This window comes from Streptomyces sp. NPDC053076, from assembly GCF_044546845.1.
Taxonomy (GTDB): domain Bacteria; phylum Actinomycetota; class Actinomycetes; order Streptomycetales; family Streptomycetaceae; genus Streptomyces.
In genome coordinates this window covers 32756-146181 of sequence record NZ_JBITZL010000014.1, presented here as the reverse complement: position 1 = coordinate 146181, position 113426 = coordinate 32756, and the positions used below count along the sequence as shown (strand labels likewise).

Here is a 113426-nt window from a genome sequence, read left to right as displayed (position 1 = left end):
AAGCGAGGCCGCGCTGCCGGGCGAAGCCGACGAACCCGCCGGGGGTCGCCATCACGGTGGCGCCGCCGGCCAAGGCCATGGAGCACTCGCCTCGCCGCAGTGCCTGGGCGGCCAGGTGGATGGCAACCATGGAGGAGGAACACATGGTGTCGACGGTGACGGCAGGGCCTTCGAGGCCGAGTGTGTAGGCGACCCGTCCCGAGGCGATGCCGCCCGCGGTGCCCAGGGCGCGCTCCAGGCTGAGGAAGCCTTCGAGGCCGCTGAGGTCGGGCGCGTAGTCCTGGTGGACCATGCCGGCGAACACGCCGATGTCAGTGCCGCGTACGGAGTGCGGGTCGACGCCGGCTCGTTCGAGTGCCTCCCAGGAGACCTCGAGGAGCTGCCGCTGCTGAGGGTCCATCGCGAGCGCCTCGCGCGGGGATATCCCGAAGAACGCGGCGTCGAATTGGCCGGCGTCGTGCAGGAACGCGCCCTCGCGGACGTACGTCGTGCCGGGGTTGTCCGGGTCGGGGTCGTAGAGGCCCTCCAGATCCCAGCCGCGGTCCTCGGGGAAGGTGGTGTAGACGTCAGTGCCGTCGGTCACCACCCGCCACAGGTCCTCGGGGGTGCGTATGCCGCCCGCGTACCGACAGGCCATCGAAACGATCGCGATGGGTTCGGCCGAGGACTCGGAGAGACGCTGGTTCTCCTGCTGGAGCCGCGCGTTCTCCTTGAGCGAGGCACGCAGTGCGTTGACGATCTGCTCGTCCGGTGCCGTCATCTCGGTAGGTCCTCCGTCTTTGTCGCTGTCGGTAAACCAAATGTCGGTAAGTCGGGTGATCAGTCGGTGTCGTTTCCCAGGGCGCGCTTTACGAGGTCGGCGACGTCCATCACGTCGATCAGGTCGGCGTCGTCCTCAGCGGCGGGCATCACCGGGTCTGGCTCGGGAGTCGTCACCCCGGGGGGCGGAGCCGTCCTCGGGACCAATGAGGCTGAACAGCATGTCGAGAAGGCCGGCCTCCCGGAACCGGGCGAGCGGGACCTGATCAGAACGCAGGAAACCGACGAGGGCGTCCAGGGTCGGATAGTCGAAGATGAGGGTCGCGGGCGGCTGCAAAGTACGAGGTCGGTTGACGCGGCGCGGAACCCTCATCGCGGTTTGTTGCTGGGCAATTCTGTGACTGCGGAGGGTCCGCGAATATCGAGGGCTGCCTCCACGAGATTAGACAGGGCCGCCTTCGTGGGGCATCCCCTGGTCTGGTAGCTCCCGGCTGCGTCCAAGGAAGTGGTGTAGGGCTCCCACCCAATCCACGCCTTTGTTCCGGTGTCGGAGTGAGTGTCCGGATATAAGAATGGCCACCGGCTGATCTTCGAGATGTCAAAGTTCCGAAGGAGATCAGCAACGGACCACTGGCACCTCTGGCACCTCTGGCACCTCTGGCACCTGCTCGGCGAGGCGGCGCACACAGGGAAGCCCTGGCGCACGGCGCGGACCAACGTCCGCCTCACCACGTAGGACACGGTTCAAGTCAGGTGATCAGTTGGTGTCGTTTCCCAGGGCGCGCTTTACGAGGTCGGCGACGTCCATCACGTCGATGAGGTCGGCGTCGTCCTCAGCGGCGGGCATCACCGGGTCTGGCTCGGGAGTCGTCACTTCGGGGGCGGAGCGGTCCTCGGGACCGACGAGGCTGAGCAGCATGTCGAGAAGGCCGGCCTCCCGGAACCGGGCGAGCGGGACCTGCGCGAGTACGCGCCGCAGATCGTCCTCCCGCGTGTCCAGGTCGTCGTCGCCCGTTTCCGTCAGCAGTTCAGACCGCAGGAAACCGACGAGGGCGTCCGGGGTCGGATAGTCGAAGATGAGGGTCGCGGGCAGTCGTAGACCGGTGGCCACGTGCAGGCTGTTGCGGAGGTTGACCGCGGCGAGCGAGTCGAAACCGACCTCCTGGAAGGACTGGAGCGGGCCGATGCTGTCCGTGCTGCTGTGTCCGAGGACGGTCGAGGCCTGTCCGCACACCAGCCGGAGCAAGAGACGGTTCTGTTCCGCCTCGGGGACGTTGCGGAGGGAGTCCACCAGGGATGAGGTGATGCTGATGTTCTCGGCATCGGGCTGGGAGGCGCGCAGGGCGGCGGCGGCCTCGGGCAGGTCAGCGAAGAGCGGGCTGACCCGTACAGAGGTGAACGCCGGGATAAACGCCTCCCAGTCCATGTCGACGACCGTCACGGCTTTCTCTCGCGCTTCCACGGCCTGTTCGAACGCGGTCATCGCGATCTGTTGGGTCATCGGCAGGACACCGCGGCGGCGCAGCTGCGCGAGGGTCGCCTCGTCCATGGCAGGGCCGATTTCGTCGAGGGCTCCCCAGGCGATCGAGGTGGCCGCGAGTCCTCGGCCGCGGCGCCGTTCGACCAGGGCATCCAGGACTGCGTTGGCCGCGCCAGAGACGCCCTGGCCACCACCACCCCAGATTCCGGCGATCGAGGAGAAGACCACGAAGGCATCGAGCGGGGCCCCGCCGGCGTCAGTGTCGGTGAACAGTTCGTCGAGCCATAGAGCGGTGTCGACCTTGGCCGCGAAGACCTCGGTGAGGTCGGCGAGGCCGGTGTCGGCGATGTTGCTGGTCCAGGCGGTGTCGGCGGCGTGCACGACGGCGGTGAGCGGCTGCTTCTCCGGGGTCTCGGCGATGAGTCGGGCGAGCGTTGCACGGTCGGCGTCGGCGCAGGAGACGACTGTCGTCTCCACCCCGGTGGCCGCGAGCTTGTCCAGCAACTTGGTGACGGCGTCGGCGGGCGCCTGAGCCGTGGTCGTGATGATGAGACGGCGCGCGCCGGACCGGGCGAGCCAGAGCGAGGCATGTGCGCCGAGGGCCTCGGCGCCGCCCGTCACAAGGACTGTGCCATGAGGCTGCCAGCCGCCGTCGGCGGGCGCCTCGGGTGCGGGCTTGCGGGTGAGTCGCCTGCTGTAGACGCCGGAGCGGCGTACGGCGAGCTGGTCGTCCCCCGCTGCGCCGTTCAGAGCGCCCACGAGATACTGCGCGGTGCGGGCGTCGGCGGTTGCCGGTAGGTCGACCAGGCCGCCCCACCGGTCGGGGTGTTCAAGGGCCACGGCGCGGCCCAGGCCCCAGAGCGCGGCCTCGCCAGGATCGGTAACGGTGTCCTGGATACCGGTGTTCACCACGCCCCGGGTCAGACACCACATTGGCCCGTTGACGCCCGCGTCTCCGAGGGCCTGAATCAGCGCGAGGGTCCTGGCGGTGGTGACAGTGGTGTCCTGCGTGCCGTCGAGGGCGAGCAGGGAGAGAACTCCTGCCGGCTCGTACTCGGCTCGGATGCCGCTCAACTGCTCGGTGAGCCCCGTGCGGGTGAAGGCAGAGGGAGCGATCTCCAAGGGCACGATGTCGAGTCCCTGGGCACCGAGCGCCGCGAGGAGCTCGGCCACCGGGGAGCCGGCCGTGGAGTCAGCCGGGAAACCGATCGCGCCTTCGATCGGGCATCCCGGCGGCAGTACGGCGAGCCAGCGGCCCGCGGGTACTCCCGACACCTCCCGGTCCAGGGGCCGCCAGGTGATGGCGTAGCGGAGGCGCTCAGCGCTGGACCGCTGCTGGCGCCTGCCGCGCCAGTCCGCCAGCACCGGCACGACAGTGCGCAGGGCGTCTCGCAGACTGTCGGAGTCCGACGCGAGCAGTCCGGCGAGCGAGTCCGCGTCGGTCTGCTCGACGGCGCTCCAGAAGTCCGCGTCGGTGTCCTCGCCCGAGGCTCCGCTGCCGTCGGTGTCATCGGCCTCCTGCAACCAGTAGTGACGTCGATCGAAGGCGTACGTCGGGAGCTCGACCTGCGATGCACCGGCACCGGACGGCAGCATTGCCGCCCAGTCCACAGGAACGCCCCGGACAAAAAGCTCGGCTATCGAGGTGAACAGCCGGTGCAGACCGCCCTCGTCACGGCGCAGTGTGCCACCGACGACAGCACGCAGCCGGACCGTGTCATCCGCCTGGTCCACGATCTCATTGACCGGCTGCACCAGAACCGGATGGGCACTGACCTCCACGAACACCGTATGACCGCCGGCTAGAAGGTCGGCGATGGCGGGACCGAAACGGACCTGACTACGCAGGTTCCGATACCAGTACCCGCCGCCCAGCACACCCGCCTCCCGCACCCACTCACCCGTCACAGTCGAGTAGAAAGGAATCAGCGGGGCTTGGGCACGGATGTCGGAGAACGCCTCGCCCAGGATCTCCTCGATCGCCTCGACATGCCGGGTGTGGGAGGCGTAATCCACCGCCACCCGGCGCACCCGCACACCCTCCGCCGCAAGAACCTCCAGCGCCTCGTCGAGAGCCTCGGCATCACCGGCGATCACCACCGAGGACGGACCGTTGACCGCCGCCACCTCGACCCGGCCCGACCACCGCTCGATACGCTCGGCCACTTCTGCCTCGGACAGCGCCACCGACGCCATACCACCCCGCCCCGCCAGACTGCCCGCAATCACCTGACTGCGGACCGCCACCACCCGGGCAGCATCCTCCAGCGACAACACACCCGCCACACACGCGGCCGCGATCTCGCCCTGCGAATGACCCACCACCGCATCCGGCACCACACCCACCGACGCCCACACCGCAGCCAGACCCACCATCACCGCAAAACTCGCCGGCTGCACCACATCCACCCGCTCCAGGAGATCGGCCGGAGCATCCCCCCGCAACACATCAACGAGCGACCAGTCCGCCCACCGCTCCAACGCCGCCGCACACTCAGCGATCCGCTCCGCGAACACCGACGACGAGTCCAGGAGCTCACGCCCCATCCCCACCCACTGCGAACCCTGCCCCGGGAACACCAGAACCGTCCGCCCCGCACCCACCGCGCTGCCAGTGACCAGACGGGGATGGGACTCACCCCGCGCCAGCGCACCAAGCCCCGCCAACGCCTCCTCCCCGGAGTCGGCCACGATCACCGCACGCTCGGACAGCATCGCCCGCTGAGCGACCAACGCGCCCGCCACGTGCGGCAGTGTGCCCGCGTTCTCCCCGACGAACGACACCAGCCGCTCCGCCTGCCCCACCAGCGAACCAGGACTCCGCGCCGACACCACCAGCGGCACCACAACGGGCGCAGCGGGCAGCTCCACACCGCTCTCTGCCGCCGGCGCCACGGCGGGCTCTTCGGGTGACTCCTCCAGGATCACGTGGGCGTTGGTGCCGCTCGCGCCGAAGGAGGAAACGGCGGCTCGGCGCGGCCGGCCCGTGTGCGGCCATTCTCGCGCCTCTCTGAGCAGTTCGACCGCGCCGGCCGTCCAGTCCACCTGCGGTGTCGGCTCCTCCACATGGAGCGTCGGCGGCATGACTCCGTGTCGCAGCGCCTCGACCATCTTGATGACGCCGGAGACACCCGCCGCTGCCTGGGTGTGGCCGATGTTGGACTTCAGCGAGCCGAGCCACAGCGGACGGTCGGCGGGCCGGTCCTGTCCGTAGGTGGCAAGCAGTGCCTGGACCTCGATCGGGTCGCCCAGGGAGGTGCCGGTGCCGTGGCCCTCGACAATGTCGACGTCCTTCGGCGATAGGCCCGCGTCGGACAGAGCGCGCCGAATGACGCGCTGCTGGGAGGGTCCGTTGGGGGCGGTCAGGCCGTTCGAGGCGCCGTCCTGATTGACAGCGCTGCCGCGCAGCACGGCCAGGATTTGGTGGCCGTTGCGGCGGGCCTCCGACAGACGCTCCAGGACGATTACGCCCACGCCCTCGGCCCAGCCGGTGCCGTCGGCGGTCGAGGAGTACGCCTTGCACCGGCCGTCGGCGGAGAGACCGCGCTGGCGGGCGAACTCCACGAAGGCGTCCGGGCTGGACATGACGGTCGCACCACCTGCGAGGGCGAGCGAGCACTCTCCGCGCCGTAGCGCCTGGGTCGCCAGGTGCATCGCCACGAGGGAGGACGAACAAGCCGTGTCGATGGTCACCGCCGGCCCTTCGAAGCCGAACACGTACGACACGCGTCCCGACGCCACGCTCGACGAAGTGCCGGTCATCACGTAGCCCCGGACGTCCTCGGGGATCTGCCGCAGCCGGGTGACGTAGTCGTGGTGGACGATGCCGGTGAAAACACCGATGTCACGGCCCCGGGCGGAGAGGGGGTCGATTCCGGCCCGCTCCAGGGCCTCCCATGAGGTCTCCAGGAGCAGCCGCTGCTGCGGATCCATCGCGAGGGCCTCGCGCGGCGAGATCCCGAAGAGTCCGGCGTCGAATTGGGTGGCGTCGTGCAGGAATCCGCCGACGCGGGTGTAGGTGGTGCCAGGGTGGGCGGGGTCGGGGTGGTAGAGCTTGTCGATGTCCCAGTTCCGGTCCTGCGGGAAGCCGGAGAGCGCGTCGCGCTCCTCGGCAACCAGTCGCCACAGTTCCTCGGGGGTGTTGACGCCGCCGGGCAGGCGGGTGCTCATGGCGATGATGGCGATCGGCTCGTTGGGGTCCGCGAGCACGGCAGGTCCGGATGGGACGACTCCAGCCGACAAGTTCGCGGCTTCCTCACCGAGCAGTTCGGTGCGCAGGTGCCAGGCGAGGGCGGAAGGGGTCGGGTAGTCGAAGGCAAGGCTGCTGGGAAGGCTCATGCCGGTGAAGTCGTGCAACCGGTTGCGGAGTTTGACGGCGCTGAGGGAGTCGAAGCCGAGGTCCTTGAAAGGCTGCTCTTCGTCGAGGGCTTCAGCGCTGGTGTGGCCGAGAACGACGGCCGCGCTCTCCTTCACAAGGTCCAGCAGGACGCGCTGCTGTTCGGTGGCTCCAAGCGCGGCGAGCCGGTGGGCCAGCGATCCACTCTCGGCGGCCGGCCGTCCCACGACCCGTCGGACGAACGGCCCGTCCTCCGTCGCCCGTGCCTCGCGAAGAGCGGGGGTGCCGACCGCGGCGGCGATGACGGTGCTGTCCATGCGGCCCAGGGTCAGTGGTCCGAGTGCGGCGACTGGTTCGCCCGTGTGGTCGGCGAGCTCCACGAGGTGGCGTCCGCCCTCCACAGGCGTAGCCCGCAGCCGCAGGGCGGTGGCGCCCTCGGCGTACACGGCCAGGTCGGCGCAGATGGTGAGATCGCGCGCTCTCTCACCGGTGCGGCCGGCCAGGAGGCGAAGGACGGTGTCGAGGAGTGCGGGATGGAGGGTGAACCCCGCGGCCTCATCGACGAGTTCCGGAGGCAGGGAGACGTCGGCGAAGAGCTGGCCGTCTTGTTCCGCCAGGCCGTGTATTCGCACCCCGCGGATGTCGAGGAGGTCCGCCGGGGCGTCGGCTCCGGTGGCCGGCCAGGTACGCAGGTCGAAGGATGGCGTGGGCAGGCCGGGCCGGAGCAGTGCGCGGGCGTGGCGCGTCCAGGTGCTGTCCTCGTCGCCGGCCCGCCTGCTGTGGACGACGACCGGGCGCAGCCCGTCCCGGCCGGGGACATCGACGTGGACACGGAGCTGGAGGTGGCCGTGCTCGGGCACGGTCAGCGGGGTGTCGACGATGATCTGCTCGACGGCGCCGCTTCCCGCCTCGGTTCCGGCGTGGACCAGCAGGTCGAGGAGTACGGCGGCCGCAACGGTATCGGTGCCGGGATCGAGGAGCCGACCGAGGGCACGCCGGTCGAGCCGCCCGGTGAGCACCACACGGGTGCCGCCGTCGCTGACCGGGCTGACGTGGTCGTCGTCGGGGATCTCGACTGCCGTGCCGAGAAGCGGGTGCCCGGTGGGGCGGGCGCCGAGCGCCTCGGCGTCGGTGGCGGTGGTCTCGGGTTCGACCCAGTACCGCTGGTGCTGGAAGGCGTACGTGGGCAGCTCGGTACCGATCGCCGTGGCCGGGGTGCCGAGGAGAGCGGACCAGTCGATGTCCGTACCGCGGACATGCAGTTCGGCGAGTGCGGTGAGGACGGCGGTCTCCTCGGAGCCGTCCTCGCTCAGGGTGGCGAAGCAGCCCCGGTGGTCCGTGCCGAGAGTGGCGAGGGCGAGGGCGGTCAGGCCGCCGCCGGGTCCGACCTCCAGGAGGGTTTTGGCGCCCTGGTCGCACAGCGCGGTGACTGCGTCGGCGAACCGCACGGCATGGCGCACTTGGTCGGCCCAGTACTCCGGGGTGGCGAACTGGCCGTCCTTCGCAGGTGCACCGGTGAGCGTGGAGATGACGGGGATGGCGGCTGGGCGGGGACGCAGCCGGGCAATGACAGCTCGGAACTCGTCGAGCATGGGGGCCATCAGTGGCGAGTGGAAGGCATGACTGACCTTCAGGCGTTTGGTCTTCCGGCCCTGTTCGGCCAGTCGCGCGGCCACGTCGAGGACGGTGTCCTCGGCACCGGAGAGCACGATGGCGCCGGGTCCGTTAACTGCGGCGATAGCGATCTCGCCCGTGGCCCCCTCCAGCAGTGGTGCCACCTCGGCCTCGGTCGCCTGCACGGCGACCATTGCGCCGCCCTCGGGCAGGGCCTGCATCAACCGGCCGCGGGCGGCGACCAGTTCGCCTGCCTCCGCCAGGTCAAGGACTCCGGCGGCATAGGCGGCGGAGATCTCGCCGACTGAGTGTCCGGCGACCAGGTCCGGACGTACACCCCAGGAGGCGAAGAGCTGGAACAGAGCGGTCTCCAGGGCGAAGAGACCTGCCTGCGTGTACAGGGTACGGTCGAGCAGTGCGGCCTCCGCCGTGCCGGGCTCGGCGAACACCACCTCGCGCAGCGGACGCTCCAGATGACCATCCAAGTGTCGTTCAACAGCCTCGCACGCGGCGGTGAAGGCGTTCCGGAAAAGCGGGTGTCGCTCAGCGAGTTCGCGGCCCATGCCGGCCCACTGGCTGCCCTGCCCAGTGAAGAGGAAGGCCAGCTTGCCCTCAGAGGGGCTGCCGGTGACGGTGCCGGCAGTAGGCGTGCCGTTGCCGAGCGCGCGCAGCGCATCGGCAAGCTGCTGCCGGTCGGTGGCCAGCAGGACCGCCCGGTGGTCGAGCTGGGCACGAGTGGTGGCCAGCGCGTGCGCGGTGTCGGTAAGGGCCGGCTCAGGGCGTGCCTCGACGAAGCGAGCAAGGCGCCCGGCCTGGGCGCACAGAGCCGCCGCTGTCCGGGCCGACACAGGCACGGGCAGAAGAGCGGAACCTGACCCTACGAGATCTGTGGCGGGTGCCGCATCGGCAGCATGCGCCTGGTCGGAGGCGGTTGCCGATCCGATGCCAGGTGCCAGTTCGTTCGTCGCCGCCCAGTCGGAGGCCTCAGCGTCCTCCACCGGCGCCTGCTGGATCACGATGTGCGCGTTGGTGCCGCCGATACCGAAGGACGAGATGCCAGCGCGCCGCGGGTGCCCGGTCTCGGGCCACTGGCGAGTCTCTGCGAGCAGTTCCACCGCGCCTGTGGACCAGTCCACGTGCGTTGAGGGGCGGTCCACGTGCAGCGTGCGGGGCAAGACGCCGTGCCGCATCGCCATCACCATTTTGATGACGCCTGCCATACCTGCCGCGGCTTGCGTGTGCCCGATGTTGGACTTGACCGAGCCGAGCCACAGCGGGCGGTCGGCGGGTCGGCCCTGCCCGTAGGTAGCGAGCAATGCCTGCGCCTCGATCGGGTCACCGAGGACCGTTCCCGTGCCGTGGCCCTCGACCGCGTCCACATCCGATGTCGACAGACCGGCGTCGGCGAGCGCCTTGCGGATCACCCGCTGTTGTGAGAGTCCGTTCGGCGCCGTAAGTCCGTTGGACGCACCGTCCTGGTTGACCGCGGTGCCTCGGACCACCGCGAGGACCTGGTGACCGCGGCGGCGTGCGTCGGAGAGCCGTTCTACGAGGAGCACGCCGACGCCCTCGGACCAGCCGGTTCCGTCCGCCGCGTCGGCGAAGGCCTTGCAGCGGCCGTCCTGGGAGAGGCCGCGCTGCCGGGAGAACTCGACGAAGGTCTCCAGGTTGCCCATGACCATCACGCCGCCGGCGAGGGCCATGGAGCACTCACCCTGCTGAAGTGCGCGGACCGCCATGTGGAGGGCGACGAGCGAGGACGAGCAGGCCGTGTCGATCGTGATGGCCGGGCCCTCGAAGCCGAACTGGTAGGCGATCCGGCCTGAGATGACGCTGCCGGAATTGCCGGTCAGGCGGAAGCCCTCGATGCCGGACGCGTGGTGCGTCCGTACCGTGTAGTCGTGGCTGTTGACGCCGGCGAAGACGCCGATGTCCTGCCCGGCGAGCCCGCTCGGGTCGATCGCGGCGCGTTCGAACGCCTCCCAGGAGGTTTCCAGGAGCAGCCGCTGCTGGGGGTCCATCGCGAGCGCCTCGTTCGGTGAGATCCCGAAGAAGGCAGCGTCGAAGCCGGTCGCATCGTCGAGGAACGCGCCGTGCCGTACGTAGGTCTTGCCGACGCTGTCAGGGTCGGCGTCGTAGTGCCGGTCGATGTCCCAGCCGCGGTCGTCGGGGAACTCTCCGATGGCGTCGACGCCTTCGGCAACCAGCCTCCACAGGTCTTCAGGGCTCTCCACACCGCCGGGGAAGCGGCAGGCCATCGCGACGATGGCGATTGGATCGTCGGAGAGGGCAACCACCGTGGCGGTGGTGTGCTCCTCAGCGCTCCGCTCCTGGCCGTCACCCCACTGTTCGTCGTCACCGAAGAGCCGTGCACGCAGGTGGTCGGCGAGCAGCGTCGGCTTCGGGTAGTCGAAGACAATGGTGGAAGAGAGGCTGAGAGCGGTCGCGGTCGCGAGCCGGTTGCGCAGCTCGACGGCGGTCAGCGAGTCGAAGCCGGCGTCCTTGAAGGCACGGTCGGCGCGGATGGCGTCAGCGCCGGAGTGGCCAAGCACCTGGGCGGCGTTCCGGCGGACGACGTCCACCAGTGCCTCTGTGCACTCCCGCTTGCCCAGGCGGTCGAGCCGCTGACGCAGGGAGTCGGTTACGGCCGTGTGCGAGGACGCGGCCGCTGGCCGAGGAGCAGGCGCGAGGCCGCGCAGCAGCGGTGCTACGGGAGTTCCGGCGCGGGCGGATGCCCTCAGTGCGGGCAGGTCGAACCGGGTGGCCACGAGCGCGGCAGGGGTCTCGTCGCCCGCCCGCAGGGCCGTGTCGAGGAGCGCCATGCCCTCGGCGGCGGAGAGCCCGACCATGCCGAGGCGCCGGGTGCGGTGCAGGTCTGTGGCGCCGAGGTGTCGGGTCATGCCGCTGGCGTCGTTCCAGTAGCCCCATGCGAGGGAGATGCCGGGCAGGCCGGAGCGGTGGCGGTGGAGGGCGAGGGCGTCCAGGGAGGCATTGGCGGCGGCGTAGTTGCCCTGGCCGGGGTTGCCGAGGACTCCAGCGGCGGAGGAGAAGAGGACGAACGCCGCAAGATCGATGTCCCGGGTCAGTTCGTGCAGGTGCAGTGCGGCGTCAAGTTTCGGCCGCAGCACGGTGTCGAAACGCTCCGGGGTCAGAGCCGTGAGCACGCCGTCGTCGAGGACTCCGGCGGTGTGAACGACGGCGGTGAGCGGGTGCGCATCCGGTACGGCGGCCAGGAGCGCCGCGACAGCGTCCCGGTCGGCGGTGTCGCACGCGGCGATGGTGACGGTCGTGCCGAGGGCGGTCAGTTCCTCGTGCAGCGCCGCCGCCCCTTCGGCATCCGGTCCGCTCCGGCTGGCCAGCAGCAAGTGCCGTACGCCGTGTTCGGTCGCCAAGTGCCGGGCGACGAGACTGCCGAGCGTCCCCGTGCCGCCCGTGACAACAACGGTGCCGTCGGGGTTGAGCTCGCGCCGGGGACCTTCGGCAAGCGGGGCGCGCTTCAGCCGAGGGACGAAGGCCACGCCACCGCGCACACGGACTCGGGGCTCGCCTGTGGCCACCGCGAGCTGCACGGCGTTCACGGCCGTCGTGTGCTTGGACGTCGCCGCACTGCCGCAGTGCTCGGCATGGTCGCTCTCGACAAGGACGATGCGGTCCGGGTGCTCCGACTGTGCCGAACGCAGCAGGCCCGACACGGCGGCTACGGTGACATCGTCCTCGGCGTCCGGGACGATCACGACGAGGCGGGTGTGCGCCAGGCCCGGTGCCGCCAGCCATGCCTGGACAACGGCCAACGCGGCGGCGACAACCTCGCGCGGGTCGGCGGGCGCGTGCCCGGCCTCATACACCAGCAGGCCCGGTACCGCTGGACCGTCCGCCGCGAGGCCAGCAACATCTTCGGCATCGACGACGACCGCCGTGGTGCCGGCGTCCTCAGTCATCTCACCCGGGGAAAGGGGAAGCTCAACCCAGTCGACCTGGAACAGGGCCCCAGGGGCCTCCTCGGACTCTGCCTGTTCGGGTGAAAACGGCTCGGCGACAACGGCATCAGCGGTCAGCACGGGCGCGCCGGTGGCGTCCGTCAGCTCAAAGCGGGTCACCCCTGTGGTGTCACGGGCTGCGCGTACCCGCACCGCCGCGGCGCCGGAGGCCAGCAAGGCCACCCCGCTCCACCGGGTCGCGATCACGTCCTCATCAGGAAACGCCGTTCGCACCGCTGCGTCGAGCAGCGCCGGATGCAGGCCGTAGCGGTCGGCATCGCCGACCGCCTTGTCGAGGGCCACATCGGCTGCGGGGCTGCCGGTAGGCCACGGGGCGCCGGAAGTGGACGGGGTCACCGGGCCGGGCACCAACGTGCCGTGCGCGTGGCGTGTCCACACCGCGTCCAGGCCGGCGTTGTCCGGGCGGGAGTACACCTCGACCGGCCGCCGCCCCTGCTCATCGGCCTCCCCGACGGTCATCTGCACGGCTCTGCCACCGCGCAGCGGCAACAACACGGGCCGGTCCACGGTCAACCCCTCGACCACCGGACTGCCCACCTCGTCACCGAACCGGATGGCCAGCTCGACCAACGCCGCGCTCGGCACGACGACGACGTCACCGACGGCGTGATCACCCAGCCAGGGGTGCGCATCCACCGACCACCGCGAGGTCGTCATGAAACCACCGGAGTCCGGCCGGCCGACGATCGCCCCGATCAGCGGATGATCAGCACCCGCCTGACCGAGCGCGACGGCATCGACAGCAGGAGTGGAACGCAGCCAGTAATGCTCGTGATCGAAGGCATACGTCGGCAGATCGACCTGGGCGGCGGCGGCACTGGCCGGGAGGACACCCGCCCAGTCGACGGGGACGCCTCGGACGAACAGTTCGGCCATCGAGGTCAGCAGTCGGCGCGGGCCGCCATCGTCACGGCGTAGCGAACCGGCCACCACGGCCTCTGTGTCGGTCTGGTCGACGATCTCGCTGACCGGCTGGACCAGGACGGGGTGAGCGCTGGACTCCACGAAGACCGAGTAACCCTCACCCAGGAGGTCGGCGACTGCGGGACCGAAACGGACCTGGCCACGCAAATTCCGATACCAGTACCCGCCGCCCAGCACACCCGCCTCCCGCACCCACTCACCCGTCACAGTCGAGTAGAAAGGAACCAGCGGGGCCTGAGCACGGATGTCGGCGAAGGCGGTTATCAGTACGTCTTCGACCGCTTCGACATGCCGTGTGTGGGAAGCGTAATCCACCGCGACCCGGCGCACGCGGACGCCATCCGCCGCAAGGACGTCGAGGGCTTCGGCGAGGGCTTCGGCGTCCCCGGCGATCACCACCGAGGACGGACCGTTGACCGCCGCCACCTCGACTCGATCGGCCCACCGCGCAAGTCGCTCGAGCACCTCAGCCTCAGGCAGCGCCACCGACGCCATACCACCCCGGCCCGCCAAATCGCCCGCGATGACCTGACTGCGTACCGCCACCACCCGGGCCGCGTCCTGCAGCGACAACGCACCCGCCACACACGCAGCCGCGATCTCACCCTGCGAATGGCCCACCACCGCATCCGGCACCACACCGACCGACGACCAGACGGCGGCAAGGCCGATCATCACCGCGAAACTCGCAGGCTGCAGCACATCCACGCGCTCCAGGAGATCGGCCGGAGCATCCCCCCGCAGCACATCCACCAGCGACCAGTCCACCCAAGGCTCCAACGCCGCCGCGCACTCAGCGATCCGCTCCGCGAACACCGGTGAGCAGTCCAGGAGTTCGCCACCCATGCCGACCCACTGCGAACCCTGACCGGGGAACACCAGAACCGTCCGCCCCGCGACCGCGGCCGACGCCAATCCGCCCGTGACCACACCACGACGAGACTCACCCCGCGCCAGCGCCTCCAGACCCGCCACAGCCTCACCCCGCGAGCCGGCCACCACCACCGCACGCTCGGACAACACCGCACGCTGACCAACCAACGCCGCCGCCACGTCCGTCAGGGGCACCTTCTCGCCGGACTCCACAAAGGACGCCAACCGCTCCGCCTGCCCCACCAGGGACGCCGCCGAGGCAGCGGACACGACCAACGGCACCACACCATCAACGACGTCTGCCGTCAGCCCAGACTCGACGGGCTCCGCATTGACGGGCTCCGTCTCCGGCGCCTGCTCCAGGATCAGGTGCGCATTCGTCCCACTGAGACCGAAGGACGACACACCAGCGCGGCGGGGCCGACCGGTTTCTGGCCACGCGCGAACCTCGGTCAGCACCTGGACGGCACCCGCCGACCAGTCCACCTGCGACGATGGAGCATTGAAATGCAGCGTCGACGGCATCACGCCGTGCCGCAGCGCCTCCACCATCTTGATCACACCAGCCACCCCCGCCGCCGCCTGCGTGTGACCGATGTTCGACTTCAGGGAACCCAGCCACAACGGGCGCCCGGGTTGCCGGTCACGGCCGTACGTCGCCAGCAGGGCCTGCGCCTCGATGGGATCGCCGAGTACCGTGCCGGTGCCGTGCCCTTCCACTACGTCAACCTCAGCCGCCGAGAGACCAGCCGACGCCAACGCCTTACGGATCACCCGCTGCTGCGAAAGACCATTCGGCGCCGTCAGACCATTCGACGCGCCGTCCTGATTGATCGCGCTGCCGCGGATCACCGCAAGGATCCGGTGCCCGTTGCGCCGCGCCTCCGACAGCCGCTCCAGGACCACCACCCCGGCGCCCTCGGCCCAGCCAGTACCGTCCGCGGCATCCGCGTACGACTTGCACCGGCCGTCCGAGGACAGTGCACGTTGCCGCGAGAACTCCACGAACGTGGAGGGGTCCGCCATCACCGTCGCGCCGCCTGCCAGCGCCATGGAGCACTCGCCCTGGCGCAGCGACTGGACCGCCAGATGCATGGCCACGAGGGAGGATGAGCAGGCCGTGTCCACGGTGATCGCAGGGCCCTCGAAACCGAACACGTACGACACGCGCCCGGATGCCACGCTCGACGCCGTGCCCGTCTCGCCGAAGCCCTCGAGTTCCGCTGGAGCCGCACCCGACAGCCCGTACCCTTGTCCCATCAGGCCTGAAAAGATCCCGACGTCACGACCTTTCAGCGTCCGTGGGTCGATCCCGGACCGCTCCAGCGCCTCCCACGAGGTCTCCAGCAGCAGCCGTTGCTGCGGATCCATGGCAAGTGCCTCACGCGGTGAGATCCCGAAGAACCCGGCGTCGAACAGGCCCGCCTCGTGCAGGAAGCCGCCCTGATCGACATACGACGTGCCGGTCTTCTCCGGGTCAGCATCGAACAGGCCGTCCAGATCCCAGCCTCGGTCCTCCGGGAAGCCGGACACACCGTCCCGGCCCTCTCTGACCAGCCGCCACAGGTCCTGGGGGCTCGCCACACCGCCTGGAAGGCGGCACGCCATACCCACGATTGCAATCGGCTCCGCGGGGTTGGCGGCCCCGGTCCGATCCTTGTCAGCCGTCGCCTCCCCGGCCGTGTCGTGCAGACCCAGGATCCTGGCCCGAAGGTGTGCGGCAAGGGCCTCGGGAGTCGGGTGGTCGAAGGTCACGGTTGTGGGCAGACGCAGCCCGGTCCGTTCGGTCAGCCGGTTGCGCAGCTCGACGACGGCGAGGGAGCCGAGGCCGAGGTCGCGGAAGGACCGGCCCACCGGGGTTGGTTCGGTGCTCGTGTGGGTGTGGACGGCGGCAGTCTCGTTGCGGATCATCTCGCCGAGCAGGGCAAGCTGGGCCCGCTCGTCCAGATCGGCCAGGCGTGCGCGTAGGGCGGCGGTGATCGTCTCGTCGGCCTGGGCGGTGGCGTGGGGCTCCTGTTCCGTCAGAGTGTCGAGTAGCGTCTGCACTCGGTCGCCGGGGTTGATGGTGCTCGGCCAAAGCGCCAGCAGGGCCGGGGATCCGGTCTCGATCAGCGCGTCGAAGGCGGCGGGGCCCTCGTCCGACCGGCCGAGGGCCAGCAGCGAGCCGGGCAATCCGTGCAGTCGGCGGTTGCGGACCACGGCCTCGGTGAGGGCGGCGGTGACCACCGTCGAGGGGAGGCCGTCGGACTGCGCGCCCACCAGTGCGGCAGCGTCGGTCACCACGACGAACGCGGTGAGATCGTCGTCGGCGGTGAAGTCATGCAGTGTTCGGGCGAGTTCGGGATCATCAGCGGTGTGGACGACCGCGGTCACTGGACCGGTCCTGGACAGCGCCTCGTACAACTCCAGCGAATCCGAGCCGTCGGCCACGACGCGGACGATATCCACCCCCTCCGGCAGTGGCTCGTCCTGGCTCCACTCGTCGTAGGTGTTCGTTGCCTGGACGAGCACGAGGTGTCGTGTTCCGTGCTCGGTGACCAGGTGGCGGGCGAGGACCGAGCCAGTCTTGGTGTCGGCACCTGTAACGACCACGACGCCGTCAATCCCCGGCGTGGCAAGATCCGGCCTGTCGGCGACGGGGAGGCGCACGAGCCTGGGCCGCATCAGTTCCCCGTCCCGTACGGCGAGCTGGGGCAGGCCCGAGGAGACGGCGGCGATCAGCGCCGCAGCGTACTCGGACTCCGGGGTGCGGGCTTCGACGTCGACGATTGTCAGCGGCGCGGCGTCACCCCCATCGGCCTGTGCAGCCCGTGCGGCTGCCCACAGGGCAACTTCGGCGCCATCTGGCGCCTCGTCCAGGTCGGTGACGCCCATCGCGCCCCGGGTGAGGACGACGAGCCGGGACCCGGTCTCCTTGCTCCCTCCAGCGCAGGTCGGCGTCAATGTGTCCGCGTCTGCCTCTGCGAGGACCGTCACGTCGGTGGCCGTGTCAGGGGTGGTGCGTGACGTTGAAAGGTCAGCGTATTGCCGTACGTCGGCGACGCCGGCCTTCCGAAGAGCGGCGACCAGGCCGTCGGTGACGGCGGTCCGACCAACTACTGCCCAGCGCAGCTCTTCCGGCGCGTCAGGGGAGACTGCCACCCTGCTCCAGTCCCTCAGCATCAGTCTCTCGTGGTGACCGTCGGCGGCGTATCGCAGCCGGGCCGGCAAGTCAGCGAGAAGGCGCCGGACGACCTTCCCCGAGGCGGTCCTCGGGATGGTCCGGGCCTCGTATATGCGCTCGGGGAGCTTGTACTGGGAGAGTTGGGTGCGGCAGTGGTCGAGCAGCCGGGCGAGGTCGACGCCGGCCGGACCAGGGACCACCCAGGCGACGGGGACCTCGCCGAGGGTGTCGTGAGGCATGCCGGCGACTGCGACGTCGGCCACGCCCTCGGCCACGCGCAAGGTGGCCTCGATCTCGTCGGGGTGGATGTTCTCACCGCCGCGGATGATGACATCCCTGAGACGGCCGCAGATGGTCAAGTAGCCGGCTTCGTCGCGCCGGGCCAGGTCGCCGGTGTGGAACCAGCCGTTCTGTAGGGCCTCGGCGGTGGCCTGTGGGTTGTTGTGGTAGCCCACCATGACGTTCGGCCCGCTGACCCAGACCTCGCCCTCGTGCCCGGCGGGCACGTCCTGCCCGGTGCGGGGGTCGACGATCCGGACTCCGACACCGGGCACGGGAAGGCCACAGGAGCCCTCGACCAAGTGGCCGTCGGGCGGGTTGATGGTGATGGCCCCGCAGGTTTCGGTGCTGCCGTAGGCGTCGACGAGGGGGATGCCGAAGGTCTCCTCGAAGGAGCGGCGCAGTCCAGGGCCGGTGACGGCACCGCCGACGAGGCCGACCCTGAGATCGGGCAGCGAGAGGCCGGTGCGGCGGGCGCTGCCGACCAGGTGGTGGTAGGTGGTGGGAACGCCGGCCAGGAAGGTGGACCGGTCCTCGCGTAGGGCAGTCAGAATGTCGTCGGCCGAACTGCCGTCCATGATCCGGGCGGTGGCGCCAGAGACAGTGACGGACAGGACACAGGCAATGTGGGACAGGCTGTGGAAGAGCGGCAGTGGCCACAGCACGCGGTCATGCCCGGAGAGTCCGGGCACGGGAATGTAGCAGGAGGCAACGGAGTAGAGGCAGTTGCGCTGCGTGGAAAGGACGCCCTTGGGGCGGCCGGTGGTACCCGAGGTGTAGAACATCCAGGCCACCTCGTCAAGGCCGAGGTTGTCCGGGGCATCGTTGACGGGCTCGGTGGCGGCGAGTTCCTCGAACGGTACGGTGCCCGGGGGCAGCATGTGCCCGGCACGGGCGCCGGTGGCGCCAGCCACGACGACGGACACCCCGCGGGTCGCACGGGGAATTGACTGAAGGAAAGTTTCTGCGTGTGCAGTGCCGGTGAGGGCGAACGCCGCTGCGCTGTCGGCCAGGAGGTATTTGATTTCCGCCGGGGCGGCCTGTGGGTTGATCGGTACGCCGATGCCGCCAGCCCGTACCACGGCGAGGTAGCTCTCCACCATCGCCACCGAGTTGCCGAGACACAGAGCCACCCGGTCGCCGCGCCGGACACCGAGGCCGACCAGGTGACCGCCCAGTCTCCTCGTCCGTGCGTCGAGTTCCCTGTAGGTGACCGCGTACCGGTCGTCCTCGAAAGCGATCTTGTCCGGGAACCGGCCCGCGTTCTCACTCAGGATGACCGGAAGCGGGGTGATCAGGTCGGGAAGCACCTTGACTCGAACTCCTAACCGGCTATCGGGGATGGCCAACTGCTGTTCGGCAAGCATGTATGTCTGTAGGGGTGAGTCAGCTCGACCGTGTGATGGTCGGCCTCCGAGCTTGCGATGTCTCGGACCGGCCGGCGCAGCCTGAGCAGGGCAGAAGGACTCCGGATGGTCCGCGAAGGCCGAGGACTGACCTGCATGACACTAGACAGGACGGCCTTCGCGGGGCATCCCCTGCTCTGGTAGGTCCCGGTCGAAGGTATGAGAGCGTGGTGGTGACCCGTGCTGTAGCTCACCTGGGTGGTCTCGTCCTTCCAGAACCGGTAGTCCTCGGCGCTGCGGTCGATGACCGCTTCGGCTCCCATGGAGCGGCGGACGGCCGCCCTCTGCGGCGAGGAGTCCACACAGATCGGGTTCGCTCCCCCGGCGAGCGCCAACTGGGGGCGCACGAGCCGAGTCCGCCGCTCGCGCCCCAGATCAGTACATTGTCGCCCTGCTTCAGCTGCGCGCCGTTGCGGGAGACCAGCTGCCGGTAGGCGGTCGAGTTCACCAGCCCCGGCGAGGCGGCCTCCTCCCAGGTCAGATGCTCCGGCTTGGGCATCAACTGGTTGGACTTCACCAGCACCAGCTCAGCGAGGCCGCCGAAGTTGGTCGGAGGCATCCGTAGCGCTCGAGGAAGCCGAAGGTCGGCACGGGTCCTCGGCCGGCTGGCGATGCGCTTCCGCCCGCCCGCGGTCTCCAGCGGGTTGCGGCAAGCGGGTGCGGACTCCTAAGAGATCTGCGTGCATGCAGGCATCAGGCGGCGAGCTTCTTGAGCGTCTCCTGGGCAGTTGCCAGGGACTTCTCCCCCAGCGGCTTGAGCTCCGCCATGGCCGGCACGATCGCGGCCTGGGTCAACTCGGCGTGCACGAAAGTGAGGTTGTCCGCGAGACCGATCGCCTTCAGGATGTGCCGCAGGTACGGCTCCTGGTAGTCCTGGCCCTCGCGCGGGGTCCCCGGAGCGTAGGAGCCGCCGCGCGCGGTCACCACGATGACCGTCTTGCCGCTGAGCGGACCGGAATCGGCCCCCGGGAGGATCGCGTGGGCCGGGCTGACCAGCAGGTCGATCCAGGCTTTGACGCTTGACGGGATCGTGTAGTTGTACATCGGCACGCCGAGCACGATCGTGTCGGCGTCATGCACTTCAGACACCACCGTGTCGACGAGCGCCTTCTCCTCGTCCGTCTGACGGTGATCGCGGCTGGGGTCCAGAACGTACTCGCGCACGGGATGGGTGAGATGAGGGATGGGCTGGGCGGCCAGGTCGCGGTAGACGTAGCCAGCGTCAGGGTGGTTCTGCCGCCACTGGGTCGCGAAATACGAGGTCAGCTGACGCGACGTGGAACCCTCATGGCGGATGCTCGCATCGATGTGAAGAAGAGAAGACACAAAGACCCCTGGAATTTGCTGGGCAGTTCGTCAAGACCGCAGTTGGTCCGCGAAACCGAGAGCTGACCTACACCACACTAGACAGTGCGGTCTTCGCGAGGCATCCCCTGGTCTGGTAGCTCCTGGCCGAAGGCATGAGACCCATGAGGATGGCATGTAGGTCTGGCATCATGCGTAGCTCGACAGGCATTTCCCAGCACCGAGCTTGGTCTGGGCCCGCCGCTGTACTGATGGGCCCCTGGACTACGGCTGGATCGGGCAGCGCATTCCGCGGGAAGTGATCTGCGATGCGCCAGTTTTGAGTAGTTCTTCCGGTTGTCCTTCCCGGTGCGGCGGCGGGTGCGGATCAGGGTGCCGTCGAGCAGGACTACCACTCCGCCGGACCGTGCGATCTTCTTCAGCGCGCGGTCCAGGCGCGGGGCCCGTGTGGCGAGCATGGCGAGTACTCGGCTGCTGGTCGCCGGTGACGTCGCCGAAACGGTCGCCGACATCCGCTGGACCCTTGAACTACTGGCCGGCCGCTTCCGCAAGGTGAGCACACCCTGGAGGCCAAGCAGGAGTTCGTACGGCGCTACAGCGTGGCCTTGGCCGGTGCGGAACCGCTCTTCCGGTTCATGCAACCGCACGCTCGGACGGCCGTAGTGTGCAGTGTCGGTCACCCTCACGGGTGACGTTGAGCACGTCACCCACTCCACCAATGCGTGCGGCAGATCGAGTGCGGCAGGATACGGAACCAATAGGGCTCCTGAGCTGGAGAGTTGAGAGCTAGACACCTCTCTCGACGGCACGGGAGCCCTGCCCGTTGCCTACGCGGTCCCGCCGTCACCCGTCCGGAGGCCACCCTGAAAACCCCCAATATTGGTCCAGTCCCTTGCCAATTCCACACGTGAGGAGATCTGTAGCTTGCAGAATATTTTCTTTAGATGGTAGGCCACAGTATGAGGAGATATGAAAAGGTGTTTAGCCGTCTGGGTGTTGGTCATTCCTTGTGCTACCAATCCAGCCACCTTAGCTTCTGTTTCGGTGAGATTTGCGATCGCTGACGGTGGGGTTGCGTGCCAACGGGATTGGTGGTGCCGAACACCGAGACCCCACAGTCTCTTCTTGATTCGCAAGGCATCGAGTGGGGCTCCCGCCTTGATATAGGCGTCAGCGCTCTGCTCAAATATTCTTATGGCCTGGTCCTGTTGCGACCACTCACGGGCCAAGAACTTTCCGATGTCTTCTATAGTCGAAGCTCGCGCCCAGGGGTGGACCTGCGTCTTCGCAGCGAGCCGGAGATCGACCAAGTTTCGCTCGAATAGACTTTGCGCGTGGAGGGCTGAAGCGGCTAGCGCATGGTGCTGCGGGTTCATTTCAGCCAGTTTCTGAGCTAGCTTCACTGCTTTGTGCGCCGTTGACTTCTGGTCGAATTTCAGCGCCAGCCGCACGATCCAGGGGGCGGCAGCCGACTGCGACAGGAGTACGCTCCTGCTGACCGGGCTGAAGTCAACGAGTTCCTCGATGACTGGTGCGACGCCCTCGGCTCCCCTTTGGGCTTCGCGTATCCGCACGTTTACCCATGCGCACTGTCCCGCCAGCAGGGTGAGACGCCCCATGAATGCGTCGTCGGTTATCATCTGCATGTGTGACGAAGCCGCATTCACTTCTGCACGCCGCAAAGCGATCAATGCCAGGATGAGGTGACTCGCGATACGGATTTCAGAGTCACCCTCGGGTTGCGCAAGCACCTGGTCACTCAGGGCCGCTGCTGCGTCCAGGTCTCCGGCCATGAAAGCCAGGTGTGACCGGGCTAGCGAGAGTCCGGCCGGGGAGATCACCGGGCCGAAGAGACTGCTATTCGGATTCTCTGGATGGTAGAGAAGTTTCGTTACGCGTTTGAATTCTCCTCTCCTTGTCAGCACGAAAGCCAACCACATTCTAGTACGCAGCTCACAGTCGCATGAAGAGTCAGGGGCTGTCTTGGCAGCAGATTCTTCAGCAAGATACAGACTGCGGTCGGACCAGCCATTCAGCCAGAGAGCTATCGACTGTCGGATGAGTTGACATTTTGCGCATGTTCCAGCATTGGGAAATATGTGCGCAGAATCTGCCAGAAATGACCTTGCCGGCATTTAAAATCCTTCCCCCGTTCCTCAGCGATCAGGCTTTCAGGTTCGATTTAAACTTTCAAGCGCCCTTCCCGGCCATCATGGCTTGATGTGATCGCTCTCGACAATGACCTTAAATATTGACTGAGCCGTTTCAAACCTGCCACTCCAGGGTAGGGACGGGGGCGCGGCAATTGACGGCATTCGATTCGAATTGCACCGGGACCTGCGGAAGATCCGCCACGCCTTCAGTCGTGTGACGCCGCCGTCGACCGGCGCCCGTGCCGTGGCCAGGGCTCGGTTGACGGTTTGCTGAATTGGCCTGGCCCTCCTGCACGGCCGTTCCGCCGAGGCGGCCGCCCGCATCGCGCGGCAGGCCGACGACCTGGGGCTGACGACCGAGCGGCGCGGGGGCGTCGAGGAGTGCGTGCGCTACCTCGCGAACAAGGAGCCCTACCTGGGCTACGCGCAGACCCCGGAGCAGGGCTGGCCGATCGCGACCGGGGTGGTGGAGGGCGCATGCCGCCACTTGATCGCGGACCGCTTCGACATCACCGGATCCCGGTGGAGCGTCGAGGGTGCCGAAGCCCTCCTCCTGCTCCGCGCCGTGATCATCAACGGAGACTTCGAGGAATACTGGCTTCACCACATCGAACAAGAACATCTCCGCACTCGGCGGGCCCGCCACGAGGACGGATACGCCCTCACCGCTTGACCGAGCAGGTCACTACGAAAGAGCCGCACCCACCTGAGTTGGCCGGTCGGCCGCAGCCTGCTTCCATCCGACGTCTTGGCCTCCACCGTCGACGACCACAGCGCACACATTGTGGTTGCGGTGTCGACACATCCCGGCCAGCCCAGAACGTCTACTCTCCGATCGATTCGGTGTGGATCAGGTACCCCCAGTCCTTCCACTCGACTACTACGTGGAGTACTTCACCAAGCTCCGGGAGCAGCTCCCCGATGCCAGTTACCGCGGCGAGCACTGCCGTTCACAGACCAGCTGCGCTTGATGTCACAAAGTTGCAGGTCAATGACACCCGAGTAGGGAACCCGAAGATCCACCGCCTCTAGATGTGCACGGCTCAACTAGTGCCAACTGTCCCTCTTTAATGCCAACTAAAATTCTTCGTCACAGAAGGCTAGCGCCGCACCCGCGGCATCCCCAGACCGATCCAGGAGATGATCTCGCGCTGGATCTCGTTGTTGCCGCCGCCGAAGGTGAAGATGACCGCCGAGCGGTAGCCGCGCTCCAGTTCGCCGTGCAGGACGGCACCGGCCGAGCCCTCCTTCAGCGAGCCGGCCGCGGCGACGATCTCCATGAGCCAGGCGTAGGCGTCCCGGCGGGCCTCGGAGCCGTAGACCTTGACCGCCGAGGCGTCCTGCGGGGTGAGCGTGCCCTCCTCGACGGCGGTCACCATCTGCCAGTTGAGGAGCTTCAGCGCGTCGAGCCGGACGTGCGTGCGGGCGAGCAGCCGGCGCACCCAGGGCAGGTCGGCCACCCGGCGGCCGTCGGCGAGCTTCGTCTCCCGTGCCCAGCGCTGTACGTCGTGCAGCGCGCGGATGGCCATGGTGCCGTGGGCGGCGAGGGTGACGCGTTCGTGGTTGAGCTGGTTGGTGATCAGCCGCCAGCCCTGGTTCTCCTCGCCGACACGGCGGGATGCGGGGACGCGCACGTTCTCGTAGTAGCTCGCGGTGGTGTCGTGGGACGCGAGGGTGCGGATGACCGTGCAGGAGTAGCCGGGGTCGGAGGTCGGCACCAGCAGCATGGTGATGCCCTTGTGCGGCGGGGCCTCGGGGTCGGTGCGCACGGCCAGCCACACCCAGTCCGCGGTGTCGCCGTTGGTCGTCCAGATCTTCTGCCCGTTGACGACGTACTCGTCCGCGTCGCGGACCGCCCGGGTCCGCAGCGCGGCGAGGTCGGTGCCGGCGTCGGGCTCGCTGTAGCCGATCGCGAAGTCGATCTCGCCGGAGAGGATGCGGGGCAGGAAGTACGCCTTCTGCTCGTCGGTGCCGTACCGCATGATCGTCGGCCCGACCGTGTTCAGCGCCATCAGCGGCAGCGGTACGCCCGCCTGCGCGGCCTCGTCGAAGAAGATGAACTGTTCCATGGCGGTCATCCCGCGCCCGCCGTACTCCTCGGGCCAGCCGACGCCGAGCCATCCGTCCGTGCCGAGCCTGCGGATGGTGGCGCGGTAGAACCGCTTCTGCGTGGCCGGGTCGGTGTACCGGGCGTAGGCGTTGTCCGGGACCAGATCGGCGAAGTAGGCACGCAGTTCGGTGCGCAGCCGCTGCTGCTCGGGCGTGTGGTCGAGGTGCACGGCGCCTCCAGGCTCCCCAAGGGCGGTCCTGACGGCGCACACCGTAGAACGTGTTGCAGAAATTGGGAATGCCGGGGCGCGGGCGGATTCGGCTCACGCGCTGCCGGGGCGCCGGCGAATTCGGCTCACGCGCCCGGACCGGGGGGTACGAGGCTCACTCGAGCATCTTCAGGAAGTCGGCGCAGGCGTCGGCGCAGGCCCGGCAGGTGGCCGCGGCCGACTCGGCGCCAGGATGCGCGTCGAAGGCGCGGGCGCACTCCAGGCACACCGAGCGGCACCACTCCACGCGGACCCGCATCCCCTCCTCGTCCTGTCGGTTCTCCTCGCCCAGCGCACGGCAGGTGGCGTCGCACACCTCGGCGCACATGATGCCCAGTCGGCGCACCCGCTCCTGGTGCTCGGTGCCGTCCGGGTCGACGAGGCTGGCCCGCACGGCGCAGGCCCGGGCGCACTCCGTGCACGCCTGGGCACAGGTGAAACGGTCCTCCAGGAACCGGTAGAGCTGCTGCTGCGAAGTCGGCGGTGTCACACCCTGCGGGTAGCCGGGGTCGGCGGCCACAAACCACTGCCCTGGGGCCGCCCCAAGCCCGTACCGCGCACCGGGGTGAGCGGTCACCGTGCAGCACCCCTGATGACCCATAGTGTCCGGGTTCGTACCGTTCTGTGCGGGGTATCCCTGTCCTATGAACACCGCATCGATGCAGCTGGCCGAGGCGAGTGGCCTGATGAGCCTCTTCATGTTCGTCGTGGCCGTGGGCGTGCTCGCGCTGCTCGCCGGCGGCTTCTGGATGACCTCCCGCGTCAGGTACCGCGAGTCGGCGCGCCCCCGCCCCGAGGAACAGCCCAAGATGCCGCCGGGCGGACCGGTGCACGAGGTCCGGGAGAGCAACAGGGAAGCCACGGAGGTACCACGGACCGCCAAGGGCGAGCGCCCGCTCACCCCGTACGAGCTGAGCAACATGGACACCCGGCCGGGCACGTCGGAGTCGAAGGACCGCCCGCGCTGGAGCAACGGCTCCAGCGGCTCGTTCGGCGGCGGCGGACTCGGCGCCCACTGAGCCCCTCCCCCGCCCCGCCCACGCCAACCCGGCCCGCGCCGGACCGCCGTACGCCCCTAGGAAACGTTCCGGGCGGCGTCCAGGCGGCCGACGCGGGCCATGTTCTGCCGGTCCTCCGGGTCCTGGCTGGGCTCGGCCGTGAACCAGGCGTCGAGGATCTCCTTCAGCACCGGTTCGGAGACCAGCCGGAGGCTCAGCGCGAGGACGTTGGCGTCGTTCCAGCGGCGCGCGCCGTCCGCCGTGGCCGCGTCCGTGCACAGCGCCGCGCGTACGCCCGGCACCTTGTTCGCCGCGATGGACGCGCCCGTGCCGGTCCAGCAGCACACCACCGCCTGGTCGGCCGCGCCCTCCGCCACCTCACGGGCGGCGGCCGCCGAACAGACCGCCCACTGCGCGTCGGCCCCGGGCCGCAGCGCGCCGTGCTCGCGGACGTCGTGGCCACGGCGCCGCAGCTCCGCCACCAGGAGGCGGGCGACGGGTTCGTCCATGTCGGAGGAGACGGAGATCCGCATGTCCGGAGCGTAACGCCCGTCCGGCGGCGCCGGGACACCCCGCACATGGCGAACGGTGCCGGAGGGCCGTTCTGAGGGGATGCGCCAGGTCAGGCGGACCGGCGGATCAGGGGTGGTCGGGCTGCTGCGCCAGCGGAACCCCGCCGCCCTCTCCGCCGCCCTTGGCGCCCTTGTCCGAGCCGTGCGGACGGTCGCGCCCCGCGCGGTCGGTCGTCTCGCGGGCTCTCAGCTCGCCGCTGTCCTGTGGGGCGGCGCCTCCTTTGTCACTGCGCCGCTGTCCGGGCTGCTCCGGATTCGACATGCGCCGGACTCCCTCCGGGGGTCCCAGGGCGGCACGGGTGACGCACGAATCGCGGCGGGCCGACTCAGGGCACGGCGACGCACGGATGCCTCCGTGGCCCACCCCGTCAACCGCATCGAGCCCAGCGGGCTGTGGGCGGTCGGCTTCTCCTGCTCACCGCGCGGGGCGGGTCAGCGCCCGGTGGAGGTGCTCCAGGGCGTCCAGGAGCACCGAACGGTGGTACCAGCTCAGCCAGACCGCGGTGTCCGAGGCCAGCAGTGCGAGCGCCTCGGCCTGCGCGGCGGTCGGCCGGTGGCCGGCGTCGGTCCAGTGCAGGCTGATCACGCCGGTGCACGAGCCGGCGGAGGAGAGCACCGGGATGCTCTGCAGGGCGCGGGCACCGGTGGTCAGCAGGGCGCACCGGCACTCGTCGGAGAGCAGCGGGTCCGTGGCGACGTCCGGCACGCTCACCTGGCAGCCCCGGGTGCGGGCCGCCGCGTCGGCGGTGCCGTCGCCACGGCCGCGCACGAGATGGTCGAGGAACGCCTCCGCACAGCCGTAGTGCGTCTCCAGCGTCAGGGCGTTCACGGCCGGGTCCACGAGCTGCACGTACCCGGCGGGCGACCGGCCGACGGCCAGCGCCTCGTGCAGGACGGCGTCGATCATCTGCCGCCGGTAGCGGGGGTCCCGGCCACCGCGGGCCAGGATCCGCAGCCGCGGCACGGGCAGGCACCGGCGGCCCGGGAACCACACCTCGCCGCTCGGTGGCCGGGCCACCACCACGGCCGAGACCAGGACGCGCAGCGGCACGTTGAACCGTTGCGACGCCTCGCGCAGCGCCCGGAAGGCACTGCCGGAGTCCGGCAGGCCGTAGCGGACCATGAGCACGCCCTGCGCCATGCCGATCACCGGCGCGGTACGCACCCGGGCACGCAGCGCGCGGACCTCCTTGTGCAGGTCCTCGTACGAGGGCCGCAGCGGATCCGCGATCTGCGACCGCCAGGCGGGCAGCTCCTCCACCCGGGAGGCGGCGCGGGCCAGCTCGCGCAGCGCCTCGTCGAGGGTGGCGTACAGCTGGACGCCGGTCAGGCGGGCCAGGTGCACCGCCTCGCGCACCCCGGGCCGGGCGCGGACGATGATCAGGTCAGGACGTCCGGTGCGGGTACGGGTCGTCTCGCTGAGCGTGCGGAGCACGGCGGCGCCGCCGAGCTGTACGTGGGCCATGTCGAGCACGGGGCGCAGTCCGGCGCGGTCCGCCTGTTCCAGGTGGCCGCGCAGTTCGTCCGACCAGGCCCGGGCGCCGTGGGCGTCGAGGCTGCCGGACATGCGCAGCAGCAGCGCGCCTTCGGCGGGCAGTCCCTCGACGACGGAGGAATCGATGACGAGGGGAGCCGGTGCGGCCGGCCGGCCGGAAGAGGGTCTCATCGCATCACCCAGACAGGACGTCCCGAAGAAGCGGCTCGGCCTCTTCCTGACCTTGGCACCACCATGCACGGTAGGTCCCCTGCCATCAAACGCTCATCCACCGCGCCGGGCGGGGCGACACGTCCGGCAACCGGTCCGACGCCACGCCGGGCGACCGGCCCGACGGCACGTCCGGCAACCGGTCCGACGGCACGCCGGGCGACCGGTCCGGCGACCGGCCCAGTGACACATCCACCACGCCGGGCGGGGCGACACGTCCGGCGACCGCTCCGGTGACACGTCCGACGGCCGCCGGGGCTGTCTCCCGGTTCTCGCCGATCTCGCGGGGCCCGGAGACGGCCTGACGCTGAAGAGAGCGGCCGGCCGGGCTACAAAGCTCCGCATACGCCGGCTCCCTGCCGGGCCGGCCGGGGCCGCCGGTGCGCCGGCCGGGCTAGCCCGCGCCGCCTGGCTGGACCGGGCCGCCGGGCTCCGCGCACGCCGGGCCCCCGGCCGCGAGGGCGAGCAGGGCGGAGTCCAGGCAGGCGTGCACCCGGACTCCCGGCAGACCGGCCGCGGTCAGGTCCTCCCGCACGTGCGGTCTGGGCTGTACGACGGACAGCGCGCGGCCGGAGCGGGCGAGGTCCCCGGTCCCCCGGTCCAGGAGGTCGGCGGCGGGGCAGGCGAGATACACCTCGGTCAGGTCCAGCAGCGGGTGGTCGCCGGCCCCGCCGGTCTCCACGAGGTGCTCGGCGAGGGCCTCGGCGAACCGCCCGGCGTTGCAGGCGTCGACCGTGCCCCGGGCCTTCAGGACGCTGATCCCGCCGAGCCCGGCGCGGTGCTCGCGCACGGTCCGCAGCGACAGGGGGGCCGGGCCGCCGGGACGGACGCGGGCCGGAGCGGACGGCTGACCGATTTCCATGAGGAACGGCCTTCCTGCGCGGGGAGGAAGGATCGGCGGCCGCCTTCTTGACCGGGAGTTCACTGTGCCCTCACCTGGATGCCGGACGCAACGACGCCTTCGGGGCGTGTCGTACCGCCGGGGCAGTCAGCCGACGTACCGCCGCCGTGCGGGTGAGTTCCTGCGGCCCGCTCCAGCGCGGCGAGCCGGCGCTCCAGGTCCCCCCGGGACGGGGTCGCGCCGGCGCAGCACCCACGGCAGCCCCGCGGTGGCGCAGTTCGTCGCGGCGGTTGTGGGTGATCAGGACGACGGTCGTACGGTCGTCGGGGCCGGTCCGGGGCGTCATCGTGCGTCTCCTCCCGGGCGTCCGGCCGCGTCCCGGTCGAGCAGGCGGGCGGCGTGTTCGACGCGCGGGGGCAGCGTCCGGCGGCCGGCGACGGCGGCCGGGAACCGGGCGACGGTCTCCTTGAGGGCGCGCCGCGCGCCGGGGCGGCCGGCCGCGGCGGCCAGCGCGAGACCGGTGCCGGCGCGCAGGGCGACCGGCCAGGGGCGGCGCAGGCAGGTGGTGAGCACGTGGTTGCGCCGGACGAGGAAGGAGCGGCCGCTGCGGCCGTGGCCCTCGGGGTGGTGGCGGGCACGCAGGGTGGGCTCGTAGGCGACGCCCCAGCCGGCGGCGGACAGGTCGTAGGCGAGCAGGGTCTCCTCGCCGCCGAAGAACAGCAGCGGGTGGTAGCCGCCGACATCGAGGAACGCCTCCCGGCGGACCACGCAGGCGCAGCCCAGGAAGCCGAGCACCGGGTGCCCGGGCAGGTCCGGCTCGGTCGGCAGGGGCGAGGCGGCGAGCACGGCGTTGAGGGGGTCCTCCACGGCCTCGTCGCCGACCAGGGTGCGGGCGGCGAGCAGGCCGAGCCGGGGGTGGCCGTCCAGGAGGTCGGCGGCGCGGGTGAGGCTGCCCGGGTCCCACCAGGAGTCGTCGTCGCTGAAGGCGACGTAGGGGGTGCGGGCGTGCCGCACGGCAAGGTTGCGGCCGAGGGCCCCGGTGTTGGCGCCGGGCCGCAGCAGGCGGCTGATCGCCGGGTGCCCGGCCACGGTCCGGCGGGTGGTCTCGTGGCGGGAGTTGTCGACCACGATGACCGGTGGCTGTTCGGGCAGCGCGGCCAGCGCGTCCAGGGTGCGCAGCAGGCTGACGCTGCGGTCGCGGGTGATGACGGCGACGGTGATCCGGGTGTCGCCCGGGGCGGTGGGCCGGCGGACGCGGCCGGCGGCGGGCTCAGTGGACATGGGCCGCCTCCGGTCCGGTCGGCCGTCGGTGGCCGCGGGCGCCCCGCAGGAGCGTCAGACAGGCCGCGGCGACCTCGCCGGTGCGGAGGCGCAACAGCCGGGCGTCGGGGGTGCGGCCGTGCGGGTCGCCGGGTGGGCCCGGTCTCCACAGGGCCAGGTGGTCTGGGCCCGACGGAGGCCCCCACAGGCGCGGGGAGACGGGCCCGAACAGGGTGACGGAGCGGGTGCCGTAGGCCACCGCGAGATGGGCGAGCCCGGTGTCGCCGCTGAGCACCAGGGATGCCTCGGCGACCAGCGCGGACAGTTGCCCGAGCGGCAGGCCGCCGGTCAGCGCGTCGTGGCCGGGCTGTCCGCTGCGTTCGGCGACCGAGCGGACCAGAGCGTCCTCGCCGGGGCCGCCGGTGAGGACGACGTGGTGGCCGGCGGCGCGCAGGCACCGGACGACGGCGGCGAACCGTTCCGCCGGCCAGCGGCGGGAGCCCGAGGCCGCGCCGGGATGCACCACGACCGCGCCCGGGGCCGAGGACGGCGTGGCGGGCCGGGGCAGCCGTAGGTCCCGGGGGTCGGCCGGGATGCCGTAGCCGTGCAGGAAGGCGCACCAGCGGTCCCGTTCGTTGGCGCGGCCGAGCCACGGCGGGCCGTCCGGGCAGGCGTGGGCGAGGAGCCGGCGCGGATGCAGGGCGGCCAGGGCGTCGCGGCTCTCGGGGCCGTTGCCGTGCAGGTCGACAGCCACGTCGGGCGGGGGGCCGGGCCAGTGGCCGAGGTCCGGCACCGCGCGGCCCGGCGCCTCGGCCGCGAGGACGGCGTCGACCGCCCCGGTGGCCAGGGCGAGTTCGGTGAGGCCCGGTGGCTGGGCGAGGACGACCTGGTGGCCGGGGAAGGCCCGGCGGACGCCACGCAGCGCGGGCACGCCGGCCAGCAGATCGCCGAGGCCCAGCGCGCGCAGGACCAGAACACGCGGTGTGCTCGCGGGATGCTCGGTGATCACCGACAGGGTCCTCCGGTGGGTGGGGGGCATAGGGCGTGACCGTGGCGAGCGACGGGTGCCGGCCGGATCCGGAGCGGCACCCGCTCGCCCAGGTCGCTGCGGGTCACTCGCGTCCCGCCCGCGCACCGGAACCGAGGAGCGTGACCGTGGCGAACGGCGGATGCCGGCCGGATCAGGGGCCGCACCCGCCCACCCCGAACCCTGCGAGGCCGATGCACCCTTCGGTGGGGTGCTCGGGTCCCGCCCGCACGCCGGAACCGAGGAGCGTGACCGTGGCGAACGACGGATGCCGGCCGGAACAGGGGCCGCACCCGCCCACCCCGAACCCTGCGAGGCCGGAACACCCTTCGGGTCACTCGCGCCCCGCCCGCGCACCGGAACCGAGGAGCGTGACCGTGGCGAACGGCGGATGCCGGCCGGAACAGGGGCCGCACCCGCCCACCCCGAACCCTGCGAGGCCGGAACACCCTTCGGGTCACTCGCGCCCCGCCCGCACGCCGGAACCGAGGAGCGTGACCGTGGCGAACGGCGGATGCCGGCCGGATCAGGGGCCGCACCCGCCCGCCCCGAACGCGGCGAGGCCGATGCACCCTTCGGGTCACTCGCGCCCCGCCCGCACGCCGGAACCGTGGAGTGTGACCGTGGCGAGCGACGGGTGCCGGCCGGATCAGGGGCCGCACCCGCCCACCCCGAACCCTGCGAGGCCGATGCACCCTTCGGTGGGGCGCTCGGGTCCCGGCCGCGTGCCGGATGCAGGTGGACGGCGCTCGGATCAGGGGCGGCGCCCGGTCGGCCAAGGGGCTGTGGGGTCGGTGCGTCCTGCGGTCGGGTGCTCGCTCTCGGGACGCGTGGGACGGGTGCGGCGGTCATGTCGGCCGTCCCGCGGCCGGTGCGGGGGCCGACGCCGCGCGGCGGGCGAGGCCGGTGGTGGAGCGGCCGTCGAGGTAGGGCAGCAGCAGGACCTGTCCGCCCCAGCTCTCCACCAGGGGCTGTTCGGGCAGCCGGGTCCGGGCGTAGTCGCCGCCCTTGGCCCAGATGTGCGGCCGGAGTTCGCCGAGGATGCGTTCGGGGGTGTCCTCGTCGAAGACGGCGACGGCGTCCACGCACTCCAGGGCGCGCAGCACTCGTACGCGGTCGGCGGCCGGGACGAGAGGGCGGCCGTCTCCCTTGCGGCGGCGCACGGAGTCGTCGGAGTTGACGCAGACGACGAGGCAGTCGCCGGCCCGGCGGGCCGCCTGGAGCAGGGCGACGTGCCCGGCGTGCAGCAGGTCGAAGCAGCCGCCCGCGGCGACGACGGTGCCGCCCGCGGCCCGGACCCGGGCGGCGGTGCGCACGGCGTCCGCGGTCGTGTCGCCGTCGGTGGCGGGCTCGGTGACCGTCTCCGGGTCGTCCGGGACGGCGACCGCGCGGGCGCCGCCCTCGGCGACGTAGCGGGTGGCGGCGTGGACGGCGCCTTGTACGGCGGCCTCGGTGAGGGTCCCGTCGGCGAGCAGACCGGCGGCGGCTGCCGCGAACCGGTCACCGGCGCCGCACGGGTCGCCCGTGGCGGCGGCGGGGGTCGGCACGAGCAGCGGGGTGTCGCCGTGCGAGAGCAGGGCCCCGCGGTCGCCGAGGGTTACCGCGACGGCCCGGGCCTGCCAGGCGCGGACGAGGACCCGGGCGTCCCGGGCGGCGGTACGCAGTCCGGCCGGGTCGCCGCTGTCCTCGTCGTCCAGTTGCCGGGCGAAGGCGCGGGCCTCCTGAGCCGAGGGCGTGGCCAGGCGGACGCCGGGGACCGGGGGCCTGCCGCGTACATGGGGGTCCCAGACGACGGGGGCCGCCGTGCGGGCCAGCGCGTCGCGGAGGACGTCGGCGGTGCCGCGACCGTAGTCGGCGACGAGGACTCCGGAGGCTGACGCGATCGCGGCGACCGCCTCCGGGGTGGCCTCGCGGGCGCGGCCCTCGCCGTCGTCGAGGCGCAGCAGTGGCCGGTCCCCGGCCATGACGCGGGTCTTGCTGCTCAGGGTGCCCTCCAGCGGCACCTCGACCAGGCCGACCCGGTCGGCCAGCAGCTCCCGGAGGGTGTCGCTGGCGGCGTCGGCGCCGAGGGCGGTGACCAGGGTGACGGGGCGTCCGTCGGCGGCCGCGAGGCAGGCGGCGAGGGCCGCGCCGCCGGGGCGGGAGCTGCGCCGGGTGCCGTGGACGACGGGCACGGGCGCGTCGGGTGCCAGCCGCTCGGCCCGGCCGCACAGGTCGTGGTCGAGCAGGGCGTCGCCCACGACGACCAGGGGCGTCCGGGAGGCGGTCATGCGTGTCCCTTCCTGGGCGCGGCGGGCGTGCCGGGCGCGGTCCGGCCGACGGTGCGGGCGCGGCCGACGAGGCGGCCCACGACACCCGTTCTGCCGTCGGCGGCCGGTCTGCCGTCGGCCCGGTGGCCGGCCTCGCCGCGCTCCACGGCCTGGTCGAACGCCTCGCACAGCATGTGCACGGCCACGAGGTGCAGTTCCTGGACGGTGGCGGCGACGGGGGCGTCGACGCACAGCGTCTCGTCCGCGCCGAGCTGGAGCGGGTTGGGGGACCGCCCGGTCAGCGCCCACACGGTCATGCCGCTCCGGTGCGCGCGGTCGGCGGCGGCCAGCAGGTTGGCGCTGGCGCCGCTGGTGGACAGCAGCAGGAGCACGTCTCCGGGGCGGCCGTGGGCGGCGGTCTGGCGGGCGAACACCTCCTGGACGCCGTAGTCGTTGGCGATCGCGGTGGTGGAGGAGGTGTCGGCGTGCAGGGCGACCGCGGAGAACGGCGGGCGGTCGTCGCGGTAGCGGCCGACGAGTTCGGCGGTGAGGTGCTGGGCCTGGGCGGCGCTGCCGCCGTTGCCGGCGACGAGCAGCCGGGCGCCCGAGCCCAGGCGCCGGGCGAGTTCGGTGCCCCAGCGTTCGATGAGCGGTCCGCAGTCGCGGAAGGTCTCCAGGGCCTTCATCAGGCCGTCGCAGTGGGTGGTGTCCGGGACGGTGTTCCCGTGGTTGCCCTGGTCCCTTTGGTTGCCCTGGTCCCCTTGGTTTCCCCGGTCCCCTTGGTTTCCCCGGTTCCTCTGGTCCCCCTGGTTGCCCTGGCTCCCTTGTTTTCTCCGGCTTCCCTGGTTCCCGTGGTTTCCCTGGTTCCCGTGGTTTCCCTGGTTCCCGTGGTTCCCCTGCGTGGTTCCGGTGACGGTCTTCATCGGACGACTCCCGAGAGCGAGCGGATCGAGGACACGGCGCCGTACACCCCGACCACGCCGTCGCCCACCCGGTCCCAGGTGTAGTGGGTGAGGACCCGGGTGCGGCCGGCGGCTCCGTACCGGGCGAGCCGGTCGGGGTCGGCGAGGAGGGCGCGGACGGCCGCGCTGAGGTCGTGGTCGTCGTCGGCCGGGACCAGGAGGCCCGTGGTGCCGTCCACGACCGTGTCGAGCTGGCCGCCGACCGCGGTGGCGACGACCGGCGTGCCGCAGGCCATGGCCTCCAGCGGGACGATGCCGAAGGGCTCGTACAGCGGCAGCGACAGCACCAGGTCGGCGCTGGACATCAGCCGGGGCATCCGGGCCCGGCCGACCCCGCCGAGCAGGGTGACCCGGTCGCAGACCCCGTACTCGCCGGCGATGCCGTACAGGCGCGCGGCCTCGGGTTCGGTGCCGAGCAGATCGGTCTCCGGGCCGCCGGCGATGAGGAGTTCGGCGTCGGGGATGCCGGCCAGGGCGCGGATGGCGCGGTCGAAGCCCTTCCGGGGCACGAGCCGGCCGACGGCCAGCAGCCGTCTGCGGGCACCGGGCGGGCGGGTGCCGGCGACCGGGGCGAACTGGTCGGGGTCGACGCCGCAGGGGACGACGTCGATCCGGTCCTCCGGCAGCCCCATGGCCTTGAGTTCGGCCACCTCGTCGCTACAGGTGGCGATGATCCGGGCGCACTCGTGGCCGATGGCCTCCTCGATCGCGAGGCGCTGCGGCGGGCTGGTGTCGGCGGCGCCCTGGTAGCGCTTCTTCACCGTGCCGAGCGCGTGGTAGGTCTGCACCACGGGGATGCCGAGGTCGCGGGCGCCGGCGAGGGCGGCCAGGCCCGACATCCAGAAGTGGGCGTGCACCACGTCCGGCGGGCTCTTGGCCCACTGCCGGGCCAGGAAGTTCCCGAACTCGGTCATGTGCGGCAGGAGGTCGTCCTTGGGGACGGGCGCGGGTGGTCCGGCGGGTACGTGCACCACCTGCACGCCGTCGATGAGGGTCACCCGGTCCGGCAGGCCGGCCGAGTCCCGCCGGGTGTAGACGGTGACCCGGTACCCCTTTCTGGCGAGCTGCCGGGCGACCTGCGCGACGTACACGTTCTGGCCGCCGGCGTCCGGTCCGCCGAGCGCGGCCAGCGGGCTGGCGTGTTCGGAGACCATGGCGACGCGCCCGGCCGTGTGCGTAGTGCGGCTCATCGGGTGACCTCCTTGATCAGGCGCTCCCAGTCGTCCAGGAAGCGCCGCTCTCCGTAGCGGGCCTGGGCCGCGGCCCGGGCCGCCGCACCGGTCGTGCGGGCCAGTTCGGGGTCGGCGAGGAAGGCCCGTACGGCGTCCTCCAGTACGTCGAGTCGGTTCGAGACGACCCCGGCGCCGGCGGGTACCGCCTCCCGGACCTCGGTGGTGTCCAGGGCGACCACGGGCATGCCGAGGAACATGGCCTCCAGCAGGGACAGGCCGAGCGAGGTCCAGCGCACGGGGTGCAGATAGAGGCGGCACCTGGCCATCTCGCGGTGCAGTGCGTGCTGGGGCAGGTCCCGGGCGCGGCAGCGCTCGGACGGCAGGCCGAGGTGTGCGGCGAGTCCTTCGGTGCGCATCCCGAAGACGTCCAGGGGCGCGGACCGGGCGAACCGGGTCAGCAGGTCGGTACCGGTGGTACGGCCCCTGCGCACGGGCTCGTTGACGACGACGGCCGCCCGCCGTTCGGTGCCGGTCCACAGTCGCCCGGGGTCGATGATGCCGTGCTCCACGACCTCGGTCGGGGCCTGGCCGTTGTCCCACATCAGCCGGTTGAAGTGGGTGACGTGCACGACGGGGAGCCTGGACTGGCCCGCCAGCGGGTGGAGCTGCCGCTCGGGTGAGCCGTCGGGGCTGTTGTGCTCGACGTACACGGCGGGCACGTCCACGCCGGGCCGGCGCCCCGTCCAGCGCAGGGCGAGGTCGAGTTCGTGCGGGCGCTGCAGGACCATCAGGTCGATGTCGGCGTCCCACAGTTCGCGGGGCGTGAGTTCCCGTACGGACCGTGGCCAGTCCCAGGTCTCCGCGCGGCCGAGACCGTCGGGTCCGCGGTCCTCGGTGACGGGGACCAGGTAGGTGTGCGGGCCCTGCACGAAGGCGGTGAGCCAGGATCCGTGCACGTGCCAGACGAGGATGTTCATGAGTGCCGCTCCTGGATGAGCTTGTGCACCGCGCGCACCACGTCCTGGCCGGTGACCTCGTCCAGGCAGGGGTGGCCGGGCACCGGGCAGGTGAGGGCCCGGGTGTCCGCGCACGGCGCCGACTGGTCGCCGAGCAGGATGACGGGGACGCCGTACGGCGCCCAGCGGCCGGCCGGGACCACGGGCGCGAACAGGGACACGACCGGGGTGCCGACGGCGGCGGCGAGGTGGGCGGGTCCGGTGTTGGCGCTGATCACGACGTCGGCCATGCGCAGCACCCCGGCGAGGGTGCGCGGGCCGGTGCGCCCGCCGAGGTCCACGGCCACGTCGCCGCCGACCTGCCGGGTGAGGGCCGTCTCGCCGGGGCCGCCGGTGACGACGACGCGGTGTCCGGCGTCGGCGAGCAGGGTGACCGCCTCGGCGCAGCGGTGGGGGCTCCAGGCGCGGGCGGGGGCGCTGGCGCCCGGGTGCAGGACGACGTACGGGCCGGAGCCGGTCAGGCCGCTGGTGTCCGGGGGCGGGAGGACGCGCAGGCGTCCGTCGTCGCCCGGGGGCGGCGGGAACCCCATGGCCGCCGCGGTGTCCAGGGCCGCCTCCGCCTCGTGCCGGCCGGCCTGTCGCCGGTGGCGTACGTCGAGGAGCCGGCCGGGGTGGTCGACGCTGTCGGCGCCGATCCGGCGGACGCCGGCGAGCCGCAGCAGCAGTGCGGTGGGCAGCGGGCTCTGGTGGAAGGAGGTGAGGACGAGCGCGGTGTCGTGGGCCCCGGCGCGCAGCCGCCCGAGCAGGGCGTCGATGTCCGCCGGGGTGACCGGGGGCGGGTCGAAGCCCTCCCAGGGCGCCTCCCACACCAGGACCTCGTCCACGCCGGGCAGCAACCGGGCGGCGTCCGCGCCGCGCGGGCCGCACAGCAGGGTGACGTGTGTGCTGCGGGCGGCGACGGCGCGGACGGCGGGGCCGGCGAGCAGCACGTCACCGAAGCTGTCGAGCCGGACGACGAGGGTCCTCATGCCGACGCCCTCCCCGTGGTCGCTGCGAGAGCGCTTCGTACGGCGGTGAGCACATCGGGGGCACTCTGACCGGAGAAACGTTTCACCTCCGCCGGTGCCGTGGCCGCGTTCGGCACCAGCACTCCCCGGGCGCCCGCCGCGTGGGCGGCCAGCACGTCGGCGGCGATGTCACCGATCACCAGGCAGGCGGCCGCCGGGACGCCCAGCCGGGCGGCGGCGGTGCGGATCAGGCCCGGCCGCGGCTTGCGGCAGGCACAGCCGGCATCGGGGGCGTGCGGGCAGAACACCCACGTGTCCAGCCCGCCGAGCAGCGCGTCGGCCCGCGCGTTGACGGCGAGCACCTGCTCGACGGTGAGCAGTCCGCGCCCGATGCCGGACTGGTTGCTGACCACGCCGGTGGCCAGGCCGTGGGACCGGACCAGCGCGACGGCCCGCGCGGCGCCCGGCAGCAACCGGACCCGGTCGGGGTCGCCGTTGTACGGCACGTCCGCCACGAGCGTGCCGTCGCGGTCGAACAGAACCGCGGACACGGTGGTCATCCGGCACCCCCCAGCGGCCGGGCGTGCCGGTGTCGGACGACTCCGCGCACCCAGTGCCGTACGGCGAGGGGCGGTATGAGCACGCTGGTGCCGAGCATCCCGGCGATCTCGCGGCCGGTACGCGGGCCGGGCAGGATGCGGGCGAGGGCGAACTCGGCCGTGCCGAGCGTCCACAGGGCCGCGCAGGCGGTGGCCGCCCGGCGCCGCCCGGCCAGGGCGCAGGAGGCGGCGGCGAGGGCCGCGCCGGTGACCGCCAGGTGGCGGGGCAGCCGGCCGCGGGGCGCCTGCGCACGGTCCCACCAGTCGCGGCCGTGCAGCCGGTTCATCAGGACGTCGTCGGCGTTGCCGCGCTGCGCGGGCAGGGAGGCCCACCAGTGGGCCGGGCGGACCGGGTGCCGGGTGACCCGGGTGCCCCGGACCAGGGACCAGCCGGCCCGCTGCACGCGCAAGGCGAGGTCGGCGTCCTCGCGGAAGGCCCGCGGGAAGCGTTCGTCGAAACCGCCGGTCCGCTTGAGCGCCTCGGTGCGGTACGCCATGTCGGCGGTGGCCCAGGCGGCGTTCTCCAGGCCCTTGGTGGTGCGTTCCCAGTCGGTGGGCCGGCGGTCCGGGGGCAGGGGGACCCGTAGCTTCCCCTGGACGCCGCCGACCTCGGTCCCGGCCGCGCGCAGATCCTCGGCGAGCCGCCGGGACCAGTCCGGCAGCACCTGGACGTCGTCGTCCAGGAAGACCGTCCAGGGCGTACGGACGGTGCGCCAGCCGGCGTTCCGGGCGGCGGCCGGCCCCATGCCGCCGGTGCCCAGGGTGCGCACGCGGTCGAGCAGCTGTCCGGCCGTCTCCAGCGGCAGGCCGCCCTCCGGCGCGGGCCGGTCGTCGACGACGACCACCTCGTGCGGCGGATGGCCCTCGGCCGCGGCGAGCGCGCGCAGGCACTCGGCGAGGCAGGGGCGGCCGATCGTCGGGACGACGACGGTGTAGCCGGGCGCGCCGGTCATGCGAACGCCTTCCCGCGGCGGATCGCGAACGGGCCGAGCACCAGCAGGTCCACGGGTGCCGAGCCGAAGCACTCCAGGGCGTCCCGGGGATCGTCGACCATGGGCCGCCCGGCGGTGTTGAGGCTGGTGTTGACCACCACCGGTAGTCCGGTGCGCCGTTCGAAGCCCTCGATCACGCGCGCCACCAGGGGCTCCTGGGCGCGGTCCACGGTCTGGATGCGCGCCGTGCCGTCGACGTGGACCACGGCCGGGATGCGGGCCTTCCAGTCGGCGGCCACCTCGTGCACGAACAGCATGTGCGGGCTGGGCAGCGGCCCGTCGAAGATGTCCCCCGCCCGCTCGGCGAGCACCATGGGCGCCACGGGCCGGAACTCCTCGCGCCCCTTGACCGCGTTGAGCCGCTCCAGGTTGGCGGCATGGCCCGGGTGGGCGAGCAGCGAGCGGTGCCCGAGCGCGCGGGGCCCGTACTCGCTGCGCCCCTGGAACCAGGCCACGATCCCGTCGGCGGCCAGTGCCTCCGCGGCGGTCTCGGCGATGTCGGCGGGCTCCTCGTAGGGTACGGCCGCCCGCTCCAGCCACGCGCGCAGCTCGGCGTCGCTCCAGCCGCGGCCCAGGGCGGCCGTCGGCATCGGCTCCAGGGTGTCCTTCTGCCCGGCGACATGCGCCGCCGCGCCCAGGGCCGTCCCCGCGTCGCCGGCGGCGGGCTGCACCCACACGTGCCGGAAGCCGCTCTCCCGCCACAGCCGGGTGTTCGCGACACAGTTGAGCGCGACGCCCCCGGCCAGGGTGAGCGCGTCCTCTCCGGTGCGTTCGCGCAGCCACCGGGCGAGGGCCAGCATGGTCTCCTCCAGGCAGAGCTGGGCACTGGCGGCGAGGTCGGCGTGGTCCTTGCTCCAGGGCCCGCCGGCCGGGCGCACCGGGACCAGGTCGGCCCAGGGCACCGGGCGGGCGCGGAAACCGCCCGCGTCGTCCGCCTGGACGTACTCCCGCAGTTGTCCGGCGAAGCGCGGAGTGCCGTAGGAGGCGAGCGCCATGACCTTGAACTCGTCGCTGCTGCGCAGGAAGCCGAGGTGCTGGGTGAGGTCCTCGTAGAACAGGCCGAGGGAGTCGGGCAGCGACTGGGTACCGAGGACCGTCAGTTCTCGGTTGGTGCACCGGCCGGCCAGGTGCGAGCCGCACTCGCCGCGGCCGTCCAGGACGAGGACGGCGCAGTCGGGGTACGGCGAGAGCGGACCGGCGGAGGACGCGTGCGCCACGTGGTGCGGCACGAACCTGACCTTGGCCGGGTCGAGTCCCGGCAGCGCCTCGGCGAGGAAGTCCGGCGCCCGGCGGGCGTACTCCTGGCGCAGGTGGTCCCAGGGGTCGTGCAGTCCCAGCCGCTCGGCGGGAAGGGCCAGGGAAGGATCGTAGGAGTAGGCGACGGCGTCCAGGTCGGACGAGGTCAGGCCGGCCTGCTGAAGGCACCAGCGGGCCGACTGCTCGGGCAGCTCCCAGGCGGAGAAGGGTACGGGCCGCTTCCCGTGCTTGCGACGGGAGAACCGCTCCTCCTCCGCCGCCGCCACGACCTTGCCGTCGGTGATCAGGGCGGCGGCGGGGTCGTGGAAGAGTGCGTTGATACCGAGGACATGCATGCGCTGTCTCCAGGGCCGGGGAAGGGCGGGGGTCAGGACTGCGGGGCCGGGTCCTCCACGCGCGGGACCGGCTCCGGGGGCAGGGCCGCGAAGTAGGCGATGGTCTGCTTCAGGCCCTCCTCCCACGGGACCTGCGGCGACCAGCCGAGCAGTTCGCGCGCGAGGGTGGTGTCGGGGCGGCGCCTGCCGGGGTCGTCGACGGGCCGGTCTATGAACGCGATCGGGGAGCGGGAGCCGGTGAGGGCGACCACGCGGCGGGCCAGGTCGGCGACGGTGATCTCGTCGCTGCCGCCGATGTTCACCGGCCGCACGGACCTGCTCCCGGCCACCCGCAGGATGCCGTCGACCGTGTCGTCCACGTAGCACAGCGAGCGGGTCTGGCTGCCGTCACCGGTCACCGTGAGCGGCTCGCCGGCCAGGGCCTGGCAGATGAAGGTGGGCACGGCGCGGCCGTCGTCGGCCCGCATCCGCGGTCCGTAGGTGTTGAACAGCCGTACTATCCCGGCGTTCGTCCCCCTGGTGCCCATGTGCGCGGTGACCAGGGCCTCGGCGAACCGCTTCGACTCGTCGTACACGCTGCGCGGCCCGACCGGGTTGACGTTGCCCCAGTAGCCCTCGTGCTGCGGGTGCACCTGCGGATCGCCGTACACCTCGGAGGTGGAGGCGAGCAGGACACGCGCGCCGTCGCGCTCGGCGATCGCCAGGGCGTTGCGCGTGCCGAGGCTGCCCACGTCCAGGGTCTCCAGCGGCATGCGCAGGTAGTCGGCCGGCGAGGCCGGGCAGGCGAAGTGCAGGACGAGGTCGTACGGGCCCGCCAGCCGCTCGGGGCAGTCGGCGGCGCTGACGTCGCAGTGCACGTACCGGAACCCGGGCCGGTCCTCCAGGTGCGCGACGTTCTCGCGCCGCCCGCAGGCCAGGTTGTCGGCGCAGTCGACTTCGACACCTGAATCCAGCAGCCGTTCGCACAGATGGGAGCCGAGGAAGCCGGCGCCGCCGGTCACGAGGGCGCGCCGCCAGGAGAACGGTGTGTCACCACTCATCGGGCTATTCCCTTCGTCGTCCTTCGTCCGCGCCGTTCGCGTACCGGATGTCCGTCCACGAGCACCGGGAAGGCGCTCGGCGGAAGTTCGGCGCGTGCCGCGTCACCGGGCCCACGTCATCGGCCCGTCGGAGAGGAAGAGGCCAGGGCTCGGGTCCCCTCGTCCGGAGGACCACCCTGGGTCGGCCGCCACTGGCTGGACGGCACTGGCAGCGGAGTTCCCCTACCAGTTGGTTTCATACGTTGGAGTCTTATTCTCCGGAATTGCGGGTGTTCGCGCGACTTCGCGGCGTCCATACCACGGTGACGGCATGGCCGCACGACGACGACGCCCCGGTGGTGCGATGGGCCCGGCCCCGGGGCGGTCCGGACGGCCGCCGTCCGTCACTCGATGTACTGACCGTGCGCGGGAGGCCGTGTAGCGCGCCGTGCCCGGGGCACTCGGCGCGGCGACGGCCGGCCGTTCACGGCCCGCCGCGTTCCACGCAGGAGGTACGACAATGGGTCACGGCGGAAACGTCATCCAGGAGCTGACCACCGATCACCGTGAGGTCGAGGAGATCTTCGGCCGCATCGAGGCGCTGCCGCCCGGCTCCAAGGAACGCAAGAACCTCTGCGACCAGGCCACGATCGAACTGGTCCGCCACTCGGTCGCCGAAGAGGCGTACGTCTACCCGGCGGTGCGCGAGCACCTCACGGGCGGCGACGCCCTGGCCGACAAGGAGATCGAGGACCACGCCAAGGCCGAGCAGATCATGAAGGACCTGGAGGGCTGCGAGGCGGACGATCCGCAGTTCGACAGGCTCATGACGCAGCTGATGAGTGAGATCCGGTCCCATGTCGCCGACGAGGAACAGAATCTCTTCCCGCAGCTGGAGGCGGCCTGTCCGCCGGACGCGCTGATGGACCTCGGCGACAAGGTCCGCCGCGCGAAGAAGACGGCGCCGACCCGTCCGCATCCGTCGGCACCGGACACTCCCCCCGCCAACAAGCTGCTGGCCCCGGGCGCCGGCCTGGTCGACCGGATGCGCGACGCGCTGTCGGGGCGGGGCAAGGAGAGCTGATCCGAGTCCGGTCCGCCCGGACAGTCCACGGGCCCGGGGCGTTGCCCGGGCCCGTACCCCTGTTCAGCTCCGTGTCAGCCCGTCTCAGTCTCCCTCCCGCCCTGCTGTTCAGCCCGCATCACAGCCACGGAGTGACCTGGGCTCCCGGGCGGGGCCGGGGGCGCGGGCGGGCCGCGCGGCACAGCAGCCGGAACGCCTGGAAGAGAGTGAGCGGCCAGAGCAGCGCGAAGCACCACAGCAGCGTGGGATCCGAGGTGCGGATGCCCATGACGGCGACGAACACCGACGCCATCGCCAGCAGCAGCACCGCCACCGGGAGCCAGACTCCGCGCCGTCCCGCGCCCATGCGGCGCGCCAGCCGCCGGTCCTGCCGGAGATTCGCCTCGATCTGCAACAGCGCGAGCCGTTCGCGCGCCGACAGCCGTACCTCGTCGTGCATGTCCCACATCTCCCACTCGTCCACGGCGACGCCACCTCCTCCGCCGGTCGGCGGCCTCCCGGTCCCGGACCACCGAGTTCCCCGGACCGCCCGGCCGATGCGACGCCGCCCGCAGGAGGGCCCGCCCGTGCCGATCTCGGAAATGTGCCGGATGGGAAAAGCCCCCGCCGAAGAACCGGTGGTCGTTCGAGCGGCGGCAGAGCGAGAATCCGCGACGAACATGACCTTCGCTGCCACAAGGCCGATACTGAGGAGCAAGGCTCTGTCCACCTGCCCCACGGCGCGCTCAGGGGGGATCCGATGACTCATCGGCCAAGCCGGTGTCCGGTCGGCGTCAGCACCGCCGGAACCCGTTCCGGGCCGCCCCGGACCGCATCGACCGACAACTGGCCGCACCTGGCCTGAACAGCGAAGACACCGGTCAGGGACTCACCTGCTCATCCTGCTGGGAGATAGGCATGAAGATGCTGATCAACGTACCGGAGACGGTCGTGGCGGACGCGCTGCGCGGAATGGCGGCCGCGCATCCCGACCTGCACGTGGATGTGGAGAACCGGGTGATCGTCCGCCGCGACGCCCCCGTGGCCGGGCAGGTCGCGCTCGTGTCGGGCGGTGGCTCCGGGCACGAGCCGCTGCACGGCGGGTTCGTCGGCCCGGGCATGCTCTCCGCCGCCTGTCCCGGAGAGGTCTTCACCTCGCCGGTGCCGGACCAGATGGCGCGGGCCGCGGCGGCCGTGGACAGCGGGGCGGGTGTTCTGTTCATCGTGAAGAACTACACCGGTGACGTGCTGAACTTCGACATGGCGGCCGAGCTGGCCGAGGACGAGGGCATCCAGGTCGCCAAGGTGCTCGTCAACGACGACGTGGCCGTCACCGACAGCCTCTACACGGCCGGCCGGCGGGGCACCGGCGCGACCCTCTTCGTGGAGAAGATCGCGGGCGCCGCCGCGGCCGAGGGTCAGCCGCTGGAAGGCGTGGAGTCCATCGGCCGTCAGGTCAACGAGAACTCCCGCAGCTTCGGCGTGGCCCTCAGCGCCTGTACGACCCCGGCCAAGGGCAGCCCCACCTTCGATCTGCCGGACGGCGAACTGGAGTTGGGCATCGGCATCCACGGCGAGCCGGGCCGGGAGCGGCGGCCGATGATGACCTCCGGGGAGATCGCCGACTTCGCGGTCAACGCCATCCTGGAGGACATGCCGCCGCGCAACCCCGTCCTGGTGCTGGTCAACGGCATGGGCGCGACCCCTCTGCTGGAGCTGTACGGGTTCAACGCCGAGGTGCAGCGGGTGCTTCGGGAACGCGGCGTCAGCGTGGCCCGCACCCTCGTCGGCAACTACGTCACCTCCCTGGACATGGCGGGCGCCTCGGTGACGTTGTGCCAGGTCGACGAGGAGCTGCTGCGGCTGTGGGACGCGCCGGTGAAGACCCCGGCGCTGCGCTGGGGAATGTGATCCGCCGCAGCGGACGGTCACCGACCGGCCGTACGCAACGGTCACCGATCCGGCCGCAAGGCCAACAGCCCTACCAGGCAAGGAGATACAGTGCTCGACGCCGACTTCTTCCGTCGTTGGATGACGACGGCCGCCGCGTCCGTCGACCGCGAGGCGGAGCGGCTCACCACGCTCGACTCGGCCATCGGGGACGCCGACCACGGCAGCAATCTGCAGCGCGGGTTCACGGCCGTGGCGGCCGTCCTGGAGAAGGAGGCGCCGGACACCCCGGGTGCCGTCCTGACCCTGGCCGGGCGGCAGTTGATCTCGACGGTCGGGGGTGCGTCCGGGCCGCTGTACGGCACCCTGCTGCGCCGGACCGGCAAGGCGCTCGGCGATGCCGCCGAGGTCGGCGAGGAGCAGCTGGCCGCGGCGCTGCGCGAGGGCGTGGACGGGGTGATGAAACTCGGCGGGGCGGCGCCCGGCGACAAGACCATGATCGACGCCCTGGTACCGGCCGTGGACGCGCTGGCGTCCGGGTTCGCCGCCGCGCGGGCCGCCGCGGAGCAGGGTGCGGAGGCCACCATCCCGCTGCAGGCCCGCAAGGGCCGGGCGAGTTATCTGGGCGAGCGTAGCATCGGCCACCAGGATCCCGGGGCGACCTCGTCGGCGCTGCTGATCGCCGCGCTGGCCGACACGGCGGAGGCGGACGGTGAGTGAGGAGAGGTTGGTCGGGATCGTGCTGGTGTCGCACAGCGCTGAAGTGGCCGCCTCGGTCGGGGAACTGGCGAAGGGCCTGGCGGGCGGCGCGACCGCGGTGCCGGTGGCCCCTGCGGGCGGCACCGAGGGCGGCGGACTCGGCACCAGCGCCGAGCTGATCGCCGCCGCGGCGGCTTCGGTCAACCGGGGGGCCGGGGTGGCGGTGCTCACCGACCTCGGCAGCGCGGTGCTCACGGTGAAGGCGCTGCTCGCCGAGGGCGACGAACTGCCGGACGGCACACGTCTGGTGGACGCGCCGTTCGTCGAGGGCGCGGTGGCCGCGGTGGTCACCGCCGCCGCGGGCGCCGACCTGGACGCGGTCGAGGCCGCGGCGGCGGAGGCGTACAGCTACCGGAAGGCGTGACGGGGGCACCCCGCGGGGCCGGTCGGCGCCTCTCGCCGAACCGCCTGACCGGCCCTTCCCCGCCACCGCGCGCGCCGACCCGGCCGCGGTCGAGACCGCGGCAGGCGGCAGGCGGCAGACGGCAGGCGGCAGGTGGCAGGCGGCAGCGGAGGCGTACCGCTACCGGAAGGCGTCACGGGGGTACCCCGCGGGGCCGGTCAGTGTTGTGCCACGAAGCGCCTGGCCAGCCGTTTCCCCGTCGCCACCGCCGCCGCGTGGTCCTCGATGGAGCTGACCCGGGAGTTCCGGAAGACGATGTAGGTCACGCCGGAGGGCACCCCGCCGGTGCGCGGGTCGGGCCGGATGCCGAGGGCGCGGGCGGTGGCATAGGAAGCCTCGCCGATGAGGTCGCGCGGGCCGGTGTCACCGACGACCGCGTACCGCACCCGGCCGCGATAGACGACGGCGGCCACGGAGCCTCCGCGTACGCCGAACCGCCCGGCGTTCCAGCGGTGACTGCGTGCCGGGACCACGATGTAGGGCAGCCTCTCGGCGCTCAGGTGGCGGCCGTCGGACTGCTGGAAGGCGGTGGCGGCGGCGAACACCGGGTCGGTGCGGCGGTTGCAGCGCGCGGTGGGCCGGCCGTCGCAGTCGATGTCCAGGTCGGCCTTCCAGAAGACGGCGTCACGGGTTCCGCAGACGGGCACGGTCGCGGAGTTGCCCGCGTCGGTGCGGAACCGGCCCCGGGAGAGCTGCTTGCACGCGCCGACCCGGGACAGGAGGTCGGCGGCGGTGACGGCGTGCTCGCCGAGGTCGGCGGCGGTGACGGCGTGCTCGCCATGGGCCACGGGCCGCTGGGGAGGCGGGACTGCGGTGGCCGGCGCGGCCGGCGCCGCCGGGGCGAGCAGGGCGGCGCCGGCCGCGGCCAGCGTCAGCGACGGGACACGCACGATGAGGGACCCTCTCGTTGGGGACAAAGCGGACATCGAGCACACTGTGCTGCCGGTCCGGGCGTGCGGCCACGGGGGCCGCCGTGAAGGGGCCGGATGGAGCACGTTCCTGACACCCGGTAGGTGACAGCGGGCCAGGGAAGGGCTGTTCACCAGGGGCAGTTCTGCGCGAGGGGACAACAGGGGCCAGGGGTCCGGGACGTGTGCCGGGCCGGACCCCCGGCCACCCGCGCCGGCGCGGGATCGGGACGACAGCGTGTCCGCGCCACCGGCCTGAACTTCCCTGCCGTGTAGGGCAGTTCAGCCGCCAGAAGGATAAGCATACGTAATGCCCGGGGAGGGTCACCAACGCGGCCCCCTTGCTGCGACCGCACCGGCCGGGCCATATTGGTCCGGACCTTTACGTGATGCCGAGGCCGTCCTGGAGGGCGCCGTGCGACGCGTTCCCCCTTCGCTCGTGCTGGTCTGCGGGGCGCTGCTGCTGGTCGTGTCCTGCGGCTGGAGCCGGGCCGACGACGGCGAGGGCCGGATGCCGGGGGCTCCGGCCGGGGTCACCGCCGCGGCGGGCAGCGCCACGAGCGTGCACGTGATGTGGAACGCGGCGCCCGACGCGGGGGTCCGCTCCTACGAGGTCTATCGCGGCACCACGAAGGTAGCCGAAGTACCAGGTGTGCAGCACATGGTGGACGTCACCAGGCTCAGGCCGTCCACCATGTATGCCTTCACCGTGCGGGCTCGGGGCGGCGCGGGCCGGCTGGGCCCGCCGAGCCCGGCGGTACGGGCGCGGACACCGGCCATGACGGCGGCCGACCGCTCGGCTCCGACCCGGCCGGACAGGACCACCGGGCGAGCCGTGGGCAGCCGCGCCGTCCAGCTGTCCTGGGGCGCGTCCCGGGACGACCGGGGCGTGGTGTCGTACGACGTCTACCAGAGCGGAGTGAAGATCCACAGCGTTGGCGGGAACCAGACCGCCACCGTCGTCACCGGGCTGCGTCCCGGCGGCCGTTACGTCTTCACGGTGCGGGCCCGGGACGCCGCCGACAACCTCTCCCCCGCCGGCGCACCGGTCCCCCTCACCACCCCGGGCCACGACGACGGCCGGAACACCGCACCCACCGGGTTCACCGCCGCCACCCACGGCTCCGACGGCGCGTACTACATCGACCTCGCCTGGGACCCGCCGCGCGCGGACGGCGTGATCACCGAGTACCAGATCCAGCTGGACGGCACCGCGGCCACCTCGCTCGTCTGGGGCGGCACGCCACCGCACGGCCGGGCACACCACAGTTTCTACGTGGGCACCGTGGCCGGGGAGGAGCACCGGGTACGGCTGCGGGCGCGACTGCCCGACGGCAGCTGGGGCGGCTACTCGACGGAGCGAACGGTGACCACGGGCGGCTGACCGCCCGGCGGCCCGTCACCCCGCCACCCCGGCGGCCCGTCACCCCGTCACCCCGCCACCCAGTCACCCCGTCACCCCGCCGAACCGTCGCTCCGTCACCCCGCCGAGCCGTCGCCCCATCGCCCCTTCGTCACCCGACCCGACCACGGGCCCTCCCCACCGGACCGTCGGCAATTCTCCCTGCGCCGGACGGAGGAACCTGTCACCTGACCGGCCTCCTCCCGCATGCGTGGGTGCCCGGCGCGGCGTTGGCTGCGGTGGAGGCAGCACGGACGCTTCCCTACCCTCGGCGGCGCATGGGACGTACCGCCAACCGTGCCGCCGGAGGCCAGCCCATGGACAACTCGCGACTTCTGCTCCGCTCCGGCCTGACCCTGGCGGCCGCCGCCGCGCTCCCGGCCGCGCTCGCCGGGCCGTCCGCCGCGGCCTCGGGCATCTCGGTCAGCACCACCGGCTCCACGGTCTCGGTGGTCACCAGCGCGTGCACCCAGATCAACAGCAGCTGGGGAACCGCGGCCCTGCTCACCAGCAGCCAGGCGAACTTCGCCCAGGGCCGGCAGGTGGCACTGTCCGGCACGACCATCAGCCAGTCCGCGGCGTGGACGGGGGTGAACCCGGGGACGTACACCGTGGTCGTGGTCTGCTCCAGCGGCATTACCGCCGGCAGTCAGTCCGTGATCGTCTCCGCGTCCAGCAGCAGCAGCCGCCCTACGATCTCGGCGACGTCCACCGCGGCTCCCTCGCGGGGCGTGATGGGCGGCCTCGGCGGCGCCGCCCGCGACTACGGCCCCCTGACCCTGGGCATCGGCGCGGCCCTGGTCGGCGCCGGAGTCCTCGCCACGGGCTGGGTCCTGCGCCGACGCTCGAAGCCGTACCGGCTCTGAACCGCCGGCACCGGGCAACGAGCGCGCGTCAGCACACGGCACGAACCCTCCACCGCGCGTCAGCACACGGCACGAACCCTCCACCGCGCGTCGCCGCATGGCCCAAGCCATCAGCGCGCCCCGCCCCGCGCGCCGGCCCACGGCCCAAGTCATTCGTCGCGCGTCAGCGAATCGCACAAGCCATCCGCCGGGCTCCGCCCCGCGCGGCAGCACACGGCGCAAGCCGTCAGCCGCGCTCCGGCCCCTCCACGGGCAGTTCGCCGAACTCCGCAAGGGCGTGGGTGAGCCACTGGGTCCAGAAGGTCTCCAGGTCGATCCCCGCCCGCAGGACCAGGTGGCGCAGCCGGTCCTCCGGGGCGTCCCTGTCCGGCGGGAAGTCGCGCTGCTGGATCTCCTCGTACTCCGCCAACTGCCGCCGGTGCAGCTCCAGATGACGGCGCAGATCGGCCTCCAGGCCCGCGGTGCCGACCACGGCCGCCGCGCGCAGCCGCAGCAGGAGCGGATCCCGCATGGACCGGGGGTCCTGCGCGGCAGCGGTCCAGCGGGCCAGTTCGGCACGGCCCGCGGGCAGGACCTCGTAGCTCTTCTTCTGCCCACGGGCCGGCTGCTCGGCCGGCAGCGTGCGGATGAAGCCCTCGGCCTCCAGTTTCCCGAGCTCGCGATAGATCTGCTGGTGCGTCGCGGACCAGAAGTAGCCGATCGACTTGTCGAACCGGCGGGTCAGCTCCAGCCCCGACGACGGCTTTTCCAGCAGGGCGGTGAGAATCGCGTGCGGGAGTGACATGGGTTCATCCTAGGGACGGGCCGGTGCCGGGAACACGCTCCGGCGTCTACAGCGCCGCCGCCAGCTCCGTGCCCTGTTTGATCGCCCGCTTGGCGTCCAGTTCGGCCGCGATGTCCGCGCCGCCGATCAGATGCGCGCTGCGTCCGGCGGCGACCAGCGCCTCGTACAGGTCGCGGCGCGGCTCCTGGCCGGTGCACAGCACCACCGTGTCGACCTCCAGGACGGTGCTCTCCTCGCCGACGGTGATGTGCAGGCCGGCGTCGTCGATCCGGTCGTAGCGCACCCCCGGCACCATGGTCACACCCCGGTGCTTCAGCTCGGCGCGGTGGATCCAGCCGGTGGTCTTGCCGAGTCCGGCGCCGACCTTGGTCGCCTTGCGCTGGAGCAGGTGGACGGTGCGCGGCGGGGCCGGCCGCTGCGGCGCGGCGAGGCCGCCCGGCGCCTGGTAGTCCATGTCGACGCCCCAGTTGCGGAAGTACGTCTCCGGGGACTCGCTCGCCTTGTCACCGCCGTCGGTGAGGTACTCGGCGACGTCGAAGCCGATGCCGCCGGCGCCGAGGATGGCGACGCGGTCGCCGACGGGGGCGCCGTCGCGCAGCACGTCGAGGTAGCCGAGGACGCGGGGGTGGTCGACGCCGGGGATGTCCGGGGTGCGCGGGGTGACGCCGGAGGCGACGACGACCTCGTCGAAGCCTGCGACGGTCTCGGCGGTGACCCACGTGTCCAGGCGTACGTCGACGCCGTGCGCGTCGAGCTGGTGGCGGAAGTAGCGCAGCGTCTCGTCGAACTCCTGCTTGCCCGGCACCTTGCGGGCGACGTTGAGCTGGCCGCCGATCTCGCTCGCCGCGTCGAACAGGGTGACCGCGTGGCCGCGTTCGGCCGCGGAGACCGCGCAGGCGAGGCCGGCCGGGCCGGCGCCGACGACGGCGACCCGCTTCTTCAGCCGGGTGGGGGCGAGCACCAGCTCGGTCTCGTGGCAGGCGCGCGGGTTGACCAGGCAGGAGGTGATCTGCCCGCTGAAGGTGTGGTCGAGGCAAGCCTGGTTGCAGCCGATGCAGGTGTTGATGGCCTCCGGGGTGCCGGCGGCGGCCTTGGCGACGAAGTCGGGGTCGGCGAGCATCGGCCGGGCCATGGAGACCATGTCCGCGTATCCCCCGGCCAGCAACTCCTCGGCGAGTTCCGGGGTGTTGATGCGGTTGGTGGTCACCAGGGGCACCGAGACCGCGCCCATGAGCTTCTTGGTGACCCAGGTGTACGCGCCGCGCGGCACGGAGGTGGCGATGGTGGGGATGCGGGCCTCGTGCCAGCCGATGCCGGTGTTGATGATCGTGGCCCCGGCGGCCTCGACGGCCTTGCCGAGGGTGATCACCTCGTCCAGCGAGGAGCCGCCCGGAACGAGGTCCAGCATGGAGAGCCGGTAGATGACGATGAAGTCGTCGCCGACGGCCTCGCGCACCCGCTTGACGATCTCGACGGGGAACCGCATCCGGTTCTCGTACGAACCGCCCCAGCGGTCGGTGCGCCGGTTGGTCTGCGCGGCGATGAACTCGTTGATGAGATAACCCTCGGAGCCCATGATCTCGACACCGTCGTAGCCGGCCTGCCGGGCGAGACGGGCGGCGCGGGCGTAGTCGTCGATCGTGCGCTCGACGTCGGCGTCGGTCAGCTCGCGCGGCGCGAACGGGCTGATCGGCGCCTGCAGCGGGCTCGGCGCGACGAGGTCCTGGTGGTAGGCGTAGCGACCGAAGTGCAGGATCTGCATGGCGATCCGGCCGCCCTCGCGGTGCACGGCCTCGGTGACGACGCGGTGCCGCTCGGCCTCCGCCTCGGTGGTGAGCTTGGCTCCGCCCTCGTACGGCCGTCCCTCGTCGTTGGGGGCGATGCCGCCGGTGACGATGAGGCCGACCCCGCCGCGCGCGCGGGCCGCGTAGAACGCCGCCATCCGCTCGAAGCCGCGCTCGGCCTCCTCCAGGCCGACGTGCATCGAGCCCATGAGCACACGGTTGGGCAAGGTGGTGAAACCCAGGTCGAGCGGGGTCATCAGGTGGGGGTAACGGCTCATCGGGCCCTCCGTGCGCGGTGTCGTCGCCTCTTGTTGTAGAGGAAGTCCCACGCTTTATGCAACTAGTTGCACAACCGACGACGGGTGACTCCGGCCACTCTGTACCTACTAGTATGTACATTGAAGTGACACCGATCCGCCGCCCGGAAGGACGCTCCGTCATGCCCTTCGTCCGCATAGACACGCTCGGCGCCGACCCCGCCCGCCTCGACGCGCTAGGCCAGGCCGTCCAGGACGCGCTCGTGGAGACACTGGGCGTACCGCCCGGGGACCGCTTCCGGGTGCTGACCGGCCACGACGGCGTCACCGGCACCATGCGTCACGGCGACTACCCCGGTGTCCACCGGGACGACTCGGTGGTGTTCGTCGCGATCACCCTGCGCGCCGGGCGCGGCGTGGACCGCAAGCGGGCGATGTACCGGCGGATCGCCGAGCTGGTGCACGAGCGCACCGGCACCGAGCCGCGCAACGTCTTCGTCACCCTGACCGAGAACGGCGACGCCGACTGGTCCTTCGGCCACGGCCTGGCGCAGTACGCCCCGGCCGACGGCGGGTCGGCCGGGGCGTCGTCCTGACCGGTCAGCGGCTCTCCAGGCGCAGGTGCAGGTCCCGCTCCTGGTCGCCGGAGGCCGCACAGGTCTCCTCCACGGTGAACATCGAGTCCAGGGTGGTGCGGAACCGGTTCACGGCCCAGGGGCCGCCCTGCACGTCCGCCTGGACCGAGTCGCCGAGGTGAACCGGCGGACAGCCCCCGCCCCGGGCGTCCGCGACGTCATAGGTGCCGAGCCACACCATCGGCCGGGTCTCGTGAAGCTGCTGAGGGTCCTCGTCCGCGCCCCGGTCGGTGGCGAAGCAGGACCTCAGCGCATTGAAGACGAGGCGGGCGTCCTCCTTGGAACCGCTGAGCTCCACCGTGACGGTTTCGGGGTGCGACCGCTCCGTGTCTGCCATGATCGCTCCTTTCGCGCGCTGCGGTGGAACGGGGTACCCCGCCTGACCGCTTCCACCCCCAGCAAAGCACCACCGGCTGCCGCGCACACCTCATACGCACCCGGACCGCCGCCCTCAGCCACGCCCGGCCACCCGCGGCGCCGGGGTCGCCACGCCGGCCGCCCTCGGCCGCCCTCAGCCCCGCCGCAGCCCCGCCTCAGCCCCGCCTCAGCCCCGCGAGAACTTGTACGTCTTGCTGTCCGTCAGCACGCAGAAGCCGGGCGAGACCACGATCACGCGCAGCACGCCGCTACGTCGGTCGTAGTCGATGCCCTCCGCCTCGAAGGCGCCCGAGCAGGAGCTGCGCAGCGGCAGCTGACGCAGGGCGGTGACATGACCGGAGACGTCCGCCGTGCCGTTCGGCGCGGCCGACAGGTCGATCTGGAGCAGGGGCTTGGTGAGGCCGAAGAGGCTGCCCTCGGGGTCGTCGGAGGAGCACAGCAGGGTGGTCGGGCCGGAGAAGTCGCAGCCCTGGACGTCGCGCACGGCGTGGTCCAGGCGGACGGCGGAGACCTGCGGGAGGTTCGCCGAGGGGGAGGTGGACGGGTTGACGCCCGGGGTCGGGAAGACCAGCAGGCGGGTCATCGTGCCCCACTCGCCGGACAGCATCCACTGGCCGTCGGGCGAGATCGCGTCCCAGGAGTTGTTCAGCGCCTCGCCCGCGCCGAGCGTGTGGACGTACTCCGACCAGGCGCCGCCGGGGGTCTGCACGCGGTACATCTTCGCGTTGCCGGAGTCCCGCTGGTAGGGCTCGATGTAGTAGCCGTTGTACGAGGCGTCGGGGTCGCCGACGTGGTTCCAGCCGCGGCTGGAGACACCGATCGGGACGGTGCCGATGCCGGTGTACCGGTTGGGGCTGTTCGCCGGGACCTCCACCGACGTCAGACCCTGACTCTCGGTCAGCGGGTCGGCGCGGTCGGAGCCGGTCTCCGTCCAGCCGTCGGCCGCGCCGGCCGGCGTGGGTGTGACGAGGGACACGACGGCGGCGGTGGCGAGGATGACGAGTCCGGCGAGGACTCCGTGACAACGTTGCCGGAGGGACGCGGGCATGGCGGACTCCTCGGACGGGGAGGGGAGCACTCGGTCGGCGGACAGTCTGGCGTGGCGCGATAGTCATGTACAGGCCAATGCAGCAACATGAGCGTGAACTCTCACGGCTCGCGGGACGGCGCTGTACCGTCTCGGCAAGGAGGCCCCGCGGTGCGCGCACCACCGGTACGGCGGCTCCGGCGGACGTCCGCCGCCGAGTTGAGGGATGGTGGAGGTAGACGGCGACGGCGTCGGAGAGTCGGGTGTGAGCGCGGTAGATCAAGGGGAGTCGGTACGGGGGACGACGTGCCGTGCGGACGGGCGAAGGCGGTGCGTGGCATGAGTGCAGCCGAGGCTCCTGCGACGGAGAGTGGCGAGCCGGCACGCGGGCCGGTGCGTCCCAGCGGCCTGCTCGACGTCCTGCGCGTGGCATCGGTGGTGCTGGACACCGACGGCCGGATCGTCCTGTGGAGTCCGCAGGCGGAGGAGCTCTTCGGGTACTCCGCGCAGGAGGCCCTCGGGGAGTACGCCGCCCGGCTGATGGTGAACGAACAGCACATCGAGCTGGTCGCCAAGCTCTTCGCCGACGTGCTGCGCACCGGGCAGAGCTGGGCCGGCGGCTTCCCCGTCCGGCACAAGGACGGCACCACCCGTCTGGTGGAGTTCCGCAACATGCGGCTGCTGGACGACCGCGGGGACGTCTACGCGCTCGGGCTGGCCGCCGACCAGTCGACCGTACGGCGGCTGGAGCAGGACGTGGCACTGTCCGAGCGGATGGTGAAGCAGTCCCCGATCGGCTACGCCGTCCTCGACACCGAACTGCGGTTCGTCTCCGTGAACCCGGCCCTTGAGGTGATCAACGGCGTGCCGGCCGCCGAGCACGTGGGCAGGACGCTGCCGGAGGTGCTGCCGCTGCTGAACGTCCACGCCCTGCAGGCGGCTGCCCGGCAGGTGCTGGCGACGGGCGCGCCGCTGATCGGCGGCACGCTCGTCGGCCGTACCCCGGCCGATCCGGAGGAGGACCACACCTGGTCGCACTCGCTGTACCGGCTGGAGGACATCCTCGGCAACGTGCTCGGTGTGGCCGTCTCGCTGGTCGACATCACGGAGCAGCACCGGGCCTCCGTGGAGGCGGAGGCCGCGCGGCGCCGGCTCGCGGTCATCGCCGACGCCTCCGCCCGGATCGGTACGACGCTGGAACTGGAGCGCACCGCCTGCGAGCTGGCGGAGGTCGCCGTGCCGGAACTGGCGGACGTGGCGGCCGTGGACCTGCTGGACGCGGTGGTCGAGGGCCGGCCCAGCGCACTGGGCCCCTCGGAGTCGGCGGTGATCCGGGCGCTCGCCCTGCGCCCGGAGGACGGGACGGACGCCGTACGGGCCGCCGACCTGCCCGGCCAGATCGCCCGGTACGCCCCCGACCGCCTGGTCACCGAATGCGTGCGCACCGGGGAGGCGGTGCTGGTGCCGCAGGTGAAGGACGAGCATCTGCCGCGCATCGCCCGCTCCGCCGAGGCCGCCGTGCTGCTCGGCCGGGCGGGCCTGCACTCCTACCTCGCGGTGCCACTGATCGCGCGCGGCCAGGTACTGGGCGCGCTCGACCTCAAGCGCACCCGCAACCCGGCTCCCTTCGACGAGGACGACGTCGTGCTGGCGCGCGAGCTGGCCGCCCGTGCGGCCGTGCAGATCGACAACGCGCGCTGGTACCAGAACGCCCGCAACACCGCGCTGACCCTGCAGCGCAGCCTGCTGCCCAGTCATCCGCCGGTCACCACCGGCCTGGAGGTGGCCTCCCGTTACCAGCCGGCGGGCGCTACCAGCGAGGTCGGCGGCGACTGGTTCGACGTCATCCCGCTCGAGGGGGGCAAGACCGCGCTCGTCGTCGGCGACGTGATGGGCAGCGGCGTCAGCGCGGCGGCCACGATGGGCCGGCTGCGCACCGCGACGACCACCCTGGCCGCGCTCGACCTCGACCCGGCCCGGTTGCTGGAGCACCTGGACAAGACGACCTCGGGCCTGGACCACTCCATCGCGACCTGCGTGTACGCCGTCCACGACCCGCACTTGCGCCAGTGCCGGATCGCCAACGCCGGCCATCTGCCGCCGGCCCGGGTGCGCCCCGGCCGCCCGCCGGAGCTGCTCGACCTGCCCACCGGGGTGCCCCTGGGGGTGGGCGGGGTCGGCTTCCTCACCGTCACGGTCGACTTCGAGCCGGGCGACGAGCTGGTGTTCTACACGGACGGGCTGGTGGAGACCCGCCGTCACTCGCTGGACGAGCGCCTGGCCTTCCTGCTGTCCCTCCTCGACGACCCCGCCCGCCCCCTGGAGGAAGCCTGCGACCACCTGCTGCGCACGCTGCACCACCCGGACAACCATGACGACGTGGCCCTGCTCATCGCCCGGGCGCAGCCCCTGCCGTAGCCGTCGCGGCCCCGGCGGACGCCTCCCCACCCGGCCGCCTCAGCGCCTCAGCGACTCAGCGACTCAGCGACTCAGCGACTCAGCACGGTCTCCCGCTCCAGGTGACGGCGGTGTCACCCTCGACGACGGCACGACCGACGAGGTACGGCCGGACCCGCGCGTGCGGATCGTCGGGACGTCGGGACGTCGGTCGCGGACACCTTCTTCCCCCGGCCAGGACGGCCAGCACGGCCAGGGCAGCTAGGGCAGCTAGGGCAGCACACCGATCACCACATGTGCGTACAGCTCGTCCGACACGGCCAGACGGGTCGTCAGGCCGGCCGCGGCGAACGCCTCCAGGGCGGCCGGTGCCTGGCGTTCGCTGGTCTCGCTCAGCAGGCAGCCGCCGGGGGCGAGCCACTCGGGTGCGCCGGTGGCCACCCGCCGCAGCACATCGAGGCCGTCCGCGCCGCCGTCCAGCGCGACCGCCGGCTCGTGGTCGCGGGCCTCGGCCGGGAGCAGGGCCACTTCGGCGGTGGGGACGTAGGGCACGTTGGCCGTCAGGACGCCCACCCGGCCGCGCAGGGCCGGGGGCAGGGCGTCGTACAGGTCGCCCTGGTGGGCCCGGCCACCGAAGGCGGCGAGGTTGCGGCGGGCACAGCGCACGGCGGCCGGATCGATGTCGGCCGCATGCACCTCGGCCCCGCCCAGGGTGTGCGCGAGGGCCGCGCCGAGCGCGCCGGAACCGCAGCACAGGTCCACGACGACGGTCGCGTCCGGCGCGATGGCCAGCGCCTGGTCGACCAGGAACTCGGTACGGCGGCGGGGGACGAACACGCCGGGTTCCACGGTGACGCGCAGCCCGTGGAACCGGGCCCAGCCGAGGACCTGTTCGAGCGGCAGACCGGCGGCGCGCCGGTCCACCATTCCGGCCGCCTCCGCGGGGGTACGGGCGGTGGCGAGGATCAACTCGGCCTCGTCCTCGGCGAAGACGCACCCGGCGGCGCGGAGTGCGCGGACGGCGGCGGCCGAAGAGAACGGTACGGGAAGGGGCATGGGAGCCGAAGCCTTTCGGGAGCGCAAAACCTTCAGGGCGCTCCCGCGGTCACCGCTACCGGTGTACCGCGCCGTCACGTGGAGGGAGCACCCCGTCCGACACAGCGGTAATGGGTCTCACCTCCTCTTTCCAGGGCCGCGAACGTCCGCGACCGGACGGCCACTTTACCCCAGCACCCACGCCCGCCCGCCGCCGGGTGCGGGGAGTCGGCCGCTCCGTCCTGCCGGTTGCGGGCATCCGGCCCGGACGGCGGCACCTCCCGTGCCGGACGCGGGTGTTCAGACGCCGACCGTTTCCTCGAGTTCCGCCTCCGCCTCCTCCTCCGCCTTCTCCGCCTCCTCGGTCGCGGCCGGCTCGGACTCGCGCTCGGTGTCGGGGTGGGCGCGGTGGTGGTGGGGCCGGCGGGAGTGCTCGTGGAGGGCGGCGAGCGCGGTCACCGCGACACCGGCCAGCAGCCAGGCGGCGAGGGTCCACACGTTGCGGGCGAGGCCGTCGTCGGCGAAGTACAGCAGGCTGCGGATGCCCTCGACGAAGCCCGCGCCGTTCCAGAAGGCGTGCAGGGTGCCGAAGAAGCCGTTCTGCAGTTCGGGCCGGAACAGACCGCCGGAGCTGGTGAAGTTCAGCATGACGAACAGCACCATCATGGTCAGTGTGGTCCACCGCTTCAGGAACGTGTGCAGGCCGACGCCGATGAGGAGGATGCCCGCCGAGTACAGCCAGGCCATGCCCCACACGCCCGCGAGGTCGTGGTGGGCGAGGTGGAACACCGGCCCGGCGAGCAGCGCGCCGATGCCGCTCACCACCGCGGCGACGCCCAGGGCGAGCAGCGCCCGGATCCGCATGGCGAGACCGGCGCCCGCGGCGCCCAGCGCGGCGACCGAGGCGTAGGAGCCGATGCTGACCGCGATCAGCAGGAAGAACAGGCCCTGTCCGGTGGGGTCGTCGGCGACCGGCTCGGCCACGTCGGTGACCTTCAGCGGCACGCCCTCCTCGGCGGCGACCGGCATGAACACCTTCTCCACGGCCGTGGCGCCCATGTCGGAGGCGGCGCTCGCCACCAGCAACTCGGGTGCCTCGGCACTCGGCACATAGGCTCCGGTCACCTCACGGGACTTGAGCAGGCCGACGGCGTCGGCACGGGTGGTCACCGTACGGACGTCGAGCTTGTCCCCCGCGGTGTCCTTGACCGTCTGCGCGAAGACCTTGGCCTTCGGGGCGGCGCCGACGACGGCGACCGGCAGGTGGTGCGGCTCCGGGGTGACGAACGCCCCCATGTACGCGAGCCCCATGCCTATGCACATCAGCAGCGGGGTGATCAGGTGCGTGAGCACATGGCGCAGTGCCGGTGACCTCATCGAGCGCGACCCTCCAAAGGTTGGCTTATACAACTCTCTACTCAAGTTGTACTATACAACTAGAACGCCGGAGGAGGTATTCCCGTGAGCGCAGCGGAGTCGGCCGTCGAGACGATCCAGCGCGAGATGACCATCTTCGCCCGCCGGGCCCGCGCCTCGGCGGGCCGCATGCACCCCGAGCTGTCCTTGGTGTCGTACACCCTGCTCGGCCACCTGGAGGAGCGCGACGGCTGCCGGGCGACGGACCTGGCGGCGCACTACGCCCTGGACAAGTCCACGGTGAGCCGCCAGGTGGCGGCGCTGGAGCGGGCCGGCCTCATCGAGCGCCGGCTGGATCCGGAGGACCACCGGGTCCAGGTCCTGCATCTGACGGAGGCCGGCCGGGAGATCCTCGCCCAGGTCACCCGCAGCCGCCGGGCCGCCTTCCGGGAGCGGCTCGCGGACTGGCCGGCGGACGACCTGGTGCGGTTCGCGGCCTACCTGGAGCGGTACAACGCGGGATCGGCCGGCGCCGACGCGGACTGAGGGTCAGCCGGGCTGCGGCACCGGCACCGCCGCACGGCCGTCGGCCAGCCGTTCGGGCGCCCGCGCCTCGAGGAACGCCGTGCGGCGGCGCAGCCGGAAGCCGAGGGACTCGTACAGGCTGATGGCGCCCGTGTTCGCGGCACTGGCGTGCAGGAACGGGGTCTCCCCACGCTCCCGGATGCCGTGCGCGACCGCGAGGATCAGCCGGGTGGCCAGGCCCTCGCCACGGAAGGCGGGGTCGGTGCAGACGGCACTGATCTCGGTCCAGCCGGGCGGGTGCAGCCGCTCCCCCGCCATGGCGATCAGTGCTCCGCCCCGCCGGATGCCGAGGTAGGTGCCGAGTTCCACGGTGCGCGGCAGGAACGGCCCGGGCCGGGTGCGCGCCACCAGGTCGAGCATCTCGGGCACGTCCGCCGGGCCGAGGCGTACCGCCTCCGGGTCCGGTGCGGCGGCGAGGCCGTCGTCGACGTACTGCACGCCCTCGACCCGGAAGGTGATCTCCCAGTCCCCGGGGACCTCCCCGTGGACGCCGGGCAGCGGGATCTCGGCGCCGGGGCCGGCCAGCGCGGCAAGGTCCGCCCAGTCCCGCGCGTCCGGTTCGTCGGGCAGCGCCAGCCACGGCGTGACGTCGAGGGGGTAGCGCAGCACCCGGCCGCGCCGCTCGGCGAAGTGGGCGTGCGGGCCGGTCAGGGAGGCCAGGGCCGGGTTGTCGAGGACGTGCGGCACCGCGTCGGCGGTCCGGCCGGGGCCACCCGGGCGGCTCACGGCGCTCATACGGCCACCTCGATCCCGTTCCTGGGGACGTACGCCTGGGGCATCCTCGGTCCTCACTTCTCTCGTCCTGTCAGCGGCCCGTCTCCGGTGCTGCCACCCGGATGTCTTCTCCCGCCGCCACCGCGCGTCTCTCGCGCGGGTCACCCGCGCACCGGAGCCGCACCGGAGTCGGCACCGATCGGCAAGGCGTGCCGCCGGGCCGGTATTCCCCGCCCCGGAAAGAGTTCATACGGCCGCAACGATGAGGGCGCCGACCTGGGGCGGAGCACCCGGGGCGACAGCGTACGGTTGAAGCATGAACGTCACGCGAGGCTTCACGGGCCGCCCGCGCCACCACAACCCCGGACTGCCTCCCGGGCAGTACGACGCGCGCGACGACTGGCCCGTCCTGTCCGCCGAGGTCACTCCGGACCTCACGGCCACCGACTGGTCCTTCCGCATCGACGGCCTGGTCGAGCACCCGCACACCTGGGACTGGGACGCCGCGCACGCGCTGCCGGCGTCGGCGTACGACGGCGACATCCACTGTGTGACCGGCTGGTCGAAGTTCGGTGTGCGGTTCGGCGGTGTCTCGCTGGACGCCTTCCTCGCTGTGGTCAGACCACATGGGTCCGCCACACATGCCCTCGCCTACTCCCACACCGGCTACACCACCAACCTGCCGCTCGCCGACCTCTCCGGCGGCCGGGCCTGGATCGCCTGGGAGTACGACGGCGCACCACTGCCGCCCGAACACGGCGGTCCGGCCCGGCTCCTGGTGCCTCACCTGTACTTCTGGAAGAGCGCCAAGTGGATCGCGGGCATCACGCTGCTGGACCACGACGAGCCGGGCTTCTGGGAGCGCAACGGCTACCACGCGCGCGGCAACCCCTGGCAGGAACAGCGGTACTCCGGTGACTGAGACGACGACTCCCGTGACGCGGTTCGCGGTGCCCGGGCGGATCGCCGTGAACGGCCAGGCGGCGACGGTGTGGCAGACCGCCACGCTGACGGAGATCCGCCGCGAGACGCCGCACGCCGCCACGTTCCGACTGGCGGTGCCGGCCTGGGCGGGGCATCTGCCGGGCCAGCACCTGATGCTGCGGCTGACCGCCGCGGACGGCTATGTGGCGCAGCGCCACTATTCGATCGCGTCGGCGCCGGACGACTCCGGGCACATCGAGCTGACCCTGGACCGGGTGCCCGACGGCGAGGTCTCCGGCTGGTTCCACACCGTCGCGCGGCCCGGGGACACGGTCCAGGTGCGCGGTCCGCTGAGCGGCTTCTTCGCCTGGCCGGGCGACCGGCCCGCGCTGCTGCTGGGGGCCGGGTCCGGGGTCGTGCCGCTGATGTCGATGGTGCGGTACCACCGGGCGCGCGGCCTCGCCCTCCCGCTGCGGATGCTGGTGTCGGCCCGCAGTCCCGCGGAGCTGATCTACGCGGCCGAACTGGGCGCGGAGACGACGCCCGTGTTCACCCGCAGCGCGCCGACGGGCGTGGCGGTGGGACGTATGACGGCCGCACATGTGGCGCCGCTCCTGGCCGAGCAGCCCGCCGGTGGGTGGGAAGCCTATGTGTGCGGATCCAACGGGTTCGCCGAGCATGCCTCCCGGCTGCTGGTCGCGGCCGGCCAGCCCGTGGAGCGGATCCGGATCGAGCGGTTCGGCTGAGCGCCCGGGTCGCGCGGCGGAGCCCGGCGCGCGATCGTGGGGCTCATGGTGCGTGCTGTGCGCCATATGGGCTGGAACTGGCGGTTCACGGGCTGCGCGAGGTGCTCCGCACGGGGTACGAGACGGGTGTGGACGCTCGTGTGCGTGCGCGGCGGGGGCGGTGGACCGGCCATCCGGCTCTCCCGGGTCTCCGGCTCCGGCGGTGGCGAGGAGGTGGACATGCGTACCCCGGTGCATGGCTGGCGTTGGCGGCGCAATCCGCTACGGCGCCGGACGGATGTCGTGGAGGCGTGGACGGTGCTGGTGGTCGTCGTCCTGCTGTCCGTGGTCGCCCCGCTGGTCGGCGTGGCCGCGGGCCTGTACGCCCATGACCAGGCCCGGGCGCTCGCCGTGGAGCGGCGGGCCGAGCGCCACCAGGTTCGTGCCGTGGTGATCGGCGGTCCGCCCGAGCGGCGGGCCGCGCTGGAGGGAGACCGCCGGCATCCTTACCGCGCTCAGGTCCGGTGGACCGAACCGGGCAAGGGGGCCCGGACGGCATGGGCCCGCGTGCCGACGGGGACTCGCGCCGGGGAGCCGGTCTCGGTGTGGTTCGACTCCGGGGGCCGCAGTGTGGCGCCGCCACCGGACGACCTGGCGGTGTGGCAGCACACGGTGACCGTCGGGCTGTGCGCGGCGGGTGGCACGGCGACGGTGGTACTTCTCGGCCACCTGATCGGGCGCCGGATCGCCCTGCGCCACCGGCTGGAGGAGTGGGAGCGGGAGTGGGCCCGGACAGGGCCCCGGTGGACGCAGCCACGGATGTGACAGCCGGTTGGCCCGATCCGTGTGAACGTGATCGTGCTTCGGCACGTCTCTTGCGAGCGAGCGCCGGCTCACTTCTGGACCCGCGCATCGGCGTTTTTGAGGCGGTGCCAAGACACGCGTCCGCCCCCGACGTGAGCCTGGCGAGTCATCCGATCACCCACGTACCGTGAGACGACCGGTCTCCTTTCACAAAGGTGGTTGTCGATGGCCTTGTTCGATCTGCCCCTCGACGAACTGCGCACCTACCGTGGCGAAACCACCGAGCCGGAGGACTTCGACACCTTCTGGGACGAGACGCTCCGGCAGGCCCGCGCGCACGAACTGGACGTGCGCTTCGAGCCGGTGGAGACCGGACTCGCCACGATCGAGGTGTACGACGTGACGTTCGCCGGGTTCGGCGGTCACCCCGTCAGGGGCTGGCTGCGCCTGCCCGCCGGGACCACGGAGCCGCTGCCGCTGGTCGTGGAGTTCCTCGGTTACGGCGGCGGGCGCGGCCTGCCGCACGAGAGTCTGCTGTGGGCCTCGACGGGTCGCGCCCATTTCCTGATGGACACCCGCGGGCAGGGCAGCGGCTGGGGCGGCGGAGGCGCGACGGCGGACCCGGTGGGCGCGGCGCCGGCGTACCCCGGGTACATGACGCGGGGCATCGAAGCGCCCGAGAACTACTACTACCGCCGGGTGTTCACGGACGCCGTGCGCGCGGTCGAGGCGGCCCGTGCGCATCCGCTGGCGGATGCCACCCGAACGGTCGCGACCGGCGCGAGCCAGGGCGGCGGCATCACGATCGCCGTCGGCGGCCTGGTGCCCGACCTGGTCGCGGTCGCCCCGGACGTACCGTTCCTGTGTGACTTCCCGCGTGCGGTGACGCTGACGGACCGGCACCCGTACCGGGAGATCGCCCTGTACCTCAGGACCCACCGTGGACGCTCGGAGGACGTGCGGCGCACGCTGTCCTACTTCGACGCGGTGCACTTCGCGGCCCGGGGCCGGGCACCGGCCCTGTTCTCGGCGGCTCTGGAGGACGAGACGTGCCCGCCGTCGACGGTGTTCGCGGCGTTCAACGCGTGGGGGCACCGGGACAAGGCCATCGAGGTGTACGACTTCAACGACCACGAGGGCGGCGGCCCCTTCCACGAGGCCGAGAAGATCCGCTGGCTGCGCTCGCACGCCTGACGCGGCCGCGGCCGGCCGGCTGCAGCCGGGCGGCCGGCCGCGGCCGAGGGCGCCTTCGCGACCCCTCCTGACGCGCTTCCCTTCCCTCCGATCCGACCAGTCGGTACGTTCGGTTCGCCCGGGCGCGGTGCCGTGGCCCGGATCCCGGCGACGGAGGTCATATGTCCGTGCGGAAGACACAGCAGACACCGGAGACGCACGCGCGGATCCACGGGCACTGCGATCCGCGGTTCGCCGCGGTCCGGGAGGCGTTCGAGGAGAACTTCCGCACCCGGGGCGAACTGGGCGCCGCGGTGGCGGTCACCGTCGCCGGGAAGAGCGTGGTGGACCTCTGGGGCGGCTGGGCGGACGCGGCACGCACCCGGCCCTGGGAGCGCGACACCGTGGTGAACGTGTGGTCGACCACCAAGGGTCCGGTGGCCATGTGCGCGCACATTCTCGCCGACCGGGGGCTGCTCGACCTGGACGCGCCGGTGACCGCGTACTGGCCCGAGTTCGCCGCCGCGGGCAAGGAGAGGGTGCTCGTACGACACCTCCTGTCGCACCGGGCCGGACTTGCCGGGCTGCGCGAGCCGCACACGCTGGAGGAGCTGTACGACTGGGAGGCGACCACCGCGCGGCTCGCGGCCACGGCGCCCTGGTGGGAGCCGGGCACCCGGTCCGGGTACCACGCGCTGACGTACGGCTTCCTGGTCGGGGAGGTCGTACGACGGGTCTCGGGGCTGCGGCCCGGGGCCTTTCTGGCGCGGGAGGTGACCGGACCGCTCGGCGTCGACTTCACGATCGGCCTGCCGGCGCGGGACCACGGCCGGGCGGCCGAACTGGTGCGTCCGCCGGCCGCCTCGGCCACCGAAAGGGCCGCACTCTTCGGCCAGTTGCCGCCGGTCGCGCTGGCCGCCCTGACCAATCCCGCGGTCGGGGCCGCACAGGCGAACAGCACCGGCTGGCGGGCGGCGGAGGTCCCCGCGGCCAACGGTCACGGCAGCGCCCGGTCGGTGGCGGCGCTGTACGGCGTCTTCGCCGGGCGCGGCGCGCACGGTGGCCGGCGGATCCTGTCGCCGCAGGCCGCGGAGCGCGTCCGCGAGGGCCAGGGCAGCTGTCGCGACCTGGTGCTGGGGGCGGGCTTCGAGGGCGAGACCGAGATCGGGCTCGGTCTGTGGCTGAGCGGGCCGCAGGGGGCGTACGGCCCGAACCCGCGGGCTTTCGGCCATGACGGCTTCGGCGGCTCCTGTGGACTCGCCGATCCGGAGGCGGGCGCGTCGCTGGGTTACGTCATGAACCGGATGGGGCCGGGCATCGCCAATGATCCACGGAAGGCGGCTCTGGTCGACGCCCTCTACAGCGCCTTGTGAGCGTGCGGCGCGGCGTCTGGTGACCGCCGTGGCCGCGGGTGGATTTCGGCCGAACCGGCAGGCCGCTCTTCCGTTGTGGTTTAGACCAATGCTAATTGTGGTCGCGCAACGAGCCCGCACGACTACGTCTTGTCACCGACAGGAGGGCGCGGCATGGCCCGCACCACCCCGCACGATCCCCCGCCCGACGACGGCCGGCCCCTGTACGGCCAGATCGCGGCGCTGCTCCTCGGCGAACTGCGCGACGGCACCATCGCACCGGGTGAACGGCTGCCCGGCGAGCGGCACCTGGCCGCGCACTTCGGGGTCAGCCGGGAGACCGTCCGACAGGCACTGGAGGTGCTGCGCCGCAGCGGTCTGGTCGCCACCGACCGGCGGGGCAGCCACGCCACGCTGCCCGGCCGGCCGGCCGAGACTGCGGAGTCGCTCACCTTCCCGGTGGGCGCCCGGCCGACGGATCTGTGTGCGGTGGACCGGGCCACGGTGACCTGGGAGGAACCGCCGCCGGAACACGCGCGGGCGCTGGGACTCGCTCCGCACCGGCCGACGCTGATGCACCGCTACCTGTCGGCGACACCGGACGGCCGGTCGCTGCGGACGGCACTGACGTCGTTCTCGCCGGTGGCGCTGGCCGAGGTGGCCGAGCTGGCCCGCTACCGGGACCGGGCCGACGGGGTGACGCCCGCACAACTGCGCCGTGCCTACGACTGGATGCGCAAGGCGGGGCTGTCCCTGCACCACCGGGACGCCATCACCCAGGTCGGTGACGCCTCCTCGGTACGGGTGACCCGGCGCGTGCACGACCAGTACGCGCGCCCGCTGGAGATCACCGATCTGGTGGTGAACGCCGAACAGGACGCGCTGGTCTACGAGTTCACCCTGCCCGCCGCGGGTTGACCGCCGGGCCCGGCGCATCGGTTCTGCGGGCCACCACCAGCCTGCCGCGCGGGCTGCCGTCGGCTCGGCGGCCGAACTCGGGCAGCACGCGCAGTTCGACCGCCAGGCCCGCCCGCTCCAGTTCCCCCAGCATGGCGCCGAGTCGGAGGGCTCGGTAGTACATGACGAAGGGCGGTCGCCACAGCGCGTTGCGTACCCGCATCGCCCCGTCGAAGCCGAGCAGCAACCAGAAGGCGGGGTGTGCCGGGTGGGGCGGGGCGAACACCGGGAAGGCGAAGCGGCCACCGGGCCGCAGAACCGAGCGGACCTGGGCGCAGAGCCCCGGCAGTTCCCGGGGCAGGAAGTGACCGAAGGCCCCGAAGGAGACGACCAGATCGAAGGCGGCCGTGAACGGCAGGGACCGGGCGTCAGCGCGCACCCAGTCGACCCGGGGTGCGCCGGCGGGCCGCACCCGGTCGCGGGCGACGTCGAGCATGCCGGCGCTGAAGTCGACCCCGGTGACGCTACGGTGGCACAGTCCCGCCAGCAGCCGTGTCCCGGCCCCGGTCCCGCAGCACAGGTCGAGTCCGTCCGCGAACGGGCCGAGCGGCGCCACCGCCTTCGCCACGGCGTCCAGCACCTGGTCGGGCGTCCGGAAAGGGGTCTGGTCGAACTTCGGCGCGAGCAGGTCATAGCCGCGCTCGACGGACGACAGTGCCTGCACGCAGAGTTCGCGGAGCGTGGGACCTTCAGGACCGAACATGCCCTCACCCTATGACGGCGACCCCGGCCACCGGCGCCCACCGCCACACCGGTCTGCGGGCCGCCCACGCCGCTCCTACCGGCCACGGCAACCCGGCCACCGCCGCCCGCTGCGGCCACGGCACCCCCGGCCACCGCCCCCGCCCCGGCATGGCCACCGCCGCCCGCTGCGGGCGCCGGATCACCGCGGCGGGCGGCCGGTCCGGCCGGTGTCAGCCGAAGCTGTCGTGGCAGAGCCGTGCGATCTCGGGTGAGGTCACGCCGTCCGCCTGGCGGCACAGGACGCGCATCTGGTCGGCGCCGGGCCGGCTGAAGACGGGGCGGGGCCGAGGGGCCGGGCCGCGGCGTACGGGCGGTTTCCGTGCCGGGCGGAGGCGGCGCACCGGCGGGGCGGCCGGCGCCCCGGCCCGGGGAGGCGCCACGGGCACGCGCCGGCGGCCGGGCCCGGGGCTCCGCGTCGGCCCGGCCGCCGAGTCCGGCCGGGCCGGATGTCCGTGGCCCGTGCGGACGAGCGCCGTCCGGGCGGCCGGCTCTCTCGGCGGGGCCTTGAGGACCGACGGTCTCACCGCGATGTCCCGCGGTGGGGCGGCGTCGGGTGTGGGACGGGAGCTCACGGTGGTGCAGCCGGCGACGGTCACCAGCGCCGCCACCAGCAGCGGAAGAAGTCGGCGAGGCACCCGCCCACTGTGGCGTACACCCGGCGGCGACCGCCCGAACCACGCGGCAGCACCACCCCGACGAGCGACGGGCCGGGCTGACGGGCCGCGTCGCCGGAACGGGCCGGCCACCGGCAACGCGCGGGCTCCGTCACCGCTCCGAGGCGGTCCCCTGGCGGGTGGGCCCGGGTGCGGCGACGTCACGGCGCTGCTCCAGGACCGCGAGGACGCGCTCGCACCAGCGCAGGTTCTCCTCCTCGAAGCCGATTCCGCCCAGGAGGGTGAGGTACGGCCCGACCCGGCCGGAGGTGCGCAGGAACTCCTCCTCGGTACGCCCGTCGAGCAGGGCCTCGCGGACCCGCCGGTAGCGATCGAGCTTTCCGCGCGCCCAGCCCATGCGCTCCTCGATCAGCGCCCGGGTGACGTCCGGGTCGCCGCCGTCCATGGCCTGGACCTTGATGAGGAGTTCGTCGCGGATGGCGGTGGGCCGCTTCGGCGGTTCGGCGGCGAACGCGCTCAGCTCCCCCCGGCCGGCCTCGGTGAGCGTGAACATCCGCTTGTTGGGACGGCGTTCCTGCTCCACCGTACGGGCCTGGACCAGCCCGTCCTGCGCGAGGCGCTCCAGTTCCCGGTAGAGCTGCTGCGGGGTGGCGGGCCAGAAGTTCGCGAGGGAGACGTCGAAGGTCTTCGACAGCTCGTAGCCCGAGGCGTCGCCCTCCAGCAGGGCGGCCAGGACGGCGTACTTGAGCGACATATGGACAGGCTAACAGCCGTTGATTAATCTCATCCGCACCTAATCAATTAATTGACTATGTGAGGTGATCCTGTGCGCGCGTTCCGCGAGGCCGTGGAAGCCGGGGACCCGGCCGCCGTCGAGGCGCTGCTGGCCGAGGACGTCGTCTTCACCAGCCCGGTCGTCTTCAAGCCGTATCGCGGCAAGGCGATCACCGCGGCGATCCTGCGCGCGGTCGTCCAGGTCTTCGAGGACTTCCACTACGTCCGGGAGGTCGGCGAACCGGACGGCACGGACCACGCGCTGGTCTTCCGGGCCCGGGTGGGCGGCCGGGAGCTGACCGGCTGCGACTTCCTGCACGTGAACGAGGACGGCCTGATCGACGACTTCATGGTCATGGTCCGTCCGCTGTCGGGCGCGCAGGCCCTCGCCGAGGCCATGGGCGCGCGGTTCGAGCAGATCGCCGAGGAAGCGGAGGCGCGGTCCGCGTGAGCGACCGCGCCCCGGCCGGCGGTGGTCAGTCCCGGAGCTGCTTCAGCGTCGCCCTGGTGTCGGTCTTCAGCCAGTCGGTCACCTCGGTGAGCGCGGGCGGATCCTTGTCCTCGTCGTAGGAGGAGAGGTAGGCGCTGTAGCTCATCGTGTACGTCACCCAGCCGTCACGGACGGCGAGTGTGGCGTACCGGGAGCCGCTTGAGGAGGCTTTCGCGGTGTCCTGGCTGACCAGGTACGCCTCGTCACCGATGCCCTCGACCGGGTCGACGTCGTAACCGGTGTGGCTGTCGCCGTAGTTCTTCCAGGTGGCGGTGAACTCGGGCCCGGGGTCGGTCTTCCTGTGCAGGTCCAGCTGCATGGTCAGGTAGGCGTCCGCGTACGACGAACCGGACTTCTTCAGCCCCAGGCTGCAGTAACCCTCGTCCAGCGCCGTGTCGTCGAGCGAGGTGTGGGTCGGCGAGGAGTCGTTCTCGGTGTACTCCTCCTTGAAGGAGGAGTAGTCGCCGCTGGAGCACATGTCCTTGGGCGCCGAATAGCCACGCAGGTCCGCGCTGTCGCCCTTCCCGCCGATGAGGAAGACACCGGCCGCCCACGCGGCGGAGGCCACGAGGGCCCCGACGGCGGCCCACAGCACCGCCCGGCCGGCCCCTTTGCCGCCACCGGCCGGAGGGACGGGCGGCACTGGCCCGTACGGGGGCGCCTGCACATAGGGGTTCCCGGGCTGCGGCTGCCCCGGCACCGGCTGGCCGACCAGCGTGGGCTGCGCGTAGAAGGCTCCCGCCGGGGGCGACTGCGGGTGCGGGTAAGGATAGGCCGTCGGCTGCGGCGGGACGGCCGGCTGCTGAGCAGGCTGGTCGGCGGGCTGCGGTGGCTGCGGTGGCGTGGACATGCCGCGAAGATAGTACATGGTTGGCGGTCAAGTCCCCCGACGTCCGGGATCGTTATGGTCTGCGGACATCTGCTACGTATCCATGACGGTGTGCCTGGTCACGCGGCTCAGGACGCGGGCGGTGCGAGCCGCACCGGCAGGCTCCGCACGCTGTTGCCGACGAATCCCGCGTGCGGCGCCAGATCGGCCTCGTCCACGGCCGGCCGCAGCGCCGGGAAGCGGGTGAACAGCCGTTCCAGGGCGACCGTGGCCTCCAGCCGGGCCAGCGGTGCGCCCAGGCAGTAGTGGGCGCCGTGCCCGAGGGACAGGTGACGTGCGGCGCCGGCCCGGGTGGGGCGGGTGACGTCGAAGCGGTCGGCGTCCGGGCCGTGGGCCGCCGGATCACGGCCGGCCGCGGAGTAGCCGGCGAGCACGGGCGTCCCGGCGGGGATGAGCGTGCCGGCGACCGTCAGGTCCCGCACGGGATAGCGGAACGGGAAGTAACTGACCGGCGCGTCCCAGCGCAGCGTCTCCTCCACCGCGTCCGCCCAGCTCACCTGGCCTGCGCGGACCAGGGCGAACTGCTCGGGGTGGGCACACAGGGCGCGTACGGCGTTGGTGATCAGGTTGAGGGTGGTCTCGTGCCCGGCGATGATCATCAGCAGCAGGGTGCCGATCAGCTCCTGCCGGCTGAGCCGGTCGCCGCCCTCGTCCCGGGCGGCGATGAGCGCGCTGGTGAGGTCGTCGCCGGGCCGGGCGGTCTTCGCCGCGACAATCTCAGCCAGGACGGCGACGAGTTCACGGTTGGCGGCGACGGCCTCGGCGGGTGCGGTGTCGGTGGCCACGACCTGGCTGCCCAGGCGATGCAGTCGGTCACGGAACTCGACGTGCACCCCCAGGAGTTCACAGATCACCCCCATCGGCAGGGGCAGCGCGTAGTGCCGCCGCAGATCGGCGACCCCGGCACCCTCGGCGGCGGCGCGAGCCAGGCCGTCGAGCAGAGACTCGGTCAACTCCTCGATCCATGGCCGTAGTTCCGCCACCCGACGGGGCGTGAAAGCGCGGGCGGCCAGGGACCGCAGCCGCCGGTGGTCGTCACCGTCCGCCGTGGTCATCCCCGGGACGGTGGCGAACGTCAGCAACGGCCAGCCCGCGGCGATCCTCCCCTCGCTCAGGGCGGTGAAGTACCGCGCGTCCTTGGCGACTTCGGGGTGCTGCAGGAACTCCTTCAGCGCCTCGTGCCCGAGGACGGCCATGCCCTCGATCCCACCGGGCAGCTCGACCGGGGCGACGGCGCCCTGGGCCAGCAGCCGCGCGTTGACGGCGTGCGGGCAGCCGCCGGCGGGGTCCAGGCGGTACGGGGGGCGTGCGGGTGAGGTCTCCACCGGTTCCTCCTGACGTTCCCCTGACAAGACGATCGATGGTAGGGCCGGCCACGGGATTCCTGAGCGGTGTCCGGTGCGGCCACCCGGGAATAGCGTGGTCGGGCGGTTTGTTGGCGAAGTCACGGACACGGAAGCCCGGCCGGTGGTACCGTGCCGTCAGCACTCGCGTATGCCGACCATGGGCACCGGTGCCAGTTTCTCCCTCTCCGCTGATCCGTTCGCCGTCCTCCCGGATCTCCCGGTTCCCGGCACATCAGCTTCCCAGCACCACCTCGCGACGGGCGTTCGCCGCCGTACCCGAGGTGCTGTTCCCGCCGTCCGGGGGCCGCCGCAGGCACGCCTCCCCCTCACGGCCACTCCCCCCTTCACTTCTCCCGTCCGTCCGCGAAAGGACTCCCGCCATGACCACCACTCTCGAACACCCTCCCGAGGCCCGGCAGGCATCGGCCGCTCCGCTCGTCTCCGGCGTCCTGGACGTCGACACGCACGGGCAGGGGCGTCTGAGGGCCGCCGGGCTGCTCCCCTCCCCCACCGATTTCCAGGTCCCACCGGCGCTGATCCGCCGCCACGGACTGCGCAAGGGTGACCTGGTCGAGGGCGTCCGGGGCGCACAGCGGGCCCTGACCGAGGTCGCGCGCGTCAACGGGCGGGTGCCCGGGGAACTGCGCTCCCGGCGGCACTTCCGCGACCTCACCCCGCTCCACCCGCACCAGCGCCTCCGCCTCGAACACCCCGCCGCCAAGCTGGCCGGACGGCTCATCGATCTGCTCGCTCCGGTCGGCAAGGGCCAGCGCGGCCTCATCGTGGCCCCGCCGAAGAGCGGCAAGACCGTGCTGATCCAGCAGCTCGCCGCCGCCGTGGCCGGCAACCACCCCGAGTGCCGGCTGATGGTGCTCCTGCTGGACGAGCGGCCCGAGGAGGTCACCGAGATGCGCCGCTCGGTGCGCGGCGAGGTGTACGCCTCCACCTTCGACCGGTCGCCCAAGGAGCACATCGCCCTCGCCGAGCTCGTCGTGGAACGGGCCAAGCGCCTGGTGGAGGCCGGTGAGGACGTCGTCGTACTGCTGGACTCGCTGACCCGGCTGTGCCGGGCCCACAACAACGCCTCCGCCGCCGGCGGCCGTACCCTGAGCGGCGGCGTCGACGCCGGTGCGCTGCTCGGCCCCAAGCGGTTCTTCGGTGCCGCGCGTCAGGCCGAGGAGGGCGGCTCGCTCACCATCCTCGCCTCCGCCCTGGTGGACACCGGTTCCCGTGCCGACGGCTACTTCTTCGAGGAGCTGAAGGGCACGGGCAACATGGAGCTCCGACTGGACCGGGAACTCGCCGGCCGCCGCGTCTTCCCCGCCGTGGACATCGACGCCAGCGGCACCCGGCGCGAGGAACTCCTGCTCACCCCGGCCGAGTTGACGGCCGTGCACGGTCTGCGCCGTGCCCTGCGCGCCCGGGAGACCGGGCCGTCCGCCCTGGAGACCCTTCTCGAACGGATGCGCGCCACCCCCGACAACGCCGCGTTCCTGCGGCAGATCCGGCCCACCCTGCCGGCCGGCTGACACCCGGCCACGGGTGACCGGATGCGGCATCCGGGTTGCTCGGCGACCCGAACGGCCCGGGCAGCGTGGTGCACACGGACCAGGTTCGTACGTTGATCATATGGTCACCGGATTCTCATCTCGCGTAGCTGTGTCGGCCTGCTCCCTCTGTGTGGCGGGCCTGCTGGTGCTCTCACCGGCCGCAGCCGCCGCCGGACCCCGGGGCGGAGAGCCCGCCCCGCCCCGTCCCCGGGCGGCGATGCCCGGGCCGGCCCTGCTCTACCACTCCGGCACGCAGGTCAGACCGCACCTGGGCACCCCCGAGGTGCCCGAGGTCTCGGCGCTGTCCTGGCTCGTCGCCGACGCGGGCACCGGTGAGGTGCTGGCCGCGAACGACGCGCACCGCGGACTGCCGCCCGCGAGCACGCTCAAGACCCTGTTCGCGCTCACCGTGCTGCCGACGCTGCCCAGCGGGCTCCAGCACACCGTGCGGTACGAGGAACTGGCGGACGTCGGCGAGGGCAGCAGCCTGGTCGGCGTCGAGGAGGGGCACACCTACCAGGTGGCCGACCTGTGGCGCGGGGTCTTCCTCAGCTCCGGCAACGACGCCGTGCACGTGCTCGCCAGGCTCGGCGGCGGCTGGGCGGCCACGGCCGCCCGCATGCAGGCCAAGGCCCGCACGCTCGGTGCTCTGGACACCCATGTGGTCTCCCCGGACGGCTACGACGCTCCCGGCCAGGTGTCCTCCGCCTTCGACCTGGCGGTCTTCGGCCGGGCGGGCCTGCACAACCCGGACTTCGCCCGGTACTGCTCCACCGCCGAGGCGAGCTTCCCCGGTGACGGGTCGTCGTACCCCATCGAGAACACCAACCGGCTGCTGACCGGCGAGGACGGAGTGGCGCCGTACCCGGGGCTGATCGGGATCAAGAACGGCTACACCAGCAACGCGGGCAACACCCTGGTCGCCGCGGCCCGCCGGGACGGGCGCACCCTCGTGGTGAGCGTGCTGAACCCTCAGGCCGAGGGCGGGTTGACCGTGTACGAGGAGGCCCGGGCGCTGCTCGACTGGGGCTTCGCGGCGGACGGACAGGTGGACCCGGTCGGCTCGCTGGACGGGCTGCGCCCGGCCGGTCCCGCCGATGCGTCCGCCGCGCCGGTGGCGGCGGCCGGGGCGCCGGCACCGGACGGCGACTCTGGCTGGTCCGGCACCGCCTTCGTCGCCGGACTCTCCGGGCTCGGCGCGGGAGCCGTGGCCCTGGCACTGCGCGCCAAGGGCGGCCGGTCGGCCCGTGGCTGACCCGTCGGCAGACCGAGCAGCAGGCCCAGCGAGATCCATGTGTAGAGGTTGCCGCCGAGGAACCCGCCGAGGCCGGAGGCGTCGTCGAACCACAGCCACACCACGCTGGTGCACAGCGTCGCGTAGAGGGCGCCCGCGATCCGCAGGTGCCCGGCGCGCACCAGCACCGCGAAGGACGGCAGCAGCCAGACCAGATGGTGCACCCAGGTGATCGGGCTGACCAGGCAGGCCGTCGCGCCGGTGAGTGCGAACGCCGCCGTCCAGTCGCCGGCCGCGACCGCCCGGCGGCTGCGCCGGGCCCACACCCACAGCGTCAGCAGGACCGCCGTCGCCCACAGGGGGCGGCCGGACTCGCCGAGCCGGGCCAGCACTCCCTGCAGCGACTGGTTCGACACGTAGTCGAGGCGCCCCACCCGACCGGTGTCCCAGAGCGCCTCGGTCCAGTAGACGCGGGAGGCCGCCGGATCCACCCAGGCGGCCAGCGCGGTCGCGGCGACGGCGACGGCTGTGGCGGTTCCGGCCGCCCGCCGGCGCCCGGCGAGCAGCAGCAGGCCGATGAACAGGGCGGGTGTGAGCTTCACGGCGGCGGCGAGCCCGATCCCGGCACCGGCCCGGCGGCCCCGGCCGGTGGCCAGCAGCACGCAGTCGACGAGGACCAGAGCCAGCAGCACCAGGTTCACCTGGCCGAAGCTGAAGGTGTCCCGAAGCGGCTCGAACAGGGCGAGCAGACACAGGCACAGCGCCCACCGGTACCAGCCGTGGCGCCGCCAGTGCGGACCGGCCAGCAGCCGCAGGACGCCGGCGAGCGCGGCCAGGTTCACCAGCAGGGACACCACGATCGCCGGGGTCCGGCCGAGCAGGGCCAGCGGCAGCATGGCGACGGCGGCGAACGGCGGATACGTGAAGCCGTACAAGGTGCCCGGCACCCGGTAGTCGTAGAGCCGGCCGTCGTGGTGCGCCCAGGTGTGCACGGCGCCGTAGTACACATGCAGGTCGAAGAAGCCGCGCAGCAGCGGCACGGTGGCCGTGAACACGGTCACCGCGGCCACCAGGGACACGATGAGGAGCAGCCGGCCCCGGTCCGTGCGCGGGCCCCACGCCGCCAGGCGCCCGGGCAGCCCCGGTCCTCCCGTCGGGCCCGTCATGCCGTGCGCCCCGGGGCCGGGGCCCGGGCCGCCTGGTGCGCCTGCCACAGGACGACCACGCCGAGCAAGCCGCCGGAGACCGCGAGCACCAGCTGCCCGAGGTCGGCGGGGCCGCCGCTGGGCAGCACCGCCAGGGCCAGCACGCCCGCCAGGGCGGCCACCCGGTGCCGTACCGAGGGGCTGGGCGCGGCGGCGGCGATGAGGAACAGGCCCCACAGCACGTACCAGGGCCGGATGGCGGGGCCGAAGGCCGCGACCATGAGCAGGCTCAGGCCGAGCGCGTACACCGGCCGGGGGCGCAGCCGGAGCCATACCAGCAGCACGGCCACGGCGGTGGCCGCGAGGCCGAACAGGTGCCAGGCCGGGACGGCCAGCGGGGCCAGACCGCTGTCCAGGCGGGTGAGCAGGGCGCCGGTGGCCCGGCCCAGCAGGCTGGTCAGGGCCCAGTTGTGCGCCGAGACCGGGGTGTCCAGCGCGCCGATCCAGCCGTAGCCCGTGCCGGCCACGGCCGTGGCGGCGACCGTGGTCGCCGCGGAGGCCACCGCCGTGGTCAGGGCGGCCGGCAGTGGCGGGCGGCCGGAGCGGACCCGCAGGGCCACGACTGCCGGCAGACCGAGCGCGGCCGGTGCCTTGACCAGGGCGGCGAGGGTGACGAGGACGGCGCCGACGGCGGGCCTGCGGCGGGCGGCGACCAGGCCGAGCCCGAGCAGGCCGAGCATCAGGGCGTCGTTGTGGGCGCCCGCGACCAGGTGCAGCAGCACCAGCGGGTTGAGGGCGCCGAGCCACAGTGCCGCGGCCGGATCGGCGCCGCTGTGCCGGGCGAGGCGGGGCAGCGCTGCCGCCATGAGGGCCACGCCGAGCAGGGCGACCAGGCGCATCCCGAGCAGGCCCGCGGGCAGTTCGCCGCGGGTCGCCCCGGACAGCGCGGAGGCCAGGGCGAGGAAGGCGGGCCCGTAAGGAGCGCCGGTGTGCCGCCACATCGGGGCGACCTCGTCGGGGAGCGTGCCGCCGAGCCGGTCCGGACCGTTGGCGTAGACGTCCAGGTGGGCGTCGACCATGGCACCCTGCGCGAGGTAGCTGTATACGTCCCGGCTGAACAGCGGCGGGGCGAGCAGCAGCGGGGCCGCCCAGACGGCCAGGATGAACAGCAGCGCGCGCGGGGTGGGCGGCCGCGGACCTCGCACCAGGCGGCCGAGGAGCACCCAGGCCGCCACCAGCAGGACGACGCCGAAGTACACGCCGACCAGGCCGAGCGCCGCCTGAACCGAGGCCGGCGCCAGGAGGTCCCGGACGGGCAGGGCGCCGGCCGTCTCCCCGCCGAGCGCGAGGAAGGCGGTACCGGCCAGGCCCAGTACCTGACAGCTGCGGAGATCGGCGGGGAACGCCATGGCCAACACCGGCTCAGCGTGTCAACACCGAGTGGCCGGAAGGCGACGCTCCCTTCACCTGCGGGCGGCCCGCACGTGACCGGCGTGTGAGGAGCGATGACTCCTGAGGGTCCGGGCGGCCACCAGGACATCGCACGCGGACGGGACGGCACGTGACCACGGTGACGAGCGACTCCTCCTGCGCGCAGGCAAGTCGCCGGACGCCCGGTCAGAACACGGACAGACCGGTGAGCGTGGTGAAGCGGTCCAGGGCCGCGACCCCGGCCACCGAGTTGCCGCGTTCGTCCAGACCGGGGCTCCACACGCACAGCGTGCACCGGCCCGGTACGACCGCGATGATCCCGCCGCCGACCCCGCTCTTGCCGGGCAGGCCCACCCGGTAGGCGAAGTCGCCGGCCGCGTCGTACGTGCCGCAGGTCAGCATGACCGCGTTGACCTGCTTGGCCTCGCTGCGGCTGAGCAGCCGGCTGCCGTCGGCGCGGATGCCGTGGCGGGCGAGGAAGCCGGTGGCCAGGGCGAGGTCGGCGCAGGACGCGGCGATGGAGCACTGCCGGAAGTACTGGTCGAGCAGGACCGGTACGTCGTTGTCGATGTTGTCGTAGGACGCCATGAAGTGGGCGAGGGCGGCGTTGCGGTCGCCGTGGGCGGTCTCGGAGGCGGCGACCTCCCGGTCGAAGTCGAGGCCGGGGTTGCCGCTCTCGGTGCGCAGGAAGGACAGCAGTTCACCGGCCGCGTCCCCGGTACGGGTCTGGAGGCGGTCGGTGACGACGAGGGCACCCGCGTTGATGAACGGGTTCCGCGGGATGCCGTTCTCGTACTCCAGCTGGACCAGGGAGTTGAACGGGTTGCCGGAGGGCTCGCGGCCCACGTGCTCCCAGAGTTCGTCGCCCTCGCGGGCCAGGTCCAGGGCGAGCGTGAAGACCTTGGTGATCGACTGCGTGGAGAACGGCTGCCGCCACTCCCCCACCCCGTACACGGTGCCGTCCAGCTCGGCGACGGCCATGCCGAAGCTGCGCGGGTCGCAGGCGGCGAGGGCCGGGATGTAGTCGGCGGGACGCCCGCGCCCGGGGGTGCGGCTGATCTCCTCGGCGATGCGCTCCAGGACCGGCAGGAAGGTGAGCGAGGACGTCGTTGTCATGATCGCCATTGTGCCTCCCGGCCCGTCCCGCAGCGTACTGGTGGTGGCGTCGCCGCAGGTCAGGCGGCCGGGGCGGCGCTGCCCGCGACGACCTCGGGGCGCAGCAGGCCGGCCAGCCGCTCGGCCGGCAGCAGCCCCTTCTCCAGCACCAGTTCGGCCACGCCGCGGCCGGTGGCGAGGGCCTCCTTGGCGATGTCGGTCGCCGCCGTGTAGCCGATGTACGGGTTGAGCGCGGTGACCAGGCCGATGGAGTTCTCCACGGTGGCGCGCAGCCGCTCGGTGTTGGCGGTGATGCCGGACACGCAGCGCTCGGCCAGCGTGCGGCAGGCGCTCCGCAGATGCGTGATCGACTCCGACAGGGAGTGCAGGATGATCGGCTCGAAGGCGTTGAGCTGGAGTTGTCCGGCCTCGGCGGCCATCGTGATGGCGACGTCGTTGCCGATCACCTCGAAGGCGACCTGGTTGACGACCTCGGGGATGACGGGGTTGACCTTGCCCGGCATGATCGAGGAACCGGCCTGCACCGGCGGCAGGTTGATCTCGCCGAGGCCCGCACGCGGCCCGGAGGACAGCAGGCGCAGGTCGTTGCAGCTCTTGGAGAGCTTGACCGCGATCCGCTTGAGGACGCCGGACATCTGGACGAAGGCACCGCAGTCCTGGGTGGCTTCGACCAGGTTGGCGGCCGTGACCAGGGGCAGTCCGGTGATGGCGGACAGGTGCTTGCGGACGGCCTCGGCGTACCCGGCGGGGGCGTTGAGGCCGGTGCCGATGGCCGTGGCACCCAGGTTGATCTCCTGGATCAGCTCGACGGCCTCGGCGAGACGGCTACGGTCCTCCTCGATCATGACGGCGAACGCGGAGAACTCCTGGCCGAGCGTCATCGGCACCGCGTCCTGCAACTGTGTACGGCCCATCTTGAGCACGTCACGGAACTCCAGGGCCTTACGGGCGAAGGCGTCCTGGAGTACGGCCATCGCCTTGAGCAGTCCATGTACCGCGAAGACCGTCGCCGTCTTGACGGCGGTGGGGTACACGTCATTGGTCGACTGGCCCAGGTTGACGTCCTCGTTGGGGTGCAGATGCGTGTACTGCCCCTTGGCGTGGCCGAGCAGTTCCAGCGCGCGGTTCGCCACGACCTCGTTGGCGTTCATGTTCGTCGACGTGCCGGCACCGCCCTGGATGACGTCCACGACGAACTGGTCGTGCAGCTTTCCGGCGCGGATCTCACGGCAGGCGGCGACGATCGCGGCGGCCTTCCCCGGCTCCAGCAGTCCGAGTTCCTCGTTGGCGAGGGCGGCGGCCTCCTTCACGGCGGCCAGGGCGTCGATCAGGTGCGGGTAGGCGGAGATCGGGGTGCCGGTGATGGGGAAGTTCTCCGTGGCGCGCAGGGTGTGGATGCCCCAGTACGCGTCGGCGGGGACGTCGCGGTCGCCGAGCAGATCGTGTTCGCTGCGCGTGGCGGCGGTCATGAGGGTGGGGTTCTCTTTCTGAGGTACGGAGGTGAGGCGCCCCGGGAGGGGCGCCGGAAAGGGCGCCCGCCCCGGGAGGGGCGGCGGAAAGGGCGCGATCGGCCACGAACGGCCCGCGGACCGACGACGGCCCGCCGCCGCCTTCGGGCTGCGGCGACCTACGCGCAGGCGGTGAGTGACTCGGGAGCCAGCGCAGGCACGGGCCGCACGCACCCCACCGGCTTCCCACCCCCGAGCAGCGGTTCCCCCGCGAACTCGGTCAGCAGGCCGGGGTCCACGCCCGCGCGAACGAGCGCGGCCGCGGTGACCGGTATGCGCGCGCGGTTCGCCCCGTCGGCGATCTTCACAGCGACGGCGGTGCCGTCGGGCAGCGCGGCGACCTGCACGCCCTCGAAGCCGTCCTTGGCGAGCAGGCCGGGCACGGCCCGCATCAGCGCGGCGACGTCCCGGTGGGAGCCGGAGGCCATCTCGGCGTGCTCGCGCATCGCCGCGGCCACCCGGGCCTCGGGGGTGCCGGGTGCGGCGGCGGTGATCCGGGCGAGGGCGCGGGCGAGGCCGTGCAGGGAGATGGAGAACAGCGGGGCGCCGCAGCCGTCCACGGTGACCCGGGCGACGCGCCGGCCGGTCAGCTCCTCGACGGTCGCGGCGACGGCCTGCTGGAGCGGGTGTGCCGGATCGAGGTAGTCGTCCAGGGACCAGCCGTTGAGCTGGGCGGTCCACAGCATGGCGGCGTGCTTGCCGGAGCAGTTCTGGGCGAGGCGGGAGGGCAGCCGGCCCGCGCGGACCCAGGCGTCGCGGACGACCGGGTCGAACGGCATGTCGGGCACGTTGCGCAGGTCGTCCTCGGTGAGGCCGGCGAGTTCGAGGATGCGCCGGGTGCCGGCGATGTGGCGCTCCTCGCCCGAGTGGCTCGCGGCGGCCAGCGACAGCAGTTCGCCGTCCAGCGGCAGCCCGGCCCGCAGCATGGCCACGGCCTGGAGGGGCTTGAGAGCCGAGCGCGGGTAGAAGGCGGCCTCGGTGTCGCCGAGCTGGAACGCCACCTCGCCGTCGGCACCGAGGACGACGACGGAGCCGTAGTGGACGCCCTCCACGACGCCGCCGCGGACGAGGTGGGCGACGGGGGCGTGGAGAGGTTCGCGGACGATGGGTGCGTCGGCGGGAGAACTGTTGTGCATCACTGCCTGTATCACGGGGTCGGGGTCGGCCGGAGCGCGGGTCACGCGTCGGCGCCGGTGGATGTGCTGTTCAGCGGGGCTCGGACGCCGGCGTCGACATGGCCGGACGAGGGTCGCGTCGGGTCGTGGAGGCGCGGCTCGCTCAGGCCCTCGGGCGCGCCTTGCGCCGGTGAGCCGGTCCGCTGGGGACGCACGATGTCGGTGAGGGTCGTCTCGACACGGTCCAGGTGGTGGCTCATGGCCTCCACCGCGTCGCGCTCGCAGCCGTCGGACAGGGCCTCCACGATCGCCCGGTGCTCGCGGTTGGACTGCTCGCGGCGGCCGCCCAGCTCGTTGAGGAAGGCCGACTGGCGCGCCAGCGCGTCGCGGATCTCCTCGATGACCCGGCGGAAGACCGGGTTCTGGGCGGCCTCGGCCACGGCGAGGTGGAAGAGGGTGTCCATCGCGACCCAGGCGGTGGTGTCCGTCTCCCGTTCCATGCGGTCGAGCAGATGGGCCAGGTGGTCCAGGTTCTCCGGGGTGCGCCGCAGGGCCGCGTAGCCGGCGACCGGGATCTCTATGTGGCGGCGCACCTCCAGCAGGTCGCTGGCCGCGTAGTCGCCGAAGGTGGGGTCCTCGACGGCGTTCGCGATGACGAAGGTGCCCTTCCCGGTCCGGGAGACCGTCAGGCCCATCGTCTGCAGCGCGCGCAGCGCCTCGCGCAGCACGGGCCGGGACACCTCGAGGGTGCGGCACAGCTCGGCCTCGGAGGGCAGCTTGTCGCCGATGGCGTAGCGGCCGCGCTCGATGGCGCCGCGGAGGTGGTCGAGCACCGCTTCCATGGCGCTGACGCGCCGAGGGACCGGACCACCTGTCTGGCTGTCTGACAGGTTCACGGAGCGAATCCTGCGGGCTGCGGGCAGGGCCTGTCAAGGCGGCGGCCACGGAGACGCTCACGGGGTGCGGCACCCGGTGCGGGCTTCCGCACCCCGTCGGTGATCAGACGCGTTCCGTCAGCTGTTGAGCGTGCCGGTGCCGAGCAGGCCGAGCAGGAGCACGCCGATGACGATCCGGTAGATCACGAAGGCGTTGAAGGAGTGCTTGGCGACGAACTTCAGCAGCCAGGCGATGGAGGCGTAGGCGACCACGAACGACACGATCGTGCCGACGGCCAGCGGGGCGGCGCCGACACCCGCGCCGAGGGCGTCCTTCAGCTCGTACAGGCCCGCGCCGGTCAGGGCCGGGATGCCGAGGAAGAAGGACAGCCGGGTGGCGGCGACGCGGTCCAGGTCCAGGATGAGCGCGGTGGACATGGTGGCGCCGGAGCGTGAGAAGCCGGGGAAGAGCAGGGCGAGGATCTGGGAGCAGCCGACCCACATCGCGTCCTTGAAGGACGTGTCGTCCTCACCGCGCTTGTGCCGGCCCATCTGGTCGGCGGCCCACATCACGCCGGAGCCGACGATCAGCGAGCCGGCGACCACCCACAAAGAGGCGAGCGGACCGTCGATCAGCGGTTTGGCGGCCAGGCCCACGACAACGATCGGAATGGTGGCGGCGATCACCCACCAGGCGAACTTGTAGTCGTGGTGGTAGCGCTCCTCCCGGTGGGTCAGACCGCGGAACCAGGCGGTCATGATCCGCTTGATGTCCTTGAAGAAGTACACGAGCACGGCGGCGATGGCACCGACCTGGATGACGGCGGAGAAACCGACGACGGACTTGTCGTCGACGGGGATGTCCATGAGTCCCTCAGTGATCTTGAGGTGGCCGGTGGAGGACACCGGGAGGAACTCGGTCACCCCCTCGACTACTCCGAGGACGACGGCTTGACCGACGGAGATGGCGCTCATGGGATCCAGTTCTGAGGAGGGTTGGTCGACAGTGCTGTCGACAGTACTCACCGGGGCCGGGAGGTCGGCAAGCGCCTAGGCCCACAGGGCGCCGGCGAGCCAGGCGCCGGCGAACGCCGCCGCGAGTCCCGCCACCACACTGGCCACGACGTTCACGGCAGCGTAGAGGCCGGAGCCGGCCTCGGTCAGCCGCAGGGTCTCGTAGGAGAAGGTCGAGTACGTCGTCAGCGCACCGCACAGCCCGGTGCCCACCAGAAGCCGCAGCTGGGGGCCTGCGGCCCCGGCCGAGACGGCGCCGGTGAGCAGCCCGAGGACCAGGCAGCCGACCACGTTCACCACGAAGGTGCCCCACGGGAAGAACGAGTCGTGGCGGGCCTGCACGGCGCGGTCGGTGAGATAGCGCAGGGGCGCGCCGATCACGGCCCCCACGGCGACCAGCAGCCAGTTCACAACGACCTCTTACCCTCCGGGTCCGTTCTGTCCGGACCGGGGGCGCGTCCCCCGTAGCGGACGGTGCAGTCCTCCAGCGTCGCCAGCCCCTCGCCGACCTGCGGCAGGAACGCCCGGACCCGCTCCTCGGCGTCCACGACGGCCATCGCGGCCGGCAGGTCCTCGCTCAGGGACGGCCGGCGGGAGGCGTGGCTGCGGGAGGAGGCACCGCGGCCCTCGACGCCCCGGAAGGCGCCGGCACCGGCGAGCCCGGCGGCGTGCGCGCGGTGCACGATGTGCGAGTGGAGGGGCTCGGGGTGGCCGGTGTCGTTCTCGCCGAGGTGGACGGCCGGCCGCGGGGCGCGGCCGGTGAGTGACGTCATCGTTGCCTCCCGCCGAAGACCCGGCGGGCGGCGGCCGAGGCCAGCCACACCGCCGCGAGGGCCGCGCACAGGGTAGCGGCCAGATAGGCGAGCCCCGGGCCGGGGCGCCCGGCGACGGCCAGTCCACGGACGTCGACCGCGTAGGTGGAGAACGTGGTGAAGCCGCCGAGGACGCCGGTGCCGAGGAACGGCCGCAGGAGACGATGAGGGGCCCGCGTCCCGGTGACGAGCACCATGAGAACGCCCATGGCCGCACACCCGGCGACGTTGGTCCAGAAGGTCGCCCAGGGGAAGCCCCGCGAGGGCGTGGGCCAGGCGAGCGTGAGCGCGTAACGGCCCACCGCGCCGAGGGCTCCGCCGATCGCCACGACCGCGATCACGGGCGCCTGCGCACGCCACTCGGAGCGCCGGTGAGGCACACTGCGGACGCTGGGCGGCTGCGTCCCCGGGGCTGTCATGCTGGTACGTCTCCTGTTCGGCCCTGCCCCGACGGGTGATCACGGCCAGGACCAGCGTACCGCCGGGTCAGCGGTCGGCAGGCCGCGCGCAGACCGCCACTCCGGGCTCCCAGATGCTGCCGAGCACCAGGTGGTCACCGGTCGCGCAGACGCTGGTGACCATGCGGAAGCCGGACCGGCGGCGGGTGAGGTGGTGGACGGTACGGCCCTGGTCGTCGACGGCGACGACGCCGGTGGTGCCGCTCGGGCGGTAGGGCGCGTGCACGGCGGCGCGGGCGGCGACGCGGCGGACGGCCGGCGGGGTGCGGTGCAGCAGGTGCAGCGGGGGGAGCCGGGGGCCGGCCAGGGCGACCCAGATCGGCCCGTCGGGGCCCTCGCGCCAGAGGTTGTCCGGCATGCCGGGAAGGTCGGCGAAGGATTCGGCGTGGCCGGCGCGGGGACCGGTGAGCCGGCAGCGGATGAGGCGGCAGGTGCCGGTCTCGGCGATCACCAGGAAGGAGCCGTCGGCGCTCGCCGCGAGTCCGTTGGCGAACTGGAGGCCCTCCAGCAGGACTTCGGGTTCTCCGCCGTCGGGGGCGAGCCGCAGGAGGCGTCCGGTGCCGGTGTGTTCGACGATGTCGCCGATCCACCGGTCGAGGGGGTGACGGCGGCTGGAGACGGTGACGTACACGCTGCCGTCGGCCAGGGCGACGGCGTTGCTGCAGAAGCGGAGCCGCTCCCCCGCCACCGAGTCCGCGAGGACGCGGACGGTGCCGTCACCGGTGTTCACGCGCAGCAGGCCGCGTTCGGCGTCGCACACCAACAGGTCTCCGTCCGGCAGGAGTTCGAGCCCGAGGGGACGGCCGCCGGTCTCGGCCAGGACCTCCACGCGGGCCGTGAGCGGGTCGCCGGGGTGGTGGACGCGCAGAATGCGCCCGTCCTCGACCCCGGTCAGCACGCGCCCGTGCGGATCGGGCACCACGTCCTCGGGGCCACGGGCACCCAGGGAGATGTAGTGCAGTGGCACGAGTTCCGTGGGTCGGTCCATGTGCGGTCCCTTCTGTCGGTCGCCCCTGCCGGTCACCCGCGTCACCAGCCCTTCTCGAACACCCTGGCCACCTCGGCGATGCGGATCTCGTCGCGACGGTAGTGGATGCGGCAGCGGATCCGGCGGGTGCGCAGGACGCCGAGGCGGGTGAGGAAGTGCAGGTGCGCGCGGGCGGTCCGGCGGGGCACGCCCAGCTTGGCGGCGACGGCCCGCGCGGTGACGCCGGTCTCGGCGAGATCGTGGCGGCTCGGGGCCGGGAAGTGGACCGCCGGGTCCTTGAGCCACTCCAGGATGGTCTGCCGCATCCGGCCCGAGGGAGTCACCGTCATCCGTCCGCCTCCCGTTCCGGGCCTCCTCGTACGCAGTCTTCCCACTGTGGCGCGGGCGACGCCGTCCCGCCCGCGACTCGGCGGCCGTTGTCCGGTACGCAGCGGCCGTCCGACCGGCCAGGTGTCCCGCCACCTCCGGGAACACGCCGAGAACCCGGCCGCGGTGTGCGGCCGTGCCCGTCGCGGACGGCTCGGCGATGGCTGAACCACGTCATGGAGAACGGCTCACCGGCGGCGGGCCGCGCAGCGCGTCCCCGACCCGGCGCGGACTGGATCGTGCGTCTTGTCCTCCGGACGCGTCAGCGGCGGCACCGCCACACACTCGATGGCGCCGGTGCTGCGACGGGCGTGGAGACGGGCCTCGCGCTTGTCGGCGGCGCCCGGCTCCACCTCCGTGCGGGCGTCCCCGGTACCCGGGACCGGTCCCGGGCCGGCGGCCGGTCGGGGAGCGTGAGCCGGGCGCTTCAGCCCAGCTGCCGAGACCGGTCTGACCAGACCGGTCTCGTAGGCGAGGACCACCGCCTGGGCGCGGTCGCGCAGGCCGAGTTCGGCGAAGCCCCCGGTGCAGATCCGGGCCCTGCACCCGACGAGCCGGCAGATGCTGTTCCGGTTCCGGTTCCGGGACGCGGCGACGGAGAGCGGGCTGCGCACGGAACTCGCCGAGGTGACGGGGAGGCTGCCGCGGGGCGCGCTCGCCGGCTCCCGGTCGTATCGCCGTCCTGGGGGCGCTGGTGCCGGCCCGGCGCGCCGCCCGCCTCACCCTCGCCGAGATGCTCCGCAACGAGTGGCGGCGGCAACCGGTCAGGATCGGAGAAGCCGCCCAGGGCTCCCCGGCCCTAGCGTGAGAGCACCGACGAGGAACCCGTCGGGTCACGCATCTCGAAGGAGTGAGTCCCATGACCGCCGGCCTGCAGACGATCATCTACCCGGTGAAGGACCTGGGCCCCGCCAAGGCCCTCTTCGGCGCACTGCTGGGCGTCGAGCCGTACGCGGACGAGCCCTACTACGTCGGCTACAAGGCCGCCGGCCAGGACGTCGGCCTCGACCCGAACGGGCACGCCAAGGGCATGACCGGACCGGTGCCGTACTGGCACGTGACGGACCTGCGGCAGCGTCTCGCGGCCCTGCTGGAGGCGGGCGCGGAGCTGCTCCAGGACGCGCAGGACGTCGGCGGCGGCCGGCTGATCGCCTCGGTGAAGGACACCGACGGGAACCTCGTGGGACTGCTCCAGGATCCGGCCGCCTGAGGCTCTCGCGTCCGCCGCCTCACAAACTAGTTGCACAGTCAATGATTGGCTGGATCGGTGCTACGGTGCGGGTATGGCAGTCACAACGGCCGAAGCCCGGCTCGAAGAACGCTGGCGGGACATCCTCGCGGTGCACGCGCGCACGATGTGCGAGATCGACCGCGCCCTGCATCCGCACGGGCTGGGCGCCAGCGACTTCGAGGTGCTGGACATCCTGGCGACGGAACGGCCCGACCAGGGCGAGCAGTGCCGGGTGCAGAACCTGGTCGGCCGGGTCCACCTCAGCCAGAGCGCCCTGTCCCGGCTGATCGGCCGGCTGGAGAAGGACGGCCTGGTGGAGCGCTCGGTCTGCGCCGAGGACCGCCGCGGGGTATGGGTCGCGCTCACCTCCAAGGGCCGCGCGCTGCACGCCGAGGTGCTGCCCCTGCAGCGCGCGGCGCTGCGGCGGATGCTGGCCGAGCAGGAGCGCTGACCGCAGCCCCCCTCGCGCTCGCCGCACTTGTCGGATGGCTCCCCGCCGAGACCTTCCCTGCCCCGGGGCCGGTGACTACCCGGGCGCGGGAGGCGGTTCCGGCCGTCCTTCGTCGGGGCGCCGGTCCACCGGGCGAAGCGGCGGGATGGGGTCGGCCGGGAAGTCGCGGAACCCGGTCCACAGGGCGGGTACGGCGTCGCAGCGACGGCACAGGTCGTAGGCGATCGCCTCGTAGTTGACCCGCCAGCCGCGGAAGTGCGGCCATGCCTCCTTCGCGGTGCGCCGGGAGCGGAATCCGGCCTGCGCCAGCATGCTCACGGCTCCGTCGAACTCGGCGAAGCCGAGCCGGATCGGGGCCTGCGGTGACGGGTCGGCGTCGAAGGGCAGGCGCAGGGCGCGGGCGATGTCGCGCAGCGCGGTGAATCCGGCGCGCAGCACCAGCCGGGCCTCCGGCGGGGCCTGCCTCGGGTTCAGGGCGAGCTGCATGGCCGCGGCGTCCATCACGGCGACCAGACCGACCAGCCAGCTGCGGTGCGGACGCGGGGAGCGGAAGGTCAGCAGGACGGGGTAGGTGGAGTGGCTCTCCCCCATGTCCGAGGCGAGCCGTTCCCAGGCCCGGTACAGCTCCGGCAGCGCGGTCTCGGTGTCCACCAGCCACTGCCGGGCGAGGATCTCGGGCCCCCAGGCGGGCTCGCCGGCCCGCGCCTGGAGCAGGGTGACCTCCAGTTCGCGGCGGTTGTAGGCGGCGTACAGGGTGGGCAGATAGGCGATCTGGAGGGCGATCAGGACCGGTCCGGTGGCCGCGGCCAGGAAGTCGATCACCGACAGTTTCAGCCGGGCGCCGCTGGCGAAGCCGAGCGTGAACAGGCTGGAGCCGGCCTCCCGGAACGCCGTGCCCCAGGACAGCGGGGACAGCGCGTACAACAGGAGCCCGAAACCCAGGAGGGCACCGCCGAGCCAGCTGGCGAGCATGCCGATCAGCATCAGCGGCGCGAGCCAGGTCTGGGCCCGGTCGACGGCCTCGTAGCCGCCGCGGAGCGCGGTGAGCCGGAGTGCTCGGCGCAGCAGCCACCAGAGGCGGAACACCAGCCCGGAGTAGAGACCTCGCGGGACCACGAGGGTGCGCAGGATGCTGCTCAGGACCAGCCCCAGGACGAGCACCCCGGCCGCGCCCGCGATGTATTCCATGAGCTCATTCTGTCGCCCGAGGCGATGGAACGACCGGTCTCACGGGCGGGTGCGGCGTGGTCAGCGGGCCAGCAGCGTACGCACCCCTTGGGAGGTGAGGGTGAGGGAGTGGGCGGAGCTGCCGTCGATGGCGAGGGAGAGATTCTCGTCGGGCCACTGCGCGGCGAGCGCGCCGAGCGGGATCAGGCGGTAGCGCGAGACGAAGGGCAGCAGCTCGGCCATCTCACCCTCCGTCGTGAACACCGGGACGACCTGGTCGCCTCCTGGCTGTTCCAGGATGGGCAGGGCCACCGTCGTGGCGTCGGCGCCCTCGCCGTCGAGCGCGTCGTCCGGAACCGGAACGAGTACGTCACTGTGCGCGAGGGTGTCCAGGGCGGCCTGGTCCTCGGCGTTCTCGACCAGTGCGTCCAGTGCCTGCTGGGCAGGTGTCGGCAGGTCGTCGTGTGCGGGTGTCTCCATGGCAGATCCCCAGGTAGCGGCGGTGGTACGGCCCGCCCGGGCGGGCTGGTGCCCGGGCGGGCTCCCGGCTCGCGTACCCGGTGGGGTCCGGCGCATGCGTGCGGATCGGCAGGAGGTCCGGTGACGGGCGGCTGCCCGTGGGGGCTCCGTCGTCCGGCGGGCGGCCGTCCCACAGGACGTAGGAGCCCTTGCCGGTACGGGGGGTGATCGGGCCCCGCCCGGTCAGTTCGGCGAGGGCCGCGCGGATCGTCGTACGGCTGACGGCGAACCGCTGGGCGAGGGCGTGCTGCCCGGGCAGCCGCTCTCCTGCCGGGCGGCTGCCGGCGCGGATCTCCCGGCCGGGGATCCGGCTGATCCGCCGGTGATCGGGCGGCGCGAGGCCGGTCAGGGCCCCGGTTCCGCGAGCAGGTCGGCGATGGTGGTGACCCGGACCAGCGGCCGGTACAGCTCCATGATCTGCAGGGCCTTGAGGTGGGAGTCGTCGTCGACGCCGGCGCAGGCGTCCGCCACGACGAGCACTTCCGCGCCGGCGTCCGCGGCGGCCAGGGCGGTGGACAGCACGCAGCAGTCGGTGCTGACGCCGGCCAGCACCAGGCGGCCGTCCGGGCCGAGGCGGGAGGCGAGTTCCGGGGTCCACTTGCCGAAGGTGGTGGCGTCCACGACGTGGTCCGCGAGGTCCGAGAACCCGTCGGTCAGCTCCCAGAGTCGGCGTCCGCGGGCCGGTGGGCGAAGGGCCACTGGTCGTAGTAGGCGCGCCAGGCGCCGGCCGGTTGCTCGGGGGCCAGGAAGCGGGTGAAGGTCGCCCGGCCGGCGTAGGCCGGCAGCAGGCTGTGCACACCCGCCGCCGCATCGGCGTACCGGGGCGTGGCCCAGGGGCTCGCCGGGTCGGCGAAGACGCGCTGCATGTCGATGACGGCGAGATGTCCGGCGCTCATGCACTCACCACCTCATGGCCGGTGGGGTCCCGGGTCTCCTGGGCGCGAACCCGGCCCCGGCCCAGCAGCAGCGTGCCGAGGAAGGCGAGCGCCAGGGCGGCCAGGACGCCCAGGTTGGCGTACGCCCAGGCGCCCGTCCTGCCGCCGAGGCCGAACGGTTCGAGCAGATAGCCCTGCCAGCTCAGCCAGCCCGCGGCGGTGTTGGTGACCAGGCCCCACCCGACGGCGGTGGCTGCGAGGGTGAGGAACAGCGGGAGGAGGGGGACGTCCCCGTAGCGGCCGTGCGGGCGGTACAGGTCGGCCTCGTCGTAGTCCCGGCGGCGCAGGGCCAGGTCGGCGAGGATGACGCCGGCCCAGGCGGCGATGGGCACGCCGAGGGTGGTGAGGAAGCCCATGAACTGACCGAGGAAGTCGTCGGCGAAGAACACGATGTAGACCGCCCCGGCGATCATCAGCACGCCGTCGAGGAGCGCGGCCAGGTAGCGGGGCACCCGCAGGCCGGCCGAGAGCAGGGCCAGGCCGGAGGAGTAGATGTCGAGGACGGCACCGCCGACCAGGCCGAGGACGGCGACCACGGCGAACGGCACCAGGAACCAGGTCGGCAGGATCGTGGTCAGCGCGCCGATCGGGTCGGCCGCGATGGCCTTGCTGAGCTCCTCGGAGGAACCGGCCAGCAGCAGGCCGAAGACCAGCAGGACCAGCGGGGCGAGGGAGGCGCCGAAGGCAGTCCACCCGATCACTCCCCGGCCGGCGGAACCGCGGGGCAGGTAGCGGGAGTAGTCGGCGGCGGCGTTGACCCAGCCGAGGCCGAAACCGGTCATCATGAACACCAGCGCACCGATGCACTCCTGCGCCGAGCCCGCGGGGACGGCGCCGACCGTGCTCCAGTGGACGCGGTCAGCGACGAGGGCGATGTAGACGATGGTGAGAACGCCGGTGATCAGGGTGATCCAGGTCTGCAGCCGCATGATCACATCGAAACCCATGACCCCGCCCGCCACGGTCAGCGCGGCGACCACCAGGAGGCCGAGCACCTCGGTGCTGGTGCCGCCGCCCCAGCCGAGGCGGCCGAAGACCGTCGCGGTGGCCATCGTGGCGAGCGCCGTGAGGACGGTCTCCCAGCCGACGGTGAGCATCCAGGAGACGACGGACGGCAGCCGGTTGCCGCGCACGCCGTACGCGGCCCGGCTGAGCACCATGGTCGGCGCCGAGCCGCGCTTTCCGGCGACCGCGATGAAGCCGCACAGCAGGAACGAGACGACGATACCGAGCACGCCGGCGCCGAGGGCCTGCCAGAAGGAGATGCCGAAACCGAACGCGAAGGCCCCGTAACCGAGGCCGAGGACCGAGACGTTGGCCCCGAACCAGGGCCAGAACAGGGTGCGCGGGGTGCCCCGCCGCTCGGCGTCCTCGATCACGTCGAGGCCGTGGGTCTCCACTTGGAGGGACCGGCCGGTGGGTGCGCCGCCGAGAGGCTCCCGCGGGTCCGTCATCGCGCGGCCACCTGTCCTGCCTGTCCAGACATGTCCACAAGCTAGGTCGGCCCCCGAGGGGCGTCAAGGCCGGAATGGTCATGGGAGCAGCGCCGCGTGCGGGGCGCCCTGACCGGGGCTGTCGCGGCAGTTCACCCGTCAGCGGTCGAACTCCTCGTGGATCGGGGTCTTCGGCTCTTCCCACAGATGCTGGGCCGGGCCGGGCCTGCCGCCGCGCCGTGTCTGTCGCCCCTGCCGTACGGCGCGGTGACCGAGGTCCGCGTGCGGCGTCACCGGGACCGACCTGGCCACCTCCGCGCGGTCGGCGTACTCCTCGGCGGGCATGCCGCGCAGGGTCTCGACGACGTCGTCCGAGGCTCCCGCCTCCCGCGCGGCCGAGACCAGCCGGTCCCGGCCGGCCGGGTAGGTCACGTCCTTCAACGCTTCCAGCACCTCCGGGACGCTGGTGTGTGCCCTGCCCATGGCGCCTCCCCGTGCGCGGGTCCCGTGCCTGCCGCAGCACCCCCGGGGGGCTGTGCGGCTGTCTGTTCCCGAAGTCTCCGGGTACCCGTACGCCCCGGGACGCACCACCCCTCGGGTCCCCGATTCCGCTTCGATCGCCGGGCGCCCGACCCGTCCGGCGCAGCCGCGCGGTGACCGGACGCCCCGTGGTCCGGCCAACGCCGTGTGGCGTGGTGCCCGCCGACCCGCGAGCCGGCGAGAGGTGACATCCGTCACAGCCGAGACGCCTACTAGGCGGGACACATAGTAGTTACCCCATCCTCGACATATGGGATTTGTCCGGCTTGGTACAGGCGTGGGCTGCTGTTCGGATGCCGACGGGCCGGCCGTTCGGCAGTACGCCGTATATGTCGCCGGACATGCGTTCCTGACGCTGCGACGGTGTTGCGCAAACGTCGCGGTCGCGAAGTCGGCATTTCTCCGTCCGCCTGACAAGGGCCGGGCGGGCCTACGAAGCGCGGTAGTAGGACCCGCTCTTTGCGCTCCTCGTGAGGCCGTCCCAAGAATGAGAGCTCCGCGATCACCGAACGAGGTTGACGTATGGGCCAGCACCGCAAAACGAAGCACTACCGGCGAATAGTCATCACCGTCGCCGCCATCGGCGCCGTGGGCGTACCGTCCGTGGCCCTGGCCTGCTCCGAGTGGCCGTACGGCACGCAGGAGCAGTCGCAGGCCGCCGTGCCGAGCGCGCCCGGGGCACAGTGGCAGCCCGCCGCGAGGCATTACCCCAGCAACGGCTACGCACCCGCCGTACCGCAGCCCGCCATGCCGCAGCCCGCCATGCCGCGGACCGCCGCGCCGAAGGCCGCCGCGCCACAGACGGCCGCGCCGCGGACCGCCGCGGCGGCCGCTCCGCGGGTCACGGCTCGTCCGAGCGCCAAGAAGCCGGTCACGGCCCCCCGGCCCGCGTGGACCAGCGCTCCGCAGGCCACCGCCGCCCCGACCGCCTCCAGTTCCGCGCCCGCGGCGTCCGCCGCGCCGAGCACCCCGAAGCCGACCGCGACGGAGTCCGGGGTCACCGGCGAGATCCTGCGGCTCGTCAACGCCGAGCGGCAGACGGCCGGTTGCCGGCCCCTGACCCTGAACTCGACGCTCACCAAGGCCGCGCAGGCCCACAGCGCGGACATGGCGGCTCACCAGAACATGTCGCACACCGGATCCGACGGGTCGTCCCCCGGCGACCGCATCACACGCGCCGGCTACACCTGGAGCAGCTACGGCGAGAACGTCGCCTACGGCTACTCCACGGCGCAGCAGGTCATGGACGGCTGGATGTCCAGCCCGGGCCACCGGGCCAACATCCTCAACTGCGGGTTCAAGGAGATCGGCGTCGGTCTCGCGCAGCCCGGCAGCTACTGGACCCAGGACTTCGGCACGGCCCGGTGACCATCCCCGGCCGGCGGGTCGGCCCGTCGGCCGGGTCCGGGGGCTCGGGGGTGACGGCCCGGCCCGGGCGGCGGTTCAGAGCTTGGCGCCGAAGTCCTGGGTCCACCAGGGGCCGCCCGAGCCGTTGTGGACGCCCACGCCGATGTTCTTGAACGAGCAGTTGAGGATGTTGGCGCGGTGGCCGGGGCTGTTCATCCAGGAGTCCATCACGGCCTGCGGGGTCTGCTGGCCCCGGGCGATGTTCTCGCCGTAGGTGGACCAGCGGTAGCCGGCCGCGGTGATGCGTTCGCCGGGGCCGTTGCCGTCCGGGTCCGTGTGGTCGAAGAAGCCGCGGGCGGCCATGTCGTCGGAGAGACCCTGAGCGGCGTTGTCCAGTTGCGTGTCCTCGGTGACCGGACCGCATCCGGCCGCCGCCCGCTCCTTGTTCACCAGCGCGACCACCTGTGCCACCGTGCCGGTGGGCGCCGGCTGTGCCTGCGCGGTGCGGGAGACCCGCGGAGCGACGCGCACGGTCTGCTCCGGCTCGGGAGTGCGGCTCTTCTTGACGGGGCGGGGGCTCTTGGCGGGGCTCGGCTTCTTCGAGTGCGACGGAGACGGTGACGCGGAAGCGGACGCCGTGGGTGACGACGTCGCGACGGCGCTGGGCTCCGAGAGTTCCGCGACGGGAGCGCCGGCGGCCGGTGCCGCCGTCGCCTGCCTGGTCTCCGGCCCGGAGTCGGGGCCGAAGTACCACAGCCCGCCGCCCGCCACGCAGGCCGCCACCACGGCGCCTCCGACGGCCCGGCGCCGGTTTCGCCGCTGTCGCCGCGCCTCGCCCCGGGCGGTCGTACGACGACGAGAGGCGCGCAGTCCGACCTGCCCCGTCCTGGTGCCCGAGCCGTCGCCGTCCGCGTCCGGACCGCCGATGCCTCGGTCGGGCCCGCCGGCACCCTGGTCCGGCACGGCGGAGTCGTGCTGCCATCCGGCCGAGCCTCCGTCAGGTCCGGCCGAGCCCGCGTCCGGTCCGACGGCGCCCCGGTCCGTGGCCAGGTGGGCGGTTGCGGTGTCCGGGAGGAGCGGGGCGGCCGAGCCGGTCGTGGTCATGCCGGTCACGGCGGACCGCGTGGTCGCGAGCAGTGCCGAGGACACCGCGACCAGGGCCAGACCGGCCAGCAGACCCTCCGCCGGCAGCAGACCGCTCCACAGACCGCCGCAGCGCACGCAGTCGCGGGCGTGCCGGGCTATCCGCTTGCGCCAGAGGGCGGAGGGCAGCCCGTCCCACGAGGCCAGCAGACCGGGCAGTTCCGCGCAGGCCGGCCGCGCGTCCAGCGCCCGTACCACCACGCGGGCCGTCTCCAGCCGCGCCTTCATCCGCTGCACCCGTACCGCGGTGTGCTGCGGCGACACCCCCAGGGCCGCGGCGACCTCGGTGCGGGTCAGCTCACCGGCGCACTCCAGCCACCACAGCGACAGCACCTCCCGGTCGTCCGGTTCCAGCCAGCGTGTGGCGCGCGCGGTCTCCTGGCGCTGGCCGGACAGCTGGAGCCGGACGATGGTCAGGTCCACGAAGTCGGCGCCCGGGTCGGCGACATCGGCGGCCTCGTCGACGGCATCCGGGGCGAGCTGCCGGTCCTGCCAGTGGGCCCGCACCCGGTTCATCGCGATGGCCACGAGCCAGGAGCGGAAACTCTCCGGGGTGCGCAGGTCGCCGAGCGATCCGAGGGCCCGGAGCATCGTGTCCTGAACTACGTCGTCTACGTCGACCGAACCGTTCAGGGCCCGGCCCACGATGTTGTACACCAGCGGCAGGTAGGCGCTGACCAGGGCGTCCTGGGCCGCCGGGTCTCCCGCTCGGGCGGCGTTCACCAGTGCCGCCGGATCCACCGTGTGCTGTGTACTCATCAGAGCTTCCCTGTCGTCGACGCCGAACGATGCTGTCCGTTACCTGGGAGACCGCTCGGTGCGGTGCCGATAACAGTTCCTCGGAAAATCGTTCGAGAGGGAAGCTCAGCGGAGCGGCGCGACGACCGCAAGGAGAGAGATCACACCGGGCGGGCCCGGCACCGCTCACCCGCCATCGGCGCCCATCCGGTGGGCCGGGCGCTGGAGCGTCAACTTCGGCCTCATGCGGACCGGTTGGCGGGCGCGGTGATCCCGGACTGCGGCCACATCGCCCCACTGGACCGCCCGGAGACACTGCCGGCTCTGCTGGAGCCGTTCCTGGCCCGAACCGGCGCACCTGACCCGGAACTCCACGCGAACCGACGTACGCGATCCGGGGCCCGGCGCGAACCGACGTACGCGATCCGGAGGCCGACGTGCTCAGGCGGGCTTCGACGAGGACACCGGCGTCACCGTGACCTTGTCGTCGCATTGGGCGAACACGCCGCCGTCAGTGAGCGCCACTTGGTGTCTGCCCGCACCGGGCAGACCGACCACCAGCGTCGGAAACACGGAGGGTGTCGCGCCGGACTTGCAGTACCCGTCGGCCTCGCCCTGCACCTGCACGAAGGTCAGCTTCACCCATGCCTTGCCACCCGGCGCGAGACGCACGGGGGTCGCGGTACCGGTACGGGTGCCTCGGGCTCCGGCGGCGTGGCGTGCGCCGGGCCGGTGCGGTCCGCGGCGAGGATGGCGCTCGGCAGGAGCGGACCGGGAGACGGGTGGGCGGGTATGACGGTGAACCGTGTCGGCCTGGTCGTGCACGGCGGACGCGCCGAGGCGGTGGCCACCGCGCGAATCGTGCGCGCATGGTGTGCCGAGCACGCGGTGGGCTGCGCGGACATCGACGTGTGGCAGGAGGGCGCGCGGCACAGCGCCCGCGAGGAGGTCGACAGCGCGGGCGACCCGGACCTCATCGTCACCCTGGGCGGCGACGGCACCTTCCTGCGCGGTTCCCGGCTGGCGGCCGAGAACGACGCCCTGGTGCTCGGGGTCGACCTCGGCCGGGTCGGCTTCCTCACGGAGGTCCCCGCCACGGCGGTGCGCGAGGCGCTGGACGCCGTACGGGAGGAACGGATCAGCGTCGAGAGCCGGATGCTCCTCACCCTGCGGGCGTCGTGCCGGCTGGAGGTGCCCACGCACATGGAGGCGCTGCTGCGGTACGGCCGCGGGCCCATGCTGCCCCCGCCCCGGGTGCGTACGGACTGCGTGGCGGGCAGTGACTGGGGTGTCGCGCTGGACGTCACCGCCCTGAACGACGTGGTCGTGGAGAAGCTGGCCCGGGACCGGCAGGTGTCGGTCGCGGTGTACCTGGCGGGCCGGCTCCTCGCCTGCTACTCGGCCGACGCCCTGCTGGTGGCCACGCCCACGGGGTCCACGGCGTACAGCTTCGCCGCGGGCGGCCCGGTGGTCTCGCCCCGCGCGGAGGGGCTGGTGTTCACGCCGGTCGCGCCGCACATGGTGTTCAACCGCTCGGTGGTCGCCGCGCCGGACGAGCCGATCGCGCTGCGGGTGCTCCCAGGGTCGGGCCAGGCCGCGGTCAGCATCGACGGCCAGCTGCGCGGGGTGCTGAGCCCCGGTGACTGGATCGGGGTGTACGCCGCCGAGCGCCGGCTGAAGGCGGTCAGGCTCGGTCCGATGGACTTCTACGGTCGATTGCGGGAGCGCATGAACCTCACCGACGCTCCGGCCGCGCTCGCCGACGGGGACGCCGCTCCGCTGTGGCCGGTGACCACACCGCCGCCGGACGACCTGGCGCACCTGGCGCTCCCGCCGTTGCCGGGCGACGCGTCACCGGCCCCCTGAAAGCTCGCCACCGGCGCTCTGAAAAGCTCGTCACCGGCACCCGGAATGCTCGCCTCCGTCGGCCGGGGCTCGGCCTCGGCTTCGCCTCCGGCGCCCAACGGGGGGGGACCGAGGCGGCACTCCGGTCGTCCGCTGGAATGCCGGCGATAAGTGGGGGCGGGCCACTTGCGCGAACCGGCCATGACCCCGATGGCCGTTCGAACGCCGGGGCGCCGCAACGTGGGGTGTGCCCCCTGTGGTCGTATATTCCATGGTGCGCTCGAGCCGTCGGATCGGCGTGGTCCTCGGCCGCACCGGAGAACGGCCACCAGGGCCGTACCGTAGCGTGGGCATGCCCCACCGGAATAAGGAGATGTGGATGTCGACAGTCGAGCTGAACACCAACTTCGGTCGGATCGTGCTGGAACTCAACGACGCCGAGGCGCCCAAGACCGTCGAGAACTTCCTGTCGTACGTGCGCAGCGGCCACTACGACGGCACGATTTTCCACCGGGTAATTAGCGGCTTTATGATCCAGGGCGGCGGTTTCACCCCGGACATGGAACAGAAGCCCACTCAGGCGCCCATCCAGAATGAGGCCGACAACGGGCTGAAGAACAACAACTACACCGTGGCGATGGCGCGGACGGGTGACCCGCACTCCGCGACGGCCCAGTTCTTCATCAACGTTTCGGACAACGCCTTCCTCAACTTCTCGGGGAAGAACCCGAACGGCTGGGGCTACGCCGTGTTCGGCCGGGTCACCGAGGGCCAGGATGTCGTCGACTCCATCAAGGGCGTGAAGACGGGCAGCCGCCACGGCCACCAGGACGTCCCCACCGAGTCCGTCGTCATCGAGTCCGCCAAGGTCCTCGGCTGACGTACACCGCGGGGCGGCACCGGTGGACCGGTGCCGCCCGCGTCATACCGCCCGGCCCGCCGGATGTCCGGGGCCGGGCTCCCGGGGCCGGGCTCAGACCGCCGCCCCGCCGCCGGGCCCCAGCCGTCGTAGCGTGGCCTCGATACGGTCCACTACGGCCTGCCGCTGCCCCACCAGGTAGAAGTGGCCCCCCGGGTACACATGGAGCTCGAACGGGCCGTCGGTCTCCTGGGACCAGGTCCGGGCCTCGTCGGGGGTCACCCGGGGATCGGCGTCGCCCGTCATGACGACGAGGGGGCTGCGCAGCCGCGGCCCGGGGGTGCGCCGGTAGGTCTCCACCGCGCGGTAGTCGGCCCGTAGCGCGGGCAGGACCATCTGCCGCAGGTCCTCGTCCTGGAGCAGGGCGGAGTCGGTGCCCCCGAGCTTGGTGACCTCCTCGATCAGCCGCGCGTCGTCGCCCTGGTGCACGTTCTCGGTCCGCTCGATGGACAGGCCCCGGCGGCCGGAGAGGAAGAGCACAGCGGGGGGCCGCCCGGCGGCCTCCAGGAGCTGGGCCAGTTCGAAGCCGACCATGGCACCCATGCTGTGCCCGAACAGTGCCAGGGGCGTCTCCTCCCGCCGGTCCAGGGCGCGGAACACCCCTTGCGCGAGTTCCTGGACGGAGCCCGCCGGGGTTTCCTCGATGCGGTCCTGGCGGCCGGGGTACTGCACCGCGCGCACGTCCACCGCCGGGGACAGCGCCTTGGAGACGGGGAAGTAGAAGCTCGCCGAGCCGCCGGCGTGCGGCAGGCAGAGCAGCCGCGGTGCGCCCGGCTTCGACTCATGGAAACCGCGCAGCCACAACGAGTGCCCTGCGCCGGACTGATCGACCATCGTGTCCCCCTCGGTGAAACGTGCTGTCCTCGAAACGTGCTCGTACAGAAAGTAGTTGATGCCGGGGGCCCTCCGGCGACGAGTGGCCGACCGCTCGGACGGACCTCGCTGGACAGCACGCCCACCACGATCTAGACTTCCCGTCTAGATATGGATATTCCGTCGATGACGGCCGGGACGGCCACGGGAAGGGCGTCATGACTCACGCCGCGGACAGTGCGGACGAGCACCTCGTCCGAGAGGCCGAGAAGATCGCTGTCGCGCTGGGCCGGATGTTCCCCGGCCTGTGCGAGGTGGTGCTGCACGACCTGCGGAATCCGGACCACGCGATCCGCGCGATCGAGAACAACCTGTCGGGCCGTCAGGTCGGTGACTCGGCGACCGAGTTGGGTCTGGCCCGCATCGCCGACCCGGAGTACCCGAGCGTCATCCAGAACTATCCCAACCGGTTCCCCGACGGCCGCCCGGCGAAGAGCACGTCCATCGGCATCAAGAACGCCGCCGGCGAGTACGTCGCGGCGCTGTGCCTGAACCTCGACGTGTCCGTCCTGTCTCCGGTGACCCTCGCCCTGTCCAACCTCGTGGCGACGGACACCGAGCACCGTGACCAGCCACTGGAGACTCTGCGGGACCGCACCGCGCGCGAGCTGCGCGAAGCGGTCGAGGCCCGGGCCGCCGAGCGCGCGTCCACGCCCCGCTCACTGGGCCGCGAGGACAAGAAGGCGCTCGTACGACAACTGCAGCGCGACGGCTACTTCGACTCGCGCGACGCCGCGCAGACCATCGCGGACCTGCTCGGCGTGTCCCGGGCGACGGTCTACAACTACGCGAAGTGAAGGTCACTTGCCCATGAGCCCCGCCCCCTCCCCCGCCGCCCGGAGTCTGGCCGACCCCGACACTCCGTTCGCCGTCGTCGACATCCACAGGACACGGCGCAACATCGCGCGGCTGCGGGCGAGGGCGGACCGCCTCGGGGTGGCCCTGCGCCCCCATGTGAAGACGGCCAAGAGTCCCGACGCCGCCGCCCTCCTGCACGACGGCGCTCCCGGCCCCGTCACCGTCTCCACCCTCGCCGAGGCCGAGGCGTTCGCCGACGCGGGTCACTGCGACATCACCTACGCCGTCGGCATCGAACCGCGCAAACTCCCGCGTGTGGTCGCGCTGTCGCGCCGTGGCGTCACCGTGCGCGTCCTGCTGGACAGCACCGAACAGGCGACGTTCGTCGCGTCGGCCGCGCGTGAGGCAGGCATCGCCCTTCCCGCCCAGATCGAGATCGACTGCGACGGACACCGAGGTGGTCTCAAGCCCGACGCCCCCGGGCTCACCGGGATCGCCCGGATCCTGCACGACGCGGGCTGCCTGGACGGCGTGCTGACCCACGCCGGCGAGTCGTACTTCTGCCACACCGCCGAGGAGCGGCGCGAGGCTGCGCGGAACGAACGCGACGCCGCGGTCAGCGCGGCCGAGCGGCTCCGCGCGGCCGGCCTGCCCGTGGCCACGGTCAGCGTGGGCTCCACGCCCACCGCCCATGCCGCGGACGACCTCACCGGGGTCACCGAACTCCGCGCGGGCAACTATGTCTTCTTCGACCTGGTGATGGCCGGCCTCGGCGTCTGCGACCTGGCCGACCTCGCCCTGTCGGTCGTGGTCACCGTCATCGGCCACCGCCCCGAGTACGGGTGGATCGTCACCGACGGCGGCTGGATGGCCATGTCCCGCGACCGCGGCACCGCCGTGCAGGCGCAGGATGAGGGCTACGGCCTGGTCGCCGACCTTTCCGGCGCCCTGATCCCGAACCTGGTCATGACCGCCGCCAGCCAGGAACACGGCACCCTCACCACCCGCGACGGCGCCGTCCTGCCCGACCTGCCCATCGGCACCCGGCTGCGTGTCCTGCCCCACCACGCCTGTGCCACCGCCGCCCAGCACCACGGCTACCACGTCATCGACGGCGCCCGCGGCACGGCAGCCGCGCCTGCCGTCGAGGCGTACTGGCCCCGCGTCACCGGCTGGTGACCGCCTGCCCGCCACGCCTGCTACCGCCGGCACCCGACCCACCACCATGCGAAGGACAGCCCATGGCCGCCGAACCGCCCGTTTCGTTCACCGACGTCCGCGAGGCCGCCGCCCGCCTCAAGGGCATCGTCCACCGCACTCCCGTGCTCACCTCCCGCACCCTGAACTCCCTCGTGGGCGCCGAGGTGTTCATCAAGGCCGAGAACTTCCAGCGGATCGGGTCCTTCAAGTTCCGCGGCGCCTACAACGCCGCCGCCCAACTCCCCCCGGAGCAACTGGCCAAGGGCGTCGCCGCCTACTCCTCCGGCAACCACGCCCAGGCCACCGCGCTGGCCGCCCGCGAACTGGGCACCAGCGCCGTCATCCTGATGCCGGAGGACGCTCCCCGCTCCAAGCTGGCGGCGACCGCCGGTTACGGGGCGGAGATCGTCACCTACGACCGCTACACCCAGGACCGCACCGCGCTCGGCCACGCCCTGGCCGCGGACCGCGGCCTGACCCTGATCCCGCCCTACGACCATCCGCACGTCATCGTCGGCCAGGGCACCGCCGCCCTCGAACTCCTGGAGGAGACCGGCCCGCTGGACGCGTTGCTGGTGCCCGTGGGCGGGGGCGGGCTCATCGCCGGAAGCGCCACCGCGGCCACGGCACTGCACCCCGGTATCCGGGTCATCGGCGTCGAGCCCGAGGCGGGTGACGACACCAAGCGCTCCCTGGAGAGCGGCGTACGTGTCACCGTCCCGGTCCCCCGCACCATCGCCGACGGACAGGCCCTGGCCACCCCCGGCGAGCTCACCTTCCCCGTCAACCAGCGCCTGGTCGACTCCATCGCGCTCGTCAGCGACGCCGAGATCGTCACCGCGATGCGGTTCGCCTTCGAACGCCTGAAGATCGTCCTCGAACCCAGCGGCGCCACGCCCCTGGCCGCGCTCCTCGCCGGACGCGTCGACAACCCCCCGCGCCGGATCGGGATCATCGCGTCCGGCGGCAACATCGACACCCACCGTTTCACCACACTCATGACCAACTGACCTCGCGGACGCCCCGCTCAGCTGTCCCTAGGCATCGTGGGTGATGACTGCTTCGGGTCGGACCTGCCTGATGTGGTCGACGAGGCGCTCGACGGCTTCGTCGACCGGTGCGTCGCACCATCGGGGCCGGCCGGGGGCGGAGGCGGGGACACGGTGGTCCGCGTACCCGAGCAAGCGCGGGCTCGGAAACCCGGAGGGCCGTCAGGGAGCCGGCGCTCGGGGACCCCGAAAGCCGTCAGGGAGTCGGCGGGTTGACGGGCGCGCGGTCCGCCGGGCGCCCAGGTGACCGTGACGACGGCCGTACGGGTGCCCGCGGCGGCGTGCTGGGCGAGGACACCACCGGCGATGAGGCCTCGTCCGATGAGCGCCTCGTCGTCGGGATGTGCGGACACGGCGAGCAGGCCGGACACCACGGCTTCCTCCGAGGGTGCCTGACGGGCTCTCACCGGATCGCGGACGTACTCCGGTCCCGGATCCGACTCCAGGCTCACGTCTCCCCCCAGTCCCAGGTGTCGAAGTACCCGGCCGTACCCGTCCGGCGGGCCTCCGTCACGGCTGTCAGTCGCGCGAAGTCCTGGACCGGCATCAACGGCCGCCATGCCTCCAGGGGCAGCACGCGGATCTCGTCGTGCTCCTCCGGATCGAGGGTGATCCCCCGGATCTGCGCCTCGCTGAGGCGGCCCCCGTCGAAGATCACGCCCATGGTGCTGAACGGCCACTCGTCGCCGGGCAGCCCGTAGACCGCGGCCAGTAACCTGGGCGGCCCGGTGACCGTGATGCCGGTCTCCTCGTGGCACTCCCGCACAGCCGTCTGCCAGGGCCGCTCGCCGGGTTCCATCGTGCCGCCGGCCATCTGCCACGGGTGGGCGGGGCTGTACGGTGCGTGCAGCTGGACCGGCCGGTCCTGCTCGTCGGTGAAATGGATACAGGCGAAGCCGGTCGCCTTCATCAGTTGCTCGGCATACTGCTCGGGCGGCAGCCAGGTGCGGCTCACGGCGTCTCCTCTTTCTGCCGGCCCCGGTCCGGGAGCCGGGTCATGCGCATCGGAGCCGGGCCCGCAGGGCCGGCCGCCGCTTTGCCCCAATGCCCGCTCGACGACGTCCCGGACGGGCGGTGTCAGTCGCCGTGACGACGGATCGGCATCGGCGCCCGGGACGAGGTGGAGTCTGTCGGCGGCGGGATCGTAGGCGATCTCGTCCCCCGGTTGCTGGAAGTGCACCGCGAGCCGGGCTCCGGCCGCGTACGCGTCGAGCCCTGCCTTGCAGTAGGCCACCGTCCCGGCGGGGATGGCGTCGAGGCGGACCCAGTCCATCGCGTCGCACACCTCCGGCTCCGCGATCCGTGGGTCGCCCTGCCACCGCCGGACCTCGAAGAAGAAGCCGGTCCGGGAGTGTCCGCCGGGACCGCGGTGGTGCACGATGACGGCTGACCGGGCGTCGGAGGCGTCGATGACGACGCCGGTCTCCTCCCGGGCCTCGCGGAGCAGGGCGGTGACGACGTCCTCGTGCGGGCCGTCCAGGTGCCCGGACGGCAGGTGCCAGAGGCCGGCGGCGTAGACCGTGCCGGCCCGCCGTGACATCAGCACCTCGGGGCCGCCGGCGGTCTGTCTTCTCAGGATCAGGTGAACGTCCAGCGGCTCCCGGTGCCGCTCGCGGACGGTGCGGCGCGTGTGCGACTCGGCGGTGGTCAACTCCTTCACCAGCCCATCTCGGTGTAGAGCTGGCCGACGCGGATCCCGTCGATGGCGGCTCGGGCGTAGGGGACGATCGGTTCCGGCAGGTTCTCCGGCCGCCACCACTGCCAGGTGAGGCACTTGTCGGGCTCGCGCACCTCCGGGGTGCCCTGCCAGCGGCGTACGCGGAACACCAGCTGCATGCGCGGCCCCGAGCCCGGATCGTCGACGAGGTGCACGGCGTGCACGTACTCCGCGTCGGCCGGGTCGATGACCAGACCGGCCTCCTCCCGGGCTTCCCGGACGAGGCATCCGAGGGCCGGCTCCCGCTCGCAGTGCCCCGCGAGGAAGTGCCAGGTCCGGCCGGCGTAGGCGCTGTCGGGATGCCGCAGCCCGAGCAGGGCCCGCCCCGCCCCGTCCTCCAGGTACAGGTGCACGCCGATCACCTGAGGCAGGGTCCCACCGGCGGACGGCTTCGCCGGGAGGACGGGGAGGGGAGGCGACGGGTCGTCAGGCGCCGCCCGGCGGGGCGTCTCGCCGGTCACCCGGCCTCCTCCGGGCGGGTTTCGCTGCCGCCGCGGGGGGCGGGCAGCGGGTGTCTCGGTGGCGGAGCGAGGCCGAACTGGGCCGCCTGGGCCATGTACATCTCCCGGTACAGGCCGGCCGGCCCGGACATGAGCTGATCGTGGGTGCCTTCCTCGGCGAGGTGTCCCTCGTGGAGCACGTAGATGCGGTCCGCCCGCGCGGTCGCGGCGAGCCGGTGGGTGACCAGTACCACCGCGTGACCGGCGGCGGCCAGCGACCACAGGCTTTCGAAGGCCGCGATCTCCGCGTGCGGGTCGAGGGCGGAGGTGGGCTCGTCGACCAGGCAGAAGGGGGCGGCGCGGTACCGGCTGCGGGCGGTGACCAGCTTCTGCCACTGCCCGCCGGAGAGCTGGACGCCACGCTCGTACCCTTTGAAGACGATCGAGTCCCAGCCGTGCGGCAAGCCCTCGACCAGGTCGTGCACGTCGGCTTCCCGCGCGGCCTCTCGCACCCGGTCCATGTCCCGGGGACGGTCTCCGGCGCCGATGGCCACGTTCGTGGCGGCGGTCATCTCCCAGCGCGGGAAGTCCTGCGCGATCAGTCCGACCGACGCGAAGACCTGCGCACGGTCAGCCGTCCGGAGCTCGACGCGCTCGCCGGGCGGCCCTTCCCACCACACATTCCCGCTGGTGGGCAGCAGAAGTCCGGCAAGGACCTTCGTCAGTGTGGTCTTGCCCGAGCCGTTGGCGCCCACCAGGGCGATCACCTCGCCCCTGCGGACGGTCAGGCTCACTCCCTTCAGCGAGGGTCCCGCGGCGCCCGGGTAGGTGTAGGAGACGTCCTCCACGCGCACCGCGTGCACCGGAGCGGGCAGGGGTGCGCCGGTGGGCGGGATGGCGTGCTCGGCGGCCAGTTCGGTGGCGTTCTTGGTGTCGGTGAGGAACAGCATCTCCTCGTAGAGCCGGTTGACCTGTTGCACCAGGGAGGTCAGCCGGGCGGTGGAGTTGCGGATGGCGATCACCGCGGTGCCGCCGACGGCCAGCGCCAGTCCACCGCTGGTCAGCAGCCACCACAGCACTCCGTAGCAGGCGAGTGACGCCATGCCGGAGAAGCCGCCGGCGACGAGGTCGGTGTGGGCCTGCGCCCGCGCCAGACGGCGCTGCTCCGCCTCCGTCTGGCGGGCCATCTCGTCGTATCCGACGAGCAGTTTCTCGCCGGCCGCGTGGACGCGGATCTCTCCGGCGGCGTGCGGACGGGTCAGGCACGCCAGCATCGAGGCGATCGCCCGCCGGTGGTCCACCCAGTGCAGCCGCGAGGTGTAGTCGCGGCGAGCCGAACGCACCGCGCCCCACCCCTTGGGCAGGGCGATCGCCAGCAGCATCGGCAGCAGCGCCCAGTGCAGCGAGGCCAGCACCGCGGCGGCGGCGACCATGCCGATCAGGACGTTGCCCACGCCCACCGACAGCCGGAGCATGCTGCGCGCCGAGTCGGTGCCGAACTTGCCCGCTTCCAGGACGCGTTGGACCTCGGGCCGCTCGGTCGCCTCGACCTCGACCCGGGTGACGGCTTCGTAGTAACGGGCGGACACGGCGCGCTCCACCTGGGGTTCCAGCCGTCCGGACATCGCCGTCGAGTACGCCGTGAGCAACGCCGACCCCACCGACACCACCGCCAGCAGTGCCAGCGAGGGCAGCGCCTCGCGCAGCTTGTCCGCGGTCGGTCCCGTGGCGAACAGCCGCGTGAGGACGTTGTTGACCGCGACCAGTCCCCCGGCGGCCAGCACGCCGAGCCCGACTTGCGCCGTGACGACCCCGGCCAGTCCCCGCCGGTCGGTCTCCCAGCCGATGCGGAGCACCATCCCGGCCATCCGCGGCAGGGCCGTGGCCATCTGCCCGAAGCCCGTCCGGGTCAGGGCGCCTTCGTGGCGCACGTACGACTGGTCCCAGCGCAGTCGGCCGCCGAACAGTTCCCGCTCGGCGTCCGAGACCCCGCTCGCCACCGGGTCACGCTTCTTCCCCAGCTTCCTTCCGGCCCAGGTCACCGTGGTCCCCCTCGACGGTCGTCCGGTGGTGTCGTCAGGTTCAACGACCCGGCCGCGATATCGAACACACGTATTTCGGACGGAGCCCGATCCGCCGTACAGAGCGGGTCCGGGAACATGCGGGATGCACGGACCCTTGTCCGGCAACGGACACGCGCGGGACGCGAGTGGCCGAAACGCCGCTGCCCTCACCGGCGGCACCGACCGGACGGTCCGACCGCGCCCTCCTGCGCCCGGTGAAGCGGATCTGTCCACCGGGCCTCGATCAGTCGCGGTCCCCGGGCGTGACGGGGATGCGGGACCGTTGCGGAGGCCCCACGCGTGCCTTACGGTAACGCGCGTCAACCCCGAACCTCTCCTGGGGAGTTGATACGACGTGCTGTCCCTCCGGAACACTCTCGCCTTCGCCGCGACCGTCGGCGCCCTCGTCCTGACACAGTCCCCGGCGCGTGCGGCCGTCCCGCCGCAGCACGCGGTCATCGTCTGTCAGACCGCCAGCTTCTACGCCAACTACAACAGCTCCACCGGCCCCACGGGGCTGCTCCGCACCCTCGGCTACGGCGACAAGGTGGGCCACACCCCCGGCGCCCACCCCGTCTACAACGGCTGGGCCGCCACCTTCGACTACGGCCCCAACGACTGGGGTTACGTCCGCTACGAGTGCATCGGCGGCTACGACTCCTGGTGAGAGCCCGGCAGCCCGCGCTTCGTGAGCCTCCGCCCCGCCCCTCTCCCTCGCCTCCCTCGCTTCCCTCCCGACCACGCCAGCGAAAGGACGTCCATGAGGACTCCCATGTCGGCACTCGGTCCGCGTCGCGCGGCCACCGTCATCGCGGCGGTGGGTGCCGCCGTCCTGCTCGCCACCGTCCCGGCAGCGGCCGCGAACGGCACCATCGGTGTCCGCGAGACGGTCTGCGCCGACGACCTCTACGTCCGTACCGCCCCGCTCGGCGCCTGGACGGGCACCCTCTACAAGGGCCAGACGTTCCTGGTGGAGAGCAAACAGGGCAGCTGGGCCTACGGCTTCGCTTTCGGTGACATCAACCGCCGCGGCTGGGTCCAGGACGGCTGGTTCTGCTGACACCACCGGGTCGCGCCTGACAGCGCGGGACCACTCCTGACACAGCGGGCCGCGCCTGACACCGCGGGCCGCGCAGCTTCCCACTCCGATCTGGAGGGTTCCGTGGACCGCAAGATGCGACGGCTCGTTCACCGCGCGCTGGTCACCGCCGTGCTCGCCGTCGCCGCCGCGCTCGGCACGGTGTCACCCGGCGCGAGTGCCGCGGACCGGGCGGCCGGTGCCGGACCGGCCACCGCTCCCCCGCACAGCCCGCGTGTGCCACTGCGCGTGGCCACCTACAACATCCACGCCGGCGCCGGCGAGGACAACGTCTTCGACCTCGACCGGACGGCGGCGACGATCCGGGCCCTCCGCGCCGACGTGATCGGCCTCCAGGAGGTCGACGTGCACTGGGGGGCTCGCAGCGCCTTCACCGACGAGGCCCGGGAACTGGCCGCACGACTGCACATGCGGTTCTTCTTCGCGCCGATCTACGACCTCCCCGGGGACACGGCGGACGGGCCGCGGCGGCAGTACGGCGTAGCGGTACTGAGTCGCTTTCCGCTGCGCGACGCGCAGAACCACGAGATCACCCGGCTGTCCACGCAGACACCCGACCCGGTGCCGGCCCCGGCGCCGGGCTTCGCCGAGGTGTCGGTCAGGGTCCGGGGCACCCGTGTGCACGTGTACTCGACCCACCTGGACTACCGCACGGATCCCTCCGTCCGGCGTGCCCAGGTCGACGACATGCTGGCCGTGCTGGCGGAGGACCCCGGTCCGAAGGTCCTCCTGGGCGACTTCAACGCCGAACCGAACGCGCCCGAACTGACGAAGCTGTGGGGCCCCTTGCGTGATGCCGCCCCGAGCGGCGGCAACACCTACCCGGCGATCGACCCGGTCAAGCGCATCGACCTCGTGACCGTCTCACCGGACGTCGCCGTGACCGGCACGCGCACGGGGGAGACGGCGGCCTCCGATCACCGCCCGGTGGTCGCGGACCTCCTGCTGCGTCACCACGGCCACTGAGCCGGAGGCCGAAGACCCCGGCCGAAAGTTCAGGCCTCCTGATGCCGCAGCGGGCGTCGGCCCCCGTCGTCCTCGGTCTCACGGACGCGTACTCGTTCTGCCACCCGCGCGGCCCGTCGACACCGTGCCGCCCGGACCGGCGTCCGAACGGCGTGTCATGCCACACCGGGGCACCGGCGCTCGCATCACTGTGCGCCGGGGTCACGGAGGCCGACTGCGTCATGCCGCCAGAACGGCTCCGCATAGACCAGCGTCCCCGTCATCCATGGCTCATGCTTCGGGAGCCTGATGGCCTGGAAGGCGCCGTCCGGGATACGCAGGGATGGCTTTCGGAAGCCCAGGCCATCACCGGGCGCGAAGCCGAAACGCGAGTAATAGCCTGGATCGCCCTCCAGGAAGACGAGGGGAACACCTCGCTGCGCGAGGATCCCCAGTCCGTGTCGGACCAGGGCTGAGCCGAGACCGCGCTTATGGAGCTCAGGCATCACGGCCAACGGGCTGAGGACGTGCACATCGACCAGCCGCCGGGGGGCATCGAGCAGACTGCGGGTGAACATGGCGTGGCCGACGACCCGCCCGTCGTGCTCGGCGACCAGCGAGAGACCGTCCTCGGGCGTGATGGTGTCCCGCAGGGTATCGACCAGGTCGGCCACGACGAGGCCATGGTCACCGAACGCCTGCAGGTGAACGTTCCGCACGGCCCGTCTGTCGCTCGGAAGTTCTTCGCGAAGATCCATGCCCGGAGGGTAGAGGCCCCTCCGGGTGGCTCGCACACGGTTTTGGAGCCGGCTCGTCCGGGTGCCGGCGCGGCAGCGCCGCGAACGCGCCGCGCAGGCAATCGGCCGCCTCACCCCCGAAGGGCTCCCCGTTGTCCGGAAGGAGTCAGCGCGCGGCCGGAACCGCTCGCCCGGCGGTCGTCACCGGCTTGGGGTTCAGCAGGCGCTCGGCCAGTTCACCGAAGGCCAGACCGAAACCCATCCACAGGACGGCTTGGATGGCCAGCGCGGACAGGCGGAACCGCCACAGCAACGTGGCCGGGAAGTCGTTCGGCACCTCGTTGATGACCGGCAGGAACTCATAGGCCAGACCGATCACTACGGCGAACGCGGCCACCGCGACCACGGTCGCCCACCAGGTGCCCAGGCTGGGCGTCAGACGCTTGCCCAGGATGGTGGCGGCGACCGCGAGGAGGACGCTGAGCAGCATCATCAGGAAGTACAGGGTGGTCCGCTTGCCGATGGTGTCGGGCTCGCCCACCGACGGCGGGTTGGCCGGGTACTTCAGGAACGGCACGACGTAGACGGCGAGCAGCGCGGAGCCCGACAGCAACAGCGCCGTGGCGCGCGGGCCGAAGCGGCCGACGCGGCCCAGCGCGAAGCAGAAGGCGAGCGCGGCGATGCCGCCGAAGGCGACCCCGTAGACCAGGACGCCGGTGGCGAGGCCGGCGGTGGACTGCAGGGAGCGCGAGACGACCTCCATCTCGTGCTCGTGGGAGTGGGCGTCCTCGAAGCTGATCGCCTTGTCCACGCTCGGCTCACCGAGGAGGTAGGCCGCGATCAGGGCGAGCACGCCGGCCGCGAGGCCGGCGAGCATGCCCCGTACAAGGAGGTTCCGTACGGTTGCGGAGTTCATGGTGGTGCGGTTCCCCTCGCGTCAGTGGCAGGGGAAACCGAGCAGGTGGCGGGCGTCGTGCACCCACTCGTGGACGTCCGTGCCGTTGAACACGGAGGTGGCGCCCTGCTCGGCGCCGACGAAGTAGAGCAGGATCAGCATGAGTACGCCGAAGAAGACCGCCCAGGGAGCTATCGCCTTCAGCGGCAGCTTGGCGGGAACGGCGGGGGTGGCTGTCGGCTGGGCGACGGTCTGCGCCATGGCAGGCCCTCCTCTGGGAGTTCGCGTCCCATCTCGGTGGTGCACATGACGACGGCCACGGGTCTGACTCACGAGGCGTCTGGAGAACGCCTCGCACACAGTGGCGCGACCGTGCCGGGTTTCCACCGGCTTCCGTCTCGCCGTCGTCGATATCGGACAGACCGTACCGCGTGACCGGCGCACGGCCAAGACCGCGCCCGCCGGGGTGATCTTCCTCTCGCGCCGCCGGGCGGCCCTGAGGTGTGTGGGTGAGCGGTACGGCACTCCGGGACGTCCCGCCCCGAAGGCGCCCGTGGCCTCCACCTGGTCGGCGGTCGCGAACACCGTGCGGAGCGGGTGCCGTTCGAAGCGGGCGCCTTGCGCGAGCATCGCCTCGACGAGCCGTCCGAGCGCATCCTTCGGCGTGAGATCCGGGCGCGCTGAGGACGGTTGACGGTCACTGGTCGCCGTTGGGGCGGCCGGGCCCGGGTCCGGCCGGGGTTCTCGCCGGGGCGGTTCTCAGGGTTCCGCACGGCGCCGCGGCGGTGTGAAGGCGTACAGGTCGAGGATGTCGGGTCGGGGAGCCACGCCGGGACCGCCGGCTCGCACCCAGGTGACGATGTCCTCGGTCGCCTCCGCATCGTTGACGAGTCCGAGCCAGACCGGCCGCGCGCCGGCGGCCCGGCCCACGGCGGAGGGCTGTACGACGATGACGTTGGCCTGATCGCACACGTCGAGGCACTCGGAGACGCGCACCGGCACCTCCGCTTCCAGCCGCGCGGTCTGCGCGGCGTGATCGACCCCGGTCACCTTGGGGCTGCCGCAACAGCAGTCCCGGCACACGACGACCCGGCACGGCACCGGACCGCCGCCCGGCACGCCCAGGGGCGGTCCCTCTTCCACCGGTTGCCCGACCATGCCGCGCCACTCCCCTCCCGGGGAGATCCGCCCCGGTGTTCCTTCGAGGAGGCGACCGCGTGAGTCTCCTGGCTCCCGGGTCGCCGCTCGTCCCGCCTTCCCACCCCGATGGGGCGGTGGCCTGCCGGAACTCGCTCACCGGTCACAGTGGCGGGACCGCGCCGGATTCACACCGGCTTCCTCGGACCGCCGTCGCCTTATGTCGCCGCTCATCATTCCATCAGCGGCGCCGCGCCGTCACCCGGCCGCTGCGCGGACGGGCGCCGGCGAGCGGTGCGGGACGCGCCTCACCCCGTCAGCGGAAGAAGACGACCGACCGGAGCTTCAGACGCTCGCTGCCGTAGCCGGTGCGCGGGCGCAGCGTGAACGAGTCACCCGTGCAGTCCGGCTCGGTGAACACGATCGCGTACTCGTCGGTCCGGTTGCGCGGGGAGTGGGCCGGAGAACTGGAGCCGGGATCCGCGACCTCGGGGAGGGTGACGCACTCCCCGCTGTCCGGGTCCTCCAGAACCGCGATCCGGGGGGAGCCGTCCAGACCGGTGTACGTGTACTGGAACTCTCCCGACGCGGCGAAGGCGGAGGCGGGAACGGCGAGGGTCAGGGCGAGGGCGCCGAAGGCGGCGACCGCGGCAGTGCGAAGGCGCATGACTGTGGAGTCCCTTCACGAGCAGTGACGACGTGCGGAGTCACGAGCAGTGACGACGTGCGGCGTCAACCAGCAGTGGTGACGTGCGGAGTCACGAGGAGTGACGATGTGCGGGGTCACCCTTCCCGGGATCGCGTCGTCCCTCTCGGTCACCAGGCGGCAAATCGATCCACCGTCACCCGAACGAGTCAGCCGGGCGCGGATCCGCCCACCCGGAAGCCTCGCCGCACGCGCCCGCGGCGTGTGCCGTCGGCCCGTCGTCAGCTCCGGGGCCGGACCGTGTCCGGGTTCCGCGAACCCACCGCCGGGCCACCCGCGCGGGCGACCAGCCAAGGCGCCGACGGCAGGCGCCCGTTCATGTGGTCAGTCCCGCGTCGGACGCAGCACGAGGCAGACGAAGCCGAACGTGTCCCGGTAGCCGCGCAGCCATTCGTCCCGATGGACCGTGGCCGTCTCGAGCGCCTGGGAGCCGTCCGGATCGGCGCGATGGTCCAGGGCCCACGAGGCCAGCGACCCCGTCCAGGCCCACTCGTAGTCGTCCAGCTCCCGCCGCGTGCTGATGTGCCCGTGGACGGGTGTCCATCCGTCCGCGACGACCCGGTCCAGCGTGGTCGGCAGGTCGGCGAGGTCACCGAGCATCTCGACCGTCTCGGCGGAGGGCTCCCGTTCCCAGAATCCGTCACCGACCAGGACGCGCCCGCCGGGAGCCAGGTGCTCGCGCACCGCGTCGAGGGTGGGCAGGAGGCCGCCGAAGGCGTGCGTGGAACCCACGCAGAGCACCAGGTCGAAGGCGTGGGGGGCGGTGAAGCCGGCGGCGTCCTCCCGGTGGAGGACCAGACGGTCCTCCACACCGAGCCGGCGCGCCTCCCGCAGGGCGCGCGCCAATGAGCCCTCGGAGATGTCGACGCCCTCGGCACGCAGCCGCGGATACGTGGTCAGGGCCCGCAGGAGCCACTCTCCCCCGCCGCAGCCGAGGTCCAGCACGCGCTCGTCCCCGCGCGGGAGACCGCGCTCCAGCAGCCTCCGCACCGACTCGTCGTCGAGCGGAGCCGCGATCGGGTGATCCGCGTGAGCGTGCCGGGAGATCTCTTCTCGGTCCATCGGTGGAGCCTCACACGGCCGGCGGCGCACGCGCACCTGATTTCCGGCGGTCCGGCGCTCACTCGAACGGGTCAGCCGGCACGGCTCGTCCGGGCAGGGCCCTCCGCACCCGGCCGGCGGTGAGGCGTGCGGGGCCCGCCCCTCACCCGAAGTGACTAATACCGGCACGCGCATCCCTTGTCTCCACTGGCCCGTCCCCCATTCGGAGTTGCGGCCGTCCGGGCGACATGAGTCCGTGGGAGTCGTGTCCCGCCGGATCTCACTTCAGGAGGAGACATGGGCACCAACCACCAGGGCCAGTCGGCCGAAAAGCTGAACGTCGTCTTCGCGGTCCGCGTCGTCGAGGGCGGCGAACAGGGATTCCTGGATCTGTACGAACAGCTCCGGAAGTCCGTGGCCGGCACCCCCGGCCACATCATCGAGAGGCTCGGCGAACCCGCCGACGACTCCCGGCAGTGGGTGATCACCAGCGAATGGGAGTCGGCCGAAGCCTTCTTCGCCTGGCAGCAGAGCGAGGAGCACCAGGAGCTGGTCGCACCGCTGCGCCAGTGGGTCGACCAGAGGCAGTCGCTGCGGTTCCGGGTGATCAAGGAGACGAAGGGGGTGGCGTCATGACGCGCGGCGTCGACGGCCCCGTCGCCGTACTCGGCCTGGGCGCGATGGGCGCCGGGCTGGCCGGCCGCCTCCTCGACCAGGGCATACCGGTCCGCGTCTGGAACCGTACCGCGGACCGGACGGCGCCACTCGCCGAGGCGGGCGCCCACGTCGCCACCCACCCCGCCGACGCCGTCACGGGTACGAGCGCCGTCATCTGCGTCGTGTCCGACGGCGAAGCCCTCGGCACCGTGCTGCGCGGCCCCGACGGCGTGCTGGCCGAGGGCCCCTACCCGGGCGTCGTGCTCTGCGCCAGCACCGTCGCCCCCGAGGAGGTCGTCCAGATCGCCGGGGACATCCCGCAGATCCTGGACATGGGCATGCTGGGCAACCGCGACCACGCCCGCGACGGAGAGCTGCGGCTGTTCGTCGGCGGCGAGCAGGAGGCGGTCAAGGCCGCCCTGCCGCTGCTCCGGACGCTGGGCAAGGAAGTGGTCCATCTGGGCGCACTCGGCTCCGGCATGCGGATGAAACTGCTCCTCAACCTGCTGATGGGCATCGAGGTGCAGGCGCTGGCCGAGGCGACCGAGCTGGCGAGCGCCTGCGGCCTCGACCGGCAGCAGGTCCTCAAGACCATCGCGGGCAGCGGTTTCGCCTCACCGGTCATGGCGTTCAAGTCCCGGCGCCTGGCCTCCGCGCGCTTCGACGAGCCGGACTTCCGGCTGCGGCTGATGGCGAAAGACCTCATGCTCGCTACCAAGCAGGCAGCAGCAGTCGGCCTGAGCCTGCCGCTGGCGACCGCCGCGGCGGAGACCCACGTCCGCGCCACCGAGCAAGGACTGGGCGACCAGGACTGTGCCGCGGTCACCCGCGCACTCGCACCGAAACCGGGAACCGATACGTGATCATCGACATCCACGGGCACCTGTCCCCACCGGAAGCGGCCAAGCGCTTCCCCATGCCCCCGAGCCTGACCGACGTGGACGGCATGCTCGCCGCCCGCGCCGAGGCCGGCATCGACCTCACCATCATCGGCAGCCCCGTGGGGGCCGGCGCGATGGCGAGGGTGCCGGGCGTCGACAACTACGCCCAGCCCCGTGACCGGTTGCGCGGCTTCCACTCCTGGATGTCGGGCCTGATCCGCAAGTTCCCGGACCAGTTGCGCGGGTACGTCTACGCCAACCCCTTCGGGGACGACGACCACCTCGAAGGAGTGCGGGAAACCCTGGCGGACCCCGCCTTCGTCGGTCTGATCACCACGTCCAGCGTCCACGGGGAACTGCTCGGCTCACCACGTGCCGACTCCTTCTTCGCGCTGGCCGCGGAGGCGGAGGTGCCGGTCCTGGTGCACGCCCCGGCCGAACCGGTCGGCACGGAACGGGTGGACGGGATCGGCTTCGTCGAGCAGATCGGCCGCTTCGGCGACGTCACGATGGGCATGGCCATGATCGCTTTCGCGGGATGGCTGGACAAGTACCCGGGTCTGCGACTGATCGGCGCGACCGGCGGCGGCGCGATGGCGCTGCTGCCGGAGCGCCTGCAGACCGCGGCGCGGGGCCCCCCCCCCGGCGGGGGGGGGGCCCCCCCCGGGGGGCCCCCCCGCCCCCCCCCCCCCCCCCCCCCCCCCGAGCGCCCCC

95 protein-coding genes, 6 pseudogenes and 2 riboswitches (1 of these 103 cut by a window edge) are annotated in these 113426 nt (G+C 72.4%); of the genes and pseudogenes, 34 read left to right on the top strand and 67 right to left on the bottom strand.

Annotation, left to right across the window (positions count from 1 at the left end; genetic code table 11):
• The 4 genes and pseudogenes from ACIGYR_RS36890 to ACIGYR_RS36875 form a co-directional block, all read right to left on the bottom strand.
• The coding region annotated (locus ACIGYR_RS36890; RefSeq protein ID WP_400014430.1) for a type I polyketide synthase crosses the window boundary (this coding region is incomplete at its 3' end): on the bottom strand, positions 1–727 show 727 of its 8324 nt. Its footprint begins 7597 nt before the window's first position.
• Positions 728–1516: 789 nt separating this feature from the next.
• Positions 1517–18736, bottom strand: coding sequence for a type I polyketide synthase (locus ACIGYR_RS36885; protein WP_399606759.1), 17220 nt, complete (start codon positions 18734–18736; stop codon positions 1517–1519).
• Between the two features lie 290 nt (positions 18737–19026).
• A pseudogene (locus tag ACIGYR_RS36880) lies at positions 19027–19382 on the bottom strand (zinc-binding dehydrogenase); the annotation flags it as partial.
• 143 nt (positions 19383–19525) lie between these two features.
• Positions 19526–20158 (bottom strand): FMN-dependent NADH-azoreductase, encoded by a 633-nt coding sequence (locus ACIGYR_RS36875; RefSeq protein WP_399606762.1) that lies wholly within the window; start codon positions 20156–20158, stop codon positions 19526–19528.
• A gap of 450 nt (positions 20159–20608) precedes the next feature.
• Between ACIGYR_RS36875 and ACIGYR_RS36870 the strand changes: the two are divergent.
• Positions 20609–20710: pseudogene (locus tag ACIGYR_RS36870) on the top strand (metallophosphoesterase); the annotation flags it as partial.
• Between the two features lie 254 nt (positions 20711–20964).
• On the opposite strand, the gene ACIGYR_RS36865 reads toward ACIGYR_RS36870, so the two are convergent.
• A complete protein-coding gene (locus ACIGYR_RS36865) occupies positions 20965–21930 on the bottom strand; it encodes a LuxR C-terminal-related transcriptional regulator (RefSeq protein WP_399606765.1) in 966 nt (321 codons plus the stop codon).
• A 507-nt stretch (positions 21931–22437) separates the two neighbouring features.
• Positions 22438–22557 (bottom strand): annotated as a pseudogene (locus ACIGYR_RS36860) (IS5/IS1182 family transposase); the annotation flags it as partial.
• Between the two features lie 118 nt (positions 22558–22675).
• Between ACIGYR_RS36860 and ACIGYR_RS36855 the strand changes: the two are divergent.
• Entirely contained in the window at positions 22676–22963 is a 288-nt protein-coding gene (locus tag ACIGYR_RS36855) for a hypothetical protein (protein WP_399606768.1), read from the top strand.
• 427 nt (positions 22964–23390) lie between these two features.
• Here ACIGYR_RS36855 and ACIGYR_RS36850 read toward each other — a convergent pair whose 3' ends face one another.
• Positions 23391–24569, bottom strand: coding sequence for an acyl-CoA dehydrogenase family protein (locus ACIGYR_RS36850; RefSeq protein ID WP_399606770.1), 1179 nt, complete (start codon positions 24567–24569; stop codon positions 23391–23393).
• Positions 24570–24723: 154 nt separating this feature from the next.
• The gene (locus tag ACIGYR_RS36845) at positions 24724–25098 is read right to left on the bottom strand and encodes a ferredoxin (RefSeq protein WP_399606773.1); all 375 of its coding nucleotides are present in this window, start codon (positions 25096–25098) and stop codon (positions 24724–24726) included.
• A gap of 154 nt (positions 25099–25252) precedes the next feature.
• Here ACIGYR_RS36845 and ACIGYR_RS36840 point away from each other — a divergent pair, with 154 nt between their 5' ends.
• Positions 25253–25627: a DUF6479 family protein gene (locus ACIGYR_RS36840; protein WP_391844074.1), complete on the top strand. Its 375-nt coding sequence runs from the start codon at positions 25253–25255 to the stop codon at positions 25625–25627.
• Between the two features lie 56 nt (positions 25628–25683).
• Here ACIGYR_RS36840 and ACIGYR_RS36835 read toward each other — a convergent pair whose 3' ends face one another.
• The 15 genes from ACIGYR_RS36835 to ACIGYR_RS36765 form a co-directional block, all read right to left on the bottom strand.
• Positions 25684–26139 (bottom strand): RpiB/LacA/LacB family sugar-phosphate isomerase, encoded by a 456-nt coding sequence (locus ACIGYR_RS36835; protein WP_391844072.1) that lies wholly within the window; start codon positions 26137–26139, stop codon positions 25684–25686.
• A gap of 106 nt (positions 26140–26245) precedes the next feature.
• Positions 26246–26440: a hypothetical protein gene (locus ACIGYR_RS36830; RefSeq protein WP_399606778.1), complete on the bottom strand. Its 195-nt coding sequence runs from the start codon at positions 26438–26440 to the stop codon at positions 26246–26248.
• 153 nt (positions 26441–26593) lie between these two features.
• A complete protein-coding gene (locus ACIGYR_RS36825) occupies positions 26594–27844 on the bottom strand; it encodes an ANTAR domain-containing protein (protein ID WP_399606781.1) in 1251 nt (416 codons plus the stop codon).
• A 433-nt stretch (positions 27845–28277) separates the two neighbouring features.
• Positions 28278–28745, bottom strand: coding sequence for an STAS domain-containing protein (locus tag ACIGYR_RS36820; RefSeq protein WP_399606784.1), 468 nt, complete (start codon positions 28743–28745; stop codon positions 28278–28280).
• Positions 28746–29066: 321 nt separating this feature from the next.
• Positions 29067–30005 (bottom strand): glycosyltransferase family 2 protein, encoded by a 939-nt coding sequence (locus ACIGYR_RS36815; protein ID WP_399606787.1) that lies wholly within the window; start codon positions 30003–30005, stop codon positions 29067–29069.
• Entirely contained in the window at positions 29995–31023 is a 1029-nt protein-coding gene (locus ACIGYR_RS36810) for a glycosyltransferase family 9 protein (protein ID WP_399606790.1), read from the bottom strand. The genes ACIGYR_RS36815 and ACIGYR_RS36810 overlap by 11 nt, the downstream gene beginning before the upstream one ends.
• 836 nt (positions 31024–31859) lie before the next feature.
• Positions 31860–33281 (bottom strand): PfkB family carbohydrate kinase, encoded by a 1422-nt coding sequence (locus ACIGYR_RS36805; protein ID WP_391844062.1) that lies wholly within the window; start codon positions 33279–33281, stop codon positions 31860–31862.
• Positions 33278–33946 (bottom strand): SIS domain-containing protein, encoded by a 669-nt coding sequence (locus tag ACIGYR_RS36800; RefSeq protein ID WP_391844060.1) that lies wholly within the window; start codon positions 33944–33946, stop codon positions 33278–33280. Before ACIGYR_RS36800 ends, ACIGYR_RS36805 begins: the two co-directional genes overlap by 4 nt.
• A 233-nt stretch (positions 33947–34179) precedes the next feature.
• The gene (locus ACIGYR_RS36795) at positions 34180–35412 is read right to left on the bottom strand and encodes a glycosyltransferase (RefSeq protein ID WP_399606792.1); all 1233 of its coding nucleotides are present in this window, start codon (positions 35410–35412) and stop codon (positions 34180–34182) included.
• Positions 35409–36371: a glycosyltransferase gene (locus tag ACIGYR_RS36790; protein WP_399606794.1), complete on the bottom strand. Its 963-nt coding sequence runs from the start codon at positions 36369–36371 to the stop codon at positions 35409–35411. Before ACIGYR_RS36790 ends, ACIGYR_RS36795 begins: the two co-directional genes overlap by 4 nt.
• Positions 36368–37378 carry a glycosyltransferase family 9 protein gene (locus ACIGYR_RS36785; RefSeq protein ID WP_399606798.1) on the bottom strand — a complete coding sequence of 337 codons (1011 nt, stop codon included), beginning with the start codon at positions 37376–37378 and terminating at the stop codon, positions 36368–36370. Before ACIGYR_RS36785 ends, ACIGYR_RS36790 begins: the two co-directional genes overlap by 4 nt.
• On the bottom strand, positions 37375–37917 hold the full coding sequence (locus ACIGYR_RS36780) for a D-glycero-alpha-D-manno-heptose-1,7-bisphosphate 7-phosphatase (RefSeq protein WP_399606801.1): 543 nt from the start codon (positions 37915–37917) through the stop codon (positions 37375–37377). The genes ACIGYR_RS36785 and ACIGYR_RS36780 overlap by 4 nt, the downstream gene beginning before the upstream one ends.
• A complete protein-coding gene (locus ACIGYR_RS36775; RefSeq protein WP_391844052.1) occupies positions 37914–38909 on the bottom strand; it encodes a glycosyltransferase family 2 protein in 996 nt (331 codons plus the stop codon). The genes ACIGYR_RS36780 and ACIGYR_RS36775 overlap by 4 nt, the downstream gene beginning before the upstream one ends.
• On the bottom strand, positions 38906–40540 hold the full coding sequence (locus ACIGYR_RS36770; protein WP_399606804.1) for a carbamoyltransferase: 1635 nt from the start codon (positions 40538–40540) through the stop codon (positions 38906–38908). Before ACIGYR_RS36770 ends, ACIGYR_RS36775 begins: the two co-directional genes overlap by 4 nt.
• A gap of 32 nt (positions 40541–40572) precedes the next feature.
• Positions 40573–41580: an NAD-dependent epimerase/dehydratase family protein gene (locus tag ACIGYR_RS36765; RefSeq protein ID WP_399606807.1), complete on the bottom strand. Its 1008-nt coding sequence runs from the start codon at positions 41578–41580 to the stop codon at positions 40573–40575.
• A 499-nt stretch (positions 41581–42079) separates the two neighbouring features.
• Between ACIGYR_RS36765 and ACIGYR_RS36760 the strand changes: the two genes are divergently transcribed.
• On the top strand, positions 42080–42643 hold the full coding sequence (locus ACIGYR_RS36760; protein ID WP_399606810.1) for a hemerythrin domain-containing protein: 564 nt from the start codon (positions 42080–42082) through the stop codon (positions 42641–42643).
• Between the two features lie 118 nt (positions 42644–42761).
• On the opposite strand, the gene ACIGYR_RS36755 is transcribed toward ACIGYR_RS36760, so the two are convergent.
• Positions 42762–43106 carry a DUF3040 domain-containing protein gene (locus ACIGYR_RS36755; RefSeq protein ID WP_399606813.1) on the bottom strand — a complete coding sequence of 115 codons (345 nt, stop codon included), beginning with the start codon at positions 43104–43106 and terminating at the stop codon, positions 42762–42764.
• A 434-nt stretch (positions 43107–43540) separates the two neighbouring features.
• On the opposite strand from ACIGYR_RS36755, the gene dhaK reads away from it, so the two are divergent.
• From dhaK to ACIGYR_RS36740, 3 genes are all read left to right on the top strand, one after another.
• Entirely contained in the window at positions 43541–44533 is a 993-nt protein-coding gene (gene dhaK, locus ACIGYR_RS36750) for a dihydroxyacetone kinase subunit DhaK (protein ID WP_399606816.1), read from the top strand.
• Between the two features lie 90 nt (positions 44534–44623).
• Positions 44624–45232 (top strand): dihydroxyacetone kinase subunit DhaL, encoded by a 609-nt coding sequence (dhaL, locus tag ACIGYR_RS36745; protein WP_399606818.1) that lies wholly within the window; start codon positions 44624–44626, stop codon positions 45230–45232.
• Positions 45225–45635: a PTS-dependent dihydroxyacetone kinase phosphotransferase subunit DhaM gene (locus ACIGYR_RS36740; protein ID WP_399606820.1), complete on the top strand. Its 411-nt coding sequence runs from the start codon at positions 45225–45227 to the stop codon at positions 45633–45635. Before dhaL ends, ACIGYR_RS36740 begins: the two co-directional genes overlap by 8 nt.
• A gap of 197 nt (positions 45636–45832) precedes the next feature.
• Here ACIGYR_RS36740 and ACIGYR_RS36735 read toward each other — a convergent pair whose 3' ends face one another.
• Positions 45833–46564, bottom strand: a complete 732-nt coding sequence (locus tag ACIGYR_RS36735) for a glycoside hydrolase family 75 protein (RefSeq protein ID WP_399606823.1) — start codon at positions 46562–46564, stop codon at positions 45833–45835.
• Between the two features lie 433 nt (positions 46565–46997).
• Between ACIGYR_RS36735 and ACIGYR_RS36730 the strand changes: the two genes are divergently transcribed.
• Together ACIGYR_RS36730 and ACIGYR_RS36725 are read left to right on the top strand one after the other, a co-directional pair.
• A complete protein-coding gene (locus ACIGYR_RS36730) occupies positions 46998–47966 on the top strand; it encodes a fibronectin type III domain-containing protein (RefSeq protein ID WP_399606826.1) in 969 nt (322 codons plus the stop codon).
• A 335-nt stretch (positions 47967–48301) separates the two neighbouring features.
• Positions 48302–48850: a hypothetical protein gene (locus ACIGYR_RS36725; protein WP_399607153.1), complete on the top strand. Its 549-nt coding sequence runs from the start codon at positions 48302–48304 to the stop codon at positions 48848–48850.
• A 226-nt stretch (positions 48851–49076) separates the two neighbouring features.
• Here ACIGYR_RS36725 and ACIGYR_RS36720 read toward each other — a convergent pair whose 3' ends face one another.
• Together ACIGYR_RS36720 and ACIGYR_RS36715 are read right to left on the bottom strand one after the other, a co-directional pair.
• Complete coding sequence (locus ACIGYR_RS36720; protein WP_399606829.1) at positions 49077–49634, bottom strand: PadR family transcriptional regulator; 558 nt, start codon at positions 49632–49634, stop codon at positions 49077–49079.
• A 46-nt stretch (positions 49635–49680) separates the two neighbouring features.
• Complete coding sequence (locus tag ACIGYR_RS36715; protein WP_399606832.1) at positions 49681–51696, bottom strand: FAD-dependent oxidoreductase; 2016 nt, start codon at positions 51694–51696, stop codon at positions 49681–49683.
• Between the two features lie 161 nt (positions 51697–51857).
• Here ACIGYR_RS36715 and ACIGYR_RS36710 point away from each other — a divergent pair, with 161 nt between their 5' ends.
• Positions 51858–52271 (top strand): tautomerase family protein, encoded by a 414-nt coding sequence (locus ACIGYR_RS36710; RefSeq protein WP_399606835.1) that lies wholly within the window; start codon positions 51858–51860, stop codon positions 52269–52271.
• A 4-nt stretch (positions 52272–52275) separates the two neighbouring features.
• Here ACIGYR_RS36710 and ACIGYR_RS36705 read toward each other — a convergent pair whose 3' ends face one another.
• Complete coding sequence (locus ACIGYR_RS36705; protein WP_391844027.1) at positions 52276–52647, bottom strand: hypothetical protein; 372 nt, start codon at positions 52645–52647, stop codon at positions 52276–52278.
• A gap of 207 nt (positions 52648–52854) precedes the next feature.
• Positions 52855–53736: a hypothetical protein gene (locus ACIGYR_RS36700; RefSeq protein ID WP_399606838.1), complete on the bottom strand. Its 882-nt coding sequence runs from the start codon at positions 53734–53736 to the stop codon at positions 52855–52857.
• Positions 53737–54054: 318 nt separating this feature from the next.
• On the opposite strand from ACIGYR_RS36700, the gene ACIGYR_RS36695 reads away from it, so the two are divergent.
• Positions 54055–56133, top strand: a complete 2079-nt coding sequence (locus tag ACIGYR_RS36695) for a SpoIIE family protein phosphatase (protein WP_399606840.1) — start codon at positions 54055–54057, stop codon at positions 56131–56133.
• Between the two features lie 249 nt (positions 56134–56382).
• On the opposite strand, the gene ACIGYR_RS36690 is transcribed toward ACIGYR_RS36695, so the two are convergent.
• The gene (locus ACIGYR_RS36690) at positions 56383–57168 is read right to left on the bottom strand and encodes a putative protein N(5)-glutamine methyltransferase (RefSeq protein ID WP_399606843.1); all 786 of its coding nucleotides are present in this window, start codon (positions 57166–57168) and stop codon (positions 56383–56385) included.
• A 279-nt stretch (positions 57169–57447) separates the two neighbouring features.
• Positions 57448–58524: a hypothetical protein gene (locus ACIGYR_RS36685; protein ID WP_399606846.1), complete on the bottom strand. Its 1077-nt coding sequence runs from the start codon at positions 58522–58524 to the stop codon at positions 57448–57450.
• A 126-nt stretch (positions 58525–58650) separates the two neighbouring features.
• Here ACIGYR_RS36685 and ACIGYR_RS36680 point away from each other — a divergent pair, with 126 nt between their 5' ends.
• Positions 58651–59049 carry a MarR family winged helix-turn-helix transcriptional regulator gene (locus tag ACIGYR_RS36680; RefSeq protein ID WP_391844128.1) on the top strand — a complete coding sequence of 133 codons (399 nt, stop codon included), beginning with the start codon at positions 58651–58653 and terminating at the stop codon, positions 59047–59049.
• A gap of 3 nt (positions 59050–59052) precedes the next feature.
• Here the strand turns inward: ACIGYR_RS36680 and ACIGYR_RS36675 are convergent, their stop codons facing one another.
• Positions 59053–59823, bottom strand: coding sequence for a GNAT family N-acetyltransferase (locus tag ACIGYR_RS36675; RefSeq protein ID WP_399606850.1), 771 nt, complete (start codon positions 59821–59823; stop codon positions 59053–59055).
• A gap of 295 nt (positions 59824–60118) precedes the next feature.
• On the opposite strand from ACIGYR_RS36675, the gene ACIGYR_RS36670 reads away from it, so the two are divergent.
• The 6 genes from ACIGYR_RS36670 to ACIGYR_RS36645 all read left to right on the top strand — a co-directional run bounded on the left by ACIGYR_RS36670 (position 60119) and on the right by ACIGYR_RS36645 (position 65698).
• Positions 60119–60724 carry a sulfite oxidase-like oxidoreductase gene (locus ACIGYR_RS36670; protein ID WP_391844017.1) on the top strand — a complete coding sequence of 202 codons (606 nt, stop codon included), beginning with the start codon at positions 60119–60121 and terminating at the stop codon, positions 60722–60724.
• On the top strand, positions 60717–61472 hold the full coding sequence (locus tag ACIGYR_RS36665) for a ferredoxin reductase (protein WP_399606852.1): 756 nt from the start codon (positions 60717–60719) through the stop codon (positions 61470–61472). Before ACIGYR_RS36670 ends, ACIGYR_RS36665 begins: the two co-directional genes overlap by 8 nt.
• Before the next feature lie 219 nt (positions 61473–61691).
• On the top strand, positions 61692–62276 hold the full coding sequence (locus ACIGYR_RS36660; protein WP_399606855.1) for a hypothetical protein: 585 nt from the start codon (positions 61692–61694) through the stop codon (positions 62274–62276).
• Positions 62277–62480: 204 nt separating this feature from the next.
• Positions 62481–63449, top strand: coding sequence for an acetylxylan esterase (locus ACIGYR_RS36655; protein ID WP_399606857.1), 969 nt, complete (start codon positions 62481–62483; stop codon positions 63447–63449).
• Between the two features lie 161 nt (positions 63450–63610).
• On the top strand, positions 63611–64801 hold the full coding sequence (locus ACIGYR_RS36650) for a serine hydrolase domain-containing protein (RefSeq protein WP_399606860.1): 1191 nt from the start codon (positions 63611–63613) through the stop codon (positions 64799–64801).
• A 153-nt stretch (positions 64802–64954) separates the two neighbouring features.
• Positions 64955–65698, top strand: coding sequence for a GntR family transcriptional regulator (locus tag ACIGYR_RS36645; RefSeq protein WP_399606862.1), 744 nt, complete (start codon positions 64955–64957; stop codon positions 65696–65698).
• Here the strand turns inward: ACIGYR_RS36645 and ACIGYR_RS36640 are convergent.
• A complete protein-coding gene (locus tag ACIGYR_RS36640) occupies positions 65676–66440 on the bottom strand; it encodes a class I SAM-dependent methyltransferase (protein WP_391844006.1) in 765 nt (254 codons plus the stop codon). The two genes, ACIGYR_RS36645 and ACIGYR_RS36640, sit on opposite strands and share 23 nt — an antisense overlap.
• 806 nt (positions 66441–67246) lie before the next feature.
• Positions 67247–67849 (bottom strand): PadR family transcriptional regulator, encoded by a 603-nt coding sequence (locus tag ACIGYR_RS36635; protein ID WP_399606867.1) that lies wholly within the window; start codon positions 67847–67849, stop codon positions 67247–67249.
• A 72-nt stretch (positions 67850–67921) separates the two neighbouring features.
• On the opposite strand from ACIGYR_RS36635, the gene ACIGYR_RS36630 reads away from it, so the two are divergent.
• Positions 67922–68320 (top strand): nuclear transport factor 2 family protein, encoded by a 399-nt coding sequence (locus ACIGYR_RS36630; protein ID WP_399606868.1) that lies wholly within the window; start codon positions 67922–67924, stop codon positions 68318–68320.
• Positions 68321–68345: 25 nt separating this feature from the next.
• Here ACIGYR_RS36630 and ACIGYR_RS36625 read toward each other — a convergent pair whose 3' ends face one another.
• Positions 68346–69209: a hypothetical protein gene (locus ACIGYR_RS36625; protein ID WP_399606871.1), complete on the bottom strand. Its 864-nt coding sequence runs from the start codon at positions 69207–69209 to the stop codon at positions 68346–68348.
• 107 nt (positions 69210–69316) lie between these two features.
• Positions 69317–70573 (bottom strand): cytochrome P450, encoded by a 1257-nt coding sequence (locus tag ACIGYR_RS36620; protein WP_399607156.1) that lies wholly within the window; start codon positions 70571–70573, stop codon positions 69317–69319.
• A gap of 401 nt (positions 70574–70974) precedes the next feature.
• On the opposite strand from ACIGYR_RS36620, the gene rho reads away from it, so the two are divergent.
• Together rho and ACIGYR_RS36610 are read left to right on the top strand one after the other, a co-directional pair.
• The gene (gene rho / locus ACIGYR_RS36615) at positions 70975–72123 is read left to right on the top strand and encodes a transcription termination factor Rho (protein WP_399606873.1); all 1149 of its coding nucleotides are present in this window, start codon (positions 70975–70977) and stop codon (positions 72121–72123) included.
• Positions 72124–72223: 100 nt separating this feature from the next.
• Positions 72224–73057 (top strand): annotated as a pseudogene (locus tag ACIGYR_RS36610) (D-alanyl-D-alanine carboxypeptidase family protein); the annotation flags it as partial.
• 59 nt (positions 73058–73116) lie between these two features.
• On the opposite strand, the gene ACIGYR_RS36605 reads toward ACIGYR_RS36610, so the two are convergent.
• From ACIGYR_RS36605 to ACIGYR_RS36545, 13 genes and pseudogenes are all read right to left on the bottom strand, one after another.
• Entirely contained in the window at positions 73117–74544 is a 1428-nt protein-coding gene (locus ACIGYR_RS36605; protein ID WP_399606876.1) for a glycosyltransferase 87 family protein, read from the bottom strand.
• Positions 74541–75932, bottom strand: a complete 1392-nt coding sequence (gene mptB, locus ACIGYR_RS36600; protein WP_399606879.1) for a polyprenol phosphomannose-dependent alpha 1,6 mannosyltransferase MptB — start codon at positions 75930–75932, stop codon at positions 74541–74543. The genes ACIGYR_RS36605 and mptB overlap by 4 nt, the downstream gene beginning before the upstream one ends.
• Before the next feature lie 208 nt (positions 75933–76140).
• Positions 76141–77079, bottom strand: coding sequence for a glutaminase (locus ACIGYR_RS36595; protein ID WP_391843992.1), 939 nt, complete (start codon positions 77077–77079; stop codon positions 76141–76143).
• A gap of 50 nt (positions 77080–77129) precedes the next feature.
• Complete coding sequence (aspA, locus tag ACIGYR_RS36590; RefSeq protein ID WP_399606881.1) at positions 77130–78539, bottom strand: aspartate ammonia-lyase; 1410 nt, start codon at positions 78537–78539, stop codon at positions 77130–77132.
• 158 nt (positions 78540–78697) lie between these two features.
• Positions 78698–79714: an asparaginase gene (locus ACIGYR_RS36585; RefSeq protein WP_399606883.1), complete on the bottom strand. Its 1017-nt coding sequence runs from the start codon at positions 79712–79714 to the stop codon at positions 78698–78700.
• Between the two features lie 41 nt (positions 79715–79755).
• Entirely contained in the window at positions 79756–80589 is an 834-nt protein-coding gene (locus ACIGYR_RS36580) for a FadR/GntR family transcriptional regulator (RefSeq protein ID WP_399606886.1), read from the bottom strand.
• 117 nt (positions 80590–80706) lie between these two features.
• Positions 80707–81543 carry an undecaprenyl-diphosphate phosphatase gene (locus ACIGYR_RS36575; protein ID WP_391843986.1) on the bottom strand — a complete coding sequence of 279 codons (837 nt, stop codon included), beginning with the start codon at positions 81541–81543 and terminating at the stop codon, positions 80707–80709.
• 75 nt (positions 81544–81618) lie between these two features.
• Positions 81619–81993, bottom strand: a complete 375-nt coding sequence (gene crcB / locus ACIGYR_RS36570) for a fluoride efflux transporter CrcB (RefSeq protein WP_391843984.1) — start codon at positions 81991–81993, stop codon at positions 81619–81621.
• Positions 81990–82355, bottom strand: a complete 366-nt coding sequence (locus ACIGYR_RS36565; protein ID WP_399606890.1) for a DUF190 domain-containing protein — start codon at positions 82353–82355, stop codon at positions 81990–81992. The genes crcB and ACIGYR_RS36565 overlap by 4 nt, the downstream gene beginning before the upstream one ends.
• On the bottom strand, positions 82352–82813 hold the full coding sequence (locus ACIGYR_RS36560; RefSeq protein ID WP_399606893.1) for a fluoride efflux transporter FluC: 462 nt from the start codon (positions 82811–82813) through the stop codon (positions 82352–82354). Before ACIGYR_RS36560 ends, ACIGYR_RS36565 begins: the two co-directional genes overlap by 4 nt.
• Positions 82814–82880: 67 nt before the next feature.
• Positions 82881–83840, bottom strand: coding sequence for an SMP-30/gluconolactonase/LRE family protein (locus ACIGYR_RS36555; protein WP_399606895.1), 960 nt, complete (start codon positions 83838–83840; stop codon positions 82881–82883).
• A gap of 41 nt (positions 83841–83881) precedes the next feature.
• Positions 83882–84169 (bottom strand): winged helix-turn-helix domain-containing protein, encoded by a 288-nt coding sequence (locus tag ACIGYR_RS36550; protein ID WP_391843976.1) that lies wholly within the window; start codon positions 84167–84169, stop codon positions 83882–83884.
• A 468-nt stretch (positions 84170–84637) separates the two neighbouring features.
• A pseudogene (locus ACIGYR_RS36545) lies at positions 84638–84721 on the bottom strand (DNA-binding response regulator); the annotation flags it as partial.
• Between the two features lie 344 nt (positions 84722–85065).
• Here ACIGYR_RS36545 and ACIGYR_RS36540 point away from each other — a divergent pair.
• Both ACIGYR_RS36540 and ACIGYR_RS36535 read left to right on the top strand, forming a co-directional pair.
• Positions 85066–85416, top strand: coding sequence for a VOC family protein (locus ACIGYR_RS36540; RefSeq protein WP_399606898.1), 351 nt, complete (start codon positions 85066–85068; stop codon positions 85414–85416).
• Positions 85417–85489: 73 nt separating this feature from the next.
• Positions 85490–85888 carry a MarR family winged helix-turn-helix transcriptional regulator gene (locus ACIGYR_RS36535; RefSeq protein WP_391843971.1) on the top strand — a complete coding sequence of 133 codons (399 nt, stop codon included), beginning with the start codon at positions 85490–85492 and terminating at the stop codon, positions 85886–85888.
• Positions 85889–85963: 75 nt separating this feature from the next.
• Here the strand turns inward: ACIGYR_RS36535 and ACIGYR_RS36530 are convergent, their stop codons facing one another.
• The 6 genes and pseudogenes from ACIGYR_RS36530 to ACIGYR_RS36505 all read right to left on the bottom strand — a co-directional run bounded on the left by ACIGYR_RS36530 (position 85964) and on the right by ACIGYR_RS36505 (position 90425).
• On the bottom strand, positions 85964–87076 hold the full coding sequence (locus tag ACIGYR_RS36530) for a hypothetical protein (RefSeq protein WP_399606902.1): 1113 nt from the start codon (positions 87074–87076) through the stop codon (positions 85964–85966).
• 60 nt (positions 87077–87136) lie between these two features.
• A complete protein-coding gene (locus ACIGYR_RS36525) occupies positions 87137–87535 on the bottom strand; it encodes an SseB family protein (RefSeq protein WP_391844120.1) in 399 nt (132 codons plus the stop codon).
• Complete coding sequence (locus tag ACIGYR_RS36520) at positions 87426–87866, bottom strand: GntR family transcriptional regulator (RefSeq protein ID WP_400014428.1); 441 nt, start codon at positions 87864–87866, stop codon at positions 87426–87428. Before ACIGYR_RS36520 ends, ACIGYR_RS36525 begins: the two co-directional genes overlap by 110 nt.
• Before the next feature lie 53 nt (positions 87867–87919).
• Positions 87920–88470, bottom strand: a pseudogene (locus ACIGYR_RS36515) (cysteine hydrolase family protein).
• Positions 88467–89963 carry a purine-cytosine permease family protein gene (locus ACIGYR_RS36510; protein ID WP_399606906.1) on the bottom strand — a complete coding sequence of 499 codons (1497 nt, stop codon included), beginning with the start codon at positions 89961–89963 and terminating at the stop codon, positions 88467–88469. Before ACIGYR_RS36510 ends, ACIGYR_RS36515 begins: the two are co-directional and overlap by 4 nt.
• A gap of 138 nt (positions 89964–90101) precedes the next feature.
• Positions 90102–90425 carry a DUF2795 domain-containing protein gene (locus tag ACIGYR_RS36505; RefSeq protein WP_399606909.1) on the bottom strand — a complete coding sequence of 108 codons (324 nt, stop codon included), beginning with the start codon at positions 90423–90425 and terminating at the stop codon, positions 90102–90104.
• A gap of 579 nt (positions 90426–91004) precedes the next feature.
• On the opposite strand from ACIGYR_RS36505, the gene ACIGYR_RS36500 reads away from it, so the two are divergent.
• The gene (locus ACIGYR_RS36500; protein WP_399606912.1) at positions 91005–91850 is read left to right on the top strand and encodes a CAP domain-containing protein; all 846 of its coding nucleotides are present in this window, start codon (positions 91005–91007) and stop codon (positions 91848–91850) included.
• 75 nt (positions 91851–91925) lie between these two features.
• Here the strand turns inward: ACIGYR_RS36500 and ACIGYR_RS36495 are convergent, their stop codons facing one another.
• Together ACIGYR_RS36495 and ACIGYR_RS36490 are read right to left on the bottom strand one after the other, a co-directional pair.
• Positions 91926–93731, bottom strand: coding sequence for a sigma-70 family RNA polymerase sigma factor (locus tag ACIGYR_RS36495; protein ID WP_399606915.1), 1806 nt, complete (start codon positions 93729–93731; stop codon positions 91926–91928).
• A gap of 420 nt (positions 93732–94151) precedes the next feature.
• Positions 94152–94535 (bottom strand): DUF4232 domain-containing protein, encoded by a 384-nt coding sequence (locus tag ACIGYR_RS36490; RefSeq protein ID WP_400014425.1) that lies wholly within the window; start codon positions 94533–94535, stop codon positions 94152–94154.
• Between ACIGYR_RS36490 and ACIGYR_RS36485 the strand changes: the two genes are divergently transcribed.
• Together ACIGYR_RS36485 and ACIGYR_RS36480 are read left to right on the top strand one after the other, a co-directional pair.
• Complete coding sequence (locus ACIGYR_RS36485; RefSeq protein ID WP_399606921.1) at positions 94503–95576, top strand: NAD(+)/NADH kinase; 1074 nt, start codon at positions 94503–94505, stop codon at positions 95574–95576. The genes ACIGYR_RS36490 and ACIGYR_RS36485 overlap by 33 nt on opposite strands.
• A gap of 358 nt (positions 95577–95934) precedes the next feature.
• On the top strand, positions 95935–96435 hold the full coding sequence (locus tag ACIGYR_RS36480; protein ID WP_391843957.1) for a peptidylprolyl isomerase: 501 nt from the start codon (positions 95935–95937) through the stop codon (positions 96433–96435).
• Between the two features lie 93 nt (positions 96436–96528).
• Here the strand turns inward: ACIGYR_RS36480 and ACIGYR_RS36475 are convergent, their stop codons facing one another.
• Complete coding sequence (locus ACIGYR_RS36475) at positions 96529–97308, bottom strand: thioesterase II family protein (RefSeq protein WP_391843955.1); 780 nt, start codon at positions 97306–97308, stop codon at positions 96529–96531.
• 197 nt (positions 97309–97505) lie between these two features.
• On the opposite strand from ACIGYR_RS36475, the gene ACIGYR_RS36470 reads away from it, so the two are divergent.
• From ACIGYR_RS36470 to ACIGYR_RS36460, 3 genes are all read left to right on the top strand, one after another.
• Positions 97506–98144 carry a transcriptional regulator gene (locus tag ACIGYR_RS36470; RefSeq protein ID WP_399606925.1) on the top strand — a complete coding sequence of 213 codons (639 nt, stop codon included), beginning with the start codon at positions 97506–97508 and terminating at the stop codon, positions 98142–98144.
• Between the two features lie 13 nt (positions 98145–98157).
• On the top strand, positions 98158–99324 hold the full coding sequence (locus tag ACIGYR_RS36465; protein ID WP_399606928.1) for an alanine racemase: 1167 nt from the start codon (positions 98158–98160) through the stop codon (positions 99322–99324).
• 62 nt (positions 99325–99386) lie between these two features.
• Positions 99387–100355, top strand: coding sequence for a threo-3-hydroxy-L-aspartate ammonia-lyase (locus ACIGYR_RS36460; RefSeq protein WP_399606931.1), 969 nt, complete (start codon positions 99387–99389; stop codon positions 100353–100355).
• A gap of 487 nt (positions 100356–100842) precedes the next feature.
• On the opposite strand, the gene ACIGYR_RS36455 is transcribed toward ACIGYR_RS36460, so the two are convergent.
• The 3 genes from ACIGYR_RS36455 to ACIGYR_RS36445 all read right to left on the bottom strand — a co-directional run bounded on the left by ACIGYR_RS36455 (position 100843) and on the right by ACIGYR_RS36445 (position 104593).
• Positions 100843–102054: an NUDIX domain-containing protein gene (locus ACIGYR_RS36455; protein ID WP_399606934.1), complete on the bottom strand. Its 1212-nt coding sequence runs from the start codon at positions 102052–102054 to the stop codon at positions 100843–100845.
• Positions 102051–102473, bottom strand: a complete 423-nt coding sequence (locus ACIGYR_RS36450) for an NUDIX domain-containing protein (protein ID WP_399606936.1) — start codon at positions 102471–102473, stop codon at positions 102051–102053. Before ACIGYR_RS36450 ends, ACIGYR_RS36455 begins: the two co-directional genes overlap by 4 nt.
• Positions 102474–102568: 95 nt before the next feature.
• On the bottom strand, positions 102569–104593 hold the full coding sequence (locus ACIGYR_RS36445; RefSeq protein ID WP_399606938.1) for an ABC transporter ATP-binding protein: 2025 nt from the start codon (positions 104591–104593) through the stop codon (positions 102569–102571).
• Between the two features lie 376 nt (positions 104594–104969).
• Here ACIGYR_RS36445 and ACIGYR_RS36440 point away from each other — a divergent pair, with 376 nt between their 5' ends.
• From ACIGYR_RS36440 to ACIGYR_RS36430, 3 genes are all read left to right on the top strand, one after another.
• Entirely contained in the window at positions 104970–105281 is a 312-nt protein-coding gene (locus tag ACIGYR_RS36440; RefSeq protein WP_399606941.1) for a hypothetical protein, read from the top strand.
• A 93-nt stretch (positions 105282–105374) separates the two neighbouring features.
• The gene (locus ACIGYR_RS36435; protein WP_399606944.1) at positions 105375–105674 is read left to right on the top strand and encodes a hypothetical protein; all 300 of its coding nucleotides are present in this window, start codon (positions 105375–105377) and stop codon (positions 105672–105674) included.
• 102 nt (positions 105675–105776) lie between these two features.
• Positions 105777–106679 (top strand): endonuclease/exonuclease/phosphatase family protein, encoded by a 903-nt coding sequence (locus tag ACIGYR_RS36430; protein ID WP_399606946.1) that lies wholly within the window; start codon positions 105777–105779, stop codon positions 106677–106679.
• 185 nt (positions 106680–106864) lie between these two features.
• Here ACIGYR_RS36430 and ACIGYR_RS36425 read toward each other — a convergent pair whose 3' ends face one another.
• The 6 genes from ACIGYR_RS36425 to ACIGYR_RS36400 form a co-directional block, all read right to left on the bottom strand.
• Positions 106865–107416, bottom strand: coding sequence for a GNAT family N-acetyltransferase (locus ACIGYR_RS36425; RefSeq protein WP_399606949.1), 552 nt, complete (start codon positions 107414–107416; stop codon positions 106865–106867).
• 145 nt (positions 107417–107561) lie between these two features.
• The gene (locus tag ACIGYR_RS36420; protein WP_399606951.1) at positions 107562–108311 is read right to left on the bottom strand and encodes a CbtA family protein; all 750 of its coding nucleotides are present in this window, start codon (positions 108309–108311) and stop codon (positions 107562–107564) included.
• A gap of 21 nt (positions 108312–108332) precedes the next feature.
• Positions 108333–108551, bottom strand: coding sequence for a CbtB-domain containing protein (locus ACIGYR_RS36415; protein ID WP_345050175.1), 219 nt, complete (start codon positions 108549–108551; stop codon positions 108333–108335).
• Between the two features lie 36 nt (positions 108552–108587).
• Positions 108588–108731: riboswitch (cobalamin riboswitch) on the bottom strand.
• Between the two features lie 318 nt (positions 108732–109049).
• Positions 109050–109448 (bottom strand): (2Fe-2S) ferredoxin domain-containing protein, encoded by a 399-nt coding sequence (locus ACIGYR_RS36410; RefSeq protein ID WP_399606954.1) that lies wholly within the window; start codon positions 109446–109448, stop codon positions 109050–109052.
• A 61-nt stretch (positions 109449–109509) separates the two neighbouring features.
• A riboswitch (cobalamin riboswitch) is annotated at positions 109510–109631 on the bottom strand.
• A gap of 112 nt (positions 109632–109743) precedes the next feature.
• Positions 109744–110094: a hypothetical protein gene (locus ACIGYR_RS36405; protein ID WP_399606956.1), complete on the bottom strand. Its 351-nt coding sequence runs from the start codon at positions 110092–110094 to the stop codon at positions 109744–109746.
• Positions 110095–110457: 363 nt separating this feature from the next.
• Positions 110458–111195: an SAM-dependent methyltransferase gene (locus tag ACIGYR_RS36400; protein WP_399606959.1), complete on the bottom strand. Its 738-nt coding sequence runs from the start codon at positions 111193–111195 to the stop codon at positions 110458–110460.
• 276 nt (positions 111196–111471) lie between these two features.
• On the opposite strand from ACIGYR_RS36400, the gene ACIGYR_RS36395 reads away from it, so the two are divergent.
• Together ACIGYR_RS36395 and ACIGYR_RS36390 are read left to right on the top strand one after the other, a co-directional pair.
• Entirely contained in the window at positions 111472–111810 is a 339-nt protein-coding gene (locus ACIGYR_RS36395) for an antibiotic biosynthesis monooxygenase family protein (protein WP_391843928.1), read from the top strand.
• Positions 111807–112694, top strand: coding sequence for an NAD(P)-dependent oxidoreductase (locus ACIGYR_RS36390; RefSeq protein WP_399606963.1), 888 nt, complete (start codon positions 111807–111809; stop codon positions 112692–112694). Before ACIGYR_RS36395 ends, ACIGYR_RS36390 begins: the two co-directional genes overlap by 4 nt.
• Positions 112695–113426 lie beyond the last annotated feature (732 nt).

Bases quoted from the DNA above. Each gene is read 5' to 3' on its own strand.
- ACIGYR_RS36865 (WP_399606765.1), bottom strand. From the start codon at position 21,930: ATGGCCGGAGACCTGGACGCAGCAGCGGCCCTGAGTGACCAGGTGCTT.
- ACIGYR_RS36840 (WP_391844074.1), top strand. From the start codon at position 25,253: ATGAACACCGCATCGATGCAGCTGGCCGAGGCGAGTGGCCTGATGAGC.
- ACIGYR_RS36835 (WP_391844072.1), bottom strand. From the start codon at position 26,139: ATGCGGATCTCCGTCTCCTCCGACATGGACGAACCCGTCGCCCGCCTC.
- ACIGYR_RS36830 (WP_399606778.1), bottom strand. From the start codon at position 26,440: ATGTCGAATCCGGAGCAGCCCGGACAGCGGCGCAGTGACAAAGGAGGC.
- ACIGYR_RS36825 (WP_399606781.1), bottom strand. From the start codon at position 27,844: ATGAGACCCTCTTCCGGCCGGCCGGCCGCACCGGCTCCCCTCGTCATC.
- ACIGYR_RS36820 (WP_399606784.1), bottom strand. From the start codon at position 28,745: ATGGAAATCGGTCAGCCGTCCGCTCCGGCCCGCGTCCGTCCCGGCGGC.
- ACIGYR_RS36815 (WP_399606787.1), bottom strand. From the start codon at position 30,005: ATGTCCACTGAGCCCGCCGCCGGCCGCGTCCGCCGGCCCACCGCCCCG.
- ACIGYR_RS36810 (WP_399606790.1), bottom strand. From the start codon at position 31,023: ATGCCCCCCACCCACCGGAGGACCCTGTCGGTGATCACCGAGCATCCC.
- ACIGYR_RS36805 (WP_391844062.1), bottom strand. From the start codon at position 33,281: ATGACCGCCTCCCGGACGCCCCTGGTCGTCGTGGGCGACGCCCTGCTC.
- ACIGYR_RS36800 (WP_391844060.1), bottom strand. From the start codon at position 33,946: ATGAAGGCCCTGGAGACCTTCCGCGACTGCGGACCGCTCATCGAACGC.
- ACIGYR_RS36795 (WP_399606792.1), bottom strand. From the start codon at position 35,412: ATGAGCCGCACTACGCACACGGCCGGGCGCGTCGCCATGGTCTCCGAA.
- ACIGYR_RS36790 (WP_399606794.1), bottom strand. From the start codon at position 36,371: ATGAACATCCTCGTCTGGCACGTGCACGGATCCTGGCTCACCGCCTTC.
- ACIGYR_RS36785 (WP_399606798.1), bottom strand. From the start codon at position 37,378: ATGAGGACCCTCGTCGTCCGGCTCGACAGCTTCGGTGACGTGCTGCTC.
- ACIGYR_RS36780 (WP_399606801.1), bottom strand. From the start codon at position 37,917: ATGACCACCGTGTCCGCGGTTCTGTTCGACCGCGACGGCACGCTCGTG.
- ACIGYR_RS36775 (WP_391844052.1), bottom strand. From the start codon at position 38,909: ATGACCGGCGCGCCCGGCTACACCGTCGTCGTCCCGACGATCGGCCGC.
- ACIGYR_RS36770 (WP_399606804.1), bottom strand. From the start codon at position 40,540: ATGCATGTCCTCGGTATCAACGCACTCTTCCACGACCCCGCCGCCGCC.
- ACIGYR_RS36765 (WP_399606807.1), bottom strand. From the start codon at position 41,580: ATGAGTGGTGACACACCGTTCTCCTGGCGGCGCGCCCTCGTGACCGGC.
- ACIGYR_RS36760 (WP_399606810.1), top strand. From the start codon at position 42,080: ATGGGTCACGGCGGAAACGTCATCCAGGAGCTGACCACCGATCACCGT.
- dhaK (WP_399606816.1), top strand. From the start codon at position 43,541: ATGAAGATGCTGATCAACGTACCGGAGACGGTCGTGGCGGACGCGCTG.
- ACIGYR_RS36725 (WP_399607153.1), top strand. From the start codon at position 48,302: ATGGACAACTCGCGACTTCTGCTCCGCTCCGGCCTGACCCTGGCGGCC.
- ACIGYR_RS36720 (WP_399606829.1), bottom strand. From the start codon at position 49,634: ATGTCACTCCCGCACGCGATTCTCACCGCCCTGCTGGAAAAGCCGTCG.
- ACIGYR_RS36715 (WP_399606832.1), bottom strand. From the start codon at position 51,696: ATGAGCCGTTACCCCCACCTGATGACCCCGCTCGACCTGGGTTTCACC.
- ACIGYR_RS36710 (WP_399606835.1), top strand. From the start codon at position 51,858: ATGCCCTTCGTCCGCATAGACACGCTCGGCGCCGACCCCGCCCGCCTC.
- ACIGYR_RS36705 (WP_391844027.1), bottom strand. From the start codon at position 52,647: ATGGCAGACACGGAGCGGTCGCACCCCGAAACCGTCACGGTGGAGCTC.
- ACIGYR_RS36700 (WP_399606838.1), bottom strand. From the start codon at position 53,736: ATGCCCGCGTCCCTCCGGCAACGTTGTCACGGAGTCCTCGCCGGACTC.
- ACIGYR_RS36695 (WP_399606840.1), top strand. From the start codon at position 54,055: ATGAGTGCAGCCGAGGCTCCTGCGACGGAGAGTGGCGAGCCGGCACGC.
- ACIGYR_RS36690 (WP_399606843.1), bottom strand. From the start codon at position 57,168: ATGCCCCTTCCCGTACCGTTCTCTTCGGCCGCCGCCGTCCGCGCACTC.
- ACIGYR_RS36685 (WP_399606846.1), bottom strand. From the start codon at position 58,524: ATGAGGTCACCGGCACTGCGCCATGTGCTCACGCACCTGATCACCCCG.
- ACIGYR_RS36680 (WP_391844128.1), top strand. From the start codon at position 58,651: ATGACCATCTTCGCCCGCCGGGCCCGCGCCTCGGCGGGCCGCATGCAC.
- ACIGYR_RS36675 (WP_399606850.1), bottom strand. From the start codon at position 59,823: ATGAGCGCCGTGAGCCGCCCGGGTGGCCCCGGCCGGACCGCCGACGCG.
- ACIGYR_RS36670 (WP_391844017.1), top strand. From the start codon at position 60,119: ATGAACGTCACGCGAGGCTTCACGGGCCGCCCGCGCCACCACAACCCC.
- ACIGYR_RS36660 (WP_399606855.1), top strand. From the start codon at position 61,692: ATGCGTACCCCGGTGCATGGCTGGCGTTGGCGGCGCAATCCGCTACGG.
- ACIGYR_RS36655 (WP_399606857.1), top strand. From the start codon at position 62,481: ATGGCCTTGTTCGATCTGCCCCTCGACGAACTGCGCACCTACCGTGGC.
- ACIGYR_RS36650 (WP_399606860.1), top strand. From the start codon at position 63,611: ATGTCCGTGCGGAAGACACAGCAGACACCGGAGACGCACGCGCGGATC.
- ACIGYR_RS36645 (WP_399606862.1), top strand. From the start codon at position 64,955: ATGGCCCGCACCACCCCGCACGATCCCCCGCCCGACGACGGCCGGCCC.
- ACIGYR_RS36640 (WP_391844006.1), bottom strand. From the start codon at position 66,440: ATGTTCGGTCCTGAAGGTCCCACGCTCCGCGAACTCTGCGTGCAGGCA.
- ACIGYR_RS36635 (WP_399606867.1), bottom strand. From the start codon at position 67,849: ATGTCGCTCAAGTACGCCGTCCTGGCCGCCCTGCTGGAGGGCGACGCC.
- ACIGYR_RS36625 (WP_399606871.1), bottom strand. From the start codon at position 69,209: ATGTCCACGCCACCGCAGCCACCGCAGCCCGCCGACCAGCCTGCTCAG.
- rho (WP_399606873.1), top strand. From the start codon at position 70,975: ATGACCACCACTCTCGAACACCCTCCCGAGGCCCGGCAGGCATCGGCC.
- ACIGYR_RS36605 (WP_399606876.1), bottom strand. From the start codon at position 74,544: ATGACGGGCCCGACGGGAGGACCGGGGCTGCCCGGGCGCCTGGCGGCG.
- mptB (WP_399606879.1), bottom strand. From the start codon at position 75,932: ATGGCGTTCCCCGCCGATCTCCGCAGCTGTCAGGTACTGGGCCTGGCC.
- ACIGYR_RS36595 (WP_391843992.1), bottom strand. From the start codon at position 77,079: ATGGCGATCATGACAACGACGTCCTCGCTCACCTTCCTGCCGGTCCTG.
- aspA (WP_399606881.1), bottom strand. From the start codon at position 78,539: ATGACCGCCGCCACGCGCAGCGAACACGATCTGCTCGGCGACCGCGAC.
- ACIGYR_RS36585 (WP_399606883.1), bottom strand. From the start codon at position 79,714: ATGCACAACAGTTCTCCCGCCGACGCACCCATCGTCCGCGAACCTCTC.
- ACIGYR_RS36575 (WP_391843986.1), bottom strand. From the start codon at position 81,543: ATGAGCGCCATCTCCGTCGGTCAAGCCGTCGTCCTCGGAGTAGTCGAG.
- ACIGYR_RS36565 (WP_399606890.1), bottom strand. From the start codon at position 82,355: ATGACGTCACTCACCGGCCGCGCCCCGCGGCCGGCCGTCCACCTCGGC.
- ACIGYR_RS36560 (WP_399606893.1), bottom strand. From the start codon at position 82,813: ATGACAGCCCCGGGGACGCAGCCGCCCAGCGTCCGCAGTGTGCCTCAC.
- ACIGYR_RS36555 (WP_399606895.1), bottom strand. From the start codon at position 83,840: ATGGACCGACCCACGGAACTCGTGCCACTGCACTACATCTCCCTGGGT.
- ACIGYR_RS36550 (WP_391843976.1), bottom strand. From the start codon at position 84,169: ATGACGGTGACTCCCTCGGGCCGGATGCGGCAGACCATCCTGGAGTGG.
- ACIGYR_RS36540 (WP_399606898.1), top strand. From the start codon at position 85,066: ATGACCGCCGGCCTGCAGACGATCATCTACCCGGTGAAGGACCTGGGC.
- ACIGYR_RS36535 (WP_391843971.1), top strand. From the start codon at position 85,490: ATGGCAGTCACAACGGCCGAAGCCCGGCTCGAAGAACGCTGGCGGGAC.
- ACIGYR_RS36530 (WP_399606902.1), bottom strand. From the start codon at position 87,076: ATGGAATACATCGCGGGCGCGGCCGGGGTGCTCGTCCTGGGGCTGGTC.
- ACIGYR_RS36525 (WP_391844120.1), bottom strand. From the start codon at position 87,535: ATGGAGACACCCGCACACGACGACCTGCCGACACCTGCCCAGCAGGCA.
- ACIGYR_RS36510 (WP_399606906.1), bottom strand. From the start codon at position 89,963: ATGACGGACCCGCGGGAGCCTCTCGGCGGCGCACCCACCGGCCGGTCC.
- ACIGYR_RS36505 (WP_399606909.1), bottom strand. From the start codon at position 90,425: ATGGGCAGGGCACACACCAGCGTCCCGGAGGTGCTGGAAGCGTTGAAG.
- ACIGYR_RS36500 (WP_399606912.1), top strand. From the start codon at position 91,005: ATGGGCCAGCACCGCAAAACGAAGCACTACCGGCGAATAGTCATCACC.
- ACIGYR_RS36495 (WP_399606915.1), bottom strand. From the start codon at position 93,731: ATGAGTACACAGCACACGGTGGATCCGGCGGCACTGGTGAACGCCGCC.
- ACIGYR_RS36485 (WP_399606921.1), top strand. From the start codon at position 94,503: ATGACGGTGAACCGTGTCGGCCTGGTCGTGCACGGCGGACGCGCCGAG.
- ACIGYR_RS36480 (WP_391843957.1), top strand. From the start codon at position 95,935: ATGTCGACAGTCGAGCTGAACACCAACTTCGGTCGGATCGTGCTGGAA.
- ACIGYR_RS36475 (WP_391843955.1), bottom strand. From the start codon at position 97,308: ATGGTCGATCAGTCCGGCGCAGGGCACTCGTTGTGGCTGCGCGGTTTC.
- ACIGYR_RS36470 (WP_399606925.1), top strand. From the start codon at position 97,506: ATGACTCACGCCGCGGACAGTGCGGACGAGCACCTCGTCCGAGAGGCC.
- ACIGYR_RS36465 (WP_399606928.1), top strand. From the start codon at position 98,158: ATGAGCCCCGCCCCCTCCCCCGCCGCCCGGAGTCTGGCCGACCCCGAC.
- ACIGYR_RS36460 (WP_399606931.1), top strand. From the start codon at position 99,387: ATGGCCGCCGAACCGCCCGTTTCGTTCACCGACGTCCGCGAGGCCGCC.
- ACIGYR_RS36435 (WP_399606944.1), top strand. From the start codon at position 105,375: ATGAGGACTCCCATGTCGGCACTCGGTCCGCGTCGCGCGGCCACCGTC.
- ACIGYR_RS36425 (WP_399606949.1), bottom strand. From the start codon at position 107,416: ATGGATCTTCGCGAAGAACTTCCGAGCGACAGACGGGCCGTGCGGAAC.
- ACIGYR_RS36420 (WP_399606951.1), bottom strand. From the start codon at position 108,311: ATGAACTCCGCAACCGTACGGAACCTCCTTGTACGGGGCATGCTCGCC.
- ACIGYR_RS36415 (WP_345050175.1), bottom strand. From the start codon at position 108,551: ATGGCGCAGACCGTCGCCCAGCCGACAGCCACCCCCGCCGTTCCCGCC.
- ACIGYR_RS36410 (WP_399606954.1), bottom strand. From the start codon at position 109,448: ATGGTCGGGCAACCGGTGGAAGAGGGACCGCCCCTGGGCGTGCCGGGC.
- ACIGYR_RS36405 (WP_399606956.1), bottom strand. From the start codon at position 110,094: ATGCGCCTTCGCACTGCCGCGGTCGCCGCCTTCGGCGCCCTCGCCCTG.
- ACIGYR_RS36400 (WP_399606959.1), bottom strand. From the start codon at position 111,195: ATGGACCGAGAAGAGATCTCCCGGCACGCTCACGCGGATCACCCGATC.
- ACIGYR_RS36395 (WP_391843928.1), top strand. From the start codon at position 111,472: ATGGGCACCAACCACCAGGGCCAGTCGGCCGAAAAGCTGAACGTCGTC.
- ACIGYR_RS36390 (WP_399606963.1), top strand. From the start codon at position 111,807: ATGACGCGCGGCGTCGACGGCCCCGTCGCCGTACTCGGCCTGGGCGCG.